Source organism: Mycobacterium persicum, assembly GCF_002086915.1.
Lineage (GTDB): Bacteria > Actinomycetota > Actinomycetes > Mycobacteriales > Mycobacteriaceae > Mycobacterium > Mycobacterium persicum.
This window is the reverse complement of the sequence record NZ_MWQA01000001.1, coordinates 2,992,576-3,107,918: the sequence shown is the minus strand read 5'-3', so window position 1 is coordinate 3,107,918 and position 115,343 is coordinate 2,992,576. Positions and strand designations below refer to the sequence as shown.

Sequence of the window (115,343 nt, the reverse complement as noted above, 5' to 3'; positions counted from 1 at the left end):
AACGACTCCTTCACCAAGCGAAACTTCAAGTCGGTGAGACCAGTCTGGGTCGTAGCCGCGTCCATTGCGTCCCTTCACCTAACAGTGAGTTCGATCCCTGGATCCGTGAGCCAGCTCCCGCCGCCGGCATCGCGACCGCCGGTGACGTAACGCCGCAACGGCAGTCGAACAACAACCGTAGAACGTCTGGCCCCAAGTTGAAAGCTAATCGTCAACGCTGACATGTCGGGCTGCGCACCCTCGCGAGGGACCCTGTGTGGGCGGTGTCCCCAGACCCGTTCTTCTAAGGACAACCTTGGAATAGATCTCAATAACAGTAATAAGGGGTGTGAGTTCTGGGGATGGCCAGGCGTCGGTGCTGCTAGGCGGCGAACTGGGATGTGGATGACGACGTTGCGGGCTGTGTGGGCCGTGTGAGCTGCTGGGGATGAATCGGCAGGTGTGCAACGGCAGGCCGAAGTGTGCAATCCAGTTTCGAGTGGCTGTGCACACAACTACCCACACCCGATGGTGTGGCTGCTGTGACTGGCGGGAGAGAAGTTTTTTTGCAGAAGGTGGCCGGAAATGGACCGAGTTCATCGCTTGGAGCGCTGACGGATCCTTGTCGTGAGCTCTTTGACATGATCGAAGACTTCGCGGCGTTCGGCCATTTCGGACAAGATCTTGCGTTGGGCGTACATGACCGTGGTGTGGTCGCGGCCGAATGCCTGACCGATCTTGGGCAGAGACAGATCGGTGAGTTCACGGCAGAGATACATCGCGATCTGTCGGGACTGGGCCAGCGATCGGGTCTTGCCCGGTCCGCGCAGCTCTTCGACCGTGGTGTCGAAATACTCGGCGGTGGCGGCCATGATGGTCGCCGCACTGATCTGCATGGCGGTGGCGTCGGCGATGAGGTCGCGCAGCACTATCTCAGCCAGGGCTTTGTCGATCGGGGTCTTGTTCAGCGAAGCGAATGCGGTGACCCGGATCAGTGCACCCTCGAGTTCGCGGATGTTGCGTTCGATGCTGCTGGCGATGAGTTCTAGCACATCGTCGGGCACCGCGAGCCGTTCCATCTGCGCCTTCTTGCGCAAGATGGCGATGCGGGTCTCCAACTCCGGGGGCTGCACATCGGTGATCAGGCCCCATTCGAACCGGGTCCGCAGCCGGTCTTCGAGCGTGGCGAGTTGTTTGGGTGGCCGGTCGGAGGAGATGACGATCTGCTTGTTCGCGTTGTGCAGCGTGTTGAAGGTGTGGAAGAACTCTTCCTGAATGCCTTCTTTGCCTTCGATGAACTGGATGTCATCGACCAGCAACACGTCGACGTCGCGGTAGCTGCGCTTGAAGGCGACCTTGCGGTCGTCGCGCAAGGAGTTGATGAAGTCGTTGGTGAATTCCTCGGTGGAGACGTACTTGACCCGCATCCCTGGGAACAGTCGCTGCGTGTAATTGCCGGCCGCGTGCAAGAGGTGAGTTTTCCCAAGTCCCGACTCGCCCCAGATGAAGAGGGGGTTGTAGGCGCGTGCCGGTGCTTCGGCGATGGCCAGGGTGGCGGCGTGCGCGAACCGATTGGAGGCGCCGATCACGAAGGTGTCGAAAGTGTAGCGGCGGTTGAGGCTGGTGCCACCGGTGGCGGCGACCGTATCGGTACCCGACGGGCGCTTGGTGAAGTAGGTGGGCCAACTGGGTCGAGGGCTGCCAGCGGTCTCGTCGGGGTCGTCGTTGTCTCCGGCGGTTTCGGGTGATGTGTCCCGGGACATTTCCAGGCTGGGATCATCGGCGGACTGCCCGCCCTCGTCGGCGTGAGCGGTGGGCGGAGGTGGCGCGATGCGAACACCGAGTTGGATTTGGTGGCCGAGTCGTCGACTCAACGCGTCGGTGATCGGGGTACGCAGGTGACGCTCGATCTCGTTTTGGACGAAGCTGCTTGGGACCGACAACAACGCAAACCCCTCGACGATGGTGAGTGGTTGGACGAGGTTCAACCATGCTCGTTGCTGGGGGGTGAGGGGAGTGGTGAGGGTGGTGCCAGTGCCCGCGATGCCGTCAGCGTTGAGTTCCCCGTTGAGTTCGGAGACGACCGCATTCCACACCGAGGCAAAGCCGGACCCGGGATCATCGGTCAACGACGCATCCCCCTGGTCCGACATCGAGGTGCAATTGTCGGCGACAAGCAAGCTGTCCACATGGTTATCCACAGTTGTGGAAAGGACGGTCGACTACGTTCCGTAACCTTTCGGCCACGGCCCGCGATCTCCGCGCTGCATCCAACCACCCGGCTGTCGGGGCAGCTAGTCGATCCGCCATCCTCGCTTCATCGTCGGCCGCCGTTTCAGTCCGAAACAGCACTGCCCGAAGCTAACAGTTTTCGGTGCGGCTGCCAACAGTTCTTTCGTTTTCCGTTGGTCGTCTTTGGATGTGCGTGCAATATGGAGTGCGTTAGGGGCAGCCATCTTTCGGTGGCGGGCGGGTTCGGCCTGAGTCTGTTGGGACGGGCCAGGTTTGACCAGGCGAAGCCTCGTCAGTACCCTCAAACAGTCGCCCGAAAGTCGGCGATACGGCTGCGACCTGGATCATGTCTCCGGGGACCGCGCCGGCCAGCAGCCAGACTACCTCCGGCCGCCGACTGTGCGAGATTGAGCGGGCGGATGGTATGCGAGACAGATCGAGGAGAACGCCGTGGCCAAGGGCAAGCGGACCTTCCAGCCGAACAACCGGCGCCGAGCCCGCGTTCATGGTTTTCGACTGCGGATGCGTACCCGGGCCGGGCGAGCCATCGTCTCCGGCCGGCGCCGTAAGGGCCGCCGCGCACTGACTGCCTGATCGTCGCGTCAGGTTTCTTAGCGGTGCTGTCCGCACGCAACCGCATGAGGCGGTCAACGGAGTTCGACGCAACCGTCAAGTATGGGATTCGAACCGTACAGCCCGACGTGGTCGTCCACGTCCGTCGAGGTGACCAATCGAAGGACTGCAGCGGTCCGCGGGTGGGATTGATCATCGCCAAATCGGTGGGTACCGCGGTCGAACGTCATCGGGTGGCACGTCGGTTGCGACACGTTGCCCGGCCGTTGTTGGGCAACTTGCATCCGTGCGACCAAGTGGTGATCCGGGCACTGCCGAGCAGTCGGTACGTCTCGTCGGTGTGGCTGGAACAGCAGCTGCGCCGCGGTTTACGCCGCGCATTCGAATCGGGGGGTACTGTCCGGTGACCCAGTCGGCGTGGAGTCCCGCGCGGGTGGCGAAGGCCACCGGGCGATGGACAGCCCGCGGACTGATTTTCATGATCAATCTCTATCGGCACATGGTGTCTCCGCTACGGCCGGCCTCGTGTCGTTTCGTCCCGACCTGCAGCCAGTACGCCGTGGATGCGCTGACCGAATACGGTCTGATCCGGGGCAGTTGGCTGACCGTAGCCAGGCTCGCGAAGTGCGGACCCTGGCATCGGGGAGGATGGGATCCCATACCAGAGCGCCGGGGATGTTCGGACTGCGATGTCCGCGGGGACCTGCCGGCGAAGCAAGGGAAGAGTGAGTCTTTTGTTTGATTTCTTCAGCCTCGACTTCGTCTACTACCCGGTGTCGTGGATCATGTGGGTCTGGTACAAGCTGTTCGCGCTGATCTTCGGGCCGTCGAACTTCTTCGCGTGGGCCCTGTCGGTGATGTTCCTGGTGTTCACGCTGCGTGCGCTGCTCTACAAACCATTCGTTCGGCAGATCCGTACCACTCGCCAGATGCAAGAACTCCAGCCGCAGATCAAGGCGCTGCAGAAGAAATACGGCAAGGATCGCCAGCGCATGGCGATGGAGATGCAGAAGCTGCAACGAGAACACGGGTTCAATCCGATCCTGGGTTGCTTGCCGATGCTGGCACAGATCCCGGTGTTTTTGGGCCTGTACCACGTGTTGCGCTCGTTCAACCGGACGACGGGCGGCTTCGGCCAGCCGCAGATGTCGGTGCTGGAGAACCGGCTCACCGGCAATTACGTCTTTACCCCGACCGACGTGGGCCACTTCCTGGACGCCAACCTGTTTGGCGCCCCGATCGGGGCCTCGATGACTCAACGCGGTGGGCTGGATGCGTTTATCGATTTCAGTCGGCCTGCCGTGATTGCGGTCGGCGTACCGGTCATGATCCTGGCCGGCATCGCGACGTACTTCAACAGCCGGGCATCCATTGCCCGGCAGAGCCCGGAGGCGGCGGCCAACCCGCAGACCGCGATGATGAACAAGTTGGCGCTCTATGTGTTCCCGCTGGGCGTGGTCGTCGGTGGTCCGTTCCTGCCGCTGGCGATCATCCTCTACTGGTTTTCGAACAACATCTGGACGTTTGGCCAGCAGCACTACGTGTTCGGGATGATCGAAAAAGAGGACGAGGCCAAGAGACAGGAAGTGTTGCAGCGCAGGGCGGCCAACGCACCTGCCCCGGGAGCCAAGCCGAAGCGACTGCCCAAGTCGGCGTCTGCCTCCGTTGACGGGTCTGTCACCGAGGCGGCGGCCGACTCGGATGTCGACGGCGGCGTGAAGGAGACGGGTTCTGCCGATCTGGGCTCGGAGGGGAAGTCCGAGAGGGCGCCGCGAACGCAGGCCGGCAAGCAGCCTCAGGCCGGCCGCAACAACGCTCCCGCCGGCCGTACACCGCGCCCGGGTGCGCGGCCCAAGAAGCGCAAGCGGTAAAGCGCGTCACAGCCTTTGCGGGACGAGCGGCACGACCGCCCAGAAACCTCAGCAGAATGCCGCGAAACATCGCCAACACTGACCCGTGAGTGAGGGAGAAGAGCCATGACTGATGCCGAAACCACCGAGCTTGACATTGAGAGCAATCCGGCGGTGGGGGATGTGCCAGACGCGGAAGACGTGATGCCGGCCGATGCCGATGGTGACGAGACCGATCTGGAAGAGCGGTTGGTCGCCGAGGGCGAGATCGCCGGGGACTACTTGGAAGAGCTGTTGGACCTGTTGGACTTCGACGGCGATATCGACCTGGACGTCGAGGGTAATCGCGCGGTGGTCAGTATCGACGGCAGCAACGATCTGAATAAGCTGGTGGGTCGCGGGGGAGAGGTGCTGGATGCTCTGCAGGAGCTGACGCGACTGGCAGTGCACCAGAAGACCGGGGTGCGGAGTCGATTGATGCTGGACATCGCAAGCTGGCGCCGGCGTCGTCGAGAAGAATTGGCGGCCTTGGGGGAAAGGGTGGCACGGCGCGTTGCCGAGAGCGGTGAACGCCAGGAGCTCGCGCCGATGACGCCGTTCGAGCGCAAGATCGTCCACGATGCGGTCGCCGCAGTGCCCGGTGTACACAGCGAAAGCGAGGGCGCGGAGCCGTCGCGGCGAGTCGTGGTGCTGCGCGACTAACCCGTTATCCGACCGCGATCGCCCCGCGACGTCGAGTCGGGGAGTTACAGCTATGTAGTTCCGGTGGACAGGCGGACAGGGCCATCGGCAGAGCGCGGAAGATCGGAGATTGTTTCACGTGAAACATGAACATTCTCCCGAGCCGGCCCGGCTGTTGCGACCCGCATTGGAACCCTTGCACCCCGACCAGTCCGGGATCCCGATGGCGATCTTTGGCGACCGGCTTGGACTCGCCCGGAGATACGCCGACTGGTTGGCGGGCTGCGGTGTCGAGCGCGGGTTACTGGGCCCACGTGAAGCCGAACGTGTCTGGGAGCGACATCTATTGAACTGCGCGGTCGTCGGCGAGCTCGTCAATCCGGGTGAGCGGGTAGTTGATATCGGCAGTGGTGCCGGACTGCCCGGCGTGCCGCTGGCTCTGGCACGCCCCGACCTTCGGATCATTCTTCTCGAACCGCTGCTGCGGCGCAGCGACTTTCTGCACGAGCTCGTCGCGGACCTAGCGCTGCCGGTGGAGGTGGTCCGGGGCCGGGCCGAGGACCCGGCGATACGAAAGCGACTTGGCGCCTGCGATGTCGCGGTGTCAAGGGCGGTGGCCCCATTGGACAAGCTGACGAAGTGGAGTATGGCGTTGCTGAAGCATGACGGGCGAATGCTTGCGATCAAAGGAGAGCGAGCCGCCGATGAAGTGGAGAAGTATCGGCGTGTAATGGCCCTATCGGGTGTGGGTGATGTCAGGGTAGTGGAATGTGGCGCGAACTATTTAAGGCCAACCGCAACCGTGGTGGTGGCACGGCGAGAAGGTCAGAACCGACCGGATCGTGGGCAATCACCGGACGGAGTAACAATATGAATCCGCCCCGGTGTGCCGCTGTATCGACCCCAGCTGCTCCTGCAGGGCAGGCGGGGATCTCTCCCGGCCGGCGGGATCGGCCGGAGTCGCCCTTTTCGGTAGACGCACCCGGTGCGGAAGCGCCGGCCGTAGCCGCCACACCGCCGGTATCCGGGGCGCAGTCTACGGTTACCGCTCGCTCGGCGAGGACCTTTGGGGGTGCCAACCCAGTCGGTCGCGGTGCCTCGACGGCGCTGCTGGCCACCGAGTTGGCGTCGGCGGCGGAAACAACGCACAATCCCACGGTGAATGTTTCACGTGAAACATCAACCGAAATCGACACCCCAATCGGCGCCGCAGCCGAACGCGCCATGCGTGTCCTGCACACCACTCACGAACCGTTACCGCGACCACACCAGCGGCGCCTGTTCACGGTCGCCAACCAGAAGGGCGGTGTGGGCAAGACGACCACCGCGGTCAATCTTGCCGCCGCCCTTGCCGTTCAGGGGCTCAAGACGCTCGTCATCGATCTCGACCCGCAGGGCAACGCGAGCACGGCGTTGGGCATCACCGAACGGCAATCCGGGACGCCGTCGTCCTATGAAGTGCTCATCGGCGAAGTGTCGCTGCGGCAGGCGATCCGGCGCAGCCCGCATAGCGAGCGACTGTTCTGCGTCCCGGCGACGATCGATCTCGCCGGCGCCGAAATCGAACTGGTGAGTATGGTGGCGCGGGAAAACCGGTTGCGTACCGCGCTCGCCGAGCTGGACAACCTGGACTTCGATTACGTCTTTGTCGACTGCCCCCCATCGTTGGGACTGCTCACCATCAACGCACTGGTCGCCGCCCCCGAAGTGCTGATCCCGATTCAGTGTGAGTATTACGCGCTGGAGGGCGTCTCACAGCTGATGCGCAACATCGAGATGGTGAAGGCGCACCTCAACCCCGAACTCGAAGTCACCACGGTGATCCTGACGATGTACGACGGACGCACGAAGCTGGCCGATCAGGTGGCTGAAGAGGTCCGCCGGTATTTCGGGAGCAAGGTATTGCGGACGGTGATTCCCCGCAGCGTCAAGGTATCGGAGGCGCCGGGCTACAGCATGACGATCATCGATTACGATCCCGGTTCGCGGGGAGCAATGAGCTACCTCGATGCCAGTCGTGAACTGGCCGATCGTGATCGACCATCAGCCGGGAGGGGACGACCATGACGCAGCCGTCACGCCGGAAGGGCGGCCTTGGACGCGGACTGGCTTCGCTGATTCCCACCGGTCCCGCCGATGGTGAGTCCGGACCGTCGTTCGGCCCACGCATGGGGTCGGCGACCGCCGACGTCGTGATCGGCGGGCCCGCGCTCGACGCCAGCCCGATGGGTGCGGTGTACCGCGAGATCGCCCCGTCGGACATCGAGGCCAATCCCCGGCAGCCGCGCCAGGTTTTCGACCAAGAGGCACTACAGGAATTGGTGCACTCGATCCGCGAGTTCGGGCTCTTGCAGCCAATCGTCGTGCGAGCGATCGGGCCGACGCCAAGCGGTGCGCACTACCAAATCGTGATGGGGGAGCGACGTTGGCGCGCTGCCCAAGAGGCCGGCCTGACCACGATTCCCGCCATCGTGCGCGAAACCGGTGACGACAGTCTGCTGCGCGACGCCCTGTTGGAAAACATTCATCGCGTCCAGTTGAACCCGCTGGAGGAGGCCGCCGCCTACCAACAGCTCCTCGATGAATTCGGCGTCACCCACGATGAACTGGCCGCACGCATCGGCCGGTCGCGCCCGTTGATCACCAACATGATCCGGCTGCTCAAGCTGCCGATCCCGGTTCAGAGGCGGGTCGCCGCAGGGGTGTTGTCGGCTGGTCATGCGCGTGCGCTGCTGTCGCTAGAGGCTGGGCCGGATGCACAGGAGGAACTGGCGAGCCGGATTGTCGCCGAGGGTCTGTCGGTGCGAGCCACCGAGGAGGCCGTCACGCTGGCGAACCGAGCCGGTGCCAGCACACCGAACCCGCCGCGGCGCAAACCGATCCACATGCCCGGACTCCAAGACGTTGCCGAGCGACTGTCGACCGCTTTCGACACCCGAGTCACGGTCAGCCTTGGCAAACGCAAGGGCAAGATCGTGGTGGAGTTCGGTTCGGTGGAAGATTTGCAGCGGATCATCGGGTTGATGACTGATGCGAAGGCGTGAGCCGTAATACCGGGTAATTACGTCACTGTGACACTGACGCGGTTCCGGAATTGGGAGGCAGTGCTTGTTGCGGTGCACTTGGACGCAGACCCTATGCGCGTCAAGGGTTTTCGTGAAGCGGCGGGTCGGTTGTGATCAGCGGAGCCGGTCGTGACCCGGCAGCGGCCGGCGGCAACCCGGGGGGCTAACCGATACTGGCCCAACCGCGACCAACTCTCCTATCCTGGAGAGGTTGCTGGTGCACATCAGCCGGGGGAGATCGGGGCTGTGGGCGTGGCCGTGCGACAACGCGGGCCGAATGGCTCGCAGAAAAGCGGGGCTGACAGTTGCAGTACCGCACGGAGGCCAGGAGACTAGTGACTGCTCGTATCACAGCGCTGCGGCTCGAAGCCTTCGAGCAGCTTCCTAAGCACGCGCGCCGGTGCGTGTTCTGGGAAGTGGATCCTGCGACCCTGGGCAACGATCACCATCTCGCTGACCCCGAATTCGAAAAAGAGGCCTGGCTGTCCATGGTGATGTTGGAATGGGGTTCGTGCGGTCAGGTGGCGACGGCCATTCCGGATGAACGCAGTGCCGCCGAACCGCCCTGTTTGGGATATGTGTTCTACGCTCCGCCGCGAGCGGTACCGCGGGCCCGCCGATTTCCGACGGCGCCGGTGTCTGCCGATGCGGTGTTGTTGACGTCGATGGGTATCGAACGCGGACTGGCCCCCGATGATTTGCCACGCAGCCTGATCGCTGGGGTGGTCGACGAACTGGTCCGACGCGGGGTCCGCGCGCTGGAGGCTTTCGGCCGCACGGCGGAGGTGGCCGATTTAGCGGATCCTGGACTGGTCGACCCGGAAGTGCGTCCAGTGCTCGAGGCTGTCGGTGACTGCTCCGTCGACCACTGCGTCATCGACGCAGACTTCTTGACCGACATGGGTTTTGTGGTCGTGGCCTCGCACAGGTACTTCCCGCGGTTGCGGCTCGAACTGGACAAAGGCTTTGGGTGGAAGGCCGAGGTAGAGGCGGCTTTGGAGCGATTGCTGGAAAATGCGCAGCTGCAACAACCCGTGGGGGCGGCTTCCACCGCGAGTTCCACCGCCAGTTCCACGGCTAGTTCTACCTCGAGGGCCGGCAACAGCATCTGACGGCTCGGAAAACCAGGTGCCCTCGGAACTTCGAAATTCAGGAACCGCCGAGCCTGCTGGCCCGCTCCACCGACAGCTCGTGGGCCAATAACTCGGCGAAAGTGAAAGTCCCCGTGGGCCGGTCGTTTTTGCCCAACAAGTAGAGGCGCTTGACTGCGGCAAGAATACCTTCGGCAATGGCGTCGCGGGTCTGTGTCGAAACCAGCATCTCCCGGTCGTGGGGATTGGTGATATAGCCGATGTCGACTTGAACGGTCGGCATCCGGGTCAGCCGCAACAGATCCCATGTTCTGCCATGGGTACGGCAGTCCCGTAAACCAGTGCGCGCCACCACTTCTCGCTGAATAAAGTCAGCCAGATTGCGACCAATGGTGGACACCGACCCGTGCGAGTTTCCGAAGTGGAACGAGGCGACGCCGTTAGCTGAAGGACTGGCTTGGGTCTCGCAGCGCAGGCTGATCATCAGATCTGCGCCAACCGCGTTAGCGGTGGCGGCGCGTTCGGCGTCTGACGGGCTGTGGTTGGCCGGGCGGGATAAGAAGGTCTCCATGCCGATGGCCGACATGCGTCCTTCGAGGCGACTCGCCAAGTCCCACAAGACGTCCGCCTCGCTGATCGGCCCGGCCGGGCCTTGGGTGATCAGGCCGTGATCGGCACCCCCGCGGCCCGGATCGATGATGATGCGCTTGCCGGACAACTTGGGGCCCGAACGGCGGACCAGCTCCTCTTCCCGAATCGCGTGCGGTGAGCCGCCGCTGACCCGTGAACTGAGAAAGTACAAGGACCGCAACGTTTCCGGGCCGCAGATACCGTCGGCGGCGAGCCCGTACTCACGCTGGTACGACATCAGCGCATTGTGGGTCTGCAATCCGAAATATCCGTCGACCAGCCCCGTGTAGAACCCGAGATCTTGAAGTCGAGCCTGTAGTGTCGCCACATCGTCGCCGTAGAGGGGCGCACCGAATTGGTGATAGAGCGTGCGGGCACCGAGCCGGTAGGAAGCCTCCTTCAACGCCCGATAGGTGGCCTCGCCGACGATGCCGTCAACGAGCAGTCCGCGATGCTGCTGGAAGGCACGTACCGCTTGGTCGAGTTCGGCGTCGAACACCTCGAGTGCGACATGGCGGCCTGTAGTCAGATCTTCGTCGGGATTATCCAGCATCCCCAGCGCGGCCAGCGCAGCGCGGATCTCGGTGACAGCGGCGCTACGGTCTCCACAGCGCAGCGCGTCGCCGTCTTCGCGGCGCGGACTCGGCATACCAAAGGCCCTCCAGGACTCACTGAACTCGCTGACAAATGCAACACAGCTAGCCGCTATTGTCGCAGACGCTTCCCGATTTCGGGAAAACCCCAGGCTGATCCGGGGCCCGACGCGTCGTGCAGGCAGCGGTTGGTCGCGGCACCACAACTGCTGCGACGTGACGGTATGGCGAAGTGGCATTGCGGGGTGCGAAAAGAGTTCTTGCCACCGAAACCCGGGCGGCTTTGGGCAATTTCTCGATGCTGTTTGCTGCGGTGAGCGCGTTGCGGCTTGCGATGGCCGGGGCGGATCGCGGCCATGTCGGTGAGTTTTGTCGACGTTGACGGACGACGGCGATGTGCTTGCTGCTTTCGAGCCGCGTACGAAATGAAGAATCGGTCTTGAAGGCCTGCGCACCGGATCAAACACGGTGGCGGCCAGTCCCTCGGGGCTGCTCGAAGGTCGCGATTTGGCCGACTTGGCGACTCCCGCTTCGCTCGAGCAGTCCCGAGGGACTGGCCGCCACCGGATGCTTTAGGCTAGGCGCCCCATTTGGCGGCTTCGGCCATGTCACGGGCGTTCATCGCCAACGTGTTGGATTCATGCGTGGTGGCCATCGATTGATATGCGCTGACCAGTTCCTGCATGGACTGATTCCACTGTGCTTGCCAACCCTGATAGGTCAGCCCCGTGTCGCCCTGCCACGCATTGGATAATGCGGCCTGCTCGGTGGCTATGTCGGCACCCAGGCCGTGCAGCGTTCCGGCATACCCGGACATGTCCCCGGCATGAGCCATCATGGCGGGGTAGTTGTACATAATCTGCGACATCACAAACCCTTTCAGAAATGACGATGGTTTACTTGGGCCTCAGAAGCCGGTGTAGGCCGAAGCTGCAGCCGCATCGGCCGCCACATAGGTGCCTGCGGCATCACCCAGATTGGCCTGCGCGATGTCCAGCAACGCATTCACCTTGCCGGCCGCCTCGACAAACCGGGCGTGCGAGGCCTGAAATGCCGCCGCTGACTCACCCTGATGAAATGCCTGCGCCGACATCGCTGACTGCTCAGCCGATCCGATTGTGTGCCGCATCAATCCCGCCTTGGCGGCAAACGCCGACTGCGACGCCACCAACTGCGGAATGTGGGCATCCAACAAACTCACAACAACTCTCCTTCGAACTCGATTTTCCCGTGGCTTTCCTGGTTACCTGACCGTCACACCGCTACGCCGATCAACCCCCCATCGCCGAGCGCTCCGACTAGCCCGTGCTCCCAGCTGGCCGGCAGCATCGGAATTTGCGCACCATCGCCCTCAGAACCGATGGCGGCCAGCCCGGCAGCGCGCATTTCGGCCCCGTTGGTCAGCGTTCCAGCAAAACCGAAGCCGTCAGAACCGTGATTACCAACAGCCGCAGACACTGACGCCGTGCTCTCTGCCGAAGCCGCCGACACCAATTGCGCTGGCGACACCGCTGCCGGTGCAGTTACAACCGGCAGCACCGCATCGACCGCCACGGCAGACGCCGGGGCCACCGCTGTGACCTGCACCGCGGCGCTGGCGCTTGCGGCAGTCGCGGGAATGGCCAATCCCGAAGTAACGTAAGTCGACAAAGCCGGACCAGCCAGAGCGAAATTTCCGATAATCCAATCGATAATCAACCCGATGCCTTGAAAAAAAGCAATTGCCGGCGACAGGAAAAAGAATGTGCCCATAACGACCATGATAAGTGGCGCGGCTAAAGGCAAAGCCAGCAAATACAATGCAACGGTGTAATCGCCCAACAGAGCTGCCACACCAGCAGCAACCACGAGTAAAGGAGAGATCAGAAGCACAAAGGCGAAAGCCCAAAAGAACACGAACATCAGTGCTTCGTTAAGGATCGTTTCTACGATGAGATTCAGAATTTCCCAGAAGGGGAAGGGGGTGAGCGTGGTCTGGGCGGCTAGGGCACCGGGGGCGCGGCCGGGTTTGAGGATGACTGGTGCCGTGGTGGCGCGTGGTGTAGCGGCCAGTGCCGCGGCAGAAACCGCGTCGTAGGCGCTCATGATGGCGGCGGCCTGGATCCACATCCGCACGTAGTCGGCTTCGTTGAGTGCGATCGGGATCGTGTTGATACCAAAGAAGTTCGTGGCCAGCAGCACCGCATGGATGGTGTGGTTGGCGGCCAACTCCCCCAACGTGGGCATTGTCGCCAGCGCAGTCGCATAGGCAGTGGCCGCGGCCTCGTGCGCGGCAGCCGTGCCCGCATTATCGCTGCTGGCTTGCATTAGCCAGGCCAGATATGGGGCATAGGCCGCCGCACACAGCTCCGCGCTGGGACCTTGCCAAGCCCCGGCCGCCACCGCGGCTAGGACCAGACTCAGTTCCTCGGCCGTGTCGGCATACTGAGCACTTAGCGACAACCACTGCGCGCCGGCCGCGACCAACGGAGCCGGCCCCGGGCCAGCACTTAGCATCGCCGAATGCACCTCCGGCGGGCATGCCATCCAGACTGGTGCGCTCATGCCAGGCCGGCCGCAGGCGCATATGTCAACGCCGCGGCGGCATCGCCAGCGGCATAACTGACCCCGGCCTCACCGATGCCGACACCAGAGCGGGCCAGCTCTTCGACACCCTCGGTCGCGATCCCCAGGTGCTGCACACCGCAGGCGCTGAGCCCGGCCGCGGTACGCAACGACACCGGGTCGGCCGCTGGAGCCACCACTGCGGTGATCAACGGCGCCGTGGCCGCATGCGCAGCCGCCAACCGAGCACTCAACGCCTCCACCGCCGCAGCTGCGCCGGTCAAGCCCTCAGGAACCACCCACAACGTCAAATCGACACTCCTCGTCCTAATGGTTTATGACTCCGCGGATTTCCGATTGCCGAATTCGCGGTATTCAATGACTGACCGATTGCACCATGCCCGCCGACCCGGGGCAACGACGTGCCGATACATTCACCCACTCGGATCATAAGTACAAATGATCAATGCGACACAGCGAAGACGGCGAACCTCGCAAGGGCTGCAAGGCGCGCCTGCCCAGGCGATCCCACTGATAGATAACAGGGTTCGAGTGCGAGAAAGCGAGAGTGACCGATGAACGGAGCCGTGCTGACCGACAGAAGAAAAGGAAAGGGACGCTGATGCGCTGGGCGTTGGCCACGCAGATGTCGGTGTCGCCGTTGGCGGCGCTGCTACGGGTTATGCCGCGAGGCCGCTCGTACGCGAAAGTGGTTGCACAGCAGCGATTTCCACTTTCGAGCGGGAGCCAAGCCGGCCCGCCGGCCGCAAGCTTTTATGGCCGCCGGGAGCGGTGCTGCGCAAGCCGACTCTCCCGGCGGGCCGGAACACGTTCTGCCTGACCAGATTTCACTACCATTTCAGTCACTGCGGACAGCAGGGAGCATCCGTCCGGCGGCGCCGGACCGCAACGGCGTGAGCACCGATCCGACCGCATCGAGAAATCACCGCCGCTGCAGACGGAGTGCAAGCGGCATCGTCGCTACACCCCGACGGGTCGTGAATCGGGCACCGGCCCAGTGACGAGCTACTAGCTGAGGTTCGGTACCACGTCGGAAATCTCGCGTAGCAAAGCCGCTTTCCCCTTGGCCCCGACAATCCGTTTCACCGGCTGGCCGTCTTTGAACAGGATCATCGTGGGAATCGAGATGACCTGAAAGTCGCGCGCGGTTTGCGGATTGGCGTCGACGTCGAGTTTGGCCACGGTGAGGCTGCCCGAACGCTCGGCGGCGATCTCTTCGAGCACCGGCGCCACCATCTTGCATGGGCCGCACCAGGTAGCCCAAAAGTCAACCAGCACAGGCTTATTACTAGACAGCACAGTGGTGGAAAAGGATGCGTCGGAAACTTCGATTGTGGCGCCGGACTTGTCGGAATCGGTCATTGCTGTGCTCCAATCAGCGTGTCGGTACTGTCAGCGTGCCCTGTTGCTTCGCGTTCGGCCAGCCAGCGTTCGGCGTCGATGGCAGCGGCACAACCGCTGCCGGCTGCGGTGACCGCCTGCCGGTAGGTGCGGTCGACCAGGTCTCCGGCGGCGAATACCCCGTCCAGCGATGTGCTGGTGGTGCCGCCGTTGACCAGCACGTAGCCGTCGGGATCCAGATCGAGGGCATCGCGCACCAGGCCGGAACGCGGCTCGTGTCCGATCGCGACAAAGACGCCGGTTACCGGCAGCGTGGTTTCTTCACCGGTGACGGTGTCGCGCAACCGCAATCCGGTGACGGTCGTGTCCCCGTCCACGGCGAGCACCACCTGGTTGGTCAAGATGTTGATTTTGTCGTTTGCCTGGGCACGATTGAGCATGATCTTGGAGGCCCGGAACTCGTCTCGGCGGTGCACCAGCGTGACACTGCGGGCAAAGCGCGTCAGGAAGGTGGCCTCCTCCATGGCCGAGTCACCGCCGCCGATGACGGCGATGTCCTGGTCGCGGAAGAAGAACCCGTCACAGGTGGCACACGAACTCACGCCGCGCCCGAGCAGCTCCTGCTCGCCGGGCACATGCAGGTAGCGCGCCGCCGCACCCATCGCCAGGATCACGGCCCGAGCGCGGTGGATTTCCCCTTCTGCGGTGACCACCGACTTGATCGGTCCGTCCAGCGATACCGACTCCACGTCCTCCATGCGCAGGTCGGCACCGAACCGCAGCGCCTGTTCCCGCATCTGGTCCATCAACTCGGGACCGGTGATACCGTCGCGGAAACCCGGATAGTTCTCCACCTCGGTGGTGGTCATCAGTGCCCCGCCGAACGAGGTGCCTTCGAACACCAGCGGCGCCAACTGCGCCCGGGCGGTGTAGAGAGCGGCGGTGTACCCGGCAGGACCGCTGCCGATGATGATCACGTCGTGGATGGTGTCTGGAGTGGTGGAAGCGGCGGTCATGCGGGCCTTTCGGGTGCGGAAAGCTGATCTCGGACTTTTATGAACGCCAGCGTAGGCACTGGTGTTCCCTTCCGCGCGTTGGACCATGCCGGGATGCCGCTACGAGCCGGTGGCTCGGGCAACTGTGGTGCTGGCCAACAGGCCGGTATCGGCGGCGCTGCAGTTGAGCGCCACCGCGTAGACCGCCACGGTGTCGGGACCGTCGCCCGGTACCACCAGCAGCACCCCGGGGCGGGCGTTGATGCCGATCGGTTGGGCTCCCAGGATCTGCGTGGATGCCGGGTAGCCCAGGCCGCTCAGGCAGGACGCGCGCCGTGACGGGTCGACGAGGGCGGCATCGACAGGGCCGTAGTCGGGCGTGCGTTGCAGCAGTTCCAGGATCTGTTCGGGCGACAGCGGAATCACCGGCGGCGGCGTCGAGACGGTGATGTGCATTGCGGTGGCGGGCGTGGTCGGCGCCGGCGAGGGCGCAGTGACCAGTGCGGCGGTACCGACGCCGATCGCCGCGACGGCCGCGCAGAACCCGGCTATCCCGGCAAGGATTTTCCCGGGGCGGATGCGCGGCCGGGCTGCGTGCGCGGCGGGCGACTCGCCGGAAGCCGCGGACCGCAACGTCGCGAAAATCCTGGCGGCGACATCGGCGGGAGGATCCGTCGTCGACGCCGGATCAGCTCCGGCGGCCGCGAGGTCGCGGCGCACCTGCTGCAGGGCACGCCACATTGCCGCTGCCTGCGGGTCGGTGCGCACTCGTCGGCGGACGCCGGCGGCGGCTTCGTCGTCGAGCAGACCGGCCTGCAGATCGGCGAGGAGCTCGACGGTCAGCGGCGGGTTCGCGTCGGCTTCGTGTCCGGTTCCTTTCATCCGCCCCAGTGTCCGTCATTCACCGCTTGATGACGACCCGCGCCCCGCGCGGGAGTGCGCCGCGCCGGTCTGTGCTAACTCCCATCGAAAACGTTGGCGCCGGTGTCGAGGTAACCGAGCAGCCGCGCAAGCCGCGCCCGCCCGCGGGCGCAGCGGCTTTTGACGGTGCCCTCGGCCACACCCAGCATGCGTGCCGTGTCGGCGATCGAATACCCCTGCATGTCGACCGCGACCACTGCGGCCCGTTGTTCGACCGGAAGCTGGAGCAGCGCTCGCTGCACCAAAATCTCCGTCTCCACGCGGGCCGTTGCATCCGGAACCGGATACACGTCATCGAGTGGGGCGGTCGGCCGGGCCCTGGCCTGGCGCAGCCGGTCCAGGCAGGCATTGACCACGATGCGGTGCAGCCAGCTGCTGACGGCCGCGTCATAGCGAAACGACGCCGCGCACCGGTGTGCCGAGATCATCGCGTCTTGCAGTGCGTCCTCGGCGTCTTCCGGGGTACGGCTGGTGAGCCGGGCCAACCGGTACAGGTGGCGCTGATGGCGGCGGAACAACTGCTCGAAGGCGCGGTGCTCGCCGCCGACGAAAGCCGCCAACAGCTCGGCGTCACTGCGTTCCCTTCTGCCCCCAAAACCCACCGCCGGACAGTAACCAATCGGTAGCCGCAGGGCACTTCACTCGTTTGCGGCGCCGTGCGGCAATCAAGATGCGGCCTGGACGGTGATCTCCGAGATGTCGGCGCGGCTCTTGCCGTCGGTGGTTCCCAACGTTGAAATCCACACCAGCAGGTTGGACGTCGGTGCCGATGATTTGACCGCGATGGTGTTGTGGCCCGGCTTGAGTGCGGTGGCCGAGGTCAGCACGGAGGTGTCGTCGAGCTTCGACGGGTTCGGCGTCGGTGACGAGCGGATCTCGACCTTGGTGCCGGTGCTGGAAATGTCGACGGTGACGGCTCCGACCACGGTCGGCTTCGGCAGCTGCAACATCAATCCGACGCCGTTCTTGAAAGCCGGGAACGGCACGGCGTCGGTGTAGGTGTCGGTTTGCCAGGAAGTGCTGGGATTGCCGTCGATAGCCAGCTCGGCCTGGCCTGGGTTGTCGGCCTCCCCGTCGGGGGAGAAGACGGTGGCTTTGGTGGGTTTGACGGTGCTGCCGGCGGGGGCGGAACTGGCCTCCGACGCCGACGACGTTTGGGTGTTCAGGCCGAGCTGGTCACGGTTGAGGCCGGCGCCGACGTTCCCGAAGACCTTGTTGATCACCGAGACCAGAACCAGAAGCGCGACCAGCAGAACGGCGGCTCCGGTGCTGATGCCGATCAGCAGGTTGCGGCGACGCCGCGCATAGGCTTCGCTGTCCTCCGCTGCCGAGCGGCGCACCGACACCTGCGGCGCCGGCTCGACGGGACCGAGCACCTCGGTCCGGTCGGCCACCGCAGTCGCCTGCTGAAGCAGGTTCAAAAGCGTTGAGGCACTGCGTATTCCGCCGTTCTCCTGGACCGACCGGACGGCAACGGCAGAAATCTGGAAGGGAATGTCGCGGTCGACGACGGTCGGTTCGACGGGCTCACCGGACGCATCCCGTTCGGCCGGGGGGAACCCGCTGCGGGTCCCGGACTCCGGCAGCGGCCACTGGTTGACCAGCAGGGCATACAGCGCGGCGCCAATGCCACGGATGTCGTCCTGCGGGTTGGCTTCCGGCATGGTCGCCGGATAGGCCAGTACCACGTCGCCTTCGATGCTGACGCGCACCCGGCTGGGGTGGTCGATCGAGAGGGCCACTCCGGCGCGGTGCGCGGCGTCGGCGGCCGCGGCCAGCGACTGCATCGCCCGGATTGCCCCCACGGGCGACGGCGCGGTCTCGGCGACCTCGCGCAACGAACCGCCACGGATCCATTCGGCGACCACCACACCCCCGGAGCCGGTGTGCAGGACGTCGAGCACCCGCGCGATACCGGGTTTGTCGATGCGGCTCAGCCGCAGGGTGCGGGCCAGGATTCCCTGGCGCATCTCCTCCGGCAGCATGCCCTCCGGGTCGACGAAGGTCAACGCCACCTGGCGATCCAGCGCGGTGTCCAGCGCCTGCCAGAACCGCAGATGCGATGTGCCGCCGTGGAAGATCAGCAGCCGGTAGCGGCCGTTGGCTATGCGGGCGCCCGGAACCAGGTTGACGTCGTCTCGTGGCACCGACGGTTCCGGGCCACGCTCGCGTGGCGCATCGAACGGAATCGGCCCGCGGGCATCGGCGTCGCCGTTGAGCCGGTCGGGCCGGCGGGGCCGCGACCCGGCACCCCGATCGAGGTCGGCGGGAATATCGGGCTGAAAGTCGTCGGCAACCGGCCGAGGGAGGTCAGTGCCGGAGACGGCGTCGGACGAGGCGGCGCTATCCGATGGGCGGTCGGTCACCTCCGGTCCTTTCGCTATCCCGGGTCTGATTGCCGGGGGTCTGCGCCGGATCGGCTGATGGACCGTGGTTTCCCCCGGCGGGGACGACTTTCTTTGCTCAGGGTACGTGACGCGGTAACGGCCAGACGATCCCTCCGCCGCAGTGGTCTCGCGCCGACGGGGTTTGCCGGGCAGAACGCCGAGGCGATGCTGGATCACCCGCAGCGCCGCCTGTGCCTCCGGGACCTGCGCGCCGAGCATGACCGCGGCCAGAATCGGCGCCATGATCAGGCCCAGCACGAGCAGCCGCAGCAGTGAGCCGGCCCCACCGCCGTGGGCGGTCAACTGAGCCAGGCCGAGCAGCCGATCCGCGACGTGGGCAATCAGGCCGGCCAGCAACGAGGCGGCAGTCGTCACCAGGACGGTGTGCCCCTCGTGGGCGCTGATCAGCTGGCCACCGCCGGGGCGCAGCGCCCGTCGCAGCAGGTAGTAGCCGATCGTTGCGCCGGCCAGGAATCCGAGCCCGTTGGCCAGTCCCAGATAGCCGGCAACCAGCTCGGGGTCGTCGGTGACGTGCGGCGCCAGCAGCGAGGCGACGATCTTGACGCCGGTGATGACCACGATGATGACGATGGGCGTCCAGGGTTGCTCCCGGGCGTAAAACACCCTCAGTTGCAGCAGCACCAGCCCGTAGGGAATCAAGGTGAACGCCGACAACGCGATCGCGGCGCCGAGGTATCCGGCATCGACTTGGCCGAAATGCCCGTAGGCGAACAACGCGGTGCCCATCGCCGGCCCGCCGACCGTCATGAAGGCCACCGTGGGGATCAGCGTGATCATCGTCAGCCGGGTGGCCAGTGACAGGTCGGCCAGCACCGCCGGGATGTCGTCGGCGGCGGCGTTGCGGCTCAGTCGCGGCATCACCACGGTCAGCACGGTGACACCGATGATGCCGAACGGCAGCATCAGCACCAGCCACGTGTAGTTGTAGATCGCCGGGCCCGACGCCGCTGCCGTGCTGGCGATCTGGTTGCCGACGACCAGGCCGAGCTGACTGATCAGCACATACAGCACCATCGCGGCGGCCATCGCGCCAAATCGCTTGAGCCGCTGGTCGATTCCCCACAGCGGCCGCAGGCTGATGTGCTCGCGCCCAATCGCCACCAGCAGCACGGCGGTTTGGGCGAACACCCCCAACGTGGTGCCGATGCCCAGCACCAACAGCTTGGGGTTGCCCATCTTGACCGGATCGATCGACAGCTCCCCGGGGACCGCCAGGTACACCCCCAGGGTCGCGATGGCGACGAGGTTGTTGACGACGGGCGCCCACGCCGGCGGCCCGAACACGTTGCGGGTGTTCAGGATCGCCATGAAAACCGACGACAGGCCGTAGACCAGGACCTGGGGGAGCAGCAGGTAGGCAAAGGCGGTGGTCAGCGGCTCGTTGACCTGCGGATTGCGGCCCAGCATCAGCCGCACCAGCAGCGGTGCCGCGGCCACCGACAAGAGGGTGGCCACGATCAGCAGCGTGGTGGCCAACGTCACCAGTCGGCGCACGAACGCGGCGCCGCCGTCGAGGTCGTCCTGCTCGGCACGGGCCAGCACCGGCACGAAGATCGCGGTGAAGGTGGCTTCCAGGACCAGCGCGGCGACCAGGTTCGGCAGCTGGTTGGCCACCGAGAACGAGCTGGAAAGCGCGGCCCCCAGGATCGCGGCCAGCAGCACGATCCGGGCGAAGCCGGTGAGCCGGCTGATCAGTGTCGCGAACGCCATTCCCCACGATCGCGACACCAGGGCGGCGTCGGACAGTTCAGACCGGCGCGGGGCCGGCTGCTGATCCGGTCGCTGCGGCGCTGGGTGCACTCGCCGCGGAGCCGGTTTCATACCCGGTGCTCTTCTTCGACCCGACGGTCGGGCGCACCGTGCTGTTGGGTGTGCCGGGCCGGGGGCGGGTCGGGGCGATCCAGGTCGGCGCGGTCGGGCTGGCCGCGGAATCGGTGCCAAAGCCGCCGTCCGGCCAGTGTCACCAGGACTGCCGCGGCGGTGAGGGTGATGGCGAACAGCACCTTGCCGTAGGCGTTGGAGTGCACCGACAACCGCACCGGTTCGCCCAGCGCCATGCCGTCGGGTGTCTTGAGCGCCACGTCGATGGCGACCCGCTGGGTGAAGTTGACTTCGATAGGCACCCGCAGCGGCAGATATCCGGGCGGCAGCTCGATTTGGCCGACGTCGGTGACCGTCATGCCGGGCGGAGCGTCGACCTGCAGCTTGACCCGGATGGGTACCGCCAGACCGTTGTGCAGCGCCAGGGGAAGCGGACTGTGTTCGGTGGCCAGGGTGTAAGAGCCGCCCGGGTTGACGATGGTGACCGCACCGAAGAAGTCGTTGATGGTGTTGCCGACCACCGCCAGCCGCTGCTGGGCCAGGCCGTTGCGGGTGTCCGGCGGTACCGACTGGCTGAGCGCGCGCAGCATGTCCTCGCGGAGCGGCGCGGTGTATTGCACGCCGGTCAGCCCGGTGCGGTCATCGGTGGTCAGCGCCGCGGTGAGCTTCCACAATCGGCCGACCTGGCCGGCGATCTGCGCGGTGATGTCGTCGCTGATCCGGCCGCGGGCGGTGGCGGGGTTCGCCTCGGTGCCCGGGGGTTGCGGTGGCTCGGTGTGCGCCGCCGCGTCGGCGATCAGCGCCGGCAGCGGACGCGGCACGGCCAGTCCGGCGTGAATGGTGGTGGCCAGGGCGGTGAGGATGGCCTGGGCATCGTCACCCTGCAGGTTCCACGTCGCCGGTGGCACCAGGATCTGGGTGCGGGGGGCGGCGTCCGGGTACAGGCTGCGCCACAGCAGGGCACCCAGCGCGTCCTGGCGGCGGGCGGTGGCCGAGTCGTGGCTGATGCGAACCGACAGCGACGAGTCGAGGTAGGTGGGAACGATCGGGTTGGTGCCGGCCGCGGCGAGCGCGGCGCCGACGGCGGGGTCGAACGGCGCGGCGACCAGCTGGGGGGACAGCCGCCGGGGGGTGATGTCGGGGTTGGCCGAATTTCCTGGAGCGGTTTCGGGGGTGGGAAAGTCGGCGGCCGCGATGGCGACCATGCCGTCGTCGGCGCTGAGCAGTTCGACCGCGCGGCTGGTCAATGGCCCGTCCGGGATCAGGGTTGCACCCCGCACGGAGTTGATGTCGAGAATCTTGTCGACGATGTCGGCGGCGCTCACGGTGGCGATCGTGCTCAACCCGGGATCGTTGACCCGCTGCAAGGCGTCCAGGTCGGCCTGGGAATACGGCAGCGGTGCCACGCAGGTGCGATGAGCCAGCGCGCGCAGCCGGTTCAGCCAGATGGTGGCCGCGGTTTGGCCCGTTCCCGGGTGGGTCGGGGTACCGGGCAGCTGCCCGGGGCCGTCGGGGGAGTCGGACACCACATAGCCGGCGGTCATCGCGTTGACGGTGACCAGCAGATCCGGATCGACCGCCAGACACAGTGCGCGGGTGACGGCGCCCTCGGGGTCGACGTCGCGGCTGGTGGCGAGCTCGGCTGCAGAGAGCAGGGTGTCGAGTCGGCCGCCGTTGGCCAGCGAGTTGGCCAGGTCGTCGTCGACGAGCCGCACTGGAATGGTGCCGCCCGGGACACCGGGGGCCAGGCGTGGCCGGTCGGCGAGCGGCCACAGCATGGTGATCCATACCGGCTTGGTGGTTTCCGGTGCGACGGCGGTGTCGAAGCCGGCTGCCTTGTCGGACTTATCAGGGGGTACGCCCACGACGGGCAGCAGGAACCGGGCGTTGTCGAGCCGGGCGGGTGCCCCGTAGTCGGGTGTCCCGTTGACGTTGACCAGGAGCGGGAAGATACCCGGTTGGTCGATGGTCAACGACGGTTTGGTCAGCGAACGCAGCGGAGCCGACAGGCTGAACCCCGCCCCCTGTCCGCGCTGCAATTCCGGGGCGACCGTGACGAAGTCAGCGGCCGGCTGGTACTGGTCGGTGCTGCCGTCGAGCGAGGTGCGCAGGGCCGAGGACGCGGTGACGGTTCCGGCATGCTCGAGCCGGACCATCACGTCATGGACCGGGCGGTCGCCGATGTTGGTCACCGTGCCGCTGACGGTGACCGTCGGGTCGCTGGTGGTGGTGACAACATCCGGGGTCACCTGATCGATGCGCACCTGCACAAACGGCGTGGGCGTGGGCTCACCCGCGGTCGCGCGCGGTACATTGAGCACGCCCGCGAAACCGGCCGCGATGCCGATCACGGCGGCGAGGCGCCACAAACCGGCCCAAGGCACTCGCAACGCAGTCACGGCCCGTGAGAGTTCTTTCGGCTCGGCGGCGATCCGTCGGCGTGCCGGGTGCGTGAGTGGGTCTGCGGCCGTCGCCGCGGTGAGCTGGGCGGAAGCGGGGGAAGTGCGGCCGGGCCGTCGGTCTGCAGTTTGTCGATCAGCTCGTCGGCCACTTCGGCCAGGCGGCGTTCGTCGGCGTAGGCCAGCCGCGACGGCAGCTCCCGGATCGGCACCCAGGCCACCTCGGCTACCTCGAGATCGTCGTCGGAAAGCTCTCCGCCGGAGAAGCGCATCAAATAGTGATGCACGGTCTTGTGCACCCGGCGGCCGTCGGTGACGAACCAGTAGTCGATGCGACCCAACGCCGCCAGCACGCTGCCGCGGATTCCGGTTTCCTCGGCGACCTCACGGATGGCAGTCTGTTCGGCCGTCTCGCCCATTTCGATGTGCCCCTTGGGCAGCGACCACAGCATGCGTCCGCGTCGGTCGATACGCCCGATCAGCGCCGCGACCTGCTCGTCGCGCGGTCCGTCGATACCGTCGATGACCAGTCCTCCGGCGGATGTCTCGTGTACCGTGCGCAACCGGTCCGGACGGCCGCGACGCGAGCGCGGCCGGGCAGGTCTTGCCGATGACGGGGTGGCGGCGCCGTTGCCGGTCGGTTGGGCGTCCGTAATATTTTCGGCGGAAGCCGCAACGCCACGACCGCGGCGCCGGCCCCGGCGCCGACGTGGTTTGGCTTGTTCGCCCTGCGACACCCAAGCGATATTAGCTGGCACGAGCTGGTGTTCCGGATGTACTCGCCGTCGTGGGCTGCAGGTTCGGGCGGTCGGGTCGCGCGCGGGCGCGCCGGTGGGTGGCCGGCGGCGGACAAGGCGAGTCCCGTCGGCCACTTGCGTCACAGAAGTCTCTGGTTGGTGGACGCGCGACGTGCCCACCCTCGAGCGACTGCGGTGTGGCCATCCCACCGAACCCCGCTCGGTTGATCCGCCTCCCTCGACGAGCCCGCAAATACCCGTCAGCGCCACGCCGAGCGATTCCCATTAGGCTGATCGAACGTGGCCGACACCGTCCAGGACGCCGACCTGCTGACCGCGGCCGCGGTCGCCCTCAACCGGCATGCCGCCGTGCTTCGCGAACTGGGGTCGGCATTCGCCGAAGCGGGTCATGAGTTGTATCTGGTCGGCGGTTCGGTGCGCGATGCGCTGCTGGGCCGGCTGAGCCCCGACCTGGATTTCACCACCGATGCCCGTCCGGAGCAGGTGCAGAAGCTCGTGCGGTCCTGGGCCGACGCGGTGTGGGACACCGGTATCCACTTCGGCACCATCGGCGTCGGCAAGGACGCCTACCGGCTGGAGATCACCACGTTTCGCGCCGACAGCTACGACCAGGTGTCACGGCATCCCGAGGTGTCCTTCGGCGACCGCCTCCACGACGATCTGGTGCGCCGCGACTTCACCGTGAACGCGATGGCGGTGCGAGTCACGCCGGAGGGTCCGGGCGAATTTCTTGATCCGCTGGGCGGTTTGGCGTCGTTGCGGGACAAGGTACTCGACACCCCGGCACCACCGTCGGAGTCCTTCGGCGACGACCCGTTGCGGATGTTGCGCGCCGCGCGGTTCGTCTCCCAATTGGGCTTCACCGTTGCTCCGCGGGTACGGACGGCGATCGAAGAGATGGCCCCGCAGCTGGGCCGGATCAGCGCCGAGCGGGTGGGCGCCGAACTGGACAAGCTGCTGCTCGGTGACGACCCGGTCGCGGGCATCGACCTGATGGTGCAGAGCGGCATGGGTGACGTGGTGCTGCCCGAGGTTGGCGGCATGCGAATGGCCATCGACGAACACCACCAGCACAAGGATGTCTACCAGCATTCGCTGACCGTGTTGCGGCAGGCAATCGCGCTGGAGGACCCACCTCCAGAAGGAGGCCCGGATTTGGTGCTGCGTTGGGCGGCGCTGCTGCACGACATCGGCAAGCCCGCCACCCGCCGACACGAAGCCAACGGCGGGGTGAGCTTCCATCACCATGAGGTGGTCGGCGCCAAGATGGTCCGCAAGCGGATGCGCGCGCTCAAATACTCCAAGCAGATGATCGACGACGTCTCGCAGCTGGTGTATCTACATTTGCGGTTTCACGGCTACGGCGACGGCAAGTGGACCGATTCCGCGGTGCGCCGCTACGTCACCGACGCCGGGCCGTTGCTGTCGCGGCTGCACAAGTTGGTGCGTGCCGATTGCACGACCCGCAACCAGCGGAGGGCCGCCCGGCTGCAAGCCAGTTATGACCGGCTGGAGGAGCGGATCGCCGAGCTGGCCGCCCAAGAGGATTTGGCTCGGGTGCGTCCCGACCTGGACGGCAACCAGATCATGGAGCTGCTGGGTATTCCGGCGGGCCCGCAGGTGGGTGAGGCGTGGCGGTACTTGAAGGAGTTGCGGCTGGATCGCGGGCCGCTGAGCACCGAGGAAGCCACCGCCGAACTGTTGGCTTGGTGGAAAACTCGAGGGAACCCGTAGCCTGGGCGTTGCGTCAGAACGGTTGTGGAATATTGCGTGGGCGGGGACGACGGATCCGCCGCTATCTGGAACCGTGCACCCGACCTCGACCTCGACGGTGACGGCCGGCTCGATGCGATCGGGCTGGACTTGGATGCCGACGGGATGCGCGACGACGCGCTGACCGATTTCGACGGCGACGGGCTGGCTGACCATGCCGTCCTCGACGTCGACAATGACGGGAAGCCGGAGAGCTACTTCACCGATGACGGGTCGGGGACGTGGGCGGTCGCGGTCGACCGGGGCGGACAAGTGCGCTGGTTCGGGCTGGATGGTGTCGAGCACACCGGCGGTCCGCTGGTCGACTTCGACGGGTATGGCCATGCGGACGACAGGTTGATCGACGCCGACGGCGACGGGCTGGCCGACCGGGTGCTGTGTGCCGGGGACGAGGGCGTGACCGCGTATATCGACACCGACGGGGACGGGCGTTGGAATGTACGGCTGCGTGACACCGACGGCGACGGCGCGGCCGACGGCGCCAGTTCATTGTGAATTGACCGGCACCCGCACTGCCGTTAGCCTGGCCCGCAACCGCTGAGCCAAGCCGGGATCAATGCTCTCCGAAAAGAGGTGGCGATGTTCGTTGACACCGGATCACTGCACTTGGGGGCCAACGATTCTCACCGCGCGGGCGACCATGCCCAGGACGGAGTCGGCCGTCTATCGCGCGGCCCACTGCTGTCAGGGATGTTCGGAGAGTTTGCCGCAGCCGAGGCATTTCATGGCGCGGTCACCTCGGCGCGTGCTCAGCAGGTGAAAACGTTGCAGGCACACCAAGAGGTGCTCACCGCGGTCGGCGGCAATGCGCGCCGCGCCGCGGCGGGGTTCGCCGGAATGGATGAGCGCAACGCCGCGCAGCTGCGGGCGGTGCGATGCAGCTCCGCTACATAAGCATTCCGCTGTTGATCGGCGAGGCCGGTGGTGATCCGTGGGCGATCAACTCCAGCCTCCAAAGTGGGCGCCCCGCAAAGATTTCCGATTTGGCGCAGGCTTTTCATGACGCGGGCAGGTGTACCGCCGAATCCAGTGGGGCCTTCGACGCTGCGCGGCGCCGATTTGAGGCGGCGTGGAATCGGGAAAACGGTGATCATCCGATCAACGACTCGGCCGAAGTGCAGCGCGTGGCTCAGTCGCTGGGCGCGCAGTCCTTGCGGTTGCCGAAGATCGGGGTCGATCTGGAGATCATTGCGGCGTCGTTGGCCGAGGCGCAGCGGTCGGCCAGTGGGCAGATCGCGACGCTGGAGGGCCAGCTGCAACAGCTCGACAACGAGATAGGCCAAGCGGTCGAACTCGAGAAGGATATCCACCTCACCAATGCCGATCGAGCGGCGCTCGACGCACTTATCTCTGCCCTCGAGGATCGGGCAATCGCCGACACCAAAAGCGCCCTGGGACAACTGCAATCGATCCGCAACGGCTACTCGGACACCCTGCAGAAGTCGCTGAACACCTTGCGAAGTGATGGGTATGACCCGGCAGGTATCCAAGCTCTCGACGCTCCGCAATCACCACCGAAACCTGAAGAGCCGATTCAGATTCCACCACCAGGAACCAACGCTGAGGAGGTCAACAAGTGGTGGAAATCGCTGAGTCCTGAACAGCAGCGGCAGCTGACCGCTGACCATCCGCCAGAGCTGGGGAACCTCAACGGAATTCCGGTCGACGTCCGCAGTCCGATTAACAAGGCAGTCATGGACGACGATCTCCATCGCGTGGCGGACGTTGCCGACAAATACGGTGTTTCGGTCAACGAGGTGGTCGCCGATCCGGGCAAGTATGGGCTGTCCGCGGCAGCAATTACCCGCTATAACAACGCCTGCCGTACCCAGGAGGGGCTGAACGCGTCCGCCAATGCGGTAGATGAGTGGGGGCATCATCCTGAAGTATTTCTGTTGAAGTATCAACCCGAGGCCTTCGGCGGCGAGGGGGCTGCCGCGATCGCCATGGGCAATCCCGATACAGCAGCAAACACCGCGGTCCTGGTCAAGGGACTGGGTACCGGGGTTCGCGAGGGAACGCTTTCCAACCCCGACGGGGTGCGCCTGTACCAGGAGTCCAGCCGAGCCGACTGGGGAAAGCGAACCGCGGTGGTGATGTGGGTGGGCTATGACGCGCCCAACACCGTGACGGACCCGGGTTTGTACTCGCCGAACATGGCCCGTACCGGGGGCCAGGCGCTGGCCGCCGATGTGAACGCCCTGGCGGTCACCCACCACGACGACGTGCCGTCACACATGACGGTGGTCGGACACTCCTACGGGTCCACTACGGTCTCGGATGCGGCGGCGGCATACGGGATGCATGCCGACGATGTGGTGCTGGTCGGCTCGCCGGGAACCGACCTGGCGCATTCGGCGGCCGATTTCCATCTGTCCCCGGGCGGGCATTTATATGTCGGGGCGGCTTCGGGGGATGCGGTCACCTGGTCGCCTGGTCATGTGACCGGACCCGGACTCATCGGTCCAACGCTGGGTGGGCTTGGAGACGATCCCGCCGTCGATGGTTTCGGGGCCACCCGGTTCAAAGCCGAAGTCCCGGGTTATACCGGCAATCCGGTGTATGACCATTCGCATTACTTCGACAACGGATCAGAATCGCTGTTCAGCATCTCTGACGTGGTCTCCGGTCACGGCGATGCGCTACAGCACGATGGGATGACCGCACATCATCGTGGTGAATACGGGATGGGGGAGTGGTTCGACCCCGAAGCGCTGCGATCGGCGACCACCAGGCACCGCCATAGCGGACCGACGGGCTGAATGCGTGCCGTTTCGCGAATTTGAAAATCTTGAAAGGAAGTGACGAGTGTGGACCCTGCCAGTCCGGATTGCCGTCGCGGCGATCGGAATCGGCCTTGTGCTCGGCGGATGTGCTGACGACGTGCGGCACCCGATTTCGCCTCAGCAGGCACGCGCCCAGGTTGTCGATGCGGCCCGCGACATCGTCGCGGCGCTACACGCGCAGGTGACCGAGGCATCGTTCTCCTACGAGTCGTGTAATGACCAGGGCGAACCCCCGTTTCGTGGGGTGGCGAAAGTCATTTTTTGGATGCCGGGCGTCCCGCACGCCGAAGCGGCCGACTCGCAGACAATTGTTAAGGTGCTAGTCGCTAATGGCTGGAGCACCGACTCCGACTTTAAGTCCCATGCGCCAACTCTACGCAAAGGCGATATCAACATTATTTTGAACGTTGTTCCGGCGCAGATGCCGCCTGGAATCGAACGTAACAGCCATGCTTGGGTTGAAATTGACGGCGAGTGCCGCGACACCTTCGACCACCGTAAGGACCACTCCATCTTGCCGGTCGATGTCAGTAAGGAAATTCAGCAGTCCTGATGCCGTCGGCGATGAACACTGGATTCATGAGGTATCGATGACTGAAATAGGCCTGGAAAAGGCTCGAATGCGCGCTGTCGAGGCGATTGACAAATTGGCTGAAAAAGAGCGGCTCGGTGAGCTTATGAAGAAGCATGGTATTTCCCGTACAACGCGGTCGCGTTCGTCGTACATGGAGATATTTCCGCCGCCTTGGCCCCATATATCCCGATTGCCGATGATCCAGCGAAGCCCTACGCGATTCCTGGAACTGTTCACAATATGACAGATGCGGGGATTTTCGTGGATTTGGATGGCGAATGGGGAGATCGGATTGGCTATGCTGATGGAGCCTGGCAGGCTTCAGTAGGAACTCCATATGAGGCGCGTGCGATTCCTCATGACAGTCTGCACAACCCTTATTTTGAGTACAAAGTGCAGGCCGAAAAAGGTCTTCCGCCCGGGTGGCTAATTGAATATTCACTTGCCGCACCATGGTTCGGACAGCCAGGTGGTGGGCCCCAATATCGCATAATGGCGCCACAGGCGAGCGCCCCAACGCCAAAGCCCTCATTGCAAGAGGCTTCTTAAAGGAACCGTAGAGCATACAGGAGTCGCGATGACCGATTGTTACGTAGATCTGAACGGATTTCCTCCGTTCTTACACCGGATTGTCAAGTCATGGTACTTGTGGCAGGAAGTCTATCTCCGTGAGTTGGGCCGCCGGCTAGGCGACGATCAGCGCGAACCGAAGGCCGGGGAAACGCCTGAGCGAGTTTTTTGGGGTCGACAGCCGCCAATGATGACCAAAGATTGTGAGCTAGGCTTAGTTGACGATGCGGACGTTTCTTACTACTTGGTATGCAGAAATGAGGGGCATTATATCGATAGCGAGGAAAGGGGCTCCCGGCGCAGGTACTGGATGTTTAGAAGGTTTGAGGATGCAGAAAAGTACCTCCTGTTCATTATTAGCCAAATGGCTCGGCCTGGAAAGTACACCAATTCGGTCGGTTATCGCTGGGTGCAAGAGGGTTTGGACGCCAGGGTTTCTTTAAGCAGGCCGGATCCGGTAAACTTTCCGGGATGTGTGAGCCTTAGGGTCGACGACGAGGCTACTGATCGCGGTTGGATGGCTGAAAGCGACGCGGTACAAGCGTCGCATATCTTGGTTCTTACGTTTGAGGAACTCGATACATTGCTCCGTGAGGGCATTCCAGCCGATTGGTTCACCATTAGTATCGTTACGGATTAACGCAATCTACCAGATGGCTGCAGCAAGGGATGGTGAAAAATTTCAAGAAAGATGGTTACCAATGTCATTCCACGCTCTCTGGCGGTGAGCTGCCGAACCACAGTCCCGCAGTGGGACGTCAAATGCTGACGCAGGGGTTGATTACCTACGCAATAGCTCTATCAGGCCGACCATGGGCGTGACAAACGGTGGGTGGAAGGAGGGTAAGTGCTAACTAGCCGACACTGGTCTATCAACTGTGATATTCGAACGATAACTCTCCGGGAGGCTTATAGTGAATACTCGGGGTGATATAGATATCAGCCAAGCAATTGAACTTTATTTGAAGCACTATCCAGGCAAGAACGATGAAGAATTCGATCTGTTCTTTGGGCCGGCTGTAGCACCGATCGCACTCTCGAAAGTGCGGGAGATTCTGGACGAGGCGATGAAGGTGGAAGTGGATTTGACGGATTGGACTTTGGTTGAGGGTGGCGAACTGGTGAAGTCGGTGATGCGCAATCAGCACCCCGAGCTTTCGCTAGAAGCCATCGCGTCAATCGGTCACTACTATACTTATTTGATGCGTTAATACTGGGACTTCGCTTTTCTGCAGTTCCCCATCGAGAGACCGCTTAATAGACATGAGGAGTATCAATCTGCTACAGGATCAAAATAGTTGCAGGTTGACCACAGTTAACGACTATTCGTCATGAGGACAAAGGGACTGAGAGAAGACAGCAGCTCCGACCTGCCGACCATGTGCGTGGCAGGCGTCGGGTGGGTCGAGGGAAGTACGTGACAACTCTAGCTAGGTGGGCTTAGAGACGATCCCGCCGTCGACGGTTTCGGGGCCACCCGGTTCAAAGCCGAAGTCCCGGGTTATACCGGCAATCCGGTCTGTGACCATTCCCACTACTTCGACAACGGATCAGAATCGCTGTTCAGCATCTCTGACGTGGTTTCCGGTCACGGTGGTGCGCTACAGCACGATGGGATGACCGCACATCATCGCGGTGAATACGGGATGGGGGAATGGTGCTACCCGGAAGCGCTGCGATCGGCGACCACCGGGCACCGCCATAGCGGACCGACGGGCTGAAATGCGTGCGTTTCGCGACTTTGAAAATCTTGAAAGGAAGTGACGCGTGTGGACCCTGCCAGTCCGGATTGCCGTCGCGGCGATCGGAATCGGCCTTGTGCTCGGCGGATGTGCTGACGACGTGCGTCACCCGCTTTCGCCTCAGCAGGCACGCGCCCAGGTTGTCGATGCGGCCAGCGACATCATCAACTCCCTTCATGCCGAGCTGACCGAGGCGACATTCAGCTACGAATCATGTAATGACCAGGGAGAGCCACCGTTTCGTGGGGTGGTGGACTTGTCGTTCTGGATGCCCGGTGTCTCGCACAATGGACCGGCCGATCCTAAGACGCTGATCTCAGCGTTGGTCGCCGACGGGTGGAGCACCGACTCCGATTTCATATCCCACTCGCCCACACTGCGGAAGAAGGACGTCAACGCCATCGTGACGGTGGTACCGCCCGCGCTCCATGGGGAAGGATTCAACAGTCATGTTGGCGTCAAACTGGACGGCGAGTGCCGCGACACCTTCGACCACCGTAAGGACCACTCCATCTTGCCGATCGATGTCAGTAAGGAAATTCAGCAGTCCTGATGCCGTCGGCGATGAACACTGGATTCATGAGGTATCGATGAATGAAATAGACCTGCAAAAGGCTCGAATGCGTGCTGTCGAGGCGATTGACAAATTGGCTGAAAAAGAGCGACTAGGTGAGCTCATGATCGTTGATTCAGCGATCGTGGAGACAAAAGAAGCATGGCATTTCCCGTACGACGCGGTCGCGTTCGTCGTACATAGATATTTCCGCTGCCTTGGCGGGGAATGTGCCAGTGAGGGTACCGCGAGATGGCAGCGCTCTTACCTACGAAGCGCCCGCTCAGTGGTGAAACGGGGGAGCAAGCCGCAATTTGTTGTCGGCCTTGAAGTGTGCCATCGCCACCTTTGGTGTTGTAAGTCACTTCATCGGTCGTCGGGCGCTGGCTGAATTGTGGCGACGTGCCGATGTTGTTAGGTTGCCGCCATGGGCGCTGATGACACGTTGCGAGTAGATCCTGTGGTGATGCAGGGGTTCGCCGAGTCGTTGCGTGGTGCGGCTGAGCATTTTGCAACGCAGTTGGCAGAGCTTGATTCTGAGGTTGGCGAGGTGTTGGGCGGCTGGCGCGGCGCGTCGGGGAACTCGTATGGCTCGGCGTGGGAGTTGTGGCATCGCGGTGCTGGTGAAGTGCAACTGGGGTTGGCCATCCTGGCGCAGGCGGTAGCCGAGGCGGGGGCGGGGTATCAACAAAACGAGACTGCGTCCGCCCAAGCGATGCGTGAGGTCGGTGGTGGCTGAGCCGTTTCGGGTCGATCCGGCGGCGCTGTCCGAGGCGGTGCAGCGGATGGCCGAGTTCGGGCGTCACACCGAAAGCATGCTCGCCGAAATCGACTCGTTGGTGACCCGCTTGCATGTGACGTGGACGGGGCAGGGTGCGGCGGCTCATGCTGAGGCGCACCGGCATTGGGCTCTTGGTGAGGCGATGATGCGCCAGGCATTGGCTCAATTGCGTACCGCGGGGCAGGGCGCGCATGCCAACTACTCGGGCGCCATGTCGACGAATAGCCGTATGTGGTCGTGAGCTGATGACCACGCTGGCCGGCGGCCCTTGATGGCGCCGGTACGGCGGTGGTGGCCGCCGGTGAGACTCTGGGGTCGGTGACCTCGACGCTGACCGGTGCGCTGGCGGGATCTGCTGGGATGGCCGGTGATGATCCGGCCGGCGAGCAGTTCGGACGTGCTTATGACGAGACGGCGGCCACCGTGTTGCAGGCGATGGCCGTGACACGCAATGGGTTGTGCAATCTCGGCGATGGCGTGCGCATGACCGCGCACAACTACTCGCTGGCCGAGGCCATGTCCGATGTCGCCGGCCGCGCCGCGCCGCTGCCGGTGCCGCAGCCGACCAGTTGCGCGGCCGCGAGTTCGGCGCCGTCGGCGATTGGTAACGGTGATAGCGCCCCGGCGGGCTGGGGCTGGGTAGCTCCCTACATCGGGATGATCTGGCCCAATGGGGATTCGGGGAAGCTGCGTGCGGCGGCCGCGGCCTGGCGTAACGCCGGCACCCAATTCGCGGTGGCCGAAATCCACGCGACCGCAGGGCCGATGAATGCCATTCGCGCTCAGCAACTCCCGGAAGCAGGGCTCATCGAGGGCGCTTTTTCTGATGCCTACTCCAGCGCGACCGCGATAGTGGGGCAGTGTCAGACCATCGCAACCGGGCTGGACAAATATGCGGCCAAGATCGACGCGGTGCATGCTGCGATCCTGGATTTGCTGTCGCGCATCTGCGATCCGCTGACGGGAATCAAAGAAGTCTGGGAGTTTCTCACCGACGAGGACGAAGACGAGATCGCCCGCATCGCCCATGACATCGCCACGGTGGTCGACAATTTCACCGGCGAAGTTGATGCGCTCGGCAACCAGATCGGTGAAGCAGTTGCGCAAGCTCATACGACGATCAGCAACATGGGCCGGCTCGCCGCCAAGGAATGGGAGCAGTTCCTGCAAGGCAACCCGGTGGGTTGGTTAATCAATTTCACGGGGCAGCGGTTCAAAGGCATGGGCGAAATCGTCTGGGGACTGGGCGAAACGGCCTGGAACTATAACCAGATTCGCGCCCTGCTCGACCCGGTTGGCTATGGCCGCGATGTGGGTGGGATGGCTCTCGGTATGGCGCCGCTGGTTGGTCTTGGCGGCGACCACGCGCCCGGAGTCTTCGAGTCCTGGAAGGAGGTCATCAAAGACAACGTTCACTGGGACGATTGGGCAAGAAGCCCCGGCGAGGCCTACGGAAAAATGGAAGCCGACGTCGCGACGAACTTCTTTCCCGAGGGGCCGGCCGCCAAGTTGGACAGGGCCCGTGAGATCGCCGATAAGCTAAAAGCATTCAGGGAGAGGTTGTTCGGGACCCGTGGCCCTGGCGACCCGAATCCTCCTGAGCCGCCTACACCCACTGGCCCTAAGCCTAAGGCTGAACGGCCTGACCAGCCTCAGCCGCCGACGGACCAACAGCCGCAATCGGGAAGCCCGACGCCTGGGCCGCAGTCCAAACCCGGAGCCGGAGACAATCCGTTACCCAAGAGCCCCACTGAATCCAAGACACCAGTCGAGAACAAACCAGTCACCGGTGAGTCGGTCAAACCCAACGGGTCACAACCGGATTCGGAGGATACGCCCAGGGGATCCGTTCCCGCCGCGTCAGGGGAGAAACTACCGCCAAGCCATTCTCAGCCGGATGAACCCATCTCGGCTCAGGTACCGGCGTCCGGTGGCAATTCCCCCAAACTGACTCCATCGGCGCATCCGCCAGAGGCACACGTGCCGGTGGCAGCCCAAGCGTCGCCGCATTCCGCGCTTTCCACCAACCCCCGCACGAAGCACCAGCCCACAGCGGCGCGGTCCATGGCGGACCCCTGGGCGCCCATCCAAGTGAATCAGCGCCAGGTCCCGACGGCTCGCCTCATGAAGCAGGTGGCAGCCAGGATCCGCATGAAGCGCAATCATCGGATGATGGCGGCTCAGCTAGCCATGACGGTTATGACGTCGGTGGTCACCATGAGCCGCCCACCGGCAGGGACGTTTTTCCAGATGCGAAACCTTTTGGTGAGCTCGGCGAAAAAGAGTATCGGACACAATTTGAGGACGAGAATGGCAATTTGATATATCCTGATAAGGATGATCCCGCCAAGCCCTACGCGATTCCAGGTACGGCGCATGATATGACCGAGGCAGAGATCTGGGCACTGGACGGAACAAAAGTTGATCGCATCGGTTATCCTGGCGGGGAATGGCTTGCCCCGGTTGGGACTCCCTATGAAGCTCGATCACTTCCCCACACTAATTTGGACAAGCCGTACTTTGCCTATACGGTAAATGTCAAAGCCGGACTGCCGCCTGGATGGAAACTCGAGGAATCCCTCGCTGCGCCATGGTTTGGACACCCGGGCGGCGGACCCCAGTACAAAATTATTGCCCCACCGGATGACTGGCCTAAGGTCCAGGACCTCATTGACAGAGGATTCTTGACCAGGGACTAAGAGCGACCCTTAGGAGTTCATGATGCCCAATTATCAGGTTGACTTAAGTATGTTCCCTCCGCCGGTACATCGGATTGTTAAGTCGTGGTATTCGTGGCAGGAGGTCTACCTCCGAAAGTTGGGTAGTTACCCAGGTAAGAACGAACGCGAGCCGCGGGGCCGAGAGACTGAGGAGGAAGTATTCTGGGGCGGCAGGCCGCCAGTAATGATTAGTGATAGCGAATTACGGTTTTTTGACGATCTGGAACTTTCATATTATTTGGTCTTTGAGGACAATCTTCACTATATCGACGGGATGTCAAGGGGCTCACGGCGTAGGTACATGATGTCCAGGCGCTTCGAGGATGCCGAAAAGTATATGCTTTTTTTGATTAGCCAGGCTGCACGGCCAGGCTATTACGAAGATTCACCAGGTTTTCGCTGGTATAAGCAGGGCTTGCATCCTAGGGTGTCTTTATCTAAGCCTGATCCCATAAATCATCCAGGCCGTGTATCCATAACCGTCGATCAAGAAGCCACTGATAGAGGATGGATGAGCGAACACGACGCAATTGCTGCGTCACACGCTATCGTCTTGAGCTTTGTGGAGCTTGATGCTGTACTGCGCGAGGGAGTTCCACCCGGCTGGTTTACGCTTAACATAATTGGTGGATAGCTGACATTGGTAATGGGAGTGAGTATTGGGACACCGGAGCGCGGGCGGAAGCCAAGCGTCGCATTTATGGTAAGCAGCCTCTAACCCGGATGTTTCGCGGGGTTGACGTGGCGGCCTGATCGGTTCGGATTGCGGTTTTCGATCTTGATTTTCGACGGTGGGCATCATGGCGGTCCCGGTCAGCGGGTTCTGGCGGGTTCCTGTGCCCGTCGGTCCTTCCGTGGGGTCGTGGGGGTAGGTGGGGTGTTCGTCAGCCCGGTTGGAGGCGCGCCAACGCGGTAGCCAGCAGATCGGCCCATGGGGTGCTGGCGGCGAGCCGCAGCCGGGTTCGACGGGCGTGGCGCGCCAACCGGCCGGCGATCGAAAACAGGCGCAGTCGTAGGCGTTTGGGTTCCCAGCGCCGCGCCGAATGCTCGTCAAAGGCCAGCATCTGCAGCCATGCGGTCAAGTCGATCGCGAGCTGCACCAACGCGCACCAGATCCGGTTTTGATCGAATCCATGCAGAGGTAGGTTGACCAGGCCGGTGTCCTTGGCCACCCGAATGCGGTCTTCACAGCGGGCACGACGGCGGTGCCGCAGCTCGAGATCGGGCAGTTGGCCCCGGCCGGTGTTGGTGACGAACGCCGTCAGCCGTAGCCCGTCGCGGTCGGTGAACCGCAGCTGCGCACCGGGATGGGGGCGTTCCTTGCGCACCACCAGCCGCATCCCCGCAGGCCAGTCCGACAGGTCAACCACCCCGGTGGCCTCGGCCACCCACGCCCCGTCACGGACCTGCCCGTCAGCGTCGTAGGCCGGGGTCCAGGCCCGTTCGGGAATCACGTCGATGGCAGCGGTCATCGTTTCGTTGAGCGTGAATCCCAGCGAGTAGGACAGCCGGCGAGCGGTCAGGTAGTTGAGGAATTCGTGAGTGGCTCCGCCAGCGTCGGTGCGCACCAAAACCTTCTTGCCGACCCGATAGCCGACCTCAAACGGCAGCTGCTGTAGTGCCGATGCGAGGACGGTCTTGTGGTCGGCGGCGGTGTTGGAGCCGGCGTTGCCAGGCCGCAGCAGGATCGCCAGTGACTCCCCGGTTCCCGCACTGCCGTGGTCAACGAATGCGCACAATGGATGAAATCCAAAGCCGCGCTTGAATGTTGGTGCTGCTTTCTCCTTTTCCGAGTGCGCGGTGACCAGGGTGGCATCCAGATCGACGATCAACGGGTGATCGGCATCGATCCCATGACCGGGTGAGTGCTGCCCGGCGGCTGCCCACGCCGCCGCACGCGCGCTGGCCCGCGCCGAATCAATGGCCGCCAAGGCTTTCGAGGCATCTGCGGCCAACGTCGTGATCAACCGCGACACGGTGGGATCGGAGGCCACCGGGCCGAACACGCCCGGCTCGGCGCGCAGCAGGCCGACATCTGCCAGGCAGTCCCCACCGAGCGCCAGTGCCACAGCGATATCAAGCACAATCTTGCCGGGATCGTGGCTGGCCAGAGGTTTACGCCATGGCGCCAACGCGTCCGACAAGGCGCCGGTCAGCCCGGCCCGCTCGGCGGCGCGCAGCAATACCACCGCACCTGCGTGCGACACGACACCGGTTGCGCGGCCATCGACCGACAACGACGGGTAACACGACGTAGACTTGCCCACCAGATTGGTGCTCCGATTCTTGAGATGATCTGGTCCTAGACAAACCGGATTATCCCTGCTCAGAGCACCATTCTTCGTTCAAGACACACCATCAAGATCAACCGGCGCGAAAGCCCGAGGCTAACTGAGAAAGCGGTGGCGTGATCTGAGGGAGCGGCAGCCAAGGACCGCTGCCAACCAGCCCACCACCGGTGACACCGCCACCAACACCACCAGAGATCACCCCCGGCATACCGGCAGCCCCCGGCTTACCCGGCGGGTCATTCTCACCAGCGGCCGTAGGACGAGGCATTTCGCCTGCCTCGCTTGGGCAATCGTTCGCGACCGGCATGATGACGGGGCAACCGGCTGCCGCGGGTGCGCAGTCGTTGTCGGCTGGGACGATGCATGCGATGGAATCGGGGGCAACACCTGCACCGCAGACGGCTTCTCCGCTACCTACGGGTCGGCAAGATCATCAACCACTACAAAATGGCCAAGCACTTCACCATCGAGGTCACCGACGATGCGTTCACGTTCACCCGCAAGACCGACCAGATCACCGCCGAAGCGGCCCTAGACGGCATCTACGTGCTGCGCACCAGCCTGCCCGAACAGACTCTCGCCAACAGCGATGTGGTTTTGCGCTACAAGGGACTTGAAGACGTCGAGCGGTTTTTCCGCGGCATGAACACCGAGCTTGATGTGCGGCCCATCCGCCACCGCCTGGCCGACCGAGTGCGCGCCCACGTGTTTTTGCGGATGCTCTCCTACTACATCAGCTGGCACATGCAACAAGCCCTCGCCCCGATCCTGTTCCAGGACAGCGACAAAAACGCCGCGGCAGCCAAGCGCACCCATCCCGTCGCTGCGGCCCAGCGCTCCGATGCCACCCTGACCAAAGCCGCCCGCAAACGCACCCAAGACAACTACCCGGTCCACAGCTTCACCAGCCTGCTCAAAGACCTCGCCACCCTGAGCGCGGCCACCGTGGACCGCTACCTCAAACCCGCCCGGGAACGGTCACGCGCTCAAAATCCGTGAGGCACCACCACCGGCCACGCGCTCAAAGTAGGTGAGGCACGCCGCTGATTTGCTGCCACGCCCATGCCTGTTCCACTATTGAGCCCGGCCGGTTCACTGCTGAGGCGCAGATGTGCGGACAGTTTGTGGTGACTGATCCAGCAGGAATTATGGAGGACGGATGGCGGGAAAGCAGTCTCCTGACTTCAGTGGACCCTCGGCTACCGGGCGACCCACCCAGCCGCCGATACACAGTCAGCACGCGCTAACGCCGCGGATCTGGCCAACTATTGCCCTGGCCGTGATTGCTACCGTCGTGGCCGTCGCTGCGCTGATAGTGGCGCTGACAGCCTCCAAACCTTCGGCCGCCTCAGTGCCGACATATACCGCCGCCGAGACGACAGCAGCGCAACGGCAGCTTTGCAGCACATACGAGCTGGTAGCACAAGCTGCAAGGGTCGACACCGCCGGCAGCGACAAGGCATTGGCCCGCATAGCTACTACAAATGGCGCGTTAATGCTCTACATAGCGGCCGCCAACCCGGCTCTTGACGCCAGCTACCGCGATGCTGCACGCGCGTTGGCTACGGCGGAGGGAACGCTTACAGCGAAGGGTAGTTATGGGGTCGCCACGGACGCCGAATATCAAGCTGCGCTCGATGACGCAATCGCCAAGGATGCTGCTATGAAGAAGGTTTGCGGTGGTGGGTGACCTCCCACCGGGCAGGTGGACAGCGGCGCTGATTGGGCCGTGGTGGCCGACTCCGTCGACGATCCTTCGCGCGGCCGCGCAACATTGGACCGCATGGATGACGCAGAAGCAAGAACTGGCTCAGAGTCTGCGGAACCAGCGAGAGCTCTTGTCCCGCAATGAAGGCAAGACTGCGGATGATCTTATTGCCCGGTATTTCCAGGGTGAGAGAGCTGAGCTAGACAAGGCGGAAAAATACAAGGCAAAGTCTGACGCGTTTAACACCGGTGCTGATGCCATCGATTATTTGCGGAGCCGTTTGACAGACATCGCAAACACCGGCAACAAACAAATAGATGACGTTCTTGCGTCGAAGAAGCCGTTACCCGAGCAGTTAGCGGAAATTCATAGAATCCAAGCCCAGTGCAATGCTGACGCCACGTCCGCTTCCCTAGCCACCGTCGACAAAATCGTGGGTGCCACTCAAAAGATTCTCGATGCCGAAGGTGTCGGCGGTGACGCCCGAGCGTGGGCGCGGAACAACGGGTTCCACCTCGACGATGCGCAACGCCCACGGCCGATCAGTGAGGACGACGTGAAATCAGCTGCAATCGGGTCTGGTGGTCGTGGTGGTGCAGATGCCTCACGTTGTCCCGGGCGTCGACACGCAGGAATTGCCACCAGCGGCTTTTAGCCGCAGTGGACTGGCCAGTGGTGGTGGCAATAGTTCCGGAAACATTTCAGGCGCCGGTGCGCAAGGATCACCACCGGTTGCATTTTCGGCCGGTGCGCGCGCCGGACCAATACCAACAAGCCCACCACCGGTGACACCGCCACCAACACCACCAGGGATCACCCCCGGCATACCAGCAGCCCCCGGCCTACCCGGCGGGTCATTCTCGCCAGCGGCCGCGGGACAAGGCATTTCACCTACCTCGCTTGGGCAATCGTTTGCGACCGGGATGATGACGGGGCAACCGGCTGCCGCGGGTGCGCAGTCGTTGTCGGCTGGGACGATGCATGCGATGGAATCGGGGGAACACCTGCACCGCAGACGGCTTCTCCGCTACCTACACCGCCGCCGGTGGCTGCACCGACCATCGCTGCCGCCGGTATCGAATCAGCAGCAATCCACCCTTCAGTTGACACGTCAGCGACGGCCTCCGGCGCCCCGGTGATGGCAGCCGGTGACACCGGCACGGCGGCGGTAGCACCAACGGTGGTAACGAGTGCGCCGATGTCCGCGCCCGTGCCGCCTGCGGTTGGCCCGGCGGTCCCTGGTGGATCGTTGCCCGCGTATGGCTCTGACCTGCGCCCACCCGTCGTCACTGCCGGGCCCACTCCATCAGCTGTGGCAGCGCCGGTTTCCGGTGCGCCGGTGGCACCGTCGGCGTCGTCGTCACCATCGGCGGGGGGCCCGCTGGTTTCTCCGGTCGAGCGCACGGCGTCGGGCACCACCGCGGGTGGGCAGGTCGGCGCAAGCGGAACGACGATGTCTGCAGCATCGGCAGCGTCGGCCATATCCGGGGCGGCCGCTGGTGCGGTGTCTGCCAGGGCGGCCGAGCAACAACGGCTGGAGCGCCTCGTCGATGCGATGGCTCGTCAGGAGCCGCGACTATCCTGGGCGGCCGGACTGCGTGAGGATGGCACCACCACCCTGCTGGTCACTGATCTTGCAGGGGGGTGGATTCCGCCTCACATTCGACTGCCTGCCAACGTGATTCTGCTTGAGCCAACCGCACGGCGTCGCGATGCAAGCGTGGTCGACTTGTTGGGAGCCGTCGTGGCCGCGGCTGCGCACGAGCCGAACGCTTACATCGGCGAGTCGGGTCCCGATGCGCCACTGTTAAGCGGTGATCGCGCAGCTCGCTCCGCCGCGCCGAAAGTCGACGAACTCGGACCCACCCTCGTCGAGGCTGTACGTCGCCGCGACGGTCTCCCGCGGATAGCGCAAGCCATCGCAGCGCCTGCAGTGCGCAAAACCGGCGTCCTGGAAAGCGAAACCCAATTGCTGCGGGAGCGCCTTACCGCAATCCAGGAGTCGGTGCTCAACGCATACCCCGACCACGAGCTATCGGCTCTTGGCGATTGGATGCTCATGGCGGCAATCGATGCGCTGATCGACGAGCATCAGTATCTCGCGAACTATCACATGGCGTGGTTTGCCGTAATCGCTAGGCGCGAGGGTTCCGGAGGGTTTGCTGGGTAAGGAGTTTTGGTGATTCCCGGCCGTGGTTCCAGCACCGGGCGACATTGCAGGACTGTCAGCTTCGGACCGGTAACGGATCCGTGCTGGCTACTGTGGCATGGGCCCGCAGGCCGCTCGAGGTGAATACCTGTCCGGTTGTGCTCTGACAAAATCATGATGACGCGCCCGCCGGCGCGTGCAAGGCAACCAAGTAGCGGCCTCAGGTCAGCCCAGACGAGGTTGAGGTGACACATGACCGCGGATCCATTCCCGTTCCCGGTTCCGGGAGTTCCGGCCATCCCGCCCAACTCCAGCGGAGTCCCGATTAAGGTGACGCCGGAGACCTTACAACAGGCGCTATACGGGCCATTATCGCCGCCGGTCGAGCCGAGTATCGTTCCGCCGCCAGGACCTGCCCCCGCAGACCAGGCTCAATCAGCGTTGGGTGCCGCCGGGAATCTTGGCGTTCCCGGCGACGTCGCATCGAGCGCCCAGGAAGATATGGATCGTCGGGCGCACGCGGCCGATGCCGCGCGGAAGTTCCCGGCTAACGAGGCTGACGCGGCACAGCAGTTCCAAGGCGTCGGTGCGCAGGCGGGTGCCCAGGGGGCTACCCAGATGATCCAACAAGCGGTGTCCGGCATTACCGGTGCCCTCGGCGGGGCGGTTGGCGGCATCTTGGGGCCACTCACTCAGCTTCCACAGCAGGCGATGCAGGCCGGCCAGGGCGCAATGCAGCCGCTGATGAGTGCGTTTCAGCAAGCCCATGGCGCGCAGGGGCTGGAGGCTGCGGACGGGGCGCGGCTTGTGGACAGCGTTGGCGAAGAATCCGGGCTCGGCGGCGGCAGTGGTGCCGGGGGCATCGGCTCCGGCGGCGGGGGCGCTGGCGGCACAACCCCGACGGGTTATTTGGGACCGCCGCCGGTGCCGACGTCGTCACCACCGACAACTCCTGCTGGGGCGCCGACCAAGTCCGTCACGGGAACGCCTACCAGCGGTACGTCGCCCACACCGACGTCGATGGGTGGGACCGGGATGCCGATGGTTCCGCCCGGCGCGATGGGCCATGGCGGCGAAGGGGGGAGCAAGGACAAGCCGGTCGAGAAGCGGATAACCGCTCCGGGTGTGCCCAACGGGCAGCCGGTCAAGGGCCGCTTGACGGCCCCGCCTAGTGTCCCCGTCAAGACTGGCGACGGCAAACCGCCCGTTACCAAGTCGGCCCGCCGGATTGTGGTATTGCCGACCGACGGGGAAGCGCAGGACTAATGGGAGTCGATCGGCGTGGCGTCGAGGGTCTTGAGTGGCGTGGCGAACGCTGGTCATCGAGCTGCTGGTCGGTGAGCACTTCCTTGGACTGGGACCGATGTTGATCCCTATGGCTAGATCGTGCCCCGGCTGGTTCGGTGAGGTCGCTTGAAGCGCTGATGGGATGTCGTGCCATTGCGAGCACTGATCCATTAGTCCGCCGCCGGGTGTCCTCAGGCTCGATGATGAGTCAACGACGACCCAGGAGGTGGTATTGATGATCTTTGTCGGCGATGACTGGGCCGAAGACCACCACGACGTGTATCTGATGGACGAGGCCGGCCAACGCTTGGCAGCGCGGCGACTACCGGAGGGCTTGGCCGGTATCCGGGGCTTACACGAGCTGATAGCAGCCCATGCCGAGGAGCCCGATCAGGTGATGATCGGCATCGGAACCGATCGTGGTCTATGGGTCCAGGCGTTGGCCGCATCGGGCTGTCAGGTGTGGGCCATCAACCCGATGGCTGCGGCCCGCTACCGCGATCGTCACCACGTCTCGGACGCGAAGTCCGACGCCGGGGACGCCAAGCTGTTGGCCGACCTGGTCCGCACCGACCGGCACAACCACCGCCGGATCGCCGGTGACAGCCCCGATGCCGAGGCGATCAAGGTGTTGGCCCGTACTCATCAGAGTTTGATTTGGGCGCGCACGCGCCATGTCAACATGATGCGCAGTGGGCTGCGGGAGTACTACCCCGCGGCCCTGGAGGCCTTCGAATCGCTCAGCGACAGTGACGCGTTGGCGATCTTGGGTCACGCGCCCACTCCCGAGCAAGGGGCTCGGTTGAGCCTGGCTAAGATCGGTTCGGCGCTCAAAGCCGGTGGACGGCAACGTAATATCGACGCACGCGCCGTCGAGATCCAGGCGACTCTGCGCCGCGAACACCTCACCGCTCCTGTTGCAGTGGCGGCCGCTTTCGGGGCCACCACAACGGCCGCGGTTCATGTCATTGCGGCACTGAACACCCAGATCGCCGAACTCGAAGCAATTCTGGCCGACCATTTTGAGCAACACCCGGACGCCGACATCTACCGCTCCCTGCCAGGACTTGGTGTCATACTCGGCGCCCGGGTGCTCGGTGAGTTCGGGGACGATCCGAACAGGTACACCACCGCTAAGTGTCGCAAGAACTACGCCGGAACTTCACCACTGACCGTTGCCTCCGGCCGAAAGCGTGCCGTACTGGCACGCCATGTCCGCAACAAACGCCTCTACGACGCGCTCGATCAATGGGCGTTCTGCGCGCTGACCCGTAGCCCCGGAGCTCGCGTCTTCTACGACCAGCACCGCGCCAACGGCGACAGCCACCACCAAGCCCTTCGCGCCCTGGGCAACCGACTCGTCGGCATTCTCCACGGCTGCCTACGCCACCACACGCTCTACGACGAACACAAAGCCTGGGCACACCGCACGCCCGCAGCCGCTTGACAACTTACGGACCTGGGATGTCTAGCCCGAGTGCTTTCGAGCTGAGCCGGGACAGCTCCTCGATCTCACCCGGCCCGCTCGGAAGTCGCATATACCCCAAACCAACGCGGTGCGTGGGCGTTCGGGTTGCCCAACCCTGCACCTATTCCGGTCGGCCCCCCAGCGGGCATGGAGTGGTCTGGGACGGCGAGTCGCTTGTGTGCTTGAGCCTGGTGCCGAATTCGCGGCCACGGCAACCATAGTGACGGACACCATTGTGCATCTTGGGTCGCTTCGGGCCACGCCGCAACGGCACAGGAGTGACCCGGCCATACCTTGTTGACGTACACATAGGCGGAGGCGAATGAAGCGGAAGATAGCAATTGCCACCGGTACCCTGGCCTTCGCGATCGCCGGGTCCCAAGTGTGGCGCACGTTTGAGTTACGGCGCATCGCATCGTTCTATTCGGACAGCCTCGATTTCCTAATCCTAATTCGCGGCGACACGATCGGCAGTCATTACACTTCCGCCTTTCGGTATTTCTACTGGTGGCTGAATGTCGAGGCAGCATCGTCGGCTGCTGCCGCGCTGGTCTTGATCCTGGGCGTTGCGCTGGTGTTCTCTGGAAAGTCCATGGGGTTGAGATTGGTCGCGGTCGGATGCGGCGTCGTCGTCATCACTACAACCCGGCGGAGCGCGCCACCCGTCGTGGCTGGAAATGCAGTCCAAACCAGTTCGTGATATCGGCTCCGTGCAGGAAACGCTGCCATTCCAGGAACACAGCAAACCGCAATTTATACCGCGCACCGAGTGAGTAGTCGGGTCGTCGTAGCCGAAGTAATGTCATGGCCGTGACGCCATTACGCCACCTCCGCCGGCTCGATCGAATGGCGCGGAGGGTTGCTTTGACGCTACCCTGCTCTACACGAGCGAGCCGACATTCCGGGCATTCTGTTGGATGCCGTCGGCCTGGCGTGGGCGTTCGCTGACCAGAAGTTGCGGGAGTAGTGGCTCAATGTTTGTTTCCGATCCGGTGCGCCAAGTCGCGACCGGCGAACTGCCGGGCCTGCCACCGACGGATTTGACAGAAACGGGAGTTGGGCTTGCTGGCGACGGAGCCGGTATACGCCGGCGGGCCGACGACCTCGCTCGGCCTCGGATACAGGAGAATCGTTGACTGATCCCGTGACCACGCGGGCAATAGCGTCGCTATCCCGCGGCCATCGCCTGTTCGCGCGCCGCGCGACGCCGGCCGACATCGGCAGCGCCCCAGCGCACGTCCAGGCACATGCCGACGCGATAGCGCAGGCGACGGTAGCCCAAACCACACATGCGACAAACCGCTCCGATACCTCGGTGCGGGTGCTGCGCCGGCTGGCCGACACCGATGCGGAGTTGGCGCAGATCACCGCAGCAGCCCAGGCCGATCACGCGCACGCCAGCGTCGTGACGCGCGCGGTCCTGGACGCCGCGAAGGCCGATGTCATGCCGTCCGTTGACACTCCGCTGGGCCGGCGCGAGGCGATGGCCCGAATGGTGGCGCGGCTACGAGCCCAGCATCGACACATCGCGCGGTCCAAGGCGCGGGCACGGCTACATGCGCTGCGGCTGCGGCGGCTGCGCTACCTGCGGACAGCAAGAAGAAGGCATTACGAAGCCCCACCCACCGGGCGCCGAGCGGTGTTGGCCGCAATTCAGGAAGCTTTGGACATCAAGGGTATTCACGATCCCGTCGCACGCGCCAGGTGGGCCCGCGGTATGGACCTGGTGGCGCGGCGCGAGTCCAACTACAACGCGGACGCCGAAAACCATTGGGATTCCAACGCTGCAAGGGGCACGCCCAGCAAGGGTGCATGGCAGTTCATCGCTCCGACGTTTGCACGGTATCACCAGCCGGCAACGTCGACCGACATCCACGACCTGGTAGCCCAGGCGTGCGCGTTCATCAACTACGCGCGCGGCCACTACGGCGTGGCCGCCGATGCGTCGAATTTGGCCGATCGGATCCAGCAGGCCGATCCTCGCCGAACACCCAAGGGGTACTGAGAAATGCCGTTGAGTTTGTCCAACCGGGACCAGAATTCCGGTCACCTGTTCTACAACCGGCGGCTGCGCGCGGCGACGACCCGCTTCTCGGTGCGGATGAAGCACGACGATCGCAAACAGACTGCCGCGGTTGCGTTGTCGGTGGTGCTGGTCCTGATCGCGGCAGGATGGATGATGCTGCTCAACGTGCTGAAACCCACTGGCATCGTGGGAGACTCAGCGATCATCGGTGACCGCGATTCCGGCGCCATCTATGCGCGCATCGACGGTCGGCTATATCCAGCGCTGAATTTCACGTCCGCGCGCTTGGCAACCGGGACGGCCGGGCAGCCGACATGGGTCAAACCGGCTGAGATTGCCAAGTATCCGACCGGTCCGCTGATCGGCATTCCCGGGGCGCCCCCGGCGATGCCGGTTAACCTGGGCGCCATCTCGGCGTGGGCGGTGTGCGATACCGCCGGCCGGCCACGTAGCGGCGACAAGCCGGTGGTGACCTCGATCGCGGGCATGCCCACTGGCGGCGGCCGGGCGGCGCCGCTCCGCGATGACGCCGGGCTCCTGGTCACCTTCGAGGGCAGCACCTATGTGATCTGGGGAGGCAAGCGCTCACAGATCGATCCGGCCAATAGGGCGGTCACCTTGAGCCTGGGGCTCGACCCCGCGGTGACGATGCCGGTGGAGATCTCCCGCGCGCTGTTCGACGGGTTACCGGCGACCGAACCGTTGCGGGTGCCGCAGGTACCCGAGGCAGGATCCCCGTCGAAGTGGGTGCAGGGATCCCAGGTCGGCGCGGTGCTGCAAGCCCAAACCGCCGGCGGCGGAAGCCAGTTCTACGTACTGCTGCCGGACGGCGTGCAAAAGATCAACAGTTTTGTGGCCGATCTGCTGCGCAGTGCCAACTCCTATGGATCGACGGCGCCTCGACTGGTGACCCCAGACGTGCTCGTCAACACACCTCAGGTGACCTCGTTGCCGGTGGAGTACTACCCGACGGGGCGACTGAATTTCGTTGACACCGCTGCGAATCCGACCACCTGTGTTTCTTGGGAGAAGGCGTCGACGGATCCGCAGGCCCGCATCGCCGTCTACAACGGCCGGGGCTTGCCGGTTCCCTCGTCGATGGATAACCGGATCGTGCGATTGGTGCGTGACGACCGCAACCCGGCGTCGGTGGTTGCCAACCAGGTTCTGGTGTTGCCGGGTGCTGCGAACTTCGTAACCTCGACCAGCGCTGTGGTCACCGCCGAATCGCGTGAATCGCTGTTCTGGGTATCGGCTAACGGCGTGCGATTCGGAATCGCCAACGACGAATCGACGCTGCGCGCTTTGGGGCTGGACCCGTCTCACGCCGTGCAGGCGCCGTGGCCACTGCTGCGGACATTCGCAGCGGGACCGGCATTGTCACGCGAGGCTGCGCTTTTGGCTCGCGACACGGTGCCGACACTGGGCCAGGTGGCCGTGATGACGACAGCGAAAGCGGGCGGCTAGCAGGATGTCGAAGAAAGCATTTCCCATCAACCGTGCCAAGATCGACTCGCCGAAACCGGTTCGGGTGGCGCCCAATGCGCCGATAGCACTACCGGAACGCGAACCGCGCAACATCTGGGTGATGATCGGCGTGCCGGCGCTGATCGTGGCGCTGATCGGCACCATCGTCATGCTGTACGTGTCGGGCGTGCGCAGTCTGTCCACCGGCTTCTTTCCGCTGATGGGCATCGGCGCGTTCAGCATGCTGGCCTTTTCCGGTCGCTTCGGCCGGGCCCGCAAGATCACCTGGGGCGAAATGGAAAAGGGTCGCCGCCGCTATCTTCGCGACCTCGACGTCATCCGTGACGAGATTCAGGACGCCGTCTGCGCGCAACGCTCGTGGCAGCATGCGGTGCACTCCGATCCGCGCGGTTTGGGTGCCATCATCGGCGGGCCCCGGATGTGGGAACGCGGTCGCGGCGACGTCGACTTCCTGGAGGTCCGGTTGGGCACCGGTGTGCAGCATGCACCCGATTCGGTGTTGTCGGTGACCTGGCCCGACATCTCCTCCGAGGAGGAACTCGAACCCGTTACCGGGCAGGCGTTGCGCGATTTCATCTTGGAACAGCGCAAGATTCGCGATATCGCCAAGGTGGTGAATCTACGATCGGCCCCGGGCTTCAGTTTCGTCAGTGAAGACTTGGATCGGGTGCGGTCCCTGATGCGCTCGATGCTGTGCTCGCTGGCGGTGTTTCACAACCCGCGCGACGTCAAGCTGATGGTGGTGACGCGTAACCCCGAGGTGTGGTCATGGATGGTGTGGCTGCCTCACAACCTGCATGACGAGTTGTTCGACGCGTGTGGATGGCGGCGGTTGATCTTCGCCACCCCCGAAGAGCTGGAGGCGACGCTGGGCGCCGAGCTGCACATGAAGGGAAAGCGCGGCGCGTGGGCGCCGCCGACGGCAGCCAGCCCAACGGCAATGGGTTCCGCGTTGGAAACCGGCCAAGGCGCCGACACCGTGGATTTGGGACCGCACTTGGTGATTGTTGACGACAACACCGGCAGCCCCGATGCGTGGGAGAGTGTCGTCGGGCAGGTCGGCAAGGCCGGTATTACGGTGCTGCGTATCGCGTCGCGGGTGGGAACCGGCGTTGGATTCGGCGACGACCAGGTTTTCGATATGACTGAACGAGATGGCGCGACAACCGTTTCCGTGTCCCTCAGACCCGGTACAAATGGCTCCGATGGCTCCGAAGTCGAGGACGACGACGCCCGCCCGACGCCGCTACTGCGGGCGCGCGGCAAGTTCTTTGCCCATGCCGACCAGCTGTCCATCCATCGCGCGTACCGATATGCGCGTGCGATGGCGCGGTGGTCGCCGACAAGCCGCAGCGAGATCGCCGATTCGACCAGCGGCGCCGCCGAGCTACTGCGGGCACTCGGAGTCAGCGATCCGCGCGGATTGGATGTCGACCGGCTGTGGGCGGAGCGCCGCGGCCGCGGTGACGAACGATGGTCGGAGATCCCGGTCGGCGCCAAACCGAACGGCGAACTGCAGAACGTTATCATCCGCGCAAAAGACTTCGGTGGCTTCGGGTTTCATTCAGTGGTCATCGGGACTAGCGGGTCGGGCAAGTCCGAGTTCTTCTTGTCTTTGGTCTACGGGATCGCGCTGACACACTCGCCGGAGACGTTCAACGTCATCTTCGTCGACATGAAGTTCGAATCTGCGGCCCAAGACATCCTGGGTATTCCGCATGTGGTTGCCGCTCTGTCCAACCTCGGTAAGGACGAGCGCCATCTGGCGGAACGTATGCGCAGGGTCATCGACGGCGAGATCAAACAGCGATATGAGTTGTTTACGTCGGTGGGCGCGCGCGATGCCAACGACTACGAAGAGATCCGCCTTGCCGGTCGCGATCTGCCGCCGGTGCCGGTCCTGCTCGTCATCGTCGACGAATATCTGGAGTTGTTCGCCAACCATGAGAAGTGGATCCAGCTGATCATCCATATCGGCCAGGAGGGCCGCGGCGCCAACGTCTTCTTCATGTTGGGCGGGCAGCGGCTGGATCTGTCGTCGCTGCAGAAAGTAAAGTCCAACATCGCATTCCGGATCGCGCTGCGAGCCGAATCCGGTGATGACAGTCGGGAAGTGATCGGTTCGGATGCGGCTTACCACCTGCCGTCCAAGGAGAACGGTTTTGCGCTGCTAAAGGTGGGGCCGCGCGACCTCGAGCCGTTCCGGTGCTTCTACCTGTCCGCGCCGTTCGTCGTGCCGAAGAAGAAGGAAGTGGCCAAAACCATCGACATGACGTTGACCAAGCCGCGACTGTACAACTGGCAATACCAGCCGCTGGACCCATCCGACGCCGAGGCGTTGGAGGCCGCGGCCGCCGCCGATGCGGAACCCGACGAATTCCTCTACCACGACGACGGATTCAAGAAGAAGAAGATTGTCGACGTGTTGCGCGAATCGCTGCGTGCCGTACCGCACCGATCGCCGCGACGGCCGTGGTTGGAGCCACTGGAAGACGCCGAACCGGTTGATGTCCTGGTGGCTGGATATCGCGGCAAGCCATGGCATGTCGACTACGGGGACAACCCGGGGCTGATGTTTCCGGTCGGCGTCATGGACATCCCCGAAGAGTCCAAACAGGTCGTGTATGCGATCGACGCGCTGCGCAGCAACATCATCGTGGTCGGCGCCAAGCAGCGCGGCAAGACGACCACCTTGATGACGCTAATGGCCTCGGCCGCAACGATGTACAACCCGTCGCGGGTGACGTTCTTCTGCATCGGCGGGGCCACCATGGCTCAGGTGGCTTCGCTACCGCATGTCACCGACATCGTGTCGCCCAAGGATGCCGAAGGCATCGAGCGCATCCTGAGCACCATGGACGCATTGATCGATTCGCGCGAAGAGGCGTTTCGGCGGGCCAGAATTGATCTCGACGGATTCCGCGAGCGCCGCTTCGGCCCGGGCAGTGACGGGATCGGCGGCACCGACCCCAACGACCAATTCGGCGATGTCTTTGTGGTGCTTGACGATTACGACGATTTGTACTCCCGCGACAACACCATCGGTGATCGCATCATCTCGCTGAGCAGCCGCGGTCCCGAATACGGTGTGCACCTCATGGTCAGCGCGGGTGGCTGGATTCACGGCCAGCGGCAAAGTCTGCTGCAGAACGTGACCGCCCGAATCCAGTTGCGGCTGGCCGACCCCAGCGAGAGCCAGATGGGGCATTCGTCGATCGAGTCGCGCGAGGCGGCGCGACGAACATTGAACCGCCCCGGTTTCGGTTTGACGGAGAGTTTGCACGAGCTGCGCGTTGGTGTTCCTGCGCTGGCCGATCCTGCAACCGGCGAATTGGTCGGTATTACCGAAGTCGGGGAACGAATCGCTGACGTCGCTGGTGTGACTAAACACGCAAGCCTGCAGCGGCTGCCGCAGCGGGTCGAGCTCAAGGCGATCCTCGAGTACGAGGCCGCACATCCCAGCGGCGACGACCTGTCGATTGCATTTGCGATCGGCGAACGGCACCAGCTGGGCCCGGTGCCGCTCAGGTTGCGGGAGAGCCCAGGGTTGATGATCTTGGGCCGCCAGGGCTGCGGCAAGACCACCGCGCTGGTAGCCATCGGCGAGGCGGTGATGAGTAGGTTCAGCCCGGAGGAAGCCCAGCTGACCCTGATCGACCCCAAGACCGCCCCGCATGGTCTTCGCGACCTGCATGGCCCCGGCTATGTGCGGGCGTACGCCTATGACCAAGACGAGATCGACGAGGTCATCACCGAACTGGCCCAACAGGTCTTACTGCCCCGATTGCCTCCGAAGGGGCTGAGCCAGGAAGAGTTGCGCGCGCTCAAGCCGTGGGAGGGGTGTCGGCATTTCGTGCTCATCGACGACCTCCAGGACTTGCGCAAGGAACAGACTTATCCGCAGAAGCCGCCGGTGGGTGCGGCGCTGTGGAAGCTGATGGAGCGCGCCCGCCAGATCGGGTTGCACGTGTTCACCACGCGTAATAGCGCGAACTGGGCGACCATGCCGATGGACCCGTGGATGAGATTCCAAACGTCAGCGAAAGTGGCGCAGCTGTATATGGATAACGATCCGCAGAACAGAATCAACCGAATGGTTCGAGCGCAAGCGTTACCGCCCGGACGCGGTTTGCTGGTCAACACCGACGACGCCGTCGAAGGAGTGTTGGTCGGGACCCCGTCGACGCTGGCCGCACGGTAAGAGTCACCAGGATGGAAGGCAGCGTTTCAGAGTCGCAGACGGCGCGATGCAGCTCCGGTACATAAGCATTCCGCTGCTGATCGCCGAGGCCGGCGGCGACCCCTGGGTCATGAACAACAGTCTCCAAGTTGGCCGTCCGGCGCAGATTTCCGTTCTGGGGCAAGCATTTCACGACGCGGGCCGTTGCACTGCCGAGGCGGACGCCGCATTCGCCGACGCACGTCGCCGCTTCGAAGCGGCGTGGAACCGGGAAAACGGCGATTACCCAATCAACGGCTCCGCCGGCGTGCAGCGGCTAGCGCAGTCGCTGGGTGCTCAATCGCTGCAACTGCCCAAAATCGGGGCGGATTTGGAGAACATCGCGGCCGCTTTGGCTGAGGCACAGCGATCTGCTGTCGGATAGATCTCTACGTTGGAGGCTCAGCTGCAGCAACTTGACGACCAAATCGGGGAAGCCCTGGAGCTTGAGAAAAACATCCATCTGACACCCGCTGACTTATCCGCACTCGACGCACTGATCTCTGCTCTTGAAGGGCAAGCAATTGAAGACACCAGGGCCGCTCTGGGCCAGCTGGAGTCACTGCGCAACGGCTACTCAGACACTCTGCAGCGATCACTGGCCAACCTCCGGACGGAGGGGTACGACCCGGCGGCCATCCAAGCGCTGGACGCCCCGCAGGTGCCGGCCCAACCTGAACCGCCCCCAGATCGTTCCGCGCTGTCGCAGCCGTTGCCGGAAGACCCCAGGCAGTTTGCCGACCTGTGGGGGCGGCTGACTCCGGAACAAAGAGACTGGCTCTACAGCCAAGACCACAACATCGGCAACCATGATGGGATGCCAGCAGTCGATCGGGACCACTACAACCGGCTAGCGCTTGCCGACGAACTGAGGCGCTCCCAATCCGCCGTTGCCCAGGCCGACGCATTGCGGGCCCAGCACCCCGACTGGGCGGCGGGGAAGAACATCCCTCACCCCAATACGCCGGGTGCGATTTTCGACGATCGCCTCGCCTACGAGGCCTGGCAACGCCAATATGACACTGCGCGGAACGAAGCCAGGTACCTGCCGGATCTACAGGCGGTCGATCGAGCCGTCAAGGACAGTTCAGATAGGAAACTGCTGCTTCTTGACACCAAGAAGGGCCGTCAGGCCCGGGCGGCCATCGCGGTCGGCGACCCTGACACGGCCACGCACGTATCGGTGACCGCGCCAGGGCTGAACACCACCGTGCGCGGCAGTATCGGCGGCATGACTGAGGAAGCGACGAACCTCAGGACTGAGGCTCTGCGGCAATTGAGGTTCACCCCGGGACACGAGCATGATTCGGTGTCAGCGATTGCGTGGATTGGCTACGATGCACCGCAGGTTCCCGGCTGGGATGATGTCGGTGCTTCTATTGCGGGAATCTGGGGTGTCAGCCACGATGACGTCGCAAAGGCCGGCGCTCACGATTTGGCCCGCTTTTATGACGGGTTGGGTGTTGCCCACCAGGGCGCCCCCGCTCATCTGACGGCGATCGGGCACTCCTACGGCTCGCTGACTACAGGGCTGGCCCTACAAGAACCCGGCAATCACGGTGTCAGCGACGCCCTCTTCTACGGCTCGCCAGGAATCGAAGCGTCCACGCCGCGGCAACTACATCTGAATACCGGACATGTCTACGCCATGGAAACCCCTGACGATCCGATCCAGTGGACCTACGACAGCAAAGCCATCGTGCACAACCTGCCATCCGGGCTGGCTCAGCTTCTCGGGTTCGGCGCCGACGCCACCGGCACGGGAGACTTTGGACTCAACCCAGCCACTAATCCGAACTTCACTCAGCTGGCCACTGGGCCGGCCACCGTGTCCGATGGGCACGGCGGGACTCTGAGTTTGGAGGGAGCGCACGGGCATAGCGATTATCCGCGCCAGGGCAACAACAACCTGCCCCGCACTACCGGGTACAACATCGCTGCGATAGTTGCGGGCCTGGGCGACAAGGCTATCCGGTGAATGCGGCCAGATGAACACATACCTCGACCGCGGACGCAATGGCCTTCTATGCGCCGTGATGACGGCAATCGCGCTAGCAGCAACAGGATGTCACGTGGAAAATCCAGATACACCCACCCCGCCGAGCGCGGCAGCTCAGGCTCTCGCTGAACTCAAGGCCTTGCCCTCGTTCGAGGAAACCAAAGTTCAGGTGCAGGACGTCATGAATGAGATCACCACGGCTGCAAGCAAGATTATTCCGTCGATCACCTGGGAAACGCTTGACGAAGGCTCTACCGGTACTTGCCAGCAACCTTACGAACAAACTGACGGCAAGCGATATTTTCTGCCTGATGCAGTTGCCGTCCGGGTGTCGGTCTCCGACCTCGCCTGGACCAAGATTGTGGAGGCGGCCAAGGCAGCCGCTGCCAAGATCGGCGCCACCAACGTCCAGGTCATAAGGGACCAGCCCGGCGACCATGATGTGTGGTTTTCCGGTCCGACCGGGACATTCATCAAGGTCGGCTATCGGGGCAACCTCGTAGTCTCCGGCTATACCGGCTGCAGACTACCTCGAGACAAGAAGTAGTCGTTTCGGCAGAACGGCGAGATAGCTCGTGCGCCCAGAAGCTAATCCGCAGTCTCGAGATCGGCGCGGGCTACATCTGGCTGCGTACGCCGCATCGATCGGTGTCCTCGCTTCGATCGCCGACGCTTCCGTTCATTGCACTTATCTGCGCCGTGCTGACCGCCGTAATGCCTGTCGTCCTGGTGGCGCCTCCGATGGCTGTGCGGTGGGTATGGGTAGGGCTGCCATGTTCTATCGCGGGTACTTCGTCGGACCATCGATCGCGAATTGGGCTCACTCGGCCGGCATCTTGTGAGCCGGAGCCGGCCGACCACCACAACGGCCACCATGGATCGTCAACGTGGGGCTCAGACCGGCCCACAGTTGCCGCGGCGGCACGTATGCAGCGCTTGCCCGCCGAGCTTGAAAACCGCAGATCATGCCCACAGTCAACTTGTGAATACATCATCCGCCGACTCGCACTAGACTGCCAACCAACACGTCTCATCGCGAGACCACATTCGGAGGGTGAACATGGTTTGGTCTGTGCAACCAGAGGCAGTTCTGGCATCGGCAGCCGCCGAGTCGGCGATCAGCGCGGAAACCGAGGCGGCGGCCTCCGCGGCAGCACCGGCGCTGCTCGGGACGACCCCGATGGGCGACGACCCGGACTCCGCGATGTTCTCGGCGGCACTGAACGCCTGCGGAGCCAGCTACCTGGGTGTGGTCGCCGAGCACGCCGCTCAGCGCGGATTGTTCGCAGGAGCCCAAGGCTTGGCGGCGGGGGTGTCTGACGCCACCGAGGTGGCACGCGCAGCGGCATCGGCATTGGGTTAAGTCCGCATGCCCGATCCAGGATGGGCTGCGCGTACACCTGAGGCCAACGACCTGCTGCTCAAGGCGGGAACCGGAGTTTCCACGCATGTGGCCAACCAAACGGCGTGGACCACTGTAGGTGCCAGCCACCACGCCTCGGGTATTGCGTCAGCGATCAACACCGCGGCTACCGCGGCGAGCTGGCTTGGCCTCGGCTCGGCGGCCTCGGCGCTCAACGTGACCATGCTCAATGCCTCCCTGCACGGCTTAGCCGGCTGGGTCGACGTCAAACCGGCGGTGGTGTCGGCGGCGATAGCGGCGTTCGAGATGGCCAATAGTGCCATGCGCCCGGCTCCGGAGTGCATGGAGAACCGTGACGAGTGGACGGTCGACAACCACATCAATCCGCTTGTCTGGGGGGCACTGACACCGCGAATCATCTCGCTTGATGTCGAGTATTTCGGGGTGATGTGGCCCAACAACTCGGCGGTGGGCGCAACCTACGGCGGGATCCTGGCGGGGCTGGCGGAAAGCCTGGCCATTCCGCCACCGATCGCGACCATGAGTGCATCCCCGGCGGCGCCGGCCCAGGCGGCTTCGGCTGTCGGGCAGGCCGCTGCGGAAGCCGCGGCTGGGGACGGCATGCGGTCTGCCTATCAAGGGGTGCAGGCGGGGACAACCGGCGCGGGCCAGTCGACGTCGGCCGGCGAGAACCTTGGCAACCAAATCGGCACTTTCATGCAACCGGTCCAGTCGATGATGCAAGCGGTTCCTCAAGCTTTGCAGGCTCCGTCCGGGCTGATGCAGGCGCCGATGAGCGCCCTGCAGCCCTTGCAGTCGATGATGGGCATGTTCGCCAATCCCGGCGCTCTCGGCATGGGCGGCGCGGCGCCCGGGGCGTCGGCGGCTTCGGCCGCAGCAGGTGCAGCGGCGACCGAGGCGTCGGTTGGCGCCGGGGGAGGCAGCGCCTCTCTGGGCGGCGCTGGCTTGTCCGCTACCAGCTTCACCCGTCCGGTCAGTGCGTTTGAGGCCGGAAGCAGCGGTCGACCGGTGGGACTGCGGCCAAGCGGGGCGCTGGGCGCTGACGCCGTGCGTTCGCCGACGACAACAACGATGGGCGGCGCGCCGATGGGCGGCATGCCGGTGGGTCATGCTGGCGGAGGCCACCGCGGATCGCACGGTAAGTCCGAGCAGCCGGCCACCGTGCGGGTGGTCGACGACCGCTATGACCCGAACTGGCGCAGAGGGTGAATCGACAGCTCTAAATAGCAGCCATACACTTCGCTTCATGCCCGATAGACAAGGGCGAAACGGCTCACATTAGTAAGGAGAAATGTCCCCATGGCAGACGGCACAATTCAAGTAACACCGCAGATGCTGCGCAGTACGGCACACGACATTCAAGCGAACATGGAGCACGCGATGGCCATAGCTCAGGGCTACCTGGCCAACCAGGAGAACGTCATGAACCCGGCGACCTGGTCTGGTGCTGGCGTGGTTGCTTCCCACGCGACCGCCACCGAGGTCGCCAACGAGCTGAACAAGGTCCTGACGGGAGGCACCCGGCTGGCCGAAGGCCTGACCCAGGCTGCGGCCCTGATGGAATCGCACGAAGCGGACTCACAGCACGCGTTCCAAGCCCTCTTCGGCGGCGGCCACGGGTCCTGACCTACCGCTATCTCTAGTCCATATACCTCTAGTCCATATACCGCTTCGGAAGGAAATTCATCATGGGAGACCAAATCACTTATAACCCGGGAGCCGTATCCGATTTCGCCACGGATGTGGGCTCGCGTGCCGGGCAGCTGCACGAGATTCACGAAGACACCGCCAACAAGACGAATGCCCTGCAGGAATTCTTCGCGGGCCACGGTGCGCAAGGGTTTTTCGATGCGCAAGCCCAGATGCTTTCGGGGCTTCAGGGTCTCATCGAGACGGTGGGCCAGCACGGAACCACGACCAGCCATGTGCTGGACAATGCGCTCGGAACCGACCAGGCGATCTCGGGGTTGTTCCACTAGTCAGCTGTTAGTCCGCCACGTGCGCCAGCGGTACCGAATGTATCCGTGGCGACGTGGGTCCCAAGTGGGGTGGGGCATACGCGCAATGCTGCGCGTGTGCCCCACCTTCTGTTTTTACATTGAGGTGAAGGCGCCATGCTGACGACGACGGTCGACGGGCTGTGGGTGCTACAAGCGGTAACCGGGGTGGAACAGATCTGCCCGGAACTCGGTCTGCGGCCTTTGCTGCCGCGGCTCGACACCGCCGAACGGGCACTGCAGCATCCGGTCGCTGCCGATCTCAAAGCCGCGGGAGCGCTCGACGAATCAGGCAACGCCGATCCGATGATCCGCGAATGGCTCACCGTGCTCCTGCGACGCGACCTGGGGTTACTCCTGCTTATCAACGTGCCCGGCGGCGAGCCGACGCGGGCAGCCATCTGCCGGTTCGCTACCTGGTGGGTCGTTCTAGAACGCCACGGCAAAATGGTGCGGCTCTACCCCGCCGGCATGGCCAGTAACGAGACGGTGGCCGGTGAACTTGTCGTGGGTCAGATCGAGCAGTTGTGCGGCGTCGCTGAAGCGGCACCGTTGCGGCCGGTCACGGTGGATGCCGACGCGTTGCTGGAATCGGTGCGCGACCCCGGCAGCCTACGTTCGTTCTTGGTCAGCCAGCGCCTGGACGTCGACCAGTTACAGATGCTCACCATGGCAGCCGATCCGGCGCGGTCTGCACATGCGGCAATTGTGGGGCTACAGGCTGGTATCGGACCGGAGAAGACGGCGCGCCTTCTCATCGGTGATACCGCGGTAACCATTATCGACACCCCGGCCGGACGCATCTGCGTGGAAAGCGTGATGTCGGGGCAGAGACGCTACCAAGTGCTCTCGCCCGGCTCGCGAGGCGACATTAGTGGTGCGGTGCAGCGCCTCATCCGCCGCTTGCCCGCCGGTGACGAGTGGTACTCCTACCGGCGTGTGGTGTGAATAACCGTGACGCGGAATGGCGCGTTGCCGCAGGTACGCGGCAACTGCGCGAGGTAAACGTGGAATCACGAATCGTGTTAGCATCGCCGTCGTGACAAGCCCTTGGAATGACCCGAATATGTCAGACGAAGGAGCGCTCGGACGGGGGGATCCATCAGTTCGGCGCCACTTTCGGGATTCGGTATCCGACACCATGCGCATTACCGATCTGGCGGCCCCCCGGAAAATTCCTCCAGGGTCGGGGTGGCGGAAATTCCTTTATGCCGCGTCGTTTCACAAAATCAACCCGGGGGAATCGCCTCGGGAACGACACTACCGCGATTTACAGGCGCGCATCCGCAGGCATATTCGTCGGCAATACGTGATCACGGTGGTTTCCGGCAAAGGAGGGGTAGGGGTAACCACGATGGCCGCCTGCATCGGCGGTGTATTCCGCGAATGCCGGCCGGAAAACGTGATTGCGATCGACGCGGTTCCCGGCTTCGGCACGCTGGCGGACCGCATCGACGAGTCGCCGCCGGGAGATTACGCCGCCATCATCAACGACACGGACGTCCAGGGCTATGCGGACATCCGCGAACACCTCGGGCAAAACACCGTGGGATTGGACGTACTGGCCGGAAACCGCACCTCAGACCAACCCCGACCGCTGGTTCCGGCAATGTTCTCCGGTGTGTTGTCGCGGCTACGGCGAACCCACACCGTCATCATCGTCGACACCGCCCCCGACCTCGAGCACGATGTCATGAAGCCGGTGCTGCAGAATACCGACACCCTGGTGTTCGTCTCCGGCATCACCGCGGACCGGTCCCGGCCCGTGCTGAGGGCAGTGGACTATCTCAGGTCCCAGGGCTATCACGAGCTCGTCTCGCGAAGCACGGTAGTCATTAATCACACGGACAACATCACCGACAAAGACGCGCTGGCGTACCTGACTGAGCGGTTTACCAAGGTCGGCGCAACAGTGGAAGCGATGCCGTTTGACCCGCACCTGGCCAAAGGCGGGATTATTGACACGGTCCACGAGCTGAAGAAAAAGTCGCGGTTACGGCTTTTTGAAATTACCGCGGGCCTGGCCGACAAATATGTTCCCGACGCCGAGCGGGCCGCGCCGTGACGTCTCCGCATAAGGTTGCATTCCCGGCCCGGTGCGCGGTCAACATTTGCTATGACACGCATCTGAGCTCCCAGGTGTTTCCCGCCGGAATTCCGGTGGAGGGATTCTTCGAGGGAATGGTCGAGCTGTTCGACGCCGATCTGAAGCGTAAGGGTTTCGACGGTGTTGCGCTCCCGGCGGGCAGTTACGAGCTGCACAAGATCAACGGTGTCCGACTGGACATCAACAAGAGCCTCGACGAGCTCGGGGTTCAAGACGGTGACACGCTGGTCCTGGTGCCGCGGGTGGCCGGCGAGTCGTTCGAGCCGCAATACGAGTCGCTCTCGACGGGATTGGCGGCTATGGGTAAGTGGCTGGGTCGCGACGGCGGAGATCGGATGTTTGCCCCGGTAACTCCCCTGACAGCTGCCCACACGGCGATAGCCATCATCGCCATGGCAGTTGGCGTTGTGGTAGCGCTGGCGTTGCGGACCCGAACTTTCACCGACAGCCTGGTTCCGGCTGCAGTGGCTGGTGGGATCGGGGTCTTGCTGGTGGTGGGCGCGGCGGTGGTGTGGTGGGGCTGGCGGGAGCGGCGCGACCTGTTCAGTGGCTTCGGCTGGCTGGCGGTGGTGTTGCTGGCCGTCGCCAGTGCGTGTGCGCCGCCTGGTTCGCTCGGCGCGCCGCACGGGCTGATCGGAGTCGTCGTGGTACTTCTCGGCGCGGTAGCGATCGGTGTGGTGACCCAAAAGCGTTGGCAGACAGCAGTTGTCACCGCCGTGGTGACGGTGTCCGGGATCCTGGCCGTGGTGGCGGTGATCCGGATGTTTCGGCCGGCTTCGGTGCAGGTGCTGGCGATTTGGGTGCTGGTCGGCCTGCTGGTCCTGGTCAGGATGACCCCCACCATCGCGCTGTGGGTAGCGCGGGTACGGCCCCCACACTTCGGATCGATCACGGGCCGCGACCTTTTCGCGCGCCGTGAGGGGATGCCCGTCGATACCGTGTCTCCGGTCAGCGAGGCCGACACCGAAGACGAGGACAACGAACTCACCGACATCTCCGCGCGCGGCGCAGCGATCGCCGCTTCGGCGCGGCTGGTCAATGCGGTGCAGGTCGGTGTGTGCACTGGGGTGTCGATGGTGCTTCCCGTCGCGGTGTGGGGGGTGTTGACGCCGGGGGGCCCGTGGGATTGGTTGGCGCTCCTGGTGGCCGGTCTGGCAGCAGGGATCTTTATCACCCAGGGCCGCGGATTCGCCGCCAAATACCAAGCGGTTGCCTTGGTATTGGGAGCGTCGGCTGCGGTATGCGTGGGCGTCGTCAAGTACGCTGTCGCAGCACCACGAGATGTCCAGGCCGGACTTTTCTGGCCTGTCCTGGCGGTGGTGGTGTTTGCCGCATTGGGTTTGGCCGCAGCGCTTTTGGTGCCGGCGCTAAGGTTCCGGCCGCTCATCCGGCTGACCGTGGAATGGCTGGAAGTGCTGGCGATGATCGTGTTCTTGCCGGCGGCCGCGGCTCTGGGGGGGCTGTTCGCATGGATTCGTCACTGAGCCGACGGTGCTTGCGTGGCGCGGCGGCGAGCGTCGCTATTGCGCTGGTGGCCATCTGGACCGACCTTCCTGCCGCGCAAGCCATCCCACCACCATCGGTAGATCCGGCGCTGGTACCTCCAGACGGGCCGCCCCGGCCGGACCAACCGATGCGTCGCTCCAATAGCTGTTCAGCCCCGATCACCGTGAAGAACCCCGACGTGGCGCAGCTGGCACCGGGCTTCAACCTGCTTAACATCACTAAGGCGTGGCAATACAGCACCGGTAACGGAGTGGCCGTCGCCGTCATCGACACCGGCGTCACCCCCAACCCCCGATTGCCGGTGGTACCCGGTGGGGACTACATCATGGGCGAGGACGGTTTGTCCGACTGTGACGCGCATGGCACGGTGGTGAGCTCGATCATCGCCGCTGCGCCGCAAGGTATTTCACCCATGCCGCGGCCCATGCCTGCTACCCCGGCGTTTCCTCCGCCGGCGGGGCCGCCGCCGGTCATCGCCGCACCGGCGCCGCCGGTGGAGGTGCCTCCGCCCATGCTTCCGCCGCCGCCGCCGACACCGGTGACGATCACCCAAACGGTGCCGCCGCCACCACCGCCACCGCCTGATGAAGCGGGCGCAATGGCACCCTCCAATGGGCCGCCGGATCCGCAGACCGAGGACGAACCGGCGGTGCCGCCGCTACCGCCGGGCGCTCCGGACGGGGTGGTGGGGGTTGCCCCTCACGCCACCATCATCTCGATCCGCCAGTCCTCGCGAGCTTTCGAGCCGGTCAACCCGCCACCGGCGGATCCCAACTCCGACGAACGAGTGAAAGCCGGCACGCTCAATACGGTGGCGCGCGCGGTGGTGCACGCGGCCAACATGGGCGCCAAAGTGATCAACATTTCGGTCACCGCATGCCTACCGGCGGTCGCCCCCGCCGATCAGCGGGCGCTGGGCGCCGCCCTGTGGTACGCGGCCACCGTCAAGGATGCGGTGATCGTCGCCGCAGCCGGCAACGACGGGGAAGCCGGCTGCGACAACAACCCGATGTATGACCCACTGGACCCGTCGGATCCGCGGGACTGGCACCAGGTCAAGGTCGTCTCCTCGCCGTCGTGGTTCTCCGACTACGTGTTGTCGGTCGGCGCCGTCGATGCCAGTGGCGCCCCCCTCGACAAGAGCATGTCTGGCCCATGGGTTGGCGTGGCGGCGCCGGGAACCCACATCATGGGTTTATCGCCCCAAGGCGGTGGACCGGTCAACGCTTATCCACCGTCGCGCCCGGGTGAGAAGAACATGCCATTTTGGGGCACCAGCTTCTCGGCGGCCTACGTGAGCGGCGTGGCGGCGCTGGTACGGGCCAAGTTTCCCGATCTGAGCGCGCACCAAGTGATCAACCGGATCGTGCAGTCGGCACACAACCCGCCAGCGGGAGTCGACAACCGAGTGGGATATGGGCTGGTCGATCCGGTCGCCGCGTTGACGTTCAACATTCCTGCCGGCGAACGGCTGGCCCCAGGATCCCAGAGCAGGGTAATCACCCCGGCACCGCCGCCCACGCCCCCGGATCACCGGGCGCGCAACATCGCCATCGGGTTCGTCGGCGCAGTCGTCGCCGGCGTCCTGGTGGCGGCCATCGCGTCCCGGTTACGGAGGGCGCGATGAGGCTAACCCTGACCGGGTTCGATCCGGTCAGTGTTAGGCGGTTGGTCGGAATCTGGGTGGTATTCGGCCTCGCATTGGGGGGTTGGGCGGTGGGGGGCTACGTCGGCGCGGGAGTCGCCCTGGCGGCGGGCATCGCGGTGGTGTTCGTCCGGTGGTGGGGCCAGCCGGCGTGGTCATGGGCCGTGCTGGGGTTGCGAGGCCGGCGCCCGATCAGTTGGGACGCGCCAATTACGGTGGCCAACAACCGGTCTGGTGGTGGGGTCCGGGTCCAAGAGGGTACCGCGGTGGTGGCGGTGCAACTGCTTGGCCGAGCACATCGCGCAACCACGGTGACCGGTTCGGTGACCGTCGAATCCGACAACATCATCGATATCGTCGATCTGCTGCCGCTGTTGCAGCATCCCCTGGACCTGCAGCTCGATTCGATCAGCATCATCACAGTCGGCTCGCGAACCGGCACCGTCGGGGACTACCCGCGGGTGTACGACTCAGAGATCGGCACCCCACCTTACGCGGGTCGGCGCGAAACCTGGCTGATCATGCGACTGCCGATCATCGACAACGCCCAGGCGTTGCGGTGGCGCACCAGTGTTGGGGCTGCGGCAATTTCGGTCGCTCAGCGCATCGCCGGCTCGCTGCGGTGCCAAGGTCTGCGCGCCAAGGTGGCGACGGCCACCGACCTGGTCGAGCTGGATCGCCGGCTGGGGTCGGACGCGGTAGCCGGCAGCGCGCAGCGGTGGAAAGCCATCCGTGGAGAATTGGGCTGGATGACCACATATGCCTATCCGGCCGAGGCGATTTCGTCACGAGCTCTTACCCAGGCATGGACCCTGCGGGCTGACGAGGTCGTCCAGAACGTGACGATATATCCCGACGCGACCTGCACCGCGACCATTACGGTGCGCACCCCCACCCCGGCCCCCACCCCGCCCAGCGTGATCCTGCGCCGCCTCAACGGAGAACAGGCCGCGGCCGCGGCAGCCAACATGTGCGGCCCGCGCCCGTACCTGCGCGGGCTGCGTCACAGCGCGTTGCCCGCGCAGCTGGTCAGCGAGATCGGCCCGTCTGGTGTGCTGGTGGGCAAGTTGCCCAACGGCGACCGGCTGATGATCCCGGTTACCGATGCCGGTGAGCTGTCGCGGGTGTTCGTGGCCGCTGACGACTCCATCGCCAAGCGGATCGTGATTCGTACGGCCGGTGCCGGCGAGCGGGTCTGTGTACACACGCGCGACCACGAGCGGTGGGCCAGCGTTCGGATGCCAGAAGTCAGCATCGTCGGAACGTCACGGCCGGCGCCGCGCACCACAGTCAGCGTCGTGGAATACGTGGGACGGCGGAAGAGGTACGGCGACAGCACATCCGAAGTCGCTGGCAACGATATCGGCGATGTCGCAATTGCGCCCACACCGCGGCCGGCCAGTGTGATCACCGTCGCGCCGGCCGGGACCGCGCTGCCCGAGGGGCATCGACACGGATTCGAGGTCACCATCGAGCAAGTCGACCGCGCCATGGTCAAAGTCACTGCGGCAGATCAGAATTGGCTGGTGGAGATGGAGATGTTCCGCGCCGAAAATCGTTACGTCAGTCTCGAGCCGGTCACCATGTCGATTGCTACGAAGTGACTCGATCAACGTTGCGCCACAACGTGATGAGGCAGACTTCCCCGTTGCGGAACGATTACCGCCACGCTGTCCAGGATGGTGGATACAATGGCTGATTTGCTCACTGCCCGTAGGCATTTCGATCGAGCGATGGCGATCAAGAGCAGCCAGGGACCAGAACCCGCGTTACCCGAGTTCGTCGCCGCCACCGACGCCGACCCGTCGATGGCTGACGCATGGCTGGGCCGCATCGCCTGTGGCGACCATGACCTGACGTCGCTCAGACAGCTCCACGCCAACAGCGAATGGCTGCACCGCGAAACCACGCGGATCGGCCGGACGCTTTCGGCCGACATCCAGCTGGGTCCCTACGTAGGGATCACGGTGACCGACGCGTCGCAGGTGGGGCTTGCCCTGTCGTCCGCACTGACCATCGCCGGGGAGTACGCCGAGGCCGACGCGCTGTTGGCCAACCGCGAGCTCTTGGATTCGTGGCGCAACTATCAGTGGCATCAGCTGGCCCGCGCGTTCCTGATGTTCGTCACGCAGCGTTGGCCCGATGTGTTGTTGACCGCCGCCGAGGATTTGCCCCCGCAGGCGATCGTCATGTCGGCGGTAACGGCATCGATTTGTGCGCTGGCCGCTCACGCCGCAGCCCACTTGGGGCAGGGCCACGTCGCCCTGGACTGGTTGGACCGTGTCGATGTGATCGGGCACAACAAGTCGTCGGCCCGCTTCGATTCCCATGTGCTGACCGCTTCGATTGGCCCGGCCGACATTCCGCTGCTGGTCGCGGATCTGGCCTATGTGCGCGGAATGGTGTACCGCCAGCTGCACGAGGACGAAAAAGCGCGGATCTGGCTGTCCAAAGCGACCATCAACGGTGTGCTGACCGAACCAGCCAAGGAAGCGCTGGCGGACCCGAAGCTCCGCCTGGTCGTCACCGACGAGCAGACCATCGCCAGCCGCACCGACAAGTGGGATCCGGCTACGGCGAAAAGCCGCGACCAACTCGACGACGACGACGCGGCCGAGCGTAGGGCCGAGTTGCTGGCCGAGGGCCGCGAACTGCTGGCCAGGCAGGTCGGTCTGGCCGCGGTGAAGCAGGCGGTGGCGGCGCTGGAAGACCAGCTTGAAGTGCGCACGATGCGGCTGGAACACGGCCTGCCCGTCGAGGGGCAGACCAACCATATGTTGCTGGTCGGGCCGCCGGGCACCGGTAAGACCACCACCGCTGAAGCGTTGGGAAAGATTTATGCCGGCATGGGAATCGTGCGGCACCCCGAAATTCGGGAGGTCCGCCGCTCGGACTTCTGTGGCCACTACATCGGTGAGTCCGGGCCGAAAACCAACGAACTGATCGAAAAGTCGCTTGGCCGAATAATTTTCATGGACGAGTTTTACTCCTTGGTGGAACGCCACCAGGACGGCACCCCGGACATGATCGGCATGGAGGCCGTCAACCAACTGCTGGTGGCGTTGGAAGCGCACCGTTTCGACTTCTGTTTCATCGGGGCCGGCTACGAGGACCAAGTCGACGAATTCCTGTCCGTCAACCCGGGTTTGGCCGGCCGGTTCAACCGCAAGCTGCGGTTCGAGTCCTATTCGCCGGCCGAGATCGTCGAGATCGGGCAGCGCTACGCCACACCGCGGGCCAGCCTGCTCGACGACGCCGCGCGCCAGACATTTCTGGACGCGGCCACCACCATCCGCAACTACACCACTCCCGGTGGACAGCAGGGTATCGACGCCATGCAAAACGGCCGGTTTGCCCGCAACGTCATCGAACGGGCCGAAGGGCTCCGCGACACTCGAGTGGTCGCCCAAAAACGGGCTGGCCAACCGGTGTCGGTTGAGGATCTGCAGGTCATCACCGCCGCCGACATCCAGGCCGCGGTGCGCAGCGTGTGTTCGGACAACCGCGACATGTCCGCCATCGTCTGGTAGCAAACCGTGACCCGGCCCCGGCGGGAAAAGCGTTGTTTACGCAGCCGTTACGTCTAAAATGCACGCAGACCTGACACGCAGATGCCAGGTCGGCAACGCGGCTCAATGAACGGAGTGATTCCGGGGTGCACCGGATCTTGCTGATGGCGATGGTGCTGGCGTTGCTCAACGCGCCGCCCGCGTTGGCAATCAATCCACCGTCGATCGACCCGGGCGCAGTACCGCCCGACGTGACCGGTCCCGACCAGCCCACCGAACAGCGCGTCCTGTGTTCGAGTCCTACCACCTTGCCGGATTCGAGCTTCCACGATCCACCGTGGAGCAACGCCTATCTCGGCGTCTCGGAGGCGCACAAGTTCGCAACCGGAGCCGGGGTGACGGTGGCCGTGATCGACACCGGTGTCGACGCCTCGCCACGAGTGCCGGCGGAACCGGGCGGCGACTTCGTCGACCAGGCCGGCGACGGCCTGTCCGACTGCGACGCGCACGGGACGCTGACCGCCTCCATCATCGCCGGCCGGCCGGCGCCGACCGACGGGTTCGTCGGCGTCGCACCCGATGCCCGGCTGCTTTCGTTGCGCCAGACGTCCGAGGCCTTCGAACCAGTTGGCACCCAACCCAATCCCAATGATCCCAACGCCACCCCGGCGGCGGGGTCCATCCGCAGCCTGGCTCGCGCGGTAGTGCACGCGGCCAATCTGGGCGCCGGTGTGATCAACATCAGTGAGGCGGCCTGTTACAAGGTGACCCGGCCCATCGACGAGATCAGCCTGGGCGCGGCAATCAATTACGCGGTCAACGTCAAGAACGCCGTGGTGGTCGTCGCGGCCGGCAACACCGGTGGCGACTGCGCGCAGAACCCGCTGCCGGACGCGTCGACCCCCGGCGACGCACGGGGCTGGAGCAAGGTGCAGACGGTCGTCACGCCCGCGTGGTACGCGCCCTTGGTGCTGACCGTCGGCGGTATCGGCGAAAGCGGTGTGCCCAGCTCCTTCTCGATGCATGGACCGTGGGTGGGCGTGGCGGCCCCAGCGGAGAACATCGTCGCCCTCGGCGACCGTGGCGAGCCGGTGAATGCCCTACCGGGCCGGGAGGGGCCGGTCCCGATCGCCGGCACCTCGTTTGCCGCGGCGTACGTCTCGGGTCTGGCGGCGCTGGTGCGGCAGCGGTTCCCGGAGCTCACCCCGGTACAGGTGATCAACCGGATCACCGCCACCGCGCGACATCCGGGAGGCGGAGTCGACAACCTCGTCGGCGCCGGCGTGATCAACGCGGTGGCGGCGTTGACGTGGGACATCCCGCCGGGACCCGCATCGGCCCCTTTCAATGTCAGACGAATTCCGCCGCCCGTGGTGGAACCCGGCCCCGATCGCCGGCCGATCACCATCGTGGCGCTGTCGGTTCTGGGCCTGACGCTGGCGCTGGCACTCGGCGGACTGAGCGCGCGGGCGCTGAGGCGCCGATGAGGAATCCATTCAGTCCGATACGGTTACGATTCAGCACCGGTCACACCTTGGTCGTCGCGGTGCTGGGCCCGCCCTGCATCATGCTGTTCCTGCATACGCGCTACTGGTGGGCGGGCATAGCGATAGTCGCGGTGGCCACCATCGTGGCCACGGTCACCTTCTTCGGGCGTCGGGTAACCGGTTGGGTAGCAACGGTCTTCGCGTGGCTGCGCCGGCGCCGCAAGCCGCCGGACGTTCCTTCCGAGCCGGTCGTCGGTGCGACCGTCAAGCCCGGGGACCACGTCGCGGTGCGGTGGCGACGTGAGTGCTTGATCGCGGTCATCGAACTCAAGCCGCGACCGTTCACCCCAACGGTGATCGTCGACGGGCAAGCCCACACCGACGACGTCTTGGACACCCGACTGTTGGAGGAGCTGCTATCGGTGCACTGCCCCGACTTGGAAGCAGACGTCGTGTCGGCAGGTTACCGCGTCGGCAACACCGCCTCGCCGGATGTGGTGAACCTCTACCAGCAGGTGATCGGCGCCGACCCGGCGCCGGCGAACCGCCGGACGTGGATCATGTTGCGCGCCAACCCCGAACGTACCCACAAGTCGGCGCAGCGGCGTGACACCGGGGTCGCCGGACTGGCCCGGTATCTGGTGGCATCGGCCACTCGCATCGCCGACAGCCTGGCCAGCAATGGTGTCGACGCGGTGTGCGGACGCAGTTTCGACGATTACGACCACGCCATCGACATCGGCTATGTCCGGGAGAAGTGGTCGATGATCAAAGGCCGCGACGCCTACACCGCCGCCTACACCGCACCGGGTGGCCCGGACCTATGGTGGTCGGCACGCGCCGACCACACCGTCACCCGGGTCCGCATCGCTCCGGGGATGCCGCCGCAGTCCACGGTGCTGCTGACTACGGTGGGCAAGCCGAAGACGCCGCGCGGCTTCTCCCGCCTCTACGGCGGCCAGCGGCCTGCGTTGCAGGGGCAGAACCTCGTTCCCAACCATCACTGTCAGCTGCCGATCGGATCGGCCGGTGTGCTGGTCGGCCAAACCGTGAACCGGTACCCGGTATATATGCCGTTCGACGACGTGGACGTGAGTATCAACCTCGGCGACGCTCAAACCTTCACGCAATTCGCGGTGCGCTCGGCCGCCGCCGGCGGAATCGTGACGGTTGGCCCGCACTTCGAACAGTTCGCCAGCCTGATCGGTGCGCACGTCGGTCCGGTGGCCAAGATCGCGTGGCCGAACGCGACAACCTACCTCGGCCCGCATTCCGGCGTCGACAAGGTGATCCTGCGGCACAACCTCATCAGCACCCCGCGGCATCGGGAGTTGCCGATCCGGCGGGTTGCCCCGCCGGAGGAGAGTCGCTACCAGATGGCCCTGCCGAGGTAGAACAGTGTCGGCAAGCCCGGGGACGGCCGAAATTTTTGGTGCAGTAACCGCTCGCTTCAGCGACGATAATGGCTGTAGCACTAAGGAGGATGATCCGAGATGAGCCAGCCGCAAACCGTGACGGTGGATCAACAAGAAATTCTGACCAGGGCCAACGAGGTGGAGGCCCCATTGCCCCCGGGCAAGGTTCCGCCGACCGATGTGCCCAATCCACCATGTGCGCTGACGGCGGCCAAGAATGCGGCCCAACAGCTCGCGTTATCGGCGGAGAACATGCGGGAGTTCCTGGCGGCTGGTGCCAAGGAGCGGCAGAAGCTGGCGACCTCGCTGCGCAACGCGGCCAAGGCGTATGGCGAAGTCGATAGCGAGTCAGCGACCGCCCTGAACAGCGATGGCAGCGGAACTGTGGAGGCCCAGTCGGCCGGCGGCGCCGGCGGGGACAGCTCGGCTGGGCTGCAAGACACACCGACGGTCGCGGCCGCTGGAGATCCCGACTTCACCGATCTTAAGACTGCGGCAGTAAAGCTCGAATCCGGAGATCAAGGCCGATCGCTCATCGATTTCGCGAACGCGTGGAACGATTACAACTTTGCGTTGCAAGGGGATGTCAAACGATTCCGTGCGTTTGACAATTGGGAAGGTGACGCGGCTACGGCATGTGAGGCCTCGCTGGATCAACAACGGGAGTGGATACTCCACATGGCCAAATTGAGTGCTGCGCTGGCCAAGCAAGCTCAGTACGTCGCGCAGCTGCAAGTGTGGGCGATTCGGTCCCACCCTTCGTCAGCGGACATCGCAAAGCTCGAGGAGTTGTCCAAAGACCCCGCGTATAAGGATCAAGCCATCAAGCTGTACGCCGAATATCAGCAAAAGTCGGAGCAGGTGCTTTCCGAGTACAACACCAAGGCGACCCTGGAACCGGTGAATCCGCCCAAGCCTCCAGCCGCCATCAAGATTGATCCACCGCCCCCCGCTCAGCCGCAGGGATTGATCCCCAGCTTCTTGATGCCGCCCAGCGACGGCTCGGGCGGAACACCCTTGACCGGGATGCCGATGGCGCCGATGGCCCCGGCCGGCGGGGCTGGTGGCGGGATGCCGGCCGGGACCAGTGCAGAACTGACATCTGCCGCTCACCAGGCGGCAGCCAACCTGTCGAAGGACCCGGGGATGAAGCCGATGTCGCTGGGCGGCGGCGGAGGCGGCGGCGGTATCGGTGGGGCACCGCTGGGGGAGCCGGCGGGCCTGGCGGGCACCGACTCGGTGCGGCCGGCTGCCGCGGGCGACATCGCCGGCGCGGCTCAGGGGAAGGCCGCGGCGGGCAGTGGGATGGGCGGGGGCGGCATGGGCATGCCGATGGGGGCACACGGCCAGGGCCAGGGAAGCTCCAAGTCCAAGGGCGCCCAGCAAGACGACGAGGCGCTTTACACCGAGGACCGGGCGTGGACCGAGGCCGTCATCGGTAACCGTCGTCGTCAAGACAGCAAGGAGTCGAAGTGACCAGCATGGAAATGGACCCGCATGTCGCCCAGACGTTAGCGCTGGCGGCACGGTTCCAAACGGCCCTCGATGGGACGCTCAATCAGATGAACACCGGATCTTTCCGGGGCACTGACGAGACCGAGACCGTCGAGGTGACGATCAACGGACACCAATGGCTGACCGGGGTCCGTATCGAGGAGGGCCTGCTGAAGCAGGTGGGCGCGGAGGTCGTCGGGGCGCGGGTCAACGAAGCGCTGATGAACGCACAGTCCGCGGCGACGGCGTACAACGACGCGGCGGGTGAGCAACTGGTCGCGGTCCTGTCCGCTTTGTCCGACACGATGAACAAAGGGCTGATCTAGCTCGGTTCTTAGCCACGTCGGCGACGGCTTGGACGCTGACGCTCAGCGTCCGGCCGGGCCATTGCGGCGTGTTGCGATTCCGTCTGGCGCCGTGCTGCGCGCATCCCGTCCCATCGCGGTTCGAGCGATGCAGCCATCACCATGGCAGGGTTGCCGGCGTCCGTGCGGAGCCGGATTCGGCGGCCGCCCTGATCCCAAATTGCCGCATCTAGCTGGTCTTAACCTCGGTTAGGCTTGTTAACCATGACGTCCGGTACCGCTCATCAGCCGTCGCCGCATCAAAGCCGGCGCCGTGGCTGTGCAGCGTGCGCGCCGGTCGAACGATCCACTGCGGGTACCTACCCGGCAGGTCTCGTCGCTGCGGTATGGCGGCGGTTGGGAGGAGAGTAGGCGATGGGCATTCCGAGGCCGATAGGAGAGTACGCCGGGCAGATGCTCGAGCCGAGCGGGTGGCCGGAGGCCGATGAGGACACCTTCTACGACCGGGCGCAGCAGTACAACCGGGTCTTGCACCAGTTCACCGACGTGATGGATGCCTGCCGCCACCACCAGGTCGAGGTCTTCGACGGCGGTGTATGGACCGGTGGGGCGGCCAATGCCGCCAACGGTGCCCTGGGGGCAAACCTCAGCCAGATGAGCACGCTGCAGGACTACCTGGTAACGGTGATTACCTGGCACCGCCATATTGGCGGGTTGATAGCCCAGGCAAAGGCGGATATCGGCAACAACGTGGACGGGGCGCAACGGGAAATAATCGCGTTGGAGAACGACCGCGACATGGATGCCGACGCGCGCAAGGCCGCTATCGAGTCATTGGTGCGCGCCACGCACAGCGCCAATGCCAGCCTGGTGGCGGAAGCCGCCGAGCGAGTCTCGGCGTCCAGGAACTGGAAGCCGCCGCACAACGCGCTCCAGGATCTGCTCCACCAGGTCACGCCTCCCACCCCCGAGGTGCCGTCGTTGGTCGTACCAACTCCGGGCAAGCCTGCTCCCGCGCCCCCGGCGCCGAAGCCCTTCGAACCGACACCGGTCAACCCGCACAAGCCGGTGACACCGGGTGCACCGGTGACTCCGGTCACCCCGCGGCCGGCCCCGCCGGTCACGCCGGGCAAACCGGTAACCCCCGGCGTACCGGTTACTCCCGTCACCCCCAGGCCGGTTCCCCCGGTTACCCCGGGAACGCCGGTGACCCCGATCCCACCGGTGACACCGGGCAAGCCGGCTAAGCCGGTCACCCCGGTTAACCCGGTCGAGCCGAAGCCGGAGCAGCCGGCCAGCCCAGTCGCTCCGGTCAATCCCGCACCGGCCCCGGCGCCGGCCCCGGGCCCATCCACTCCCGTTTCACCGACTCCCGCGCCGGCACCGGCGCCGAGCCCGCAACCGGCTCCGGTGGGCCCGTCGCCATCACCGAGCCAGCCGTCGATGCCGAGCGATCCGGGAACCCCGTCGACGCCACATACCCCGTCGACCGAGCCCGCTCATGTGAAGCCCGCGGCCGCGACGGAGGCGCCGTCGATGCCGTCCGCGCAACCGACGGCTCCGTCGGGCCCGTCGCATGGCGACGACGGGTCGTCGTCACAGCCGATGGCGCCCGCAGCCGCCGGCGGGATGCCGGCTGCCGCTCGCGGAATGTCCGGCGGAACCGCCGCTCCCGCAGCATCAGCGGGCGCCGGCCCGAGCAGCGGGCAGAGCGCCGCGTCCAGTGCGGGCTCGCGCGCCGCGACCGGGCGGGCACCGTTGGGCCCAGCCGGCAGGGCACCGGCGGCAGCGACTCCTCGCCCGGCATCGGCGCGCATCGCGCCACCGGCCCGGCCGGCGCCGCCGCCGGAGGCACCCGAGAAGGAAAAGCGCGAGTCGGCCGACGACGACCTCACGGTGTTGCCGTCGGTGCCGGTTTCGGCAGCGCGGGCGGCGCGCGATGCCATTGCCGCGGCGTCCGGTGCCCGCCGCGGTAAGTCCGACCCGCTGCGGTTGGCGCGTCGCATCGCAGCCGCATTGAATGCGTCCGACGTCCGTGACGAGGGGGATTACGGGTTCTTCTGGGTCACGGCGGTGACCACCGACGGCGAAATCGTGGTGGCCAACAGCTACGGCCTGGCATACATACCTGACCACGTGCAATTGCCCGCGAACGTGTTCATGGCCAGTGCCGACCACGCCATTCCGGCGGACGAAAAGGCTCAATTCGCCACCTACCCGATACTGGCCGTGCAAGGATGGGCCGCGTTTCACGACCTGAAGCTGCGGGCGGTGATCGGAACCGCGGAGCAGTTGGCCAATTCCGATCCCGGCGTAGCCAAGATCATTTTGGAGCCGGACGATATCCCGGAGAGCGGCAAGATGACCGGCCGTCCGCGGCTGGAGGTGGTGGATCCATCGGCGGCGGCCCAGCTGGCCGAGACCGAGGACCTTCAGTTGCTTGGCCTGTTGCCGCCGGCGCCCGCCGATGCCAACCCGCCGGACGACGAGCGGCACATGCTGTGGTTCGAGCTGATGAAGCCGATGACCAGCAGCGCCACCGGCCGCGAAGTGGCCCACCTGCGGGCGTTTCGGGCCTATTCCGGACACTGCCAGGAAATTGCCCTGCACCAGGCATACGGTGCCGCCGACGCGGAGGCTCAGCGCCCCGCGGTCGAGGACTGGCTGTATTGGCGATATGTCACCGGTTTGCTCGACAGCGCCCTGACCGCGGCATCCTGAAACCTGCTGCGTACCGGGGCCACATCAGGCCCGGACCAGCGGCGACGCTCGAGATCGACGTGAGTGCGCAAAGGTTCCAGTGGAAGCTGGGCAGAAATTGCTGAACTTCCCTGTCAGGGCCACACAGATAGACAAAAGCGCGAGCGACATCAATATCGAGTTCCTGTGATACTCCCGCCATGGTGACGGCCCCGGCAGCACAATCCACTTTCACTTCTATCGGACTGATGGCCAAATACACCTTGGTATTGGGGGCTTCATTACGCAGGGCCAGATTCGAAGACATCCTGAGCTTTGACCCTATGCTCCGCGGCGGATACACCGCGGTCGCGTGCGACACCTGGCAGCCTGATATCAATAACGTCACGCAAAATGCTGCCGCCGCCACGGGGTTCTTCACCACAGGGCGAGGCATAAACTGAGGCTATGACGAGGAACCTCGCAGCCAAGATCATCTGGGGTGTCACCGGTGTGGCCGCCGGCATCGGACTCTGGTTCATCTCGGTGATGACCTTGATGACCTTTGGCCTTTTATTCTACTCGGTAATCGGCGCCGCGTTTCTCGAGCTTACTATTTGGATCGTTTCGGCCCTGGTCACGCACAAGCGACTGCGGCGGCAGCATCCGAAAGCTGTCAAATATAAAATAGCACCCGCTGCTCGCGGGTATGCTGATACCAATCGCATACATTGTCACCTGTGAGATAAGCGAATATCCCCACGCAATACTGCCGGGGTGAATTGACACTCGGTCAATAACTTGAGCTGATGTCTGCTAGCCGCGATCTTTCGCGGGGCTGACGTGCTGGCGTGAGCGGTTTCGGATTTGTAGTTTCAGAGCCGGCTGTGTCGGGTCGCCCGGAATATCGGTGGTGCCCGGGCTCGTTGGCTCCCCGGTTGATGCACATCAGGATCGAGGCAGAACGTCGCGCTGAGGTAGATCTCGGCGAAACCGGTGCCCGCGGTTGGAAATCAGACGGGTGCTGCGACCGAGCCCGCCGACGCGTTGCCGCCCGTTGCGGCGTGGACAGGAGCACTGACCAACGTGGCTGCGCCGGCTGCGGCGCCGTCTTCGTCGTCTTTGTCCTCGTCCTTCTGGGTGTCATCGACGAGCTGCCCCTGCTGCTCCGGCTTGGTGTCGGAGGCGAGCTGGGCGGGAGATGCGCCTTGCGAGCTCTGTGAGGCCGCCTGTTGTGCTGACTGACTGATGGTCTGGGCGATCGGAGATGCTTGCTGCGCCATCTGACCGGCTTGTGGGGCCAGCTGGACGACCTGTGGCACCGTCGCAGCCACCCGCGGCGACAGCGCCTCGGCCTGAGCGCTTACCGCCTGGCCGAGCTGCGACACCACACCCGCGGGCGCTCCCAGCAGTTGCGCCGCCGGGGCACCCAGCAGCTGCGTGGCGGCCGGAGCACCCAGCGATTGGCCAGCCTGTCCGGTCAGGTTTGCCGCGGCACCGGCTACCCCGCTGGCTTCGCGCTGTTGGCCGTCGGAGTCGAACTGGTACTGCGTCAAAGCGTTGCCCAGCGACTGATCGGCTTTGCGGTAGATGTCAGCCGCGGTGGCCATGCTGGTTGCCGTCCGCTTGAGAGCGGCACTGACGCCGGGTAAACCGTCGGAAACCAGTGATTCGATGCCCGGCATCGTCTCGTTGATCGCTGCGGATATCGGATCGGATCCGGTCGCCGCGATTGGCGCCGGAAGCGCCGGGAAAACGAGGTCGGCGAGTTTGCTTCCAGCGGCGATCAGGCGGGCGGGATCGACGGCCAGTGGTTCAGCCATCGCAAAATCCCTTCTGTAGGCTACCCATCGAGCAAATTTTACCCGACATCACATAGGGCCAATCGCGCCAATTTCGGTCACCAGTGCAGCGCAGAAAATGGCACGCTGACAGCTCAGAAGCGGATATTCCGGACCATGTCGAAGACGCTGGTGATCCACAGCAGCAGGGGAACGATGGATGCCACCATGGCGCCGTCGATCAATTCCAGAATCCGCTTCATCACCGGGGAGACGCGACGAACCTGAGCCGTGGCTCCCACGACGATCAGAGCCACCACGGCGGTGGCGAGGTAAACGGTCAGCATCAGCCAGGCGTAGTGCGGGTACCAGAGGCTGAGCCTGACCGCCAAGCCCGTCGGGATCACGACGGCCGCAGCCAACATTGCCCATGCACACCACCGGTCTGCGTACAGCCGCGACCGGAATCCACAGATCACGGTGATCAGGCCCGCGACCACCAGGCTGTGCACGAAGAAGTGTCCGTGCACCACAACCGCGATGGAACCGACGGCAAGGACCAGGGTCCCGGCCGTGACGTAACCGATGAGCAGTTGCTTGGCCAGCTTGCTGCGCTCGGTCAGACGTGCGGCGGACGCCGGCGCGGACGCGATGATGGCCTGCCAGGTCGGAGTCTCCTCGTTGGTGGCGTCTTGGGCGGTGACGGGATCGAGCAATTCCTCGTTGTCCACGGTTTCGCCCGGAACGGGGATGGGCGGTAGCGCAATCCGCGCGACGGCGACGGTCAGTTTGGCCGCATTCGTGACGATGAACAGCCCGAATGCGATCGCGCCCGCAGGGACCCAGTGCTGGTAGCCGTAGCCGAAGGCGACGGCGGCGGCGATGGTCGCGATGGATGTGATCGCGACGAACGACGCCAATTCATGACGCCGCCGAGGACCGCCGCGGGTCATCAGCGTCAGGAATAAGACGGCCGTGGCGGCAGCGGCGAGCTGCGGAGCTCCCAGCGAGTTGACTCCACGCGGCAGCGGAACGGCGATCGCCGCCGCGGCGGTGAGCGGTTGGTAGGCCGTGAGCAGCAGGCTCTCGGCCAGGCCCTTTTTCTGGTAGAAGCGCTTTGCGACAAAGCAGCCCACCAGGACCGCGACGCCGATCAGGCCTACTGCCAGCGGCCAGAACGGGCTGCGGCCGGTTGCCCACCACGCCCGCATGGCGACCGCGGTGATCGGCAGGGTCATTACCGGTATCGCCACGTAAACAAAACGATTCAGGGCCGAGCGGTCGAACTCCGGCGATTCGTCAAGCACCGCGATCGCGTCGATGACGTCTTCGACGAGCGGTCGATACCGCTCGGTCCGGCTCACGGTCACCAGGGTGAGCAATGAGCCGTCGACCACGCCGGCTTCGTCGAGCGATTGATCCAGTCTTAGCGGCGGGAATCCGGGACGGGCGAAGGCCCACACTCCCTGTGCGGAAAAGTCGAAGCCGGCCAAAACGTCAGGCGGGGTGTCTTCCAGCAGATCGGCTAGCACCGCGACGGTGTCGTCGATATAGGTTTCCATGGGCGCCGCCGCGGGCAGCACCAGGTCTGTCATCCGTTTGCCGGTAAGGATGGTCACCCGGGTGGTCGCGGGTTTCGGCGGAGTTGTGCCCGCTGCGGCGGCGGGGGCGGCAACGGCAGGTGCGCTCATCGGCGTCCGGCCCTTTCAAAATCGTCGGATAAGGCTGCTGCCAGCTCGAGGATTCGTCGTTTGTAGACCGGGCCGAGCTGTTCGAGGTGAATTTCGCCACCGGCCGCGATGTGCTTGTCCCACGGTAAGACCACCACCCGGCCGGGCTGGAGCTGCTGTTGGAACTGGCGGACCACGTGTTTTTCCGCGACGTTGGTCTCGCCAACAGAAACGTGGTCGACGACCACGCAGGCGCGGTTCAGAAGGTCCTGATATCCGTTGTGCCGCAACCACTCCAGGGCAATCGCGGTTTGACGCGCGCTGTCGATCGATACGTTCGTCACGATCACTATTGCCGACGATGTTTCCAGTACGCCGCGGGTCACCGGGTCGAAGAGCCCGGCTCCGCAGTCGGCAATGACGAGGTTGTAGAACTTGGATACCTTGTCGACGGCGATCCGCATGTCCTCACCGCTGAGCCCGCGGCGTGCGGTGGTGTATTCCTGAGTGGGCAGGATTTCCAGATTGGCGGCGTTCACGCTGGTGTGCGCGCGGACGTCGTTGTAGTGCGACAACTGCGGGTCGGCCAGGAGATCCGCGATCGATGAGGGCGACGAACGGCCCGCGCGTTCGGCGAGGTTGCCGCAGCCCGGATCCGCATCCAGCACCAAGATCCGGTCACCCCGCACCTGCGCCAGTGTCGTGCCCAGCGTGACTGTCGTGGTGGTCTTGCCGGCACCACCCTTCAGCCCGAGCACCGCGATCTGATACGAGCCGCGAGGTCTTGTGCTGACCCGGTTACGCAGGTCCAGTTCGTATTTCTCGTCGGGTGACAGTCCGAAGTTGATCCGGGTGACCGAGTGCACCCAACGCCGCCACCCTCGCTTGGATACCAGCTTCGCGGGCTTCCCGGCGCGACCACCATCGACCGCAGCAGGCTCGCTGTGCGGCCTTGCCGGGGCCGGAGCAGGTGGGAATTGGCCCTGGGCGGGAGAGTGCGGTGGTTGGGCGCGCACCGGGCCCGGCGGCTGAGCCCGCGTGGGCGCCAGCCCGGACGACGGAGGCAGTGCGGTTGTTGGTGTCGCGGTAGCGGCCTGATCGGCGCGCCGCCTGGCGCGGCGGCCGCCGGTGGGTTCGGGATGGGTTTCGGTAGGAGGCGGGGCGGCCTCGGCCTCCGACGGACGATCGGAGTCGGAGTGGCTTGGCGGTAACCACGCGAACGCGGTCGTCGGTCCGACCCTGGAGGCCGGTTGCGTCTGGTCTGTCGGCAGGCGTTGCGGAACGGCGGCACCGGGTGCCGACGGCGCCTCGTCGTCGTCCGGTTCGGGCCGATAGCGGTGACCCTTGCGGGCGCGTCGCGAATGCCGGGGAGCATCGGATGGCGGTTGCGCGGGGGGCGGAGTAGGTTGCTGATGCTCGCCGGGCCGAACGTTGTGTGGCGACGTTTCGGTCGCTACCGACCGAGTCGGCGCGGTAGGAGGTTGCGGTGGATTCGGAGCAGCCGCAAACGGTTCGGTGGCCGACCGCGATGGTTGCGGTGCTGCTGGCGGCGATGGTGATCGCCAAGTCGCGGCCGGTGGCGGTGGGGCGGGCCTGCGCGGGGCTTCGGGTCGCTGTGGTGCGGGCGTCGGCGGCGCGCCCATCGGCATCGGTGCGACGGGTGGTTTGGGTGACGGTGGTGCCGGTGGCGGTTCGGCCGAGGGTTGCTTGCCGGCCGGCGGTTCAGCTGCGGCGACCGGTTTGCCCGGCGGCGCAGTCTCCGGGGGTTGTGGCGGCGCCGGTGGTTCGGGTGGCGCCGGTGGCGGTTCGGGTGACGCCGGCGGGGGTTCGAATGGTGCCGGCGGGGGTCCGCCGATGGGCATGGGGGGCAGCGGCGGTTTCGGTGGCGGCGGTGGCGTCGCTACCGACGGTGCCGGCGGGGTCGCTGCGGCCGGGGCAAACGGCTGCGACCAGTCGATCGGCGTCGCCGGAGTGTCGCCATTGGGTTTGGCGGGCGGTGGATACGGCGAACTCGCATCGAAGTACGATTCCGTGTTCTCTTCTTCTGGTGGCTCCGAACCTTCAGCGGGCCGAAAGAGTTTGTCATAGTCGGCCGGCATGAGAACCTCTCAGAAGTTCGCCAATAATAGGACAAAGCACGAGAAGGGGCGAGATCCCCAAAAGGGTTGAACTCGCCCGATCTCGTGCTTCGGTATTGTACGCGAATAGGGTGTTACCTATGCGAACATCCCCGTTACGTTGCCCTCGGTCGAGGCCATGGCCTGACCGGCTTCGCTGATCGTGCGCGAGAGGTTCTGCAGCGCGTTGTTCAGCTCCTGCGCGGTGGCGTCCCACTTCTGCTGGACACCCTGGTAGGCCTCCGAACCGCTACCGCCCCAGGCCGCAGCCAGTTTGGTCAAAGACTGCTTGCCTTCGTCGAGAAGGGAATGAATGCTGGTGACATTCCCCTGAATTGCGCTGGCCGCGGCCTCGATGCCCGCGAAATTCCACTGCTGCTCTGTCATGTCCTATTGCTCCGTTTCTTTGTGGTAATTGGGGGTCAGAAGCCCATTTGTGAGGACAGCGCCTGCTGCTGCTCCTCGTCGGCCTTCGAGTATTGGACGCCGGCCTGACGAATGTTCGTCGAAATTTCCTCGAGCTCAGCCTTTTGTTTGTTGGCCGCCTCTTGGAAGCGCACCACCGCGGCCTGGGCCGCCGTGCCCGCCGCACCACGCCATTGGGCCTGCAGCGAAGCAGCGGTTGACTCGACCTGGTCGATCTGCGTCTTCAGGTCACCGGAGATCCGCTCGAAGTTACCTGCCTCCTGCGCGAGGGTAGCGGCATCGGTCTTCATCTCTGCCATGCTGGACTACTTTCTCTCTTTCTTTTCCTCGCCAAAATGTTGGCAAGTCTTCCGGCCCGGGTGGCCGGGAAGTCTGTTGTCTGCGGCGACGGTCACCAGTCGTCCTCGTCGTCCCAGTCGTCTTCGTCTGCGTCGTTGCGCTCCTGGGTGAGCGTGGCCGGTGCGGCCATTCCCGGTCGGGAAGAACCGCCGGTTTGTGCTCCCTGCCCCATCGCGCCCGCGCCGACCGGGGCCGCTCCGCTGGTCGCTGAGGACCCCGCAGCGGCGGCCGGTTGCACGGCCGGGCCGACAGGCTTATCGAGTAGCTCGCTCATGAGCGGGGTGCGGGCCAACGTCCCGCCGGCGCCGGGCAGCGCTTCCCCGCGTAGCAAACCTGCACCCATACTGGCGCCGGATCCGCCGGCCAGCGGATGGTTGGACAGCGGACTGGTGCCGACCAAGCCCATCTGCAAAGCCTCGTCGTCGGCCGGATTGCTGCCGGCCATGCCGCCGGTCTGGCTGAACATCGACGTCAACTGTTGCATCGGCTGGGTCAGCTGCTGCATGGGCCCGCTCGCCTCGGCGAGCTGGCCCGCCGTCGCCTGAAGCTGGCTGGCCGGTACGCCGGTGACCTGTGACGCCATATCGAAGACCGGGCTCGCCACCATGCTCTGGCCGCTCATGCCCGGGTCGAGGATCGCGGTCATCGGCTCGAGCTTTTCGAAGAGCGTGTTAGCCAGGGTCTCGGCCTGGTAGACGTCCATCGCCAGGGCGGCCTGAGTCCACATGCGGATGAAGTAGTCCATCTCATTGAAGGCGATAGGCACGGTGTTGATGCCGAAGAAATTGGTCGCCATCAGAATCGCGGTGGTGATGTGGTTGGCCGCGATCTCGGCCAGCGACGGCGTGGTCGCCATCGCCTGCGTGTATGCGGCCGCCTGCGCCGTGGCCTGTAGGCCCCGCGTTTTGGCCTGCGTTGAGGCGGTCTGCAGCCAGGTCACCATCGGCAGGGCAGCCGCGATCGCCTTGTCGCTGCCTCCGCCCGTCCACGCTTCACCCAGCGAGTTCAAGCGAGCAGTCAATTCGACGGCCTGAGCATCCAAGGCGGCCGCGAACGCTGCCCAGCCCGTGGCTGCGGCCAGCATCGGAGCCGGGCCCGCGCCGGCCATCAGCCGCGCGGTGTTCAACTCCGGCGGCATTGCGTGCCACCACATGGCGATCACTCCTTTTGGTTGCGCTGTCTCTGTCGGTTGGTTGACCTGTTAGGCGATGACGCCGGCGGCGCCGTCGTCCACTTGCGAATAAGTCCGGGCGATGTCCTGGACCGCGTCTCCGGCCCGTTGCAGTTCGGCCTGGGCCGAGCTGTTGGAAGCCAGCATCTGCGCGCCCGCGGAGGCGAACGCCGCGGCCGCCTGGGCCGAGACCTCGTCGGCGCCCGCGGGCACCAGCCCGGTCACCGACATCACCGCCGTCGCACCCGCTGCCACACCACCGAGCGCGTTATCGCTCACTTGCCCGCCAATGTCGGCAGCGGCGGCGGCGTGTGACATTTCTTCCATTTGCCGACTTCTTCTCCTGGTATTTACCGTCTAGCCGTTAAACCGTTTAGTTATAGCCGGAAACAAACCCCGACGAAGAGCACCGCGCTGGGCTCCGATTACCGCGGTCTCGGGACCTCCTCGCCGCGATTGAAATAATCTTAACCGGGGGTTGGGGGTGCTGCGAACACTTCTTCTGGAGGCTCGATGTAGGGGGCCTGGATGACCTCTTTGCCTTCCGGTGAGACCAGAAATGCCTGGCCAGGGGGCCTCCGCTTGACCTTGAACTCGCTCGACGGGAATTCCTGCTTCTCGCCCGAAAGGAACATTGTGGGGGCGCCCGACCCGAATGCCGCGCCCACGAACTTGTCCATGGTCGCCTTGTATGCCTGGCTCATCTGGCAGGTCACAATGATGTGCAGCCCGATATCTGTCGCAGCCGGCAATAACGGTGCCAGTGGTGCCATTGGGGGCATGCCGCCGGCGGCACCGACAATCATGTGCCAATCATCGACCAGGAGTACGACATCGAATCCGCTCCACCACGAACGCGAGCGCAATTGTGCCGTCGTCAGGTCGGTGGGCGGCAGCCGCTTCTTCAAGTTGACTGCCAGGGCCTTGACCGCCTCGTCCAGACTTGCGCTGTTGCGGTTGATCGCACCGGCGGAAAGCAGGTGGCTGTCGGGCACCGCGTCAAGCAGGCCCGAGCGGTAGTCCGCGAGCATGAACCGCACCTGATCGGGACTGTTGCGGGCACAGATCGCTCGGGCGATGGCGTGGGCAATGGTGGTCTTGCCGGACTTGGCCGCACCGAAGATCAACAGGTGCGGGTTCGAGTGCATGTGCGCGTGGGCCACCGACAGATCCGTCTCGCGCAATCCGATCGGGATCTCCCAGCGAGTGCGGTAATCGGACTCCGGCCCGGGCGGGTTCGGGTCGAGCTCGTACAGGTGAATCCGCTCGGGCAGGACCCGGACCGGCGGCGCCTGGTCGGTGTGCTGGGCCGCGATCTGCGCGACCCCCGCGGTCATCGCCTCCACCAGGTTGTCGGTGCTGTGCACGCCGTCCAACCTGGGCGCCCCGATCATCAAGTGGTGCTTTTCCATCGACACCGCCCGGCCCGGACGATTCGCCGGGATCTCCCGGGCAATCCGGTCGATCTGGGTTTCGTTAACGTCGCCGAGCCGGAACTCGATCTTGGTGCCCAGGTAGTCACGGACCCGTGACTTCAGCTCCGTCCACCGCGGCGTCGAGATGATCACGTGCACACCGAACGACAACCCCTGCGCGGCCAAGTCCTGGACCTGCAATTCCAGGTCGGGAAACTCGCTGACGAACGCCGGCCACCCGTCGATGATGAGAAATACGTCACCATAGGGGTCGGCCGCGACGGGCTGGTTCGGATCGTCACGCAACTGTCGGTACATGGCGATAGAACCCACCCGGTGTTCCTTGAAGGTGGCTTCTCGTTGCCGCAGCACGGATTGCATCTCGGCGACCACCCGGTTGACCTTGTCGGGCTCGGAGCGGCTGGCCACCCCGCCGACGTGCGGCAGGTTTTCCAGGTAGATCAGACCGCCGCCGCCGAGGTCGATGCAATAGAACTGGACATTGCGCGGTGAGTGGGTGGCAGCCGCCGACATCACCAGCGTCTGCAGCAGGGTGGACTTCCCGGTCTGCGGCGCGCCGCCGATACCTATGTTCCCGCCGGCGCCGGATACGTCGACTCCCCAGACGTCCTGGAGGTGGCGGCGCGGTTCGTCCATGATGCCCAGGGCGAAGCGCAGCGGTTGGCGCCGGTCGCGGGCGACCAGCTCGTCGAGCGGTGTGGGATCGGTCAGCGGTGGCAGCCACATCTTGTACGCCCGCGACTCGGCTGTGCTGAGTTGGTCCAGGATGACCTCGCGCAACGTGCGTGTCTCGGTACTGGTCATGACGTCAAGGCCTCCTCAAGCACCGGGGCTGCGGTGAACGGTCGGATTCGCAACGCCTGCTTGGGAATCTGCGGACCGGCCTTGCTGCCGTCGCCATTGGCGTCGACCCCCGCCGGCGGAACATACGGCCCACTGATATAAAACGTGCTGAACTTGACGGGGTCTTCCATGCCCACCCGTAGAAACCCGACACCGCTCTCTTTGTTGGTGATGTAGACCGCTTCCGGAGTCCCGATCACCGCCTTGGACTCATGGGAGCTGGTGGTGCGCAATGCGATTCGGTAGGTCAGGTTGGGTTCCAGTTTGTCGATGCGAACACCGCCGGTCTGCAGCGACTGAGTGGCCAGCAACAAATGCACCCGCAGTGACCGGCCCACCCGGCAAATCCGGTCGAACAGGCCGATGAAGTCGGGATGACTTTGCAGCAGCTCGGCGAACTCGTCAACGACGACGAAAAGCGTTGGCAGCGGCGGAAGGTCGGCGCCACGTTCCCGGTATTTCTCGTACTCGGCCACTCCGGAGAGGGCGCCGGACGCGCCGACCTTTATCCCGGCCTGACGCAGAATCGACTGGCGGCGGTCCAGTTCGCCGGTCAACACCTCGCCCATCCGGCTGACGAGCTCGGCTTCCTCGGCCATGTTGGTGATGACGGCGGCGGTGTGCGGAAGCTTTTCCATTCCCAGGAAGGTCGAGCCGCCTTTGAAGTCGGTGAGCAGCAGGTTGACCTGATCCGGGTGGGTCATGGCCACCAACGACAGGATCAGCGTGCGCAGAAATTCGGATTTCCCGGACCCTGTGGTGCCGATCAGCATCCCGTGCGGCCCGCCGCCGAACTCCGCACCCTCCTTGATATCCAGGTACATGACGTTGCCGGTCTTGAGTTCGTGGCCGAAGGGAATCTTGAGTCGATCACGGTCGGTGTCGGTGTACATCCGCCAGCGGGAGGGGGTGATTTCCTCGACGGTCTTGGCGCCCACCAGCTGATGCCATTCGGTTGCGACCTTCTTCTGGACGCGCGACGTCTTGTCCAGGATGGTGCCCGTGATCGACCAGCCGGCCAGCTTGCGGGCAAGGCGGGCCGCCTCTTGCGGTGACATGCTGTCGGCGACCGAGGTCACCAGGCGAAACTGCTGGCCCGGCAGACGGTCGTCAGCGGTCCCGTCGTCGGCGACCCGGATGCGGTAAGCCGAGCCGCGGTGGTTGCCCAGGGTGAGCACCGTCACACCGGCCCGGCCGTCGGGCGGGAATCCGGCCTTACCGCCGGTGAGGTCCACGACGACGACATAGGGGCCGGTGGGAAGCGTGTCGGGGGCGTGCGGCCCGCGCGCGGCCAGGTCGGCCAGACCGTCCGGGCGGGTGTAGATCATCCGGACCGGTCCGGCAGCGTCGGTATCGGTCTGATGTTGAACGTGCGGCAACCATTTGAGCCAGGACCAATCCGGGTCCTCGGGATCTTCGGTGAGGACCCGGATCTGCAACAGGTCCGGCGGATGGAACACCGCCAGATGGCAGATCATGGCCGTCAGCAACCGGTCAGCGCCCGGCCGCGCGCCGCCGATCGCGATGGTGGGAAAGGTGCGCAACTGCAGCAATTTCGGGCAGTCGTGGATCAGCCCATGGGTGCGCAGGAACTTGACCACCCACATGTGGCTGACCGGCTCGAGATACGGTTGCGGTGCCGCGGAGGTTGCGGCCAATTCGCCACCGACGGCTGGTTTCAGCAATCGATCCACGGCCGGCTGGTCGCCGATCCCGATCCGGGTGGCCGCGTAGAAGTCGCTGTTGGCCGGCCGGGACCACTGCCGCTGGGTGCCGATGAGCGACAGCAGATCGTCGGGATGCGGGGCGTGGTAACCGAAGAACGCCACCTGTGAGGTGGCCGAGGACGTCACCCGTCCGCGGAGCCCGGCCAGGTAACGCAAGTATTCCTTGCGGTCGGCGTTGATTTCCGGCACCTTCTTGCCACCGCCGCCGGAACCCCCGGCCAGCGAGCCGACCATCATCACGATCATCATCAGCGGCATCATCAGCATGTAGGGCGATAGCTGCCTACCGCCGGCGAACATGATCGCGATCATGCCGAGCATGGCGCCACCCATCACGTAGGGCAAAACTTTCTGAACGCCCGAGGGCGGAATGTCGATACCGAGATCGTCGGGTGGCGTGAGGCTGATCTCGCCCGGGGTCAGCCGCGGGCCGCGAGTGATGGTCGGGGTGAATTTCTTCGTCGTCATCAGGGGACTCCGGGTGTTCCGGCGGGCACTTTTCGTGGACTGGGATCGGCGGGAAGCGTTTCGTGCTCTAACAGGGCGGCGTCTTTGGACAGCACCGGCCCGTCAACGAGCAGCCGAACCGCCTCCCAGGGAGCGGTTTTCGGGGAACCCAGGCCCAGCGCCTTGGCGGCATCGGCGTTGGGGACGCCGTAGCGGACCCCCTCCGGGTCGATGTAATACATCGATTCGCCGTAGCGGGGATCTGGGGACTGCAACTGGACGAACTTGCCACCGTCGATGTACACCGTTGCGGTGCCCTGGATCTGCTTGATACCGCTGTTCATCGCCGACGGCGGGATCGGCAGATGCCGTCCGGACAGGACCGTCGTCTTCGGCGACTGATCACCGGCTCGGCGTTCCCACATCCAGCACAGGGTGGGTTCGTCCGGCCGGGACATGATCTTGAGCTGCTCGGCGGGCAGCGGTGAGTCGTAAACGCGTTCGGGAATGCGCACGACCAGGCTCGGCACCACCGCCGGAGGCGCCACCAGTCCATGCGACTGGGTCGCGCGCAGCGCCGCCGCCGTCGTCGCGTTCACGGCGGCGATGCCGTCGGGCAGCACTACGTAGTATTGCGGCCCTTTGTCGGTGTGGATCTGAAATACCGAGCCGATTACCAGATCATCCGGCAGCCCAAGGGTATTCGGCGTTCCCGCGCCGGGTATTGGCGGCAGCTGCCAGGCGCCCATCGCGGGCAGTGCATTGAACATGCCCTCCGACATCGGGACCGGCTGGGCGGTGACGGGGATCCCCATGGCTGAAGTGAGAGCGCGGTCGCTGAGGTCGATCGAGTGGCGCCCCTTGGCGGTGACGATCCAGGTTTGACCCTGGTAGGTCGCCAGCGTTGCCTCGTTGGCCTCGATTGGGTTTATCGACGAATCGATCAGTAACGGCATCACCAGGACCGACGTCTGAACCGCGGCGGAGGCGGCGCCGGGCCGGACGACGGTGTCGCACAGGGTCCACGTCGAGGTGGTGTCCCCGGAAACCGGTGTCGCGTAAGGGGCGCCGGGGATTCCGATGGTCTGACCCAACGGCATCCTGCTCAGTTCCGAGGATTTGACGGTGGCGGGGTTGGCCGGGTTGCCCAGCACCAGCCGCGCCGAGGTCAGGTTGTAGACGGGGTGCAACTGTCCCGACACGATCACATACAGCTGGTTGGTCGCCCGGTCGGTCAGAAGGCTGCTGGCGCCGAGCTTTCCCTGGGGTTTGAAGAAGGCCAGCAGCCCGGCCCCGAGCAGGATCAAGACCGCGATGACGATGCCGAGCCCGACCGAACGGCTGTAGAACTGCAGCGGATCGTCGAACATGCGGGTGTCACGCCGCACGATGGCGTGCTCAAGGCGGCGAAGCAGGAAGCGCCAGCCGCTGACCTGAACCTTGGTGGTGAGGCGAAGCCCCATGGTTCACTCTCTCATGTTGAGGTGCGCATGCACAGAGGCGATCGCCTCGGCCATGTCTGACCCGTTGATCTCTTGCAGCCGGTCCACATCCAGAGATTCGATGTCGATGCCCTGCGCCAGGCGCATGTCCCGGTATTGCTCGGCAGCTTCGACCAATTGCCGTGCGTAGCGGCCGTTCCCGGCGATGTCGAGGGCCGGGCGGCCGCGCAACGTCCGCTCGTGCAGCGTCTTGGCGGCTCGCAGGAACTCGTCGGCGGCTTCGGCGCTCAGCATCGAATCATTGGCATTGGCAATAACTTTCGCGATTTCCAGGAGCTCTTCGGGGCTGTAGGTGTCGAACTCGATGCGGGTGGCGAAGCGGGACCGCAAGCCTTCGTTTGTTTCCAGCAGCCGGTCGATGTCCGAACTGTAACCGGCGATGATTACCACCAGCCGGTCACGGTCGTTTTCCATGCGGGCCAGCAGAGTGTCCATCGCCTCCTGCCCGAACGGGTCGGTACGTCCATCCCGTTCCTGAACCAGCGCGTAGGCCTCGTCGATGAACAGCACGCCGCCCAGGGCCTGATCGATCGTCTTGGCGGTCTTGACCGCGGACTGCCCCTCGTATTCGGCGACGAAGTCCTTGCGTGAGGTCTCGACTAGCTTGGGTTCGGCGATGACACCCAAACCGGCGAGAATGTTGGCGACCACGCGGGCGATCGTGGTCTTGCCGGTACCGGGCGGTCCGGTGAAGATCATGTGCTTGCTGGGCTGGGCGACTTTCATTCCCTTGGCAGCCCGAACCCGGGCCATCATGGTCGCCGCGCGGTATCGCTCGATCTGAGCCTTGACGCGGGTGAGTCCGATCTGGCGGTCCAGCTCGGCCTGGGCTTCGGCCAGCAGCCGCTCGCGACCGGTGTTGTCGGTCACCACGCTGCTCGGATCCCACGGATCGGAGCGGGAGGCGATCTGCTCGGCCGTGGTCGTCTTCAAACGATACGATGAATCCTTCAGCGCCGCTGACACTTTCGGATCCGGATGGGTGGTCTGCAACCATTCCAGCAGTGCCACCGCGGCGTCTTCGTTGCCCTGGGAGCGACGCGCCATGGCCAGATACCAGGCGATGGCGCGTGCGCACGCTTCACCGGCCGGCGAGTCGTTGGCTTCGGTGAGGCGGCGTTCGGCTTCGGTGAACAAGCCCAGGTTCGCCGCCGCCACACCGTGCGCCACACCGGCAGCACCGGCCAAAAACTTGTCCGGCCATTTCGCGCCGCTTTTGACCTCGTCAATCACATCGGTCCAGCGCTCGGCGGCGCCGTAGATCACGGCTTTGAGCCACGACACCAGATGCTCGGACCCGGCGACCGCGCTGGCCTCGATGGCTTCCATGGCGTCGGCGTAATTGCCTTGGGCCGCTTCGGATGCGGCGAAACCCATGGTGATGGCCAGGGGCGATGCGACGGGGTAGGTGATATCTCCGTACAGGCCGCCGATGGGGACTCTGGCGCCCAGGGTGCTCATCGAGATCTGCGCCGAACCCGCCAATCGGCCGAAGTTCCGGCGCGAATACCAGGCTCGGAACAGTGTCACCCGGTCCAGGTCACCGCATCTGATCCGGCCGACCCACGCATCGCACGCCGACTCGTCGTCATTGGTGATTTCGGTGAACAGGTCCAGCGACCGTGCCTCAGACAACGGCAGCATGCCGACGGCACTTTCGAACAGACCGGCCAGGCGATCAGTCATGTATCACCGTTCGTTGTACCGAGAGGTGTAATCGACCTCGTAGCGAGTGGCGAACACCTCGGCTTCGGCTGCGGCGGCTTCTTCGGGCGTCGGCAAATTCAGCGTCATCCCCACGAACTCGCGAAGCAGGGCATTCGCCTCCTCGCCGTCGCCCGCCAATTCATTCATGCTCTCCATCATGAAGGTGTGCTGGGCTGCCCGGGCTTTTTGCCGGGCCAGGTCGGCGATGACGAAGATCTCCTCGGCAAGCCCTGATTCGGTCATGCGCGATGCCTTGTCAGTGACCGTGATCTTCTGGATGATGCCGCCCATCATCGCCGTGACCGACACGCTGCCCTGCGGGTTGGTTACCGTGAACAACTCGAGCTCGGACTCTTCTTCCTTCTCGGTCAGCCCGTGCAGGGCGTCCAGGTCGGCTCCCGCGGTGTCCGCCGGCTCGGCCGGCGCGTACTCATCGAGCGCGTCGAGTGAGGATTCCTCGGCCGCACCGGCGGTGAAATCCAGCGCGTCGAAATCGTCGCTGACGTAGTCGTTCCCGGGCAGGTCCACTATGGCTCCCTTTCTGACTCGTGACGGGGATTGAGCAGTCAGCCTCGGGCGGAGGCTTGGGTGTGATCCGAGGCGTGATCTAACCAGGAGGCCGCTGGGAGAAGCTCCACCAGGGCGTCCAACGAGCGCTGCAGGTTCTGCGGCGTGCCCGGGAGAAAGCTGCCGTACAGTTCACCGCTGACGATGCGGGGAAGTGAGACCAGCCTGCCGTGCGCCGAGTCGAGGACACCGGCGGCAGCCTTGGTGTGCGTCGTCGTGCCTCCCGGATGGCGTTGGCTCGCGACGATTTCCACCCAGCTGTCCGGATTGTTCACGATTTCGGTGTAGATGCGGGCCGCGGTGGGCGCCAGGCCGTAGCGGGTCAGCTGAGCCGCGGTGGTGCACTCGGCCAGTTCGCTCGCGATGCCGGTGAGCGGTTCCACGTTCGCCGGGTCCGCGGAACCCAGCACCGCGGTCACCATGCCCGCCAGGCCGACCTGCGGGGCCACCAGCTGAAGCACCAGCAGGTCACCGTTGCGCACTGCGATGACATGGCGATCGTCCTTGCGGCACACCACAAACCGCACCATGACGCCGCCGACGTCGCGGCGCCACCAGCGAGCTTCGAGGGTGCGGTCCGGCCGACTCAGGGTGTCCACCATCGAGGCGACCGTCGGATGCGGGTAGCCGTTGTGGTCCAGGACGCCTTGCGCGGTGAGGTCACGCCGCACCTGGTCCCAGACGACTTCCCGCAGATCGTCTTGCGGGATGTTCGGCCGGATGCCCAGCGCCACTGGGAAATCGACCAGGTGTAACCGGTCCGCGAGTACCAGCATGCCGTCGATGGTGACCTCGACGCCGACGACGTCGTCGACGAGGCCCGCGCGGCCGGTAGCGAGCGGACCGGTCATATCAACCGAAGATCTTGTCGATGACGCCGGCCAGACCTTGGTCGGAATTCAGGTAGGCCCCGGCCGCCGAGAGCAGATTGTTAGCCAGCCCGCTAGTGACCCCTTGCAGCCCAGTGCCGGTGCTGTTGCGGGTCGTCTCGAACTGTTGCAACGTGTCGTTGAATTTCGACGTGAATGAACCGTGGGTGATCTGGACGCGCTGGCTGATTCCGCTGGGTGCCGAGGTGGCCGATTTGAGTTGGCCGACGATCTCGTTGTGCATACCCGCCAGTACCTTCAGAAAGGACGGTACGACGCCGAGTATTCCTGTCATGGGTGGACCTTTCCGCTACGTTCTTCTTTTTACTCGCTATGGCTTTGGTGCGCTTGGCTTTGATACGGCAGGCGCATCAAACCAGCCCACTCGGCGCGGGCCTGGGCGGCGGACCCTGGCGCTGCTGGACGCCGGCGGCCCCGGCGTCGATCGGAGCGCGCTCGGCACCTGCTCCCGCGGCGGCGCCTTCCTCGTCTTCTTCCCGCTTGTCGCTGACGAGGGTGGCCTGCTGCTGGCCGCCCTGCTGGGCCTGCGAGGAGATCATCTGCGCCTGTTGGCCGGCCATGCTGCCGAGCTGGCCCGGCCCACCGCCAGCTGACACCAGGTGCTGCAGCTGACCCATCGTCGCCGTGAGCGAACTGACGTTGGGCAGTTGGGCAAACGACATCAGGTCGCTGAAGCTGAGGCTGGGCAGGCCGGCGAAGCCGCCCAAGAAATCGGGCAGGGCGGCCAACTCCGTCCAGGTTGGCAACTTGCCGAGGTTGCCGATTCCCGGGATCAAGTCGCCCAGGCTCGGTAAGCCGGGGAACAAGTTCGGGATGCTGGGCAGGCCGGGCAGGCTCGGGAATCCGGGGATGGGCAAGCCAGGGAAGCTCGGCAGGCCGGGCAGGCCGGGCAGGCCGGGCAGGCCGGGCAGGTTCGGCAAGCCGAAGTCGGGCAGGCCCGGGATGGACGGCCACTCGAAGTCGGGCAGACCCGGAATCGGCAAGTTGAAGTCCGGTATACCCGGGACGGGCGGCCACTTGAAGTCCGGCAAGCCCGGGATGTCGGGCAGGCCCGGGATCGGAATGTCGGGCAGTTTCGGCGGCCAGAGGCCGTCGATGATGTCGGGGATGCTGGGGATGGGCAGACCCGGGAACTTAGGCAGCGTCGTCAACATCTCGATGAGCCGACCGAGCAGACCCTGCAGGTTGGTCACGTTCATCAGCGTCATGATCGTCAGGTACAGAAGTGCGCCGCCGACGGTAGCCATGGCAATGCCGGACATCGGCAGTGCGAGTTCCCACGACCACAGCCAACCCAGCAGCGGAACCTTTTCCAGCCCCCTGCAGACCTTGTAAACACCGTCGATCATCTTCTTCATCGCCCGCAGGACGTCGCGCGTGTTGGAGACGTACTTGGCCTGGTTTGAAATCATGTTGCCGGTCAAAGAGTCGATGTCGCCCATCACCTTTGCGCGAAGTTGCTGCGCAATGTTCTGGTTCAAATAAGCGTCGGCGGCTTGGCCGATCCAGTTGGCGCCCGGAATGGCGAGCCCCATCTTGTCGCTGATTTGCTTGAACAGCGTCGCGCCCGTGTTGAAGACATCACCTGGGTCGGGGATGCCCTCGCCGAGCAAGAGCAACTGGCCCCAAATGAAGTTACTGGTGTTCTTGCAAAGGTCGCTGCCCTTCATTTACGTCTTTCCTCACACTCGCTGATTCTGTGCACTGACTGTTGTGCACCTTTACACCGCACGTTGAGCTTAGCAGCGCTGTGGTGGCGGTAGATGCACGAATTTTTTGGTGAGCCGGGCGATTTCGTGCGCAACGCGTGACGTAGCCGCGCAGCCGGCCGACCGGGCGACGGTGCCGTTCCCCGGACGATTGAACTCGAGCGCTCCATTGTGTTGCGGCCCCCGGAGTCGACTCAATTGATTTGACGGATAAGCGCTTCGATTGCTTCGGCGGCTTCGGCTGGCAAAGCTTCCTCGGCTTCGGCGCGGACAATCATTTCTTCTGCCACTCCGGCTGCCTGTGCAGTTTCGGATGCGGAAAGATTGGCGCGCCGGCGCGCGGCATATAAACGCTGCGCCAGCGTGGCTCCCGGGGCGGTGGCCCCCAGCGTCATCAATTTGTCGTGGTAACGGCGGACCGCGCCCAGTGCCTTGATCAGTTCGGGGGTAATACGACTGATGCGAGTCGCCTGTACGGCGATGCCCTCGAGTTGACGCAAGTCGGCGAGGATCGGCGCTGCCCGCTCGGTGAACTCGGGGTCCTCGGGCGGTGGTAACGCGGCGATGGCCAGGCTGCAGGTGTCGACGGCCGCCGCCACCGCCTGCGCGATCAACGATGCCGGGCCCTCGGCGGGCGGTACCTCGGCATCTGCCTCGAAGGTCGGTAGCGCCGCCTGCTGTCCGGCGGGCTCGCCCTGGCGGATCCGGGCGATGGTCCCGGGCGGCCATTGCAGCACTTCCTCGAGCTTGGCCCGGGTCCGTTCCCGTGGCCAGCTACGGCCTTTCTCGAAGGCGATCAATGCGCCCGCATTGATGATCCCGTCGGCCGCGAGGCTGCGCTGACTGATGTCGAGCTCACGTCGCCTTGCCGCAGCGGCCGCGCCGGCGCGGACCACGCCGGGATCGGGTTCGCTGGTCTGGCCATCCGACTGGTCCGCCGGTCGTTGTTCACGGCGCTGCTCTTCAGGCGAATTCGACGGCCTGACGACTTCGAACGTCAACGCCTTGCCTCCAGTGGGATCGCCGAACCGGACGATGGTCTTGTCGCTGACGGTCACAGATCCTTTGCGTCGTCCGTCGACGAACATACCGCTCGGGCCGTTGCCGAGGATGCGCCACGGTCCATCTTCGGACACTGCGCGCAGATGTGCCTGCGAAACGTCCGGATCATCAACCTGGACACCGGCTTGGGGTGTGCGACCAATGGTCACGACGTCACGGCCGGGGGCGATCGCGTGCGACGGTTCGCCGCTGTGGGCGACCAGCAGAGCCGGCCCGACAGGTGAATCGGCGTTGGGCATCTGCGTCGCTTCCTCACTTTTCCGGGGCACGTCTTAGCTGGCGGGTAGTGGTGCGGTCAGCAGGACGCCTTCCGCCGACCACCATCCTAACCGTTGCGCTCTTCCAACGCTACGCTTTTGCTACGTTTTTCGGACCATGGTTGTCGGGGGTCAGCGGCGGGTACTGCTGCGGCAAAACCGCGATAAATGCTACGGTTCTGCCCGGCAGAAGTATTGCAAGCCGTAACGGTTTGTGCAATGGCTTGGCCCGGTTTTGACCTGCCCGGGCGGCGGCAGCACGTGAAATTGTGAGTGTAACGCCTGGTGATGGCCCGCATCGGCGAGCTCCGAAGCAATCACTGCGGGCAGCCGTAGCGTGCTTCGGCGGGGCTCACCGGTTCCAACTGTTGCACTGCAACGGTTAGTGCTATACGCTACTGCTTGGGAGGCTACCGACCTGCAACGCTTTAAGAGGAGCGCAACGATATGACCGCAACGGCTCTGCACGAGGTCCCGCTGGGCGTCTGCACGCAGGACCCCGACCGCTGGACAACGACACCCGACAACGAGGCCAAGGCGATGTGCCGGGCCTGCCCGCGGCGCTGGGCGTGCGCCCGGGACGCTGTCGAATCCCCGGGCGCGGAAGGTCTTTGGGCCGGTGTGGTAATTCCTGAGTCAGGCCGGGCCCGGGCGTTCGCGCTGGGCCAACTGCGGTCACTGGCGGAGCGCAACGGTTACCCCGTGCGCGAGCGGGTCGTCGCCCAATCGGCATAAGCCTGCCGCGATCCGAGCCGCTGCTTCGAGGGGTCTGCGGTGCGGTGCGGTCAGCTGTTGCCACACGTAGACAGCGCGAGAAATCGAAAGATTTCTCGCGCTGTTTGCGTTGTCCGCTGCCCGCCGGCAAGCGGCAAAGACGGCCGCCCTGAGCTCGATTCGGCGACCTACCGTGCCGGGCCACCCGGAGCCACCCGGCTCGTCGGTGCGATGATGCCGGTCGAAAGGGAGGTGGCGGATGCGGTACATGCGTGAGGAAATCGTGCACGCACCGGCGGCGCGGGTATGGGAACTGCTCGTCGACGTCGAGGGCTGGCCGGCCTGGACGAAGTCGATGCGCGAGATCGAGCGCCTGGAAACCGGTCCATTGGCAGTGGGCAGCCGGTCCCGGGTAACTCAGCCGAAAGGTCGTCCGATGGTGTGGACGGTCACCGAACTGAAGCCGATGCGCACGTTCACCTGGGTGGCAACCCAGCCCGGTCTTTCGATCGAGGCGGTGCATCGCATTGACGAAGACGGGGACGGCGTGCGCACCACGCTCGAATTGATCATGACCGGACCACTGGCGTGGTTGGCAAGCCTCACCGCGGGTTCGCGGGTTCGGTCGTATGTCGACATGGAAAGCAACGGCCTAAAACGGGCAGCCGAGTCGCGCTGAGTCCGCCGGCGGTCAGTGCGCTGGCGTCGCCGCCTCAGGGCGGGAGGCTCGGCGCTCGTCGGGTCGCGATGCAAAATACTCCACGATGATCGCCGCGATCTGGAGAAATTTCAGCCGCGTCGCCGGCGCCAGCTCGCGGCGCACGTCGATGACGCCGCCCGGCCTCAGATGCGGATCGAAGGGCACCTCGACAACCCGCTGCCCATGCTCGACGAACTCGCGGGCAAGCACCGAGCGAGTGCGTTTGTCGGAATGGCCATCGGAGTCGTTGAGCACCACGATGCTGCGCCGCAACAGATCCGTCAGCCTGCGGTCTGACAGCCACTCCATCGTCTTTGCCGCAGCGGAGGCCCCGTCCGCCCACGGCGAGGACACCACTATCAGCGCGTCGAGGTCGCGCAGCACTTCCTGGGTCAGCGGGGCGTCCATCGTCGAACCGCAGTCGATCACCGAGATCGCGAAGTGGCGGTCCAGGCGCAGCGCGGCCTCCCGGTAGATCGCAGGGTCGAGCACCCTGCGTCCCCCGGCCATCGGTTCGCCGGGTAGCACGTGCAGGCCCACGGAGTTACGGCCCAGCCGAGCGACTATCTCGGCGAACGACGGCAGGTCTTTGGCTGCGGTCAGATCCCAGAACGACCCATGCGCGGCCGGATCGATCCTGCTGCTCAACCGGCCGAAGGCGGTATCGGCGTCGATCGCCACCACGCGGTCCTGCTGGCGCAGTTCGGCGAAGATGGATCCGATGCTGGCCGCGACCGAGGTCTTGCCGACGCCGCCCTTGCCCAGGACGCCGAGCTTGTGGCTGCCGCGCAGGGCGGTTCGGATGGCGGCTTCGAAATCGGCTGCCTCGCGTTGCGCGGCGGACGGACCGGGATTGATCAGGCCGAAGGACACCACTCGAACGAGACGTCGCCAGCTGTGGTCGGCGGGTACACCCCCGGAACCGGTTGCGGATGCGAGGGCGCCCTCGGCCCGAATACCCGGTGGGACCGGGACATCGGACGGTGCGAGCGGGTGCGGCGGCAACGCTGATTGCGGTGCGTCCGGTCGTGGCTGCGCCGGTTCGGCCGGGCGCGGGGGTTGGGCTGAAGCCGGTGGCGGCGGACCATATGCGAACGCCGGCGGATGCGGTGGCGGAGTTGTCGGCGGGCGCCGCGGAGCGGGTGAATGCGGGCCAGCCACGCGATGAGGGGCCGGCGGCTGCGATGGCGCCGGCGCAGATGTCGGCGGGCGCGGCGCAGCGGGTGGATGCGCCCCAGGCACGCGAGGAGGCGCCACCGGGGCCCGCGAGGGTGCCGAATGCGGAACTTCGGACTGCGGACCGGTCTGGCTACTGCCCGGGCCGGCGGGCCGAGTCGGCCGCATCCGATCCCGAAGGAATTCGTCGCGCTCGTTCATAAGCTCCTCAGTCGAGTCGGACCACCAACGCCGGACACCGACCAGTATCCGTCCCAGTATCGGGCACCGGCCGGGCTGCCTCACCTGGTGGACCGGGCTTGCGGTCGGCCGGCCTGTCACAAGCGGTTTTAGACTCCTATTAATATTGTGCAAACTCGGCGCCGGGCCACCCTGGCATGGCGGCAGCGCTCTCCTCGGGCCGTCGACGCCCGACCCGGCGGTTTCCGCACCATGGCTGCCATGCTTTATCACCGAGCGTGTTACCGGTGTGACGGCGGTGTGAGCGCCTAACCGTGGCCCCTGCGGCTGCTGACCGGCCGCACCAGCAAATTAGTCTAAGTAGTTACTGTGGCCACCGGCAGCACTTCCGAGGCTGGCGAGGGCGTGGGTTCGCGCTCCCAAAACGGCAGGTGAGGATGTCCTCGGAGGCCGGTCCGGCGGTACCCACGGCACCGCCGGTGGGCGGGTTACCATTGAGGAAGTTGGCATGTCAGGCGGGTATTGTCATATCGTTTTACGACTTGTCGAGATCGGTACCGGGGCACCGTTCAGCGCTGCACGGACGAATCACCGGCCTGATCATTCCGCTGGACGGACAGCCTATCGACAAGACCGGAGGGGTCAACGCCCGCAACGTCACGGCATGGCGCCGTCGGAGCTGCTGGTGAGGCCGCGCAGGAAGTCTGCTGAAGGGTTAGGTGGGTATGGCGCCCAAGCGCGTCGGGCTATACAACCCCGCATTCGAACACGATTCGTGCGGGGTAGCCATGGTCGTCGACATGCACGGCCGGCGTAGCCGCGACATTGTGGACAAGGCGATCACTGCGCTGCTGAACCTCGAACATCGCGGTGCCGCCGGCGCCGAGCCGCGCAGCGGCGACGGCGCGGGCATCCTCATTCAGGTGCCGGATGCGTTCCTGCGAGAAGTCGTCGACTTCGAGTTGCCGGCTCCGGGCAGTTACGCCACCGGTATCGCCTTTTTGCCGCAGTCGTCCAAGGATGCGTCGGCTGCCTGTGCAGCGGTGGAGAAGATCGCCGAGGCCGAGGGCTTGCACGTGCTGGGCTGGCGGAACGTGCCCACCGACGACTCGTCCCTGGGTGCCCTCTCCCGCGACGCGATGCCCACCTTCCGTCAGGTTTTCATGTCGGGCGCCTCCGGCATGACGCTGGAGCGCCGTGCCTACGTGATTCGCAAGCGGGCCGAGCATGAACTCGGCACCAAAGGCCCCGGCCAGGACGGCCCCGGCCGGGAGACCGTCTACTTTCCCAGCCTGTCCGGCCAGACGTTCGTCTACAAGGGCATGCTGACCACGCCGCAACTGAAGGCGTTCTACCTCGACCTGCAGGACGACCGGCTGACGAGCGCCCTGGGTATCGTGCACTCGCGGTTCTCCACCAACACCTTTCCGTCCTGGCCGCTGGCGCACCCGTTTCGGCGGATCGCTCACAACGGCGAGATCAACACCGTCACCGGCAACGAGAACTGGATGCGCGCCCGCGAGGCGTTGATCAAGACCGACGTGTTCAAGGCCGAGTCCGACTCGGCGAATAGCTTGGAAAAGCTGTTCCCGATCTGCACCCCGGGAGCCTCCGACACGGCGCGGTTCGACGAGGTGCTCGAGCTGCTGCACCTGGGTGGGCGCAGCCTGGCGCACGCCGTGCTGATGATGATTCCCGAGGCCTGGGAGCGCCACGAGAGCATGGACCCGGCTCGTCGGGCGTTTTATCAGTACCACGCCTCGCTGATGGAGCCCTGGGACGGCCCGGCGTCGATGACGTTCACCGACGGCACCATCGTGGGCGCGGTGCTGGACCGCAACGGCCTGCGGCCGTCGCGGATCTGGGTTACCGACGACGGCCTGGTGGTGATGGCCTCCGAGGCCGGCGTGCTGGATCTCGACCCGTCGACGGTGGTCCGCCGGATGCGGCTGCAGCCGGGCCGGATGTTCCTGGTCGACACCGCGCAGGGCCGCATCGTCTCCGACGAGGAGATCAAGGCCGAGCTGGCCGCCGAGCACCCATATCAGGAATGGCTGGACCGCAACCTGGTTCCGCTGGACGCATTACCGGCGGGCAAATACGTGCGGATGCCCCACGACCGGCTGGTGGTGCGGCAGTTGACCTTCGGTTACACCTACGAGGAACTGAACCTGCTGGTGGCGCCCATGGTCCGGACCGGCGCGGAGCCGATCGGCTCGATGGGCACCGATACACCGATCGCCGTGCTGTCCCGGCGTCCGCGGATGCTGTACGACTACTTCCACCAGTTGTTCGCCCAAGTGACCAACCCACCGCTGGACGCCATCCGTGAGGAGGTGGTGACCAGCTTGCAGGGCACCACCGGCGGCGAGCGCGACTTGCTGAACCCGGACGAGAACTCCTGTCACCAGATCGTGCTGCCCCAGCCGATTCTGCGTAACTACGAGCTGGCCAAGCTGATCAACCTCGACCCGGACACCGAGGTCAACGGACGCCCGCACGGCATGCGCTCCAAGGTCATTCGGTGTCTATACCCGGTGGCCGAGGGCGGTAGCGGGCTGGCGGCCGCCATGGCAGACGTGCGTGCCCAGGCGTCGGCGGCCATTGCCGACGGCGCGCGGGTCATCATCTTGTCCGATCGCAACTCCGACGAGAAGCTGGCGCCGATACCGTCGCTGCTCGCCGTCGCCGGGGTGCACCACCACCTGGTGCGCGAACGGACCCGCACCCATGTGGGCCTGGTCGTCGAATCCGGTGACGCCCGCGAAGTCCACCACATGGCGATGCTGCTGGGCTGCGGGGCCGCCGCGGTCAACCCCTACCTGGCGTTCGAGTCGATCGAAGACATGCTCGACCGGGGCGCCCTGGAAGGCCTCGGGGACGGCATCGACCGCAAGAAGGCGCTCAACAACTACATCAAGGCCGCGGGCAAGGGTGTGCTGAAAGTGATGTCCAAGATGGGCATTTCGACGCTGGCGTCCTATACCGGCGCGCAATTGTTCCAGGCCGTCGGCATCTCCGAGGACGTGCTCGACGAGTACTTCACCGGGCTGACCTGCCCTACCGGCGGCATCACCCTCGACGACATCGCCGCAGACGTTGCCACTCGTCACTCGCTGGCCTACCTGGACCGGCCGGACGAACGGGCGCATCGCGAGCTCGAAGTGGGCGGGGAGTACCAGTGGCGCCGGGAAGGCGAATACCACCTGTTCAACCCGGAGACGGTGTTCAAGCTGCAACACTCCACCCGCACCGGGCAATACAAGATTTTCAAGGAGTACACCCGCCTGGTCGACGATCAGAGCGAGCGGATGGCCTCACTGCGCGGCTTGCTCAAATTCCGCGCGGGCGTGCGGCCTCCGGTGCCGCTGGAGGAGGTCGAGCCCGCCAGCGAGATCGTCAAGCGCTTCGCGACAGGGGCGATGAGCTACGGCTCGATCTCCGCTGAGGCGCACGAGACGCTGGCGATCGCGATGAACCGGCTGGGTGCCCGCTCCAACAGCGGTGAAGGCGGCGAGGACGTCCGCCGTTTCGAGCGCGATGCCAACGGGGATTGGCGCCGCAGCGCCATCAAGCAGGTCGCCTCGGCCCGTTTCGGTGTCACCTCGCACTATCTGACCAACTGTACCGACATCCAGATCAAGATGGCCCAGGGCGCCAAACCCGGTGAGGGCGGCCAGCTTCCGGGTCACAAGGTGTACCCGTGGGTGGCCGACGTCCGGCACTCCACGCCCGGTGTGGGCCTCATTTCACCGCCGCCGCATCACGACATCTACTCCATCGAGGATCTGGCGCAGCTGATCTATGACCTGAAGAACGCCAACCCGTCCGCGCGGGTGCACGTCAAGCTGGTCTCCGAAAACGGCGTCGGCACCGTGGCCGCGGGTGTCTCCAAGGCGCACGCCGACGTGGTCCTGATCTCGGGGCACGACGGCGGTACCGGGGCGACCCCGTTGACGTCGATGAAGCATGCTGGTGCGCCGTGGGAATTGGGTCTGGCCGAGACGCAGCAGACGTTGCTGCTCAACGGTTTACGTGACCGGATCGTGGTCCAGGTGGACGGCCAGCTCAAGACCGGTCGTGACGTGATGATCGCGGCGCTGCTCGGCGCGGAGGAATTCGGCTTTTCCACTGCGCCGCTGGTGGTGGCGGGCTGCATCATGATGCGGGTGTGCCATCTGGACACCTGCCCGGTCGGTGTGGCCACTCAGAACCCGGTGCTGCGGGAACGGTTCACCGGCAAGGCCGAGTTCGTGGAGAACTTCTTCATGTTCATCGCCGAAGAAGTGCGGGAATACATGGCGCAGTTGGGCTTCCGCACCTTCAACGAGGCCGTCGGCCAGGTCGGATCGCTGGACACCACGCTGGCGCGGGCCCACTGGAAGGCGCACCGCCTGGATCTGACGCCGGTGCTGCATGAGCCCGAGTCGGCTTTCATGAACCAGGACCTGTACTGCAGTTCGCGTCAGGATCACGGTCTGGACAAGGCGCTCGATCAGCAGCTGATCGTGATGAGCCGCGAGGCGCTGGATTCCGGTTCGCCCGTTCGTTTTTCGACCACCATCAGCAACGTCAACCGCACGGTGGGCACCATGCTGGGTCACGAGGTGACGAAAGCCTATGGTGGCCAAGGCTTGCCGGACGGCACCATCGACATCACATTCGAAGGGTCAGCCGGTAACAGCTTCGGTGCGTTTGTGCCCAAGGGGATCACATTGCGCATCTACGGCGATGCCAACGACTACGTTGGCAAGGGTCTGTCCGGCGGCCGGATCGTGGTGCGGCCGTCGGACAACGCGCCGCCGGACTATGTCGCCGAGGACAACATCATCGGGGGCAACGTGATCCTGTTCGGCGCCACCAACGGCGAGGTCTTCCTGCGTGGCGTGGTCGGTGAACGATTCGCGGTCCGCAATTCCGGGGCGCATGCCGTGGTCGAGGGTGTGGGCGATCACGGGTGCGAATACATGACCGGCGGTCGGGTGGTCATCCTGGGTCGTACCGGCCGCAACTTCGCCGCCGGTATGTCGGGCGGGATCGCCTATGTCTACGACCCGCACGGCGAGCTACCCGACAACCTCAACACCGAGATGGTCGACGTCGAGACGCTCGACACCGATGACGCGGACTTCCTGCAGGGCATCATCGCCGCGCACGTCGACGCCACCGATTCCCCGGTCGGCCAACGCATTTTGGCCGACTGGCATGGGCAGCAGCGGCATTTCGTCAAGGTGATGCCCCGCGACTACAAACGGGTGTTGCAAGCCATCACCGAGGCCGAGCGTGACGGAGTGGATGTGGACAAGGCGATCATGGCGGCTGCGCATGGCTGACCCGACCGGCTTCCTCAAATACACACACCGGAAATTGCCGAAGCGTCGACCTGTTCCGCTGCGCCTGCGCGACTGGAAAGAGGTCTACGAGGAGTTCGACAACGAGACGCTGCGTCAGCAGGCAACTCGCTGCATGGACTGCGGTATTCCCTTCTGCCACAACGGCTGTCCGCTGGGCAACTTGATCCCGGAATGGAATGACCTGGTGCGCCGGGGCCGTTGGCCCGACGCGATCGAACGGTTGCACGCCACCAACAACTTCCCGGACTTCACCGGCCGGCTGTGTCCGGCGCCGTGCGAACCGGCATGCGTGCTCGGGATCAACCAGGATCCGGTGACCATCAAACAGATCGAGCTGGAGATCATCGACAATGCCTTCGAGGAAGGCTTCGTCGAGCCACTGCCGCCGCACACGCTGACCGGCAAGTCGGTTGCCGTCGTCGGTTCGGGCCCTGCAGGCCTGGCCGCCGCGCAGCAGCTCACCCGTGCGGGACACACAGTGACCGTCTTCGAGCGCGACGACCGGATCGGCGGCCTGCTGCGCTACGGCATCCCCGAGTTCAAGATGGAAAAGCGTGTCCTGGATCGGCGGCTGGAGCAGATGCGGGCCGAAGGGACCGAGTTCCGCGCCAGCGTCAATGTCGGGGTCGACATCACCGCCGAGCAGCTGCGCGCCGAGTTCGACGCGGTAGTGCTGGCCGGTGGCGCCACCGCCTGGCGCGACCTGCCCATTCCCGGTCGTGATCTGGATGGCGTCCACCAGGCGATGGAATACCTGCCGTGGGCCAATCGGGTCCAAGAGGGTGATGACGTCCTGGGGCCCGATGGGCAGCCGCCGATTACCGCCAAGGGGAAGAAGGTCGTCATCATCGGCGGTGGCGACACCGGGGCCGACTGCCTGGGTACCGCGCATCGCCAAGGCGCGGTCAACGTCCACCAGTTCGAGATCATGGCGCGCCCACCGGACAGCCGCGCGCCCTCGACCCCGTGGCCGACCTACCCGCTGATGTATCGGGTCTCTGCGGCCCATGAAGAAGGCGGCGAGCGGGTGTTTTCGGTCAACACCGAGGAATTCGTCGGTGTCGATGGGCATGTGACCGCGCTCAAGGCGCACGAGGTGACCATGCAGGACGGCAAGTTCGTCAAGGTCAAAGGTTCGGACTTCGAACTCGAGGCGGATCTGGTTTTGCTGGCGATGGGATTCGTCGGCCCGGAGAAGCCCGGTCTGCTCAGCGATCTCGGGGTCGAGTTCACCGACCGCGGGAACGTGGCGCGCGGCGACGACTACGAAACCTCGGTTCCGGGTGTTTTCGTGGCCGGTGACATGGGGCGAGGCCAATCGTTGATCGTGTGGGCGATCGCCGAAGGCCGGGCCGCAGCCGCGGGTGTGGACCGCTATCTGATGGGCTCCACCGCGCTTCCGGCACCGATCAAGCCGACGGCTGTGCCGCTTCAATAACCACACCAGTAACACCAGAAACACGCCGTTGATTGCTCGGCGCGTCGTCTGTTGTTTGCCAGACGCCGGGTGTCTAATGGGGCTCTGTGGGCTCCGTCACAGCGATGCGTTGTGGAGTTCCGCCCGAGTTGTCCGATCGCAGGGAGTGTCGCTGTGCGTAGCAACCCAGTACCCCGGTCACGGGTGGGGCGAATCGCCTGGTCGTGGTTTCGTCACCCGGTAAAGAGTCACGAGTTTCCCGCAAGAAACGAGCGTCTGGTCACCGCTGAAGAGTTGCTCCGCTTCGCGATGTGATCGCCAGCTGTTGCCCCCGCTCGGGCGCAACGAGTTTGCTCAACGATATCGAATTGTTATCTGGGCCCGCATTGCGAAAGCAGCCCCGATTCCCGGATCGCCTCCGCCAGCGGCTGAAGGACCGCGGGGTCGGGGGGTGGAACTCCTCGGGCGGAACGCCGACGAAATTCCAGTGCTGGGCATAGCGCGCGGTTGGCGCCGATGCCCAATTCGAGCCGTCCGTTGGAGATGATGTCCAGGGCGGCGGCCATATTGGCCAGCACCGCCGGGTGCCGGTGATGGATGCCGGTGACCAGGGTGCCCAGGCGCAGCCTCCGCTGGCCTGCGCGAGCGCGGTCAGAGTCGTCCAGCCTTCCAGGCACGGGCCGTTCGGGTCGGAAAAGATCGGGTAAAAGTGATCGAAGGTCCATCCGGATTCGTAGACGTCGATGCCGTCGGCTTCCTGCCAGACCGCCAGCATCTGTGCCCACGTGGTGTTTTGCGGTGAGGTCTTGAATGCGAATCGCATGAGGCTGACGGTAGTCCAGCGTCCGGAAGCGCAACTACACTCGAGGCAACGATGTGCTACGCCCCGGGAATCGACACCAAACTCACCCTGCTGGCGGCCGGACTGATCTTCTTGTTGGCGCTTGTCCTCGGGGTGTGGAAGTACCGGCAGATCATGATCTCCGATGACCGCCGGGCGCATGTTTACGTCGACATCGCTCACCGGGCGGCGCTGCTGTATGCGTTTGCGACGCTGTTGATCGCGGTCTTCGTCGAACTCAGCGTCTGGCCGGCGTGGCTCAACCTGACGGCAGCGATGGTGGTGGTGTTCTTTTTCGTCGCCGCGATCGGCAGTTACGTCTGGCACGGCGCCCGGCGCGACACCGAAAACCAATTCGACCCTCCGGCGCCGGGAACCCGGCTGGGGATGGCCTTGCTCATTCTCGGCGAAATCGGCGGTTTCGCCGTGGTTTTCGTCGGCTTCATCGCGGGGCAGTTGAGTTAGATGGATCCGGTAACCGCGCTGCGCCAGATCGCCTACTACAAGGACCGAAGCCGTCATGACCCGAGGCGCGTCATGGCGTATCGCAACGCCGCCGACGTCATCGAGAAACTGGACGACGCCGCGCTCGAGCGGCACGGTCAGGCCAACAGCTGGCAGTCGCTGCCGGGCATCGGGCCGAAAACCGCCAAGGTCATCGACCAGGCCTGGTCCGGCCGCGAACCCGACCTTCTCATCGAATTACGTTCAGCCGCTGAGGATCTCGGTGGGGGAGCGGTGCGCGCCGCACTGCGGGGCGATTTGCACCTGCATTCGAACTGGTCGGACGGGTCGGCTCCGATCGAGGAGATGATGGCCACCGCGGCCGGCCTGGGCCATGAATACTGCGCGCTGACCGACCATTCGCCGCGGCTGACGATCGCCAACGGCCTGTCCCCGGAACGGTTGCGCAAACAACTCGACGTCATCGACGAGCTGCGCGACAAGTTCGCCCCGATGCGCATCCTCACCGGAATCGAGGTCGACATCCTGGAGGACGGCAGCCTCGACCAAGAGCCGGAGCTGCTGGATCGGCTCGACATCGTGGTGGCCAGCGTGCACTCGAAGCTGGCGATGGATGCGGCCGCGATGACCCGGCGGATGGTCCGTGCTGTTTGCAACGGCCACGTCGACGTACTGGGCCATTGCACGGGCCGGCTGGTCTCCGGCAACCGCGGTATCCGGCCCGAATCGAAGTTCGACGTCGAGGCGGTGTTCACCGCCTGCCGCGACCACGGCACCGCGGTAGAGATCAACTCCCGCCCCGAGCGCCGGGATCCGCCGACGCGGTTGCTCAATCTGGCCTTGGAGATCGGTTGCGTGTTCAGCATCGACACCGATGCGCACGCACCCGGCCAGCTGGATTTCCTTGGCTACGGTGCGCAACGTGCCCTCGATGCCGGTGTTCCGGTCGACCGCGTGATCAACGCCTGGCCGGCCGATCAGCTGCTGGAGTGGGTGTCAATCCGGTAGCCGCGGCATTTCCACGCCCGGGTCGCGGCCCATCAACACCGCGCGGGTCAGCGCGGATTTGCCGAAGCGCCGCCGGATCTGGTCCACCGCCTGGTCGAGTACGTCCGGCGGCTCGCCGTCAAACGGCAGCATCAGCTGCTGGGCGCCGCTGGGGTCGATACCGGAGACCGCAAAGCCGACCAGGGTCAGTCCCCGCCGGGCGATGTCCGGCGCGGCCGCCGCGACCAGCCGCCGGGCGGCGGCCAGGATCGGCTGCGTCGCCGCCGTCGCCCACGGCAGCGTGTGTGACCGGGTGGCGCGGCTGAAGTCGTCGAATCGCAGGCGCAACACCACGGTTCGGCCGGCGCGTCCGGCGGCGCGCATCCGGCCGGTGATCCGGTCGACCAGGGTGACCACCACCGCGTCGATCTCGGCGGATGACATGCTGCTGCCGGTTCGTCCGAGCGCTCGTTGGGCGCCCACCGAGCGTCGCCGCACGCCGACGGTCACCCGGCGGCGGTCGATATTGCGCGACAAGGCATACAGTTGGCGGCCCATCGCGCCGCCGACCATCGAGCCCAGCGTGGACTCGCTGAGCTCGGCGACGTCGGCGACTGTATGAATGCCGTGGGCGTGCAGCTTGTCGGCGGTCACCGCGCCCACACCCCACAACCGGCGCACCGGCAGCGGATGCAGAAATGCCAGTTCCCGATCCGGCGGCACCAGGAGCAATCCGTCGGGCTTGGCCTCCTGGCTGGCGACCTTGGCGAGGAACTTAGTCCGGGCCACTCCGACGGTGATGGGCAGGCCGACCTGCTCACGCACGTCGGCGCGCAGCCGCGCCGCGATCTCGACCGGGGTCCCGCAGAGCCGGCGCAGCCCGCCGACATCGAGGAACGCCTCGTCCACCGAGAGCGGTTCCACCACCGGTGTGCAATGGCGAAACACCGCGAACACCGCCTCGCTGGCCCGGGTGTATGCGCTCATCCGCGGCGGCACCACCACGGCGTGTGGACACAACCGGCGCGCCTGAGCGCCACCCATCGCGGTGCGCACGCCGTAGGCCTTGGCCTCGTAGCTGGCCGCCAGCACGACTCCGCCGCCGACGATCACCGGGCGGCCCCGCAGTGCGGGGTCGTCACGCTGCTCGACGGAGGCGTAGAACGAATCCAGGTCCGCGTGCAGGATGGAAGCCTCATTCCGCACGAGCATATGTTCGCAGCCGGGTATGACAGCCGAAGGTGGCGCGGCCGGCACGCCGGCCGCGTCGCGGTAGCATCGGCAGTCGGGGACGGGGAGGACCTCTAGCGGATCAAGGTGATGGCCGCATGACCACGAGCACCCATGCAAAGCCTCCCGGCCTGGCGCATTTCGCGCTGTTCTATCGCTCTGAGCCGGAGTACCTCGACGCGGTGGTGCCGTTTGTTCTCGACGGACTGGTCAACGACGAGCCGGTGCTGGTCGCAGTCCCGGAACGGGAGCTTGCTGTGCTACGCACCACGTTAGCCCGCGCCTGCCAAGAGGGGCGTTGGCCGACTTGACCGACGTCGGCCAAAACCCCGGCCGGATTCTCGGGGTGGAGAGTGCTTTCGCCGCCGGGCACGAGGGCCGCCCGGTCCGGATCGTCGGTGAGCCGGTATGGCCGGGCCGCACCGACGACGAATATCCGGCATGCGTGCAGCACGAGGCGTTGGTCAATGCGGCGTTTGCCGGACGCGACGCGACGGTGCTGTGCCCCTACGACGCCCGCGGACTGAGCGCTGACGTGGTCGCCGACGCCCGGATGACCCACCCGCTGGTGTGGTCGGACGGTTCGGCGGACCGAAGTGCCGAGTATGCGCCGGATGACGCGCTGGCGCGCTACAACCGGCCGCTGCCCGCCAACCCGATAGCGGTCACCTATACGATTCGGTCCGCCAATGATCTTCGACCCGCCCGCTCGGTCGCTTCCTGGTATGGGAACGGGCTGGGCCTGCCCGCCGCGACGATAGCCAATCTCGAGCTGATCGCCACGGAGTTGGCTACCAACAGCCTCGAACACGCCGGCAGCGCATGCCGGCCGGCCTTCTGGCAGCACAACGGGTATGTGGTCTGCGAGGCGAGCGACCGCGGCCGGTTCGCCGATCCTCTGGCCGGGCGGCGTCCTCCGGTCCGCGGCGTCGCCGGGGGCCGCGGCCTGTTTCTGGTCAACGCGCTGGCCGATCTGGTGCGTACCCATAACGGCGTCGGCGGCACCACTATCCAGGCGTGCCTGCGGAGGGACTCATCGAAACGGGGGATCGCATGATCCGACAACATGGTGTCGTCGCATCGGCCGCGGGCCTGGTCCCCTTCGGGCATCTGGGGTGGGGTTACAGCGAGCAAGCGCAATTTCGCGCACGTGCCGCCGAATACATCGTGGACGGACGGCTGCAGAATCAATGGGTCGAGTACGTCGGCGCCCGCAGCCGCGACGAATTGCGCTCCGAATTCGCAGCCATGCCCGCCCTGTCCGAGATCCGATATCGACGGCATCGGCGTGACGCCGGTCGCAGAGTTCTATACCTTTCGGCCCGGCACTGACGTGGTGGATCCCGGGGCTTCAATGGCCCAGCGCGTCGAGGCGGTCGAGAAGGCGCTCGCCGACGGCTACTCGGGCTTCCGGGGCCGTCGTGGATTGCACCGCGGTGGCACGCAGGCCCGACCAACTCGACGCGTTCGCCTGCTTCGAGTTCCTGATCGACCAGAAGATGGCCGTGCTTCCGGTGTCTGCGCTGTGCGCCTACGACACCGGACAGGTGAGAAACGATGCGGCCGAACTGATGTGCCTGCACCCCTACATGGGTCCGCACGGGCCCAGTTTCCGGCTCTACGCCGCGCCGGGATGCGGCTTTGCGCTGGCCGGTGAGATCGATGCCGCAAGCGAGTCGCTCTTCGCCGCCACGCTGCACCGCACCTGGCCGCTGACCGGCGACGACACGTTGGTCATCGACGCGCAAGGGCTGGAATTCAGCAGCCACCGCCAGCTGGACATCCTGGATCGCTGCGCGCGCTCCGGTAACCGCGATGTGCTGCCGCGCACCGACCAATCCGCTGCCATCCGCCTCTTCGGCGTGCTCGATTTCGCCCGCGTCCGACTGGAGCTGCCCGCCGACTGTGACGACGACGGCTGGTCACAACCGCAGAACGACCAGCATGTGGAGAGCCGGGCGACCATTGAGCAAGTCAAGGGCGCGCTCATGCACGGCTTCGGCGTTACCGCTCAGGAAGCCTTCGACATGCTGGTGACGTTGTCGCATGACACCATCACCAAATTGCGCGATGTCGCCGCTCAGTTGCTGGACCAGCTGGCCGGACCTGCCTCGGGCCGAACCCGCCGCGGCATTCACGACGCCATCACAACCGTGCGGAACCGGTTACGCCACGATTGACCGCCGCGGTTAACGCCCCTGCCCGTAGATGCTGCTGACCCAGATGTGCACCAGCGTGTCCAGCACGCGCGCTTCCGGGATGCAGGGTTGTTCGGCGGCAAAGGACGCGAACAGCGTCCGTTCATTCATCAGATTCAGCGCGGTGGCCAGTTCCATGGCGGGCACGGTGACCGGCGCGGCGCCGCGGTCGCGTTCGGTCTCGATCACCTCGGCGGTGTAGGAGATCCATTTCTGCATGAACGTCGACCACAGGTCCCGGACCTCGGCGCTGGTCGCCCGAGCGGCCTGACCAGCCCGGGTGACCGCCTTATGCGAACCGAACGTCTCGAAGAAAACGTTGATCCCGGTACGCCACATGGTGTCGCGGTCGGCGTCCGGGGCCTGGATCAGGTTTTCCAGCGCGGTGTCGGCCTCGGTGACCACCCGGTCCAGCAGCGTCAACAGCACCGCTTCCTTGGAGGGGAAATAGAAGTAGAAGGTCGGCCGGGAGATTCCTGCCCCCTTGGCCAGGTCGTCGACCGAGATGTCGGCCAGGGGACGCGATTCCAGCAGCTTTTCAGCGGTGACCAGGATGGCCAGTTCTCGATCGTCGCCGGATGGCCGCGCGGTGCGCCGGCCGCGATGCAACGACGCCTGACCGGTCGGGGAAGTGGCCACGAACCGCAGCTTACCGTGTGTCGATAATTTCGACACTACGTTGACGCACTCAACATCGCGTTGATAGCGTGGTTCCATGACCGAGCATCTTGACGTCGTCATCGTGGGCGCGGGGATTTCCGGCGTGAGTGCGGCCTGGCATCTGCAGGACCGCTGCCCCACCAAGAGCTACGCCATCCTGGAAAAGCGTTCCGCCATGGGCGGCACCTGGGACCTGTTTCGCTATCCCGGCATTCGCTCCGACTCCGATATGCACACCCTGGGCTTCAGGTTCCGCCCCTGGACCGAGCGTCAGGCCATTGCCGACGGCAAGCCGATCCTCGACTACGTCAAGGGCACCGCGGCCATGTATGGCATCGACAAGCACATCCGGTTCAACCAGAAAGTCGTCAGCGCCGACTGGTCGACGGCCGAAAACCGCTGGACCGTCAACATCGAGACCAATGGCACCCGCAGCCAGCTCAGCTGCTCGTTCCTGTTTCTGTGCAGCGGCTATTACAACTACGACCAAGGCTATTCGCCGAAATTCCCCGGCGCGGCGGACTTCACCGGTGCCATCATCCATCCACAGCACTGGCCCGAGGACCTCGACTACGAAGGCAAGAACATCGTCGTGATCGGCAGTGGCGCCACAGCCGTCACTCTCGTTCCGGCGCTGGCGGATTCGGGTGCCAACCACGTCACGATGCTGCAACGTTCGCCGACCTACATTGTCTCGCAACCGGACAGTGACAGCATCGCCGACAGGCTCAACCGGTGGCTGCCGGAAAACCTGGCCTACTTCGCGGTCCGGTGGAAGAACGTGTTGCGTCAGGCGGCGGTGTACGGGGCCTGCCAGAAGTGGCCGCGGCGGATGCGCAAGATGTTCATGGGCTTGGCTGCGCGCCAACTGCCCGAAGGTTACGACGTACGCAAGCACTTTGGCCCGCACTACAATCCGTGGGACCAGCGGTTGTGCCTGGTGCCAAACGGCGACCTGTTCCGTGCCATTCGCCACGGGAAGGTCGAGGTGGTCACCGACACCATCGATCGGTTTACCCCTGCCGGAATCCGGCTGAATTCCGGACGTGAACTTCCGGCCGACATCATCGTCACCGCGACGGGTTTGAATCTACAACTCTTCGGCGGGGCGACCGCCTCCGTCGACGGCGAACCGGTGGATCTCACCAAGACGATGGCCTACAAGGGCATGATGCTGTCCGGGATTCCCAATATGGCGTACACGGTCGGCTACACCAATGCCTCGTGGACCCTGAAGGCCGACCTGGTGTCGGAGTTCGTCTGCCGTGTGCTGAACTACATGGACGCCAATGGTTTTGACACGGTGATGGCCGAGCATCCGGGTCCGGATGTCGAGGAACGGCCGTTCATGGAGTTCACTCCGGGCTACGTGCTGCGCTCGATCGACGAACTGCCGAAGCAGGGCTCACGAAAGCCGTGGCGGCTCAATCAGAACTATCTGCGCGACATCCATCTGATCAGAAGGGGCAAGATCGACGACGAAGGGCTGCGCTTCTCCAAAAAGCGTGCCCCCGTGCGGGTTTAGGTTTTCACGGGCAGACCACGACAATGCCGTCGTCGTCGCTGTAGAGGACTTCGCCCGGCACGAATGTCACGCCGCCCAGGGTAACGTCGACGTCGCGTTCCCCGGCGCCGGTCTTGGTGCTCTTACGGGGATTGGTGCCCAGCGCCTTGATGCCGATGTCGATGCCGCGCAGTGCGGCCGAATCACGTACCGCGCCGTGTACCACCAGGCCCGCCCAGCCGTTGGATCGGGCCAATTCGGCGATCACGTCGCCGACCAGCGCGCTGTGTAACGAACCGGCGCCGTCGATGACCAGTACGCCGCCGGCACCCGGCTGCGAGAGCACGGATTTCAGCAGGGCGTTGTCTTGAAAGCAGCGCACCGTGCTGATCGGCCCGGCGAACTCCGGGCGCCCGCCGAACTGGCGGAATTGCAGATCGCAGCTGCGCACGTCGGGCCCGATATCGTCGACCAAATCGGCCGTCGGCCGAAACGACACGTTGTGCATCGACCTAGCGGCGGCGCAGCTGCCGGACCAGCAGCATCGCCAGCAGGCTTAGCACGACGGCGACCAGCAGTGGAACGGTGAAGTTGTTTGACGCCTGCTCCACGTCCCGGGAAAGTGGGTCGTTGGCCCGGTCGACAGCTGACTTCGCTTGTGCTGCGGCGTCTTTGGCGGCGGCGGCAAGTTCACCATTGGATTTCGCGTGCTGCTCGAGTCCGGGTGGCTGGGCGGCCATCGCGGCGGCCGCGGGTTCCGGGTTGCCGGCGGGCGTTTTCTTGGCGGGGGCTTTTTTGGCCGGCGTTTTTTTGGCTGGGGTTTTTTTGGCGGGCGCTTTTTTGGCGGGCGCTTTCGCGGCCTTCTTGGCGGGCTGCTTCTTGGCCGGTGGTCTCGGTGTGCCGTCGGGTTCGCCGTCGGGTCGATCCTGCGGGTCTGCCATGCGGCCGCTCCTTTGCAGCTTCTCTGTTTGCGTGGGGTCGCTCACTGGGTCGCGAAGCATTCGGGTCCCATCATGCCAGGACCCGGTATGCCGCCGTCTCGGCTACCTGGGCGCGCGGGCGGGCTAGGGGCGGCGCCGCAGCGCCCATAGTGCTCCGGCGGCCACCGCGGCTATCGCACCGACGGCGAAAGGCCAGGTAGGAATGTCGGCGTCGGTGTCGGCCCGGGCTACCGTCACCGGGTAGCTGGCGCGCAGCAGCTGTGGCCGCCCGGTGACGGCCGGGCCGGTCGTCACCGGCTCGGCGGTGGGCCACCCGGTGCCCGGACGCTGGATGCCGGTCAGGCTCATCCGGGTCGGGCCCGCAGACGCGCGGACGGGGTCACCGCTGGCGCCATCCACCGTCGAGGGCGCGGTGAGCGTCAGGGCGATCAGCAGCAGCGCCGACCATGCGAGACCGAGCAGCTGCTTCATGATCGCCGCATTTCAGGTCAGCCCTAGCCGGGCCATCAGGTCGGCCTCGATGCCGTCGAGCTGTGCGGAGATCGCGGTGTGGGCGGCCCGGCGCCGTTGCGCAGGCATGTTCTCCGCGGCTGTGATGGCCGCTGACAGCTCGGTGAGCCGTTCACTGATGGCCGCGACGAATTGCTTGGTCTCCGCGTCCTTCGGCTTGTTTTCCTGGACCATCCGCAGCGACTGCTCCGAACCGGCGATCCTGGCCGACAGCCGGGCGCCGTGCCCGGAGAATTGTCCGACCTGAGCCAGCGGAACCCCGAGTTGGTCGGCACGACGCTGATCGATCAGCCCGCGCGCGGCAATGGCCGCCCGGTATATCACCGGCGCCAATATCGGGGCCAACAGCCGCGACACCGTCAGCGCCCGGCGGATTCGGGTGGGCGACAGCAACTTACCCTCGCGTGCCGCTTTGAGCTGGGTCTCGGCGACCTTGAGTGCCGCGCGATCGCTGTCCCGCTGCGCCTTGAGCTGTGCCTTGAGGGCCTTGTCCGCCGCCTTGCGCTCGTACTTGAGGTGACGCGCCGCGTTCTTCGCCGACAGCTTGGCCTCGAGCTTGGCGCGGGCCTTGATCGCGCGGGCTTCGGCGCGACGAATCACCCGGCTCTTTCGCTTGCGGAACAGGCCCATTCCCGGCCGCCTCCCGGTTCTCGTGGACTATCGCGGTGCGTGCGCGATCGTTGGGCCAACCCTAATCCGCGTTGGGCCCGGGCGACCCGTCAGGTCGGTGGCTGCCGGCTGTTACGCGTCGAGCCGCTCCGCGCGGCGCAGTTCGTCGATCCGGTCGACGATCTGTTGCTGCGCCTGCGCCGACAATCCATGGGAGCGCTCCGCGATGCGGCGCACGCCGTCGTCCCGCATCGCGGCCAGCCACTGCAATTCCTTGTCGATTTTTGCGTAGTAGTCGTCGTCGGTGAAGTAGGCCGCCCTGATGCGGAAGAAGTTGGCGAGGGCGGCCATGGTCGCCGACGACGGATTGGTGCGGTTGCCCGAGCGTAGCTGGGACAGGTAGGGAGCCGACATCGTGATGCCCTCCGCCTTGAGCGCGGCGATCACCTCCGCGGAGGTGTGCGGCCCGCGTCCGGGTGGATACACCGTGTCGAACAGACGGTTTAGGCGGGCAGCGAACGTCGTGCTCATCGATATGACCTCCACCGGGCTGCAAGATCGAACGGTTACCTATCTTTATTTGCTGATCATGGTAGCGACAGTTATGTCCACAACCAAGTGCAAACCTGAGCGGATTGCGTACCGGCGTGCTGGAGGCGCGATCAGGATGCCCTTGACGAGCGTCCAACCGATTCGGTGAGGTGTCCACAGAATGAACGGATTTCACAGGCTATCCGCAGAATACATTGCCTGGCGGTGCTCGGCGAGCTATCAGGCCGGCCGACCGGGATCGGTTTACGCGCACCTCGCCAGGTGAATGCATTCAAAGTCGGGCAACCAACCCCTAACGGCGCAATGCTCGGCCGCTCCTTTGCTGTCGAGCTCCACTGCGGGGGGCGGCGCGCACCGGCGACGTCGCCGCCGGTGCACCGGAGCCGCCCGCGACCTGTCGTCCGCATCGCCGAACCGTACGGGGTCCGGTAGCCGCCGTTCAGCAGAGGTTCAACCGGGCTGGGCGGACCTGGTGGTCACCGCGGAGGCACTGCGACGCCGGCGAAGAGTTTGCGCCGTAACCCCGGCCGCCGCGACGATCGCCACCGCCGCCGTCACACCGATGGCGACCGAGCGCCACCCGAGGGCGCCGTCGAACAGCATCCACAAGCCGAACAGCAGGAACAACAGGCTGGCCAGCACATGCAGCAGCTGCTCGGGCAGCCGCTGGTGCAGCAGTAGTCCCGCACCGATTGCCAGGCCGTCGGCCAAGATCATGCCCAGGGTGGAGCCGATCCACACACCGACCCAGTCGTGATCGCTGGCCAGGGTCACCGTTGCCAGCGTCGTCTTGTCGCTGAGCTCGGCCAGCACGAACGATGACACCACGGTCAGCAGCGCGAACCGTGGATGGGGTGGGGTCGCGGGCTTGTCGTCACCGGCCGCGCTTTCTCGCCAGGCCCACACCGCGAACAGTAGGAACGCGATCGCGCCCGCGAAAGCCATCGGCCGCGCCGGGAGCGTGGCGCCCAGGAAGTGGCCGATCGCCACCGAGACCCCGTGCACCGTGAAAGACGCGATCGCCACGCCGGCCATCACCACCCACCAGCGAAACCGCAACGCATAGGTCATGGTCACGAGTTGGGATCTGTCGCCGAGTTCGGCGACGAAAACGACTCCGAGACTCAGGAGTGTGGCTGCGAGCATTGGGGACGACCTTTCGACACGTGGCCGATGACGCCGTGGTCATCGAACATCGGTCGAAGGTCTCGCCCACCGTCTGCACGACGGTTCGCCGGCCGGGCTTTCGCCAGTATGTCGACCCGACGATTCGGGGCTACTCCCCTTCGCTAACGAACCCCAGGCTAGCGGCCGGTTTCCGGGCGCGCCAGGGCGACGACAGAGTTCGGCCAGTCGCATTCTCGGATTCGCTGGCCGAAACTATGGTTTCGAATTGGCTTATGCGGCAAGCAGCATCGCCAGGATTGCGGTGTCGGGGTGGCTGATGGGGTCGACACCGACGCGACTCACCATTGATGTGATGGTGCCGTCCGCTTCGGCCTCCACCCAGGCGGCCCGGTGCTCCAGACCCAGATGCGGCAACCCGGGCAGTAGGACGCAGCCCGACGCCGCGCCGGTGCATTCCGGTAGCGACGGCGTTGTTTCCGAGGGCGGATGCAACATCAGCAATGCCGGGGGCTGATGATCGGCGAAATATCCGGGTCGGATGGCGGATTCGCCGAACACCGTGCCCTCGGCCAGCACCAGGCCGACGGTTCCGGGCGCGGGTTCGTCGGGCAATTCTTCGCGGGCACCGAATACGGTTGTCGTGGAAAGCAGTCCGGGCCACGACGCGACCCGGACGGCGACCATCAGCAGCTGCGCCCATTCTTTGGTCGAATCAGGCCAGCGTCCAGAGATGACAAACCCTTTCAGGGCACCACGAGAATGAAAGGGAGCAACCCCTATCGGTCTATCTGACCCAGCATTCATGCCGCCCTCCGAGATGCCTCCATCCGAAATAACCGCGCTGCTAGCTCGAACAACCGTCTAGTTTCAATAATCAAGCATGCGCGGGGATTTGGCGCTGCGCAACCCGACACGGCTAACCCCTCGCCACGATCGCGGTGTCGTCGAGAAGTCGCGATATC

Annotated in this window: 102 protein-coding genes and 3 pseudogenes (1 of these 105 running past the window's edge); 63 read left to right on the top strand and 42 right to left on the bottom strand. The window is 64.9% G+C overall.

Annotation, left to right across the window (positions count from 1 at the left end):
- Positions 1–65 carry the beginning of a DNA polymerase III subunit beta gene (dnaN, locus tag B4U45_RS14200; RefSeq protein WP_075547691.1) on the bottom strand. 1,135 nt of this gene lie to the left of the window's left edge, so only the first 65 of its 1,200 coding nucleotides appear in the window; it begins with the start codon at positions 63–65; its stop codon lies off the left edge, out of view.
- Between the two features lie 510 nt (positions 66–575).
- Positions 576–2,108 carry a chromosomal replication initiator protein DnaA gene (gene dnaA, locus B4U45_RS14195; protein ID WP_075547712.1) on the bottom strand — a complete coding sequence of 511 codons (1,533 nt, stop codon included), beginning with the start codon at positions 2,106–2,108 and terminating at the stop codon, positions 576–578.
- Positions 2,109–2,661: 553 nt separating this feature from the next.
- Here dnaA and rpmH point away from each other — a divergent pair.
- The 9 genes from rpmH (at position 2,662) to B4U45_RS14150 (ending at position 9,492) form a co-directional block, all read left to right on the top strand.
- Positions 2,662–2,805, top strand: a complete 144-nt coding sequence (gene rpmH, locus B4U45_RS14190) for a 50S ribosomal protein L34 (RefSeq protein ID WP_068111553.1) — start codon at positions 2,662–2,664, stop codon at positions 2,803–2,805.
- Positions 2,806–2,828: 23 nt separating this feature from the next.
- Positions 2,829–3,191, top strand: coding sequence for a ribonuclease P protein component (gene rnpA, locus B4U45_RS14185; RefSeq protein ID WP_075547690.1), 363 nt, complete (start codon positions 2,829–2,831; stop codon positions 3,189–3,191).
- Entirely contained in the window at positions 3,188–3,526 is a 339-nt protein-coding gene (yidD, locus tag B4U45_RS14180) for a membrane protein insertion efficiency factor YidD (protein WP_089025144.1), read from the top strand. The genes rnpA and yidD overlap by 4 nt, the downstream gene beginning before the upstream one ends.
- Positions 3,510–4,655, top strand: a complete 1,146-nt coding sequence (gene yidC, locus B4U45_RS14175; protein WP_075547689.1) for a membrane protein insertase YidC — start codon at positions 3,510–3,512, stop codon at positions 4,653–4,655. The genes yidD and yidC overlap by 17 nt, the downstream gene beginning before the upstream one ends.
- Before the next feature lie 105 nt (positions 4,656–4,760).
- Positions 4,761–5,336, top strand: a complete 576-nt coding sequence (locus tag B4U45_RS14170; protein WP_075547688.1) for a Jag family protein — start codon at positions 4,761–4,763, stop codon at positions 5,334–5,336.
- Positions 5,337–5,445: 109 nt separating this feature from the next.
- Positions 5,446–6,189: a 16S rRNA (guanine(527)-N(7))-methyltransferase RsmG gene (gene rsmG, locus B4U45_RS14165; RefSeq protein WP_371686648.1), complete on the top strand. Its 744-nt coding sequence runs from the start codon at positions 5,446–5,448 to the stop codon at positions 6,187–6,189.
- 233 nt (positions 6,190–6,422) lie between these two features.
- The gene (locus B4U45_RS14160; RefSeq protein WP_240316724.1) at positions 6,423–7,382 is read left to right on the top strand and encodes a ParA family protein; all 960 of its coding nucleotides are present in this window, start codon (positions 6,423–6,425) and stop codon (positions 7,380–7,382) included.
- Positions 7,379–8,359 (top strand): ParB/RepB/Spo0J family partition protein, encoded by a 981-nt coding sequence (locus B4U45_RS14155; RefSeq protein ID WP_075547687.1) that lies wholly within the window; start codon positions 7,379–7,381, stop codon positions 8,357–8,359. The genes B4U45_RS14160 and B4U45_RS14155 overlap by 4 nt, the downstream gene beginning before the upstream one ends.
- Positions 8,360–8,715: 356 nt before the next feature.
- Positions 8,716–9,492, top strand: coding sequence for an acetyltransferase (locus B4U45_RS14150; RefSeq protein ID WP_075547686.1), 777 nt, complete (start codon positions 8,716–8,718; stop codon positions 9,490–9,492).
- A 37-nt stretch (positions 9,493–9,529) separates the two neighbouring features.
- On the opposite strand, the gene cwlM is transcribed toward B4U45_RS14150, so the two are convergent.
- From cwlM to B4U45_RS14090, 12 genes are all read right to left on the bottom strand, one after another.
- Complete coding sequence (gene cwlM / locus B4U45_RS14145) at positions 9,530–10,750, bottom strand: N-acetylmuramoyl-L-alanine amidase CwlM (protein ID WP_075547685.1); 1,221 nt, start codon at positions 10,748–10,750, stop codon at positions 9,530–9,532.
- Between the two features lie 521 nt (positions 10,751–11,271).
- Positions 11,272–11,562, bottom strand: a complete 291-nt coding sequence (locus tag B4U45_RS14140; RefSeq protein WP_075547684.1) for a WXG100 family type VII secretion target — start codon at positions 11,560–11,562, stop codon at positions 11,272–11,274.
- A 39-nt stretch (positions 11,563–11,601) separates the two neighbouring features.
- The gene (esxG, locus tag B4U45_RS14135; protein ID WP_075547683.1) at positions 11,602–11,895 is read right to left on the bottom strand and encodes a type VII secretion system protein EsxG; all 294 of its coding nucleotides are present in this window, start codon (positions 11,893–11,895) and stop codon (positions 11,602–11,604) included.
- Positions 11,896–11,948: 53 nt separating this feature from the next.
- A complete protein-coding gene (locus tag B4U45_RS14130) occupies positions 11,949–13,238 on the bottom strand; it encodes a PPE family protein (protein ID WP_075547682.1) in 1,290 nt (429 codons plus the stop codon).
- On the bottom strand, positions 13,235–13,549 hold the full coding sequence (locus tag B4U45_RS14125) for a PE family protein (protein ID WP_075547681.1): 315 nt from the start codon (positions 13,547–13,549) through the stop codon (positions 13,235–13,237). The genes B4U45_RS14130 and B4U45_RS14125 overlap by 4 nt, the downstream gene beginning before the upstream one ends.
- 718 nt (positions 13,550–14,267) lie before the next feature.
- On the bottom strand, positions 14,268–14,621 hold the full coding sequence (gene trxA, locus B4U45_RS14120) for a thioredoxin (RefSeq protein WP_075547680.1): 354 nt from the start codon (positions 14,619–14,621) through the stop codon (positions 14,268–14,270).
- Complete coding sequence (gene trxB, locus B4U45_RS14115) at positions 14,618–15,616, bottom strand: thioredoxin-disulfide reductase (RefSeq protein ID WP_075547679.1); 999 nt, start codon at positions 15,614–15,616, stop codon at positions 14,618–14,620. Before trxB ends, trxA begins: the two co-directional genes overlap by 4 nt.
- A gap of 99 nt (positions 15,617–15,715) precedes the next feature.
- Positions 15,716–16,477 (bottom strand): hypothetical protein, encoded by a 762-nt coding sequence (locus B4U45_RS14110; RefSeq protein ID WP_075547678.1) that lies wholly within the window; start codon positions 16,475–16,477, stop codon positions 15,716–15,718.
- A gap of 74 nt (positions 16,478–16,551) precedes the next feature.
- Entirely contained in the window at positions 16,552–17,118 is a 567-nt protein-coding gene (gene sigM, locus B4U45_RS14105) for an RNA polymerase sigma factor SigM (RefSeq protein WP_075547677.1), read from the bottom strand.
- Between the two features lie 63 nt (positions 17,119–17,181).
- Positions 17,182–20,745, bottom strand: coding sequence for a murein biosynthesis integral membrane protein MurJ (gene murJ, locus B4U45_RS14100; RefSeq protein WP_122526541.1), 3,564 nt, complete (start codon positions 20,743–20,745; stop codon positions 17,182–17,184).
- A complete protein-coding gene (locus tag B4U45_RS14095; protein ID WP_075547675.1) occupies positions 20,742–23,144 on the bottom strand; it encodes a hypothetical protein in 2,403 nt (800 codons plus the stop codon). The genes murJ and B4U45_RS14095 overlap by 4 nt, the downstream gene beginning before the upstream one ends.
- Complete coding sequence (locus B4U45_RS14090) at positions 23,141–23,881, bottom strand: NUDIX hydrolase (RefSeq protein WP_075547674.1); 741 nt, start codon at positions 23,879–23,881, stop codon at positions 23,141–23,143. The genes B4U45_RS14095 and B4U45_RS14090 overlap by 4 nt, the downstream gene beginning before the upstream one ends.
- A gap of 300 nt (positions 23,882–24,181) precedes the next feature.
- Here B4U45_RS14090 and B4U45_RS14085 point away from each other — a divergent pair, with 300 nt between their 5' ends.
- The 14 genes from B4U45_RS14085 to B4U45_RS14020 all read left to right on the top strand — a co-directional run bounded on the left by B4U45_RS14085 (position 24,182) and on the right by B4U45_RS14020 (position 36,035).
- A complete protein-coding gene (locus B4U45_RS14085; protein ID WP_075547673.1) occupies positions 24,182–25,636 on the top strand; it encodes a CCA tRNA nucleotidyltransferase in 1,455 nt (484 codons plus the stop codon).
- A 24-nt stretch (positions 25,637–25,660) separates the two neighbouring features.
- A complete protein-coding gene (locus tag B4U45_RS14080) occupies positions 25,661–26,170 on the top strand; it encodes a pullulanase (RefSeq protein ID WP_075547672.1) in 510 nt (169 codons plus the stop codon).
- 84 nt (positions 26,171–26,254) lie between these two features.
- The gene (locus B4U45_RS14075; RefSeq protein WP_075547709.1) at positions 26,255–26,569 is read left to right on the top strand and encodes a DUF2563 family protein; all 315 of its coding nucleotides are present in this window, start codon (positions 26,255–26,257) and stop codon (positions 26,567–26,569) included.
- Positions 26,551–28,437 (top strand): putative alpha/beta hydrolase, encoded by a 1,887-nt coding sequence (locus B4U45_RS14070; RefSeq protein ID WP_075547671.1) that lies wholly within the window; start codon positions 26,551–26,553, stop codon positions 28,435–28,437. Before B4U45_RS14075 ends, B4U45_RS14070 begins: the two co-directional genes overlap by 19 nt.
- 46 nt (positions 28,438–28,483) lie before the next feature.
- On the top strand, positions 28,484–29,014 hold the full coding sequence (locus B4U45_RS14065; protein WP_183154943.1) for a hypothetical protein: 531 nt from the start codon (positions 28,484–28,486) through the stop codon (positions 29,012–29,014).
- Positions 29,015–29,275: 261 nt separating this feature from the next.
- Positions 29,276–29,584 carry a TNT domain-containing protein gene (locus tag B4U45_RS30420; protein WP_082275461.1) on the top strand — a complete coding sequence of 103 codons (309 nt, stop codon included), beginning with the start codon at positions 29,276–29,278 and terminating at the stop codon, positions 29,582–29,584.
- A gap of 28 nt (positions 29,585–29,612) precedes the next feature.
- On the top strand, positions 29,613–30,245 hold the full coding sequence (locus B4U45_RS14055) for a hypothetical protein (protein ID WP_131808312.1): 633 nt from the start codon (positions 29,613–29,615) through the stop codon (positions 30,243–30,245).
- Positions 30,246–30,519: 274 nt separating this feature from the next.
- The gene (locus B4U45_RS14050; protein WP_075547669.1) at positions 30,520–30,816 is read left to right on the top strand and encodes a hypothetical protein; all 297 of its coding nucleotides are present in this window, start codon (positions 30,520–30,522) and stop codon (positions 30,814–30,816) included.
- Between the two features lie 556 nt (positions 30,817–31,372).
- Positions 31,373–31,900, top strand: a complete 528-nt coding sequence (locus tag B4U45_RS14045) for a hypothetical protein (RefSeq protein ID WP_183154942.1) — start codon at positions 31,373–31,375, stop codon at positions 31,898–31,900.
- Positions 31,901–32,327: 427 nt separating this feature from the next.
- On the top strand, positions 32,328–32,639 hold the full coding sequence (locus B4U45_RS14040; protein WP_075547668.1) for a WXG100 family type VII secretion target: 312 nt from the start codon (positions 32,328–32,330) through the stop codon (positions 32,637–32,639).
- A complete protein-coding gene (locus B4U45_RS14035) occupies positions 32,632–32,922 on the top strand; it encodes a WXG100 family type VII secretion target (protein ID WP_063470843.1) in 291 nt (96 codons plus the stop codon). Before B4U45_RS14040 ends, B4U45_RS14035 begins: the two co-directional genes overlap by 8 nt.
- Positions 32,923–32,999: 77 nt before the next feature.
- Positions 33,000–35,003, top strand: a complete 2,004-nt coding sequence (locus tag B4U45_RS14030; protein ID WP_131808311.1) for a WXG100-like domain-containing protein — start codon at positions 33,000–33,002, stop codon at positions 35,001–35,003.
- 59 nt (positions 35,004–35,062) lie between these two features.
- Positions 35,063–35,380, top strand: a complete 318-nt coding sequence (locus tag B4U45_RS14025; protein ID WP_142995456.1) for a TNT domain-containing protein — start codon at positions 35,063–35,065, stop codon at positions 35,378–35,380.
- 22 nt (positions 35,381–35,402) lie between these two features.
- Complete coding sequence (locus B4U45_RS14020) at positions 35,403–36,035, top strand: hypothetical protein (protein WP_131808309.1); 633 nt, start codon at positions 35,403–35,405, stop codon at positions 36,033–36,035.
- Positions 36,036–36,285: 250 nt separating this feature from the next.
- Here the strand turns inward: B4U45_RS14020 and B4U45_RS14015 are convergent, their stop codons facing one another.
- Complete coding sequence (locus tag B4U45_RS14015) at positions 36,286–37,668, bottom strand: IS1380 family transposase (RefSeq protein WP_075545416.1); 1,383 nt, start codon at positions 37,666–37,668, stop codon at positions 36,286–36,288.
- A 438-nt stretch (positions 37,669–38,106) separates the two neighbouring features.
- Between B4U45_RS14015 and B4U45_RS14010 the strand changes: the two are divergent.
- The 29 genes and pseudogenes from B4U45_RS14010 to B4U45_RS13875 all read left to right on the top strand — a co-directional run.
- Positions 38,107–38,658, top strand: a pseudogene (locus B4U45_RS14010) (IS1634 family transposase); the annotation flags it as partial.
- A 193-nt stretch (positions 38,659–38,851) separates the two neighbouring features.
- Positions 38,852–39,382, top strand: a complete 531-nt coding sequence (locus tag B4U45_RS14005) for a hypothetical protein (protein ID WP_371686637.1) — start codon at positions 38,852–38,854, stop codon at positions 39,380–39,382.
- Between the two features lie 97 nt (positions 39,383–39,479).
- A complete protein-coding gene (locus tag B4U45_RS29320; RefSeq protein WP_241780335.1) occupies positions 39,480–40,055 on the top strand; it encodes a hypothetical protein in 576 nt (191 codons plus the stop codon).
- A 798-nt stretch (positions 40,056–40,853) separates the two neighbouring features.
- A complete protein-coding gene (locus tag B4U45_RS29315) occupies positions 40,854–41,570 on the top strand; it encodes a DUF5631 domain-containing protein (RefSeq protein ID WP_241780334.1) in 717 nt (238 codons plus the stop codon).
- Between the two features lie 231 nt (positions 41,571–41,801).
- On the top strand, positions 41,802–42,815 hold the full coding sequence (locus tag B4U45_RS13995) for a hypothetical protein (RefSeq protein ID WP_116671298.1): 1,014 nt from the start codon (positions 41,802–41,804) through the stop codon (positions 42,813–42,815).
- Positions 42,816–43,071: 256 nt separating this feature from the next.
- Entirely contained in the window at positions 43,072–44,283 is a 1,212-nt protein-coding gene (locus B4U45_RS13990; protein WP_075549336.1) for an IS110 family RNA-guided transposase, read from the top strand.
- Between the two features lie 343 nt (positions 44,284–44,626).
- A complete protein-coding gene (locus B4U45_RS13985) occupies positions 44,627–45,004 on the top strand; it encodes a hypothetical protein (RefSeq protein ID WP_075549335.1) in 378 nt (125 codons plus the stop codon).
- Positions 45,005–45,436: 432 nt separating this feature from the next.
- On the top strand, positions 45,437–46,309 hold the full coding sequence (locus tag B4U45_RS13980; protein ID WP_075549334.1) for a transglycosylase: 873 nt from the start codon (positions 45,437–45,439) through the stop codon (positions 46,307–46,309).
- A gap of 3 nt (positions 46,310–46,312) precedes the next feature.
- A complete protein-coding gene (gene eccB, locus B4U45_RS13975) occupies positions 46,313–47,797 on the top strand; it encodes a type VII secretion protein EccB (protein ID WP_075549333.1) in 1,485 nt (494 codons plus the stop codon).
- Positions 47,798–47,801: 4 nt separating this feature from the next.
- On the top strand, positions 47,802–52,019 hold the full coding sequence (eccCa, locus tag B4U45_RS13970; RefSeq protein WP_075549332.1) for a type VII secretion protein EccCa: 4,218 nt from the start codon (positions 47,802–47,804) through the stop codon (positions 52,017–52,019).
- 46 nt (positions 52,020–52,065) lie between these two features.
- Positions 52,066–54,015, top strand: a pseudogene (locus B4U45_RS13965) (putative alpha/beta hydrolase).
- A gap of 94 nt (positions 54,016–54,109) precedes the next feature.
- Positions 54,110–54,583 carry an LppA family lipoprotein gene (locus B4U45_RS13960; protein ID WP_075549331.1) on the top strand — a complete coding sequence of 158 codons (474 nt, stop codon included), beginning with the start codon at positions 54,110–54,112 and terminating at the stop codon, positions 54,581–54,583.
- Between the two features lie 513 nt (positions 54,584–55,096).
- The gene (locus B4U45_RS13955) at positions 55,097–55,399 is read left to right on the top strand and encodes a PE domain-containing protein (protein ID WP_075549339.1); all 303 of its coding nucleotides are present in this window, start codon (positions 55,097–55,099) and stop codon (positions 55,397–55,399) included.
- Between the two features lie 6 nt (positions 55,400–55,405).
- Positions 55,406–56,629, top strand: coding sequence for a PPE family protein (locus tag B4U45_RS13950; RefSeq protein ID WP_075549330.1), 1,224 nt, complete (start codon positions 55,406–55,408; stop codon positions 56,627–56,629).
- A 90-nt stretch (positions 56,630–56,719) separates the two neighbouring features.
- The gene (locus B4U45_RS13945) at positions 56,720–57,046 is read left to right on the top strand and encodes a WXG100 family type VII secretion target (protein WP_036418857.1); all 327 of its coding nucleotides are present in this window, start codon (positions 56,720–56,722) and stop codon (positions 57,044–57,046) included.
- 62 nt (positions 57,047–57,108) lie between these two features.
- A complete protein-coding gene (locus tag B4U45_RS13940) occupies positions 57,109–57,399 on the top strand; it encodes a WXG100 family type VII secretion target (protein ID WP_075549329.1) in 291 nt (96 codons plus the stop codon).
- Positions 57,400–57,534: 135 nt separating this feature from the next.
- The gene (locus B4U45_RS13935) at positions 57,535–58,365 is read left to right on the top strand and encodes an ESX secretion-associated protein EspG (RefSeq protein ID WP_075549328.1); all 831 of its coding nucleotides are present in this window, start codon (positions 57,535–57,537) and stop codon (positions 58,363–58,365) included.
- A gap of 91 nt (positions 58,366–58,456) precedes the next feature.
- Positions 58,457–59,482, top strand: a complete 1,026-nt coding sequence (locus B4U45_RS13930) for a MinD/ParA family ATP-binding protein (protein ID WP_075549327.1) — start codon at positions 58,457–58,459, stop codon at positions 59,480–59,482.
- Entirely contained in the window at positions 59,479–61,008 is a 1,530-nt protein-coding gene (gene eccD / locus B4U45_RS13925) for a type VII secretion integral membrane protein EccD (RefSeq protein ID WP_082275631.1), read from the top strand. The genes B4U45_RS13930 and eccD (B4U45_RS13925) overlap by 4 nt, the downstream gene beginning before the upstream one ends.
- Positions 60,993–62,657: a type VII secretion-associated serine protease mycosin gene (gene mycP, locus B4U45_RS13920; RefSeq protein WP_075549326.1), complete on the top strand. Its 1,665-nt coding sequence runs from the start codon at positions 60,993–60,995 to the stop codon at positions 62,655–62,657. The genes eccD (B4U45_RS13925) and mycP (B4U45_RS13920) overlap by 16 nt, the downstream gene beginning before the upstream one ends.
- The gene (eccE, locus tag B4U45_RS13915; RefSeq protein WP_122535142.1) at positions 62,654–64,279 is read left to right on the top strand and encodes a type VII secretion protein EccE; all 1,626 of its coding nucleotides are present in this window, start codon (positions 62,654–62,656) and stop codon (positions 64,277–64,279) included. The genes mycP (B4U45_RS13920) and eccE (B4U45_RS13915) overlap by 4 nt, the downstream gene beginning before the upstream one ends.
- Before the next feature lie 66 nt (positions 64,280–64,345).
- Positions 64,346–66,205 carry a type VII secretion AAA-ATPase EccA gene (eccA, locus tag B4U45_RS13910; protein ID WP_089025101.1) on the top strand — a complete coding sequence of 620 codons (1,860 nt, stop codon included), beginning with the start codon at positions 64,346–64,348 and terminating at the stop codon, positions 66,203–66,205.
- A gap of 143 nt (positions 66,206–66,348) precedes the next feature.
- A complete protein-coding gene (mycP, locus tag B4U45_RS13905) occupies positions 66,349–67,671 on the top strand; it encodes a type VII secretion-associated serine protease mycosin (RefSeq protein WP_371686639.1) in 1,323 nt (440 codons plus the stop codon).
- Entirely contained in the window at positions 67,668–69,065 is a 1,398-nt protein-coding gene (gene eccE, locus B4U45_RS13900; RefSeq protein WP_075549687.1) for a type VII secretion protein EccE, read from the top strand. Before mycP (B4U45_RS13905) ends, eccE (B4U45_RS13900) begins: the two co-directional genes overlap by 4 nt.
- A gap of 99 nt (positions 69,066–69,164) precedes the next feature.
- Positions 69,165–70,562 carry an EspB family ESX-1 secretion system-associated protein gene (gene espB, locus B4U45_RS13895; protein WP_075549686.1) on the top strand — a complete coding sequence of 466 codons (1,398 nt, stop codon included), beginning with the start codon at positions 69,165–69,167 and terminating at the stop codon, positions 70,560–70,562.
- 5 nt (positions 70,563–70,567) lie between these two features.
- Entirely contained in the window at positions 70,568–70,906 is a 339-nt protein-coding gene (locus B4U45_RS13890) for a YbaB/EbfC family nucleoid-associated protein (protein WP_036395221.1), read from the top strand.
- 393 nt (positions 70,907–71,299) lie between these two features.
- Positions 71,300–73,606, top strand: a complete 2,307-nt coding sequence (locus B4U45_RS13885) for a secretion protein EspK (RefSeq protein WP_219859416.1) — start codon at positions 71,300–71,302, stop codon at positions 73,604–73,606.
- 179 nt (positions 73,607–73,785) lie between these two features.
- On the top strand, positions 73,786–74,028 hold the full coding sequence (locus B4U45_RS13880) for a hypothetical protein (protein ID WP_099223991.1): 243 nt from the start codon (positions 73,786–73,788) through the stop codon (positions 74,026–74,028).
- Positions 74,029–74,032: 4 nt separating this feature from the next.
- Positions 74,033–74,308 carry a hypothetical protein gene (locus B4U45_RS13875; RefSeq protein ID WP_075549683.1) on the top strand — a complete coding sequence of 92 codons (276 nt, stop codon included), beginning with the start codon at positions 74,033–74,035 and terminating at the stop codon, positions 74,306–74,308.
- A 269-nt stretch (positions 74,309–74,577) separates the two neighbouring features.
- Here the strand turns inward: B4U45_RS13875 and B4U45_RS13870 are convergent, their stop codons facing one another.
- The 16 genes from B4U45_RS13870 to espM form a co-directional block, all read right to left on the bottom strand.
- Positions 74,578–75,387: a hypothetical protein gene (locus B4U45_RS13870; protein WP_075549682.1), complete on the bottom strand. Its 810-nt coding sequence runs from the start codon at positions 75,385–75,387 to the stop codon at positions 74,578–74,580.
- A gap of 113 nt (positions 75,388–75,500) precedes the next feature.
- Positions 75,501–77,036, bottom strand: a complete 1,536-nt coding sequence (eccD, locus tag B4U45_RS13865; RefSeq protein ID WP_099223997.1) for a type VII secretion integral membrane protein EccD — start codon at positions 77,034–77,036, stop codon at positions 75,501–75,503.
- Positions 77,033–79,114, bottom strand: coding sequence for a MinD/ParA family ATP-binding protein (locus B4U45_RS13860; RefSeq protein ID WP_219859415.1), 2,082 nt, complete (start codon positions 79,112–79,114; stop codon positions 77,033–77,035). The genes eccD (B4U45_RS13865) and B4U45_RS13860 overlap by 4 nt, the downstream gene beginning before the upstream one ends.
- Before the next feature lie 117 nt (positions 79,115–79,231).
- Positions 79,232–79,519, bottom strand: a complete 288-nt coding sequence (gene esxA / locus B4U45_RS13855; protein WP_023368930.1) for a type VII secretion system ESX-1 WXG100 family target ESAT-6 — start codon at positions 79,517–79,519, stop codon at positions 79,232–79,234.
- A 35-nt stretch (positions 79,520–79,554) separates the two neighbouring features.
- Positions 79,555–79,857, bottom strand: a complete 303-nt coding sequence (gene esxB / locus B4U45_RS13850) for a type VII secretion system ESX-1 WXG100 family target CFP-10 (RefSeq protein WP_023368929.1) — start codon at positions 79,855–79,857, stop codon at positions 79,555–79,557.
- Between the two features lie 92 nt (positions 79,858–79,949).
- Positions 79,950–81,050 (bottom strand): PPE family protein, encoded by a 1,101-nt coding sequence (locus B4U45_RS13845; protein WP_075549827.1) that lies wholly within the window; start codon positions 81,048–81,050, stop codon positions 79,950–79,952.
- A gap of 48 nt (positions 81,051–81,098) precedes the next feature.
- Entirely contained in the window at positions 81,099–81,395 is a 297-nt protein-coding gene (locus B4U45_RS13840) for a PE domain-containing protein (protein WP_075549733.1), read from the bottom strand.
- A 140-nt stretch (positions 81,396–81,535) separates the two neighbouring features.
- On the bottom strand, positions 81,536–83,308 hold the full coding sequence (gene eccCb, locus B4U45_RS13835) for a type VII secretion protein EccCb (protein ID WP_083153567.1): 1,773 nt from the start codon (positions 83,306–83,308) through the stop codon (positions 81,536–81,538).
- A complete protein-coding gene (eccCa, locus tag B4U45_RS13830; protein ID WP_075549735.1) occupies positions 83,305–85,542 on the bottom strand; it encodes a type VII secretion protein EccCa in 2,238 nt (745 codons plus the stop codon). The genes eccCb and eccCa (B4U45_RS13830) overlap by 4 nt, the downstream gene beginning before the upstream one ends.
- Positions 85,542–86,984 carry a type VII secretion protein EccB gene (gene eccB / locus B4U45_RS13825; protein WP_075549736.1) on the bottom strand — a complete coding sequence of 481 codons (1,443 nt, stop codon included), beginning with the start codon at positions 86,982–86,984 and terminating at the stop codon, positions 85,542–85,544. Before eccB (B4U45_RS13825) ends, eccCa (B4U45_RS13830) begins: the two co-directional genes overlap by 1 nt.
- 3 nt (positions 86,985–86,987) lie before the next feature.
- Complete coding sequence (gene eccA / locus B4U45_RS13820) at positions 86,988–88,709, bottom strand: type VII secretion AAA-ATPase EccA (RefSeq protein ID WP_075549737.1); 1,722 nt, start codon at positions 88,707–88,709, stop codon at positions 86,988–86,990.
- A gap of 3 nt (positions 88,710–88,712) precedes the next feature.
- Positions 88,713–89,258, bottom strand: a complete 546-nt coding sequence (locus B4U45_RS13815) for a DUF2694 domain-containing protein (protein ID WP_075549738.1) — start codon at positions 89,256–89,258, stop codon at positions 88,713–88,715.
- Between the two features lie 38 nt (positions 89,259–89,296).
- Positions 89,297–90,148 carry an ESX secretion-associated protein EspG gene (locus B4U45_RS13810; RefSeq protein WP_075549739.1) on the bottom strand — a complete coding sequence of 284 codons (852 nt, stop codon included), beginning with the start codon at positions 90,146–90,148 and terminating at the stop codon, positions 89,297–89,299.
- Position 90,149: 1 nt separating this feature from the next.
- Positions 90,150–90,461 (bottom strand): ESX-1 secretion-associated protein, encoded by a 312-nt coding sequence (locus B4U45_RS13805; protein ID WP_075549740.1) that lies wholly within the window; start codon positions 90,459–90,461, stop codon positions 90,150–90,152.
- A gap of 76 nt (positions 90,462–90,537) precedes the next feature.
- Positions 90,538–91,857 carry an EspA/EspE family type VII secretion system effector gene (locus B4U45_RS13800; protein WP_075549741.1) on the bottom strand — a complete coding sequence of 440 codons (1,320 nt, stop codon included), beginning with the start codon at positions 91,855–91,857 and terminating at the stop codon, positions 90,538–90,540.
- Positions 91,858–92,090: 233 nt separating this feature from the next.
- On the bottom strand, positions 92,091–93,197 hold the full coding sequence (gene espM / locus B4U45_RS30090; protein ID WP_075549742.1) for an ESX-1 type VII secretion system transcriptional regulator EspM: 1,107 nt from the start codon (positions 93,195–93,197) through the stop codon (positions 92,091–92,093).
- 465 nt (positions 93,198–93,662) lie between these two features.
- On the opposite strand from espM, the gene B4U45_RS13790 reads away from it, so the two are divergent.
- Entirely contained in the window at positions 93,663–93,950 is a 288-nt protein-coding gene (locus tag B4U45_RS13790) for a WhiB family transcriptional regulator (protein WP_075549743.1), read from the top strand.
- Between the two features lie 238 nt (positions 93,951–94,188).
- Positions 94,189–94,608 carry an SRPBCC family protein gene (locus B4U45_RS13785; protein WP_075549744.1) on the top strand — a complete coding sequence of 140 codons (420 nt, stop codon included), beginning with the start codon at positions 94,189–94,191 and terminating at the stop codon, positions 94,606–94,608.
- A gap of 12 nt (positions 94,609–94,620) precedes the next feature.
- On the opposite strand, the gene B4U45_RS13780 is transcribed toward B4U45_RS13785, so the two are convergent.
- Positions 94,621–96,006 carry a MinD/ParA family ATP-binding protein gene (locus tag B4U45_RS13780; protein ID WP_240316540.1) on the bottom strand — a complete coding sequence of 462 codons (1,386 nt, stop codon included), beginning with the start codon at positions 96,004–96,006 and terminating at the stop codon, positions 94,621–94,623.
- A gap of 704 nt (positions 96,007–96,710) precedes the next feature.
- On the opposite strand from B4U45_RS13780, the gene gltB reads away from it, so the two are divergent.
- Together gltB and B4U45_RS13770 are read left to right on the top strand one after the other, a co-directional pair.
- On the top strand, positions 96,711–101,318 hold the full coding sequence (gene gltB / locus B4U45_RS13775) for a glutamate synthase large subunit (RefSeq protein WP_075549746.1): 4,608 nt from the start codon (positions 96,711–96,713) through the stop codon (positions 101,316–101,318).
- Positions 101,311–102,777 (top strand): glutamate synthase subunit beta, encoded by a 1,467-nt coding sequence (locus tag B4U45_RS13770; protein ID WP_075549747.1) that lies wholly within the window; start codon positions 101,311–101,313, stop codon positions 102,775–102,777. Before gltB ends, B4U45_RS13770 begins: the two co-directional genes overlap by 8 nt.
- Before the next feature lie 488 nt (positions 102,778–103,265).
- Here B4U45_RS13770 and B4U45_RS13765 read toward each other — a convergent pair.
- Positions 103,266–103,579: pseudogene (locus tag B4U45_RS13765) on the bottom strand (LLM class flavin-dependent oxidoreductase); the annotation flags it as partial.
- A gap of 51 nt (positions 103,580–103,630) precedes the next feature.
- Here B4U45_RS13765 and B4U45_RS13760 point away from each other — a divergent pair.
- Entirely contained in the window at positions 103,631–104,062 is a 432-nt protein-coding gene (locus B4U45_RS13760) for a hypothetical protein (protein ID WP_075549748.1), read from the top strand.
- The gene (locus B4U45_RS13755) at positions 104,063–105,070 is read left to right on the top strand and encodes a PHP domain-containing protein (RefSeq protein WP_075549749.1); all 1,008 of its coding nucleotides are present in this window, start codon (positions 104,063–104,065) and stop codon (positions 105,068–105,070) included. It abuts the gene before it with no gap.
- Here the strand turns inward: B4U45_RS13755 and dinB are convergent.
- Complete coding sequence (gene dinB, locus B4U45_RS13750; RefSeq protein WP_083153557.1) at positions 105,059–106,261, bottom strand: DNA polymerase IV; 1,203 nt, start codon at positions 106,259–106,261, stop codon at positions 105,059–105,061. The two genes, B4U45_RS13755 and dinB, sit on opposite strands and share 12 nt — an antisense overlap.
- 116 nt (positions 106,262–106,377) lie before the next feature.
- Here dinB and B4U45_RS29885 point away from each other — a divergent pair, with 116 nt between their 5' ends.
- From B4U45_RS29885 to B4U45_RS13735, 4 genes are all read left to right on the top strand, one after another.
- On the top strand, positions 106,378–106,590 hold the full coding sequence (locus B4U45_RS29885; protein WP_259641805.1) for an MEDS domain-containing protein: 213 nt from the start codon (positions 106,378–106,380) through the stop codon (positions 106,588–106,590).
- The gene (locus B4U45_RS29295; RefSeq protein WP_255245919.1) at positions 106,578–107,336 is read left to right on the top strand and encodes an anti-sigma factor RsbA family regulatory protein; all 759 of its coding nucleotides are present in this window, start codon (positions 106,578–106,580) and stop codon (positions 107,334–107,336) included. The genes B4U45_RS29885 and B4U45_RS29295 overlap by 13 nt, the downstream gene beginning before the upstream one ends.
- Entirely contained in the window at positions 107,333–107,611 is a 279-nt protein-coding gene (locus B4U45_RS13740; protein WP_075549751.1) for a hypothetical protein, read from the top strand. The genes B4U45_RS29295 and B4U45_RS13740 overlap by 4 nt, the downstream gene beginning before the upstream one ends.
- 104 nt (positions 107,612–107,715) lie before the next feature.
- A complete protein-coding gene (locus tag B4U45_RS13735; RefSeq protein ID WP_131808380.1) occupies positions 107,716–108,459 on the top strand; it encodes an ANTAR domain-containing protein in 744 nt (247 codons plus the stop codon).
- A gap of 9 nt (positions 108,460–108,468) precedes the next feature.
- On the opposite strand, the gene B4U45_RS13730 is transcribed toward B4U45_RS13735, so the two are convergent.
- Positions 108,469–109,116, bottom strand: coding sequence for a TetR/AcrR family transcriptional regulator (locus B4U45_RS13730; RefSeq protein ID WP_075549829.1), 648 nt, complete (start codon positions 109,114–109,116; stop codon positions 108,469–108,471).
- 76 nt (positions 109,117–109,192) lie between these two features.
- On the opposite strand from B4U45_RS13730, the gene B4U45_RS13725 reads away from it, so the two are divergent.
- A complete protein-coding gene (locus B4U45_RS13725) occupies positions 109,193–110,662 on the top strand; it encodes a flavin-containing monooxygenase (RefSeq protein ID WP_075549753.1) in 1,470 nt (489 codons plus the stop codon).
- Between the two features lie 4 nt (positions 110,663–110,666).
- Here the strand turns inward: B4U45_RS13725 and rraA are convergent, their stop codons facing one another.
- From rraA to B4U45_RS13690, 7 genes are all read right to left on the bottom strand, one after another.
- Entirely contained in the window at positions 110,667–111,149 is a 483-nt protein-coding gene (gene rraA, locus B4U45_RS13720) for a ribonuclease E activity regulator RraA (RefSeq protein ID WP_075549754.1), read from the bottom strand.
- Positions 111,150–111,153: 4 nt separating this feature from the next.
- On the bottom strand, positions 111,154–111,582 hold the full coding sequence (locus B4U45_RS29880) for an Rv3852 family protein (RefSeq protein WP_083153553.1): 429 nt from the start codon (positions 111,580–111,582) through the stop codon (positions 111,154–111,156).
- A gap of 123 nt (positions 111,583–111,705) precedes the next feature.
- A complete protein-coding gene (locus B4U45_RS13710) occupies positions 111,706–112,053 on the bottom strand; it encodes a hypothetical protein (protein ID WP_075549756.1) in 348 nt (115 codons plus the stop codon).
- 12 nt (positions 112,054–112,065) lie between these two features.
- Positions 112,066–112,722, bottom strand: coding sequence for a DUF6474 family protein (locus B4U45_RS13705; protein ID WP_075549757.1), 657 nt, complete (start codon positions 112,720–112,722; stop codon positions 112,066–112,068).
- A 111-nt stretch (positions 112,723–112,833) separates the two neighbouring features.
- On the bottom strand, positions 112,834–113,232 hold the full coding sequence (locus B4U45_RS13700; RefSeq protein WP_036404886.1) for a hypothetical protein: 399 nt from the start codon (positions 113,230–113,232) through the stop codon (positions 112,834–112,836).
- A 471-nt stretch (positions 113,233–113,703) separates the two neighbouring features.
- The gene (locus B4U45_RS13695) at positions 113,704–114,399 is read right to left on the bottom strand and encodes a TMEM165/GDT1 family protein (RefSeq protein WP_075549758.1); all 696 of its coding nucleotides are present in this window, start codon (positions 114,397–114,399) and stop codon (positions 113,704–113,706) included.
- Between the two features lie 252 nt (positions 114,400–114,651).
- Positions 114,652–115,185 (bottom strand): hypothetical protein, encoded by a 534-nt coding sequence (locus B4U45_RS13690; protein WP_023368897.1) that lies wholly within the window; start codon positions 115,183–115,185, stop codon positions 114,652–114,654.
- Positions 115,186–115,343 lie beyond the last annotated feature (158 nt).

What these genes read in the sequence shown, in the direction of transcription:
- B4U45_RS14170 (WP_075547688.1), top strand. Translation starts at nt 4,761, where the DNA reads ATGACTGATGCCGAAACCACCGAGCTTGACATTGAGAGCAATCCGGCG.
- B4U45_RS14155 (WP_075547687.1), top strand. Translation starts at nt 7,379, where the DNA reads ATGACGCAGCCGTCACGCCGGAAGGGCGGCCTTGGACGCGGACTGGCT.
- cwlM (WP_075547685.1), bottom strand. Translation starts at nt 10,750, where the DNA reads ATGCCGAGTCCGCGCCGCGAAGACGGCGACGCGCTGCGCTGTGGAGAC.
- B4U45_RS14140 (WP_075547684.1), bottom strand. Translation starts at nt 11,562, where the DNA reads ATGTCGCAGATTATGTACAACTACCCCGCCATGATGGCTCATGCCGGG.
- B4U45_RS14130 (WP_075547682.1), bottom strand. Translation starts at nt 13,238, where the DNA reads ATGAGCGCACCAGTCTGGATGGCATGCCCGCCGGAGGTGCATTCGGCG.
- trxA (WP_075547680.1), bottom strand. Translation starts at nt 14,621, where the DNA reads ATGACCGATTCCGACAAGTCCGGCGCCACAATCGAAGTTTCCGACGCA.
- trxB (WP_075547679.1), bottom strand. Translation starts at nt 15,616, where the DNA reads ATGACCGCCGCTTCCACCACTCCAGACACCATCCACGACGTGATCATC.
- B4U45_RS14110 (WP_075547678.1), bottom strand. Translation starts at nt 16,477, where the DNA reads ATGAAAGGAACCGGACACGAAGCCGACGCGAACCCGCCGCTGACCGTC.
- murJ (WP_122526541.1), bottom strand. Translation starts at nt 20,745, where the DNA reads ATGAAACCGGCTCCGCGGCGAGTGCACCCAGCGCCGCAGCGACCGGAT.
- B4U45_RS14075 (WP_075547709.1), top strand. Translation starts at nt 26,255, where the DNA reads ATGTTCGTTGACACCGGATCACTGCACTTGGGGGCCAACGATTCTCAC.
- B4U45_RS14070 (WP_075547671.1), top strand. Translation starts at nt 26,551, where the DNA reads ATGCAGCTCCGCTACATAAGCATTCCGCTGTTGATCGGCGAGGCCGGT.
- B4U45_RS30420 (WP_082275461.1), top strand. Translation starts at nt 29,276, where the DNA reads ATGACAGATGCGGGGATTTTCGTGGATTTGGATGGCGAATGGGGAGAT.
- B4U45_RS14055 (WP_131808312.1), top strand. Translation starts at nt 29,613, where the DNA reads ATGACCGATTGTTACGTAGATCTGAACGGATTTCCTCCGTTCTTACAC.
- B4U45_RS14040 (WP_075547668.1), top strand. Translation starts at nt 32,328, where the DNA reads ATGGGCGCTGATGACACGTTGCGAGTAGATCCTGTGGTGATGCAGGGG.
- B4U45_RS14025 (WP_142995456.1), top strand. Translation starts at nt 35,063, where the DNA reads ATGACCGAGGCAGAGATCTGGGCACTGGACGGAACAAAAGTTGATCGC.
- B4U45_RS14020 (WP_131808309.1), top strand. Translation starts at nt 35,403, where the DNA reads ATGCCCAATTATCAGGTTGACTTAAGTATGTTCCCTCCGCCGGTACAT.
- B4U45_RS14005 (WP_371686637.1), top strand. Translation starts at nt 38,852, where the DNA reads ATGGCGGGAAAGCAGTCTCCTGACTTCAGTGGACCCTCGGCTACCGGG.
- B4U45_RS29320 (WP_241780335.1), top strand. Translation starts at nt 39,480, where the DNA reads ATGACGCAGAAGCAAGAACTGGCTCAGAGTCTGCGGAACCAGCGAGAG.
- B4U45_RS29315 (WP_241780334.1), top strand. Translation starts at nt 40,854, where the DNA reads ATGTCTGCAGCATCGGCAGCGTCGGCCATATCCGGGGCGGCCGCTGGT.
- B4U45_RS13995 (WP_116671298.1), top strand. Translation starts at nt 41,802, where the DNA reads ATGACCGCGGATCCATTCCCGTTCCCGGTTCCGGGAGTTCCGGCCATC.
- B4U45_RS13990 (WP_075549336.1), top strand. Translation starts at nt 43,072, where the DNA reads ATGATCTTTGTCGGCGATGACTGGGCCGAAGACCACCACGACGTGTAT.
- B4U45_RS13985 (WP_075549335.1), top strand. Translation starts at nt 44,627, where the DNA reads ATGAAGCGGAAGATAGCAATTGCCACCGGTACCCTGGCCTTCGCGATC.
- eccB (WP_075549333.1), top strand. Translation starts at nt 46,313, where the DNA reads ATGCCGTTGAGTTTGTCCAACCGGGACCAGAATTCCGGTCACCTGTTC.
- eccCa (WP_075549332.1), top strand. Translation starts at nt 47,802, where the DNA reads ATGTCGAAGAAAGCATTTCCCATCAACCGTGCCAAGATCGACTCGCCG.
- B4U45_RS13955 (WP_075549339.1), top strand. Translation starts at nt 55,097, where the DNA reads ATGGTTTGGTCTGTGCAACCAGAGGCAGTTCTGGCATCGGCAGCCGCC.
- B4U45_RS13950 (WP_075549330.1), top strand. Translation starts at nt 55,406, where the DNA reads ATGCCCGATCCAGGATGGGCTGCGCGTACACCTGAGGCCAACGACCTG.
- B4U45_RS13945 (WP_036418857.1), top strand. Translation starts at nt 56,720, where the DNA reads ATGGCAGACGGCACAATTCAAGTAACACCGCAGATGCTGCGCAGTACG.
- B4U45_RS13940 (WP_075549329.1), top strand. Translation starts at nt 57,109, where the DNA reads ATGGGAGACCAAATCACTTATAACCCGGGAGCCGTATCCGATTTCGCC.
- B4U45_RS13935 (WP_075549328.1), top strand. Translation starts at nt 57,535, where the DNA reads ATGCTGACGACGACGGTCGACGGGCTGTGGGTGCTACAAGCGGTAACC.
- mycP (WP_075549326.1), top strand. Translation starts at nt 60,993, where the DNA reads ATGGATTCGTCACTGAGCCGACGGTGCTTGCGTGGCGCGGCGGCGAGC.
- eccE (WP_122535142.1), top strand. Translation starts at nt 62,654, where the DNA reads ATGAGGCTAACCCTGACCGGGTTCGATCCGGTCAGTGTTAGGCGGTTG.
- mycP (WP_371686639.1), top strand. Translation starts at nt 66,349, where the DNA reads ATGGCGATGGTGCTGGCGTTGCTCAACGCGCCGCCCGCGTTGGCAATC.
- eccE (WP_075549687.1), top strand. Translation starts at nt 67,668, where the DNA reads ATGAGGAATCCATTCAGTCCGATACGGTTACGATTCAGCACCGGTCAC.
- espB (WP_075549686.1), top strand. Translation starts at nt 69,165, where the DNA reads ATGAGCCAGCCGCAAACCGTGACGGTGGATCAACAAGAAATTCTGACC.
- B4U45_RS13890 (WP_036395221.1), top strand. Translation starts at nt 70,568, where the DNA reads ATGGAAATGGACCCGCATGTCGCCCAGACGTTAGCGCTGGCGGCACGG.
- B4U45_RS13885 (WP_219859416.1), top strand. Translation starts at nt 71,300, where the DNA reads ATGGGCATTCCGAGGCCGATAGGAGAGTACGCCGGGCAGATGCTCGAG.
- B4U45_RS13880 (WP_099223991.1), top strand. Translation starts at nt 73,786, where the DNA reads ATGGTGACGGCCCCGGCAGCACAATCCACTTTCACTTCTATCGGACTG.
- B4U45_RS13875 (WP_075549683.1), top strand. Translation starts at nt 74,033, where the DNA reads ATGACGAGGAACCTCGCAGCCAAGATCATCTGGGGTGTCACCGGTGTG.
- B4U45_RS13870 (WP_075549682.1), bottom strand. Translation starts at nt 75,387, where the DNA reads ATGGCTGAACCACTGGCCGTCGATCCCGCCCGCCTGATCGCCGCTGGA.
- eccD (WP_099223997.1), bottom strand. Translation starts at nt 77,036, where the DNA reads ATGAGCGCACCTGCCGTTGCCGCCCCCGCCGCCGCAGCGGGCACAACT.
- B4U45_RS13860 (WP_219859415.1), bottom strand. Translation starts at nt 79,114, where the DNA reads ATGCCGGCCGACTATGACAAACTCTTTCGGCCCGCTGAAGGTTCGGAG.
- esxA (WP_023368930.1), bottom strand. Translation starts at nt 79,519, where the DNA reads ATGACAGAGCAGCAGTGGAATTTCGCGGGCATCGAGGCCGCGGCCAGC.
- esxB (WP_023368929.1), bottom strand. Translation starts at nt 79,857, where the DNA reads ATGGCAGAGATGAAGACCGATGCCGCTACCCTCGCGCAGGAGGCAGGT.
- B4U45_RS13845 (WP_075549827.1), bottom strand. Translation starts at nt 81,050, where the DNA reads ATGTGGTGGCACGCAATGCCGCCGGAGTTGAACACCGCGCGGCTGATG.
- B4U45_RS13840 (WP_075549733.1), bottom strand. Translation starts at nt 81,395, where the DNA reads ATGGAAGAAATGTCACACGCCGCCGCCGCTGCCGACATTGGCGGGCAA.
- eccCb (WP_083153567.1), bottom strand. Translation starts at nt 83,308, where the DNA reads ATGACCAGTACCGAGACACGCACGTTGCGCGAGGTCATCCTGGACCAA.
- eccCa (WP_075549735.1), bottom strand. Translation starts at nt 85,542, where the DNA reads ATGACGACGAAGAAATTCACCCCGACCATCACTCGCGGCCCGCGGCTG.
- eccB (WP_075549736.1), bottom strand. Translation starts at nt 86,984, where the DNA reads ATGGGGCTTCGCCTCACCACCAAGGTTCAGGTCAGCGGCTGGCGCTTC.
- eccA (WP_075549737.1), bottom strand. Translation starts at nt 88,709, where the DNA reads ATGACTGATCGCCTGGCCGGTCTGTTCGAAAGTGCCGTCGGCATGCTG.
- B4U45_RS13810 (WP_075549739.1), bottom strand. Translation starts at nt 90,148, where the DNA reads ATGACCGGTCCGCTCGCTACCGGCCGCGCGGGCCTCGTCGACGACGTC.
- B4U45_RS13805 (WP_075549740.1), bottom strand. Translation starts at nt 90,461, where the DNA reads ATGACAGGAATACTCGGCGTCGTACCGTCCTTTCTGAAGGTACTGGCG.
- B4U45_RS13800 (WP_075549741.1), bottom strand. Translation starts at nt 91,857, where the DNA reads ATGAAGGGCAGCGACCTTTGCAAGAACACCAGTAACTTCATTTGGGGC.
- espM (WP_075549742.1), bottom strand. Translation starts at nt 93,197, where the DNA reads ATGCCCAACGCCGATTCACCTGTCGGGCCGGCTCTGCTGGTCGCCCAC.
- B4U45_RS13790 (WP_075549743.1), top strand. Translation starts at nt 93,663, where the DNA reads ATGACCGCAACGGCTCTGCACGAGGTCCCGCTGGGCGTCTGCACGCAG.
- B4U45_RS13785 (WP_075549744.1), top strand. Translation starts at nt 94,189, where the DNA reads ATGCGGTACATGCGTGAGGAAATCGTGCACGCACCGGCGGCGCGGGTA.
- B4U45_RS13780 (WP_240316540.1), bottom strand. Translation starts at nt 96,006, where the DNA reads ATGAACGAGCGCGACGAATTCCTTCGGGATCGGATGCGGCCGACTCGG.
- gltB (WP_075549746.1), top strand. Translation starts at nt 96,711, where the DNA reads ATGGCGCCCAAGCGCGTCGGGCTATACAACCCCGCATTCGAACACGAT.
- B4U45_RS13770 (WP_075549747.1), top strand. Translation starts at nt 101,311, where the DNA reads ATGGCTGACCCGACCGGCTTCCTCAAATACACACACCGGAAATTGCCG.
- B4U45_RS13760 (WP_075549748.1), top strand. Translation starts at nt 103,631, where the DNA reads ATGTGCTACGCCCCGGGAATCGACACCAAACTCACCCTGCTGGCGGCC.
- B4U45_RS13755 (WP_075549749.1), top strand. Translation starts at nt 104,063, where the DNA reads ATGGATCCGGTAACCGCGCTGCGCCAGATCGCCTACTACAAGGACCGA.
- dinB (WP_083153557.1), bottom strand. Translation starts at nt 106,261, where the DNA reads ATGCTCGTGCGGAATGAGGCTTCCATCCTGCACGCGGACCTGGATTCG.
- B4U45_RS29885 (WP_259641805.1), top strand. Translation starts at nt 106,378, where the DNA reads ATGACCACGAGCACCCATGCAAAGCCTCCCGGCCTGGCGCATTTCGCG.
- B4U45_RS13740 (WP_075549751.1), top strand. Translation starts at nt 107,333, where the DNA reads ATGATCCGACAACATGGTGTCGTCGCATCGGCCGCGGGCCTGGTCCCC.
- B4U45_RS13725 (WP_075549753.1), top strand. Translation starts at nt 109,193, where the DNA reads ATGACCGAGCATCTTGACGTCGTCATCGTGGGCGCGGGGATTTCCGGC.
- rraA (WP_075549754.1), bottom strand. Translation starts at nt 111,149, where the DNA reads ATGCACAACGTGTCGTTTCGGCCGACGGCCGATTTGGTCGACGATATC.
- B4U45_RS29880 (WP_083153553.1), bottom strand. Translation starts at nt 111,582, where the DNA reads ATGGCAGACCCGCAGGATCGACCCGACGGCGAACCCGACGGCACACCG.
- B4U45_RS13710 (WP_075549756.1), bottom strand. Translation starts at nt 112,053, where the DNA reads ATGAAGCAGCTGCTCGGTCTCGCATGGTCGGCGCTGCTGCTGATCGCC.
- B4U45_RS13705 (WP_075549757.1), bottom strand. Translation starts at nt 112,722, where the DNA reads ATGGGCCTGTTCCGCAAGCGAAAGAGCCGGGTGATTCGTCGCGCCGAA.
- B4U45_RS13700 (WP_036404886.1), bottom strand. Translation starts at nt 113,232, where the DNA reads ATGAGCACGACGTTCGCTGCCCGCCTAAACCGTCTGTTCGACACGGTG.
- B4U45_RS13695 (WP_075549758.1), bottom strand. Translation starts at nt 114,399, where the DNA reads ATGCTCGCAGCCACACTCCTGAGTCTCGGAGTCGTTTTCGTCGCCGAA.
- B4U45_RS13690 (WP_023368897.1), bottom strand. Translation starts at nt 115,185, where the DNA reads ATGAATGCTGGGTCAGATAGACCGATAGGGGTTGCTCCCTTTCATTCT.